This window comes from Candidatus Brocadiaceae bacterium, from assembly GCA_012728835.1.
Taxonomy (GTDB): domain Bacteria; phylum Planctomycetota; class Brocadiia; order SM23-32; family SM23-32; genus JAAYEJ01.
The window spans coordinates 1-115,343 of the sequence record JAAYEJ010000011.1; the positions used below are offsets into that span (position 1 = coordinate 1).

Here is a 115,343-nt window from a genome sequence, read left to right on the forward strand (position 1 = left end):
CGTCCGCAGCCCGGTTTCAACGCGTCGGGCGCTCTGCCGGCCTCAACGAGAGGCGAATTCCCTCAGCCGGGTGCCTGCCACCAGGTGAGACAATGTCCGGATCGTGAACACCTTCCCGCGAGTTGCCAGGATCATCTTCTTCATGTCCTCACGCCGGACTCCGAACCCACGGCCGCCGATGCACGCGACGACCTGGAACTTCGGATCATCTTGCGAGCGTCCGGCGACGCTCAACTCGCCAAGATGCTGAATGCGAGTGACTTTATCGCGCGCCGTGCCATCGTCCTCGGTGAGCTTGGCTTCGATGACAACGCAGGGGTTGAACTCGCTCGGGATGACGAAATCGGGCGCCTGATCGAAACCCGGGATCCGCTGAGCCCTCCTGGTCTTCCGATAGCTGATTCCGGCGTCGCTGAGAACGTCCTCGATCGCGGACTCCAGCCTGTCGCCGATTAGCTCGCTGACGGAATCGCGATGTCCGGCAAATGGACGGCCCAGGAATCGTTCGTACAGAAGCATGGCATAGGGAACGCCCATGGAGGCAAGGTGCCGAACGGTCTCAAGTCCCTCGCGTGTGTCCGCCTTGTCAAGACGATGAAGCTGGTCCGTCGCCACTTCGGGATTGCCTTCCTGAAGCAGTTGGCACGCCGTCCGGACCAATGCCTCCACCCTGCTGAATGCGGCGCTGTCCTCGTTGAGGACGTTCTCGGGCTGCAACCGGATTCGCCGGTCCAGACTCCGGACGAAGCTCTGTGGAACCCTGATCCCGCTTCGCTGAGTCGTGACATATGCCCATTCAGGCGGTGTGAACCCCAACATGGTCCTGAGAACCACGATGGAGATCGGTTCCGCCCGTGCAACGGGGAGGACTCGGGCCGGGGTCATCTCAGTAAAGGCCGCCGTTGCCGCCTTGAGTGCTTCATACGCTTGTTCGAAAGTCGGGTATTCCACGAAGCCGGGGCCCTTGGGCAGAACAAGGAACTCGGATTCGAGACAGGAGAAGATGGCATCGACAAATGGGTCTGGATCGGCCAGTATTGCGTCCAGTGACGCCTCAAAAGGGAATCTCCGCATCATCGTCTCCGTAGGGAGCAGGGTCCTCTCGTGCCAGGACGCGCGGTATCTCACAACCCAGATGCCCTTCCACTGCCGGCCATCCCCCGAAGGCTTCAAGCCACTGGTGCACCTGTCGAAGCCGGTCGGCAACGGATCCGGTCTCCGGCTGCCAGACATCCCTCAAGGCCCAGATGGCCAACCTGGTGAGATGGCCGTAGGCGATACAGCGCATGTCACCTCGCGTAGGCCGCACACCTGCCACCTTCAGTTGCCGAGTATCCTCGAAGACAAGCTCAGCCACTCCCTCGGGAGTGTCGCGGATCCACTTGCGGGGGACACGCCCCGCGGACCGGCAAACGAACACGGTGTCGATGATGGATGATCCCGTGCCGCTGATGTGTATCGAGGCCCCCATTTCGGCGGGGCAGGGCATGGAAGCGGAACACACGAGCCTCGAATCCAGCACCGCAACCGCGATCGCGTGGTAGGCGCTCAGGTCATTGTGGTGGTAGGTGAAGACGAAAGGAGAGCCCGGCTTCAGCGCGCGCGCCATCCGCCTGAACACGGAGGAGAGCCCCTCCGCGAAATGGTCCAGCCCCCGCCCCATGCTCTCATTGCCCGTCAGTTCATCCGCGTTTCGCGTAGAGGCCCGCTCGAAGACCGCGCATCGATCGCCCGCCAGACGGCGTAGCCAGACATAACAGAAGTCCATCAGTTCGGCGTACTGCACGTTGCCGAAGTAGGGGGGATCCGTGAACACGGCATCAAGCGACGATTCCTCCAACCGGGCATCGGCCGCATTCTGGCAGAGGAGTTGAACGCTCCGAGGACGGCGCTGGAGGTGGCCGTTCGGGTGATCGCCGATCCACTCGCCGGGAATCTGCACGACCGATTTCCGACGCCCTTGATGCCGTACCTCGAAGGGATCATCGCAGTACGCCTTTGCTTTGCGGAACTTGTCGATGATGTTGGTCCATCCTCCGCTCCCTATGCAAACTGCTTTGCGTCGGTCCCGTATCCCGAGGAGATTGGATTCGCACTGCACCAGCCCCACCGGGAAGCCGTGAACCGAGAAGACGTCCAGCGACTTCAGCGCGGTGGTGTCGTAACGGCAGAGCATGTTCTGATAGCGAAGCAGATCCGAGAGATTCGTGGCGAGGGCGTTTCTCACCCGCTCGTCCGGCACCTCCGAGATGAAGCGGGCCGATAGCTCAAGACCGAGCAGTTGACGGGAGTTGAACATCTGGCGGTAATGTGAATAGCCCCAGCGATGCAGACGGTTCGTCTCATCCCCGGACGGTATCTCATCGTCGGGCACGAACTCTGCCTCGGTTTCTTCCCACCGCTGGTCGGCTTCGCGGATCTTCTCCAGGTCGTCGGCGTCCGGGCTCTTGAAGTATCGACCGTGATGGCGGTCTCGGCATTCGGGGCAGTGGTACTCCAACGCGAAGAGGCGGTGCCGCGGCGGTCCCAGGGAGACATCCGGAAACTGAACGACTGCCCCGCAGCGCGGACAAACACAGCGCCCTCTCTTTGCCGGCCCTCCGGCATGGAGGTCCCTGTGGCAGGATGCGCATTTGCCGGGGCGGTCTCTGTCTTCGACCTCGGTGAGCGCGCCGCACGCACCGCAAAGGAAGACGTTCCGAGGATGGCGTGAATCGCCTGCAACCAGGAAACCCGGGAACAGGGCAACATCCTCCCTGCACTGCGGGCAGGTCTGGATCTTCACCCAGAGACAGTACTTGACGTGCGCGGCGCAGGAGCCACAATGACCGCAGCGTGTCCTGAAGAGGTGGCCAATCTCTCGGTCAAGGTGGCCGCGAAGTGCCGTTGCCGCAACACCATAGGCCGCCAGATCCAGGTGCAGGATCTCTTGCTGGACAATCCAGTACGACATCGGGTTGATGTCATATCCGATCACATCGCACCCGATGCGGTTGGCCTCCAGCAGAGGTGTCCCCCCCCCCATGAACGGGTCAACCACCACAACTCCGTCGCAACTGTGCCCGGAGTAGAAGGACTCTCTGAGTTCCTGACTGCAGAACTCAGAGAGCAGGAGCCCTCGAAACAAGGTGCCCGGCCTGCGAGCGAACCACTTGTGCACGGCGATCACTGGCCGGTAGTTCTGCTGAATCTGCTTCTCACGCAAGGCAAGAGACGCGATGAACGGAACGTCAAATGCGCGTTCGATCATCCGAGCCTCCGCGAAAACGGCACGTGCTCAGGGCCGGTCTCTTGCCCCTCGCGCGGCAACCACCCCACCCGGTGCATCCCACGCATATCATAGGGGGCATACGCTCCCTGTCAAGCGGTCGGCGGCCTGCCCGGCCGGCGGCGGGCGGCGGATGCCGACGACGCGGTGCTGCGCATCGCGCTCGACGACGAGGTCGGCGCGGGGGAGGCCCCCGAGGATCAGGCGGCTGTTGGGCTCGTCGACGCGCGCAAAATGCGCGGCGGCGGCGGCCGGCGAGCGGCCGCCCCGCACGTGTCGCTCGATCATCGCCTCCCGCATCGTCTCAGCCGGAGTCGTCAGGAACAGGCGCAGGTCCAGAAGCGCCTGCACCTCCGCCCAGGCGCCCTCGCCCAGCAACAGGTAGTTGCCCTCGACCAGCACCAGCCGGTCGGCCGTGCCGATCCGGGCGCCGTCCGGCACCGGATCGTGCAGCCGGCGGTCGTAGCGCGGCACCGTGTGCGTCCGCCCGGCCTTCAACCGCCGCAGGCAGCGCACGAACGCCTCCGCGTCGAACGTCTCCGGCGCGCCCTTTCGCGCCCGCAGCGCATGCGCGTCCAGGTCGGCGTTGGAGCGGTGGAAGCCGTCCATGGGGCACAGCGCCGCCCCGCCCCCCTCCGGCCACGCCCTCAAGAGCAGCAGGGACAGCAGGCCGGCGAACACGGACTTGCCCGACGCCCCCGGCCCGGCGATGCCCACCAGGGCACGCGCCCCGCCCGGGCGAAGCGCCCGCACGGCCTGGCAGATCGGCAGGTAGAAGCGCCACAACTCCGCCGGACCGAGGCCCGCATGCTCGCGGTGCCCGGCCACGTCGAGCGCGACGGCCGGACACAGCGCCACGCAGCGGCGGAACGCCTCCGCACGTTCGGCGGCCATGGATGCCGCATCGAGGCCGATCGCCGCCAGGGCCCCGGTGACGGGGTCGGACCGCACGAGCCGTTCCGCATCGGCCGTCGGCCGGCCGGCCGCACGCAGCGAGTCCAGGAACCCGACCAGTTCCGCGTCCGGCGCCTTCCCGTCCACGGCAGGCCCCTCAGGAGAGCGTGAGGAGTTCGGCCTGCCCGGGCCCAAGTTCCTTGACGACCGTCTCGACCAGTTTGAGCGTCTTGTCGTAGTCGTCGGCGTGGATGACGCCGGCGTGGCTGTGGATGTAGCGGGCCGGCACGCCGATCACGACGCTGGGCACGCCGCGCTGGTGGATGTGGATGACGCGGGCGTCGGTGCTGCCCCGCTCGATCAGGCTGACCTGGTGCGGGATGTCGGCCTTCTCGGCCACGTCCATGACGAACTGGGTGAAGCGGCGGTCCGGGATGGCGCCGCCTTCGAGGACGCAGATGTCGGGCCCCTTGCCCAGGGAGACGGCCGGTTCGCCCTTGATGCCGGGCATGTCGGTGGCCAGGCCGACCTCCAGGACGATGCAGAAGTCGGGGTTGACGACGTCGGCGGCCGTCTTGGCGCCGCGCGTGCCGACCTCCTCCTGCACCGTGCCGACGCCGAAGACGGTGTTCGGATGGTCCGTCTTCTGCAGGGACTGGAGCAGCTCAATGATGAGGGCGCACCCGATGCGATCGTCCCAGGCCTTCGCCAGCAGGTGCTTGCCGTCGCCGAGCTTGCGGAACGCCTCCTTCGGCACGATGGGGTCGCCGATGCGCACGTGCAGCTTCTCGCGGGCGTGCTTCTGATCGCAAGCGCCGACGTCGATGAACATCGACTTGCGCTTGATGACCTTGTCGCGTTCCTCCGGCGGCGTCATGTGGGGCGGCGCACACCCGATGACGCCGTCGAGGGGGCCCTTGCGCGTCCAGACGGTCACCATGTGCCCCAGCAGCGTCTGGTCCAGCCAGCCGCCCAGGGGCGCGAACCGCAGGTAGCCGTCCTCGGTGATGTCTTTGACCATGAACCCCACCTCGTCCATGTGGGCGGGGATCATGATGCGCGGGGAGTCCTCCCGGCCGACCTTCTTGCACACCAGGCTGCCCAGGCGATCCATCTCGAACTCGCCCAGCCCGTCCAGCGCCTCGCGCATGAACGCCCGCACGGCGTCTTCCGCGCCGGGCACGCCGTCCAGATCCGTCAGCTTCCGCAGAAGCTCCATCGTCTTCCGATTCATCGAGTTCTCCTTCCCGGTTGGATGCCATCGCAAGCGGCTGCGGCCAGTATAGCCGTCCGTGCCGGCCAGTCAAACGGCCGGCCCCGCCTCGCGCGCGGCCTCGTAGAGCCCGAGGAACCGCGGCACGGCCTCGCGCCATCGGAACCGCGCGGCCCGCGCCAGGCCGGCCGCCCGAAGGCGGCCCCGCAGCGACCCGGACGTCTCCAGCCGCTCCAGGGCGTCGGCCAGCGCCTCCGGATCGCCCGGCGGCACGATCAGCCCGGCCTCGCCCACGCTCTCGCGCAGTCCGCCGGCATGGGTGGCCACCACCGGCGTGCCACAGGCCATCGCCTCCAGCGGCGGCAGCCCGAACCCTTCCACCAGCGAGGGGAAGACCAGCGCCCGCGCGGCGCGGTAGACGCCCGGCAACTCGCCCCGCGGCAGGTAGCCCGCGCGCACGACGTGCGCGCCCAGTTCCAGGCCGTCCTCCAGGCGCCGCACGGCGCCCTCCCCCCATCCGGGCGGGCCCACCATCAGCAGCTTGCGCCGCAGCCGGCCGCGCTCACGCAGCCGGGCGAGAGCCCGCAGCAGCACGGGCAGGCCCTTCTTCGGCTCCGGCCGCCCAACAAACAGGAACGGCGCTTGCCGCAGCCCCCAGCGAGCGCGCACGTCGCCCGGCCCCGGCCCGTCGGGGCCGAACAGGTCGTCCACGCACGGATGCACGACCCGGGCGCGGTCGGCCGCGGCGCCGAACTCCTGCCGCAGCGTCTCGAGCGTCCATTGCGACGTACAGTGGATTGCAGCCGCGCGCCGGATGCTGCGGCCCTGCATCAGGCCGAAGTGGCAGACGTTCCGCCGCGTGCAATACGCCGGGTGGGTGAGCGCGAGCAGGTCGTGGAGCGTCAGCACGATCGGCAGCCGCGCGCCCAGGGGCACGACGTAGGAGGGGCAGTGAAGCACCTCGGCCGCATCGCGGCGCAGACGGCGCGGCAGCGCGGCCTGCTCCCAGGCGATGCGCAGGGGGCGAAGGCGGTTGCGCACCCTCACCGGGACCGCCCGCACGCCCCCGCCGACGGGCAACGCGGGCCCCGCGTCCGCCCCGTGATAGACCAGGTATTCGTGGCCGGCGCCGCAGGCCGCCAGCCCCCCGATCAGCCCCCGCGTCCAGACACCGACGCCCGTGTCCCGGCCCGTCAGCGCCATGGCGTCGATCGCGATCCGCACGCACGGGTCTCCCGGCTGGGTGCCACTTGTCCGCCTTCCCGGGGGCATTGTATGATGAATCGGGGGCTGAATGAACTACCGGGCCGCTCCGGCCACTAATAATGAAGAGTGCGTATCACGGCGCGGGGGATCGGCCGGTCGAATTGGGACAGGTCTATAAGGAGAATGGCATGAACCGAAGGGCGACAGCAGCACTGCTACTTGTGGTCGGGCTTCTCGTGGGGCTACTCCTGAGCGGTGCGCTGAATACGCCGGCCCCGGCCCTGACTGCCGACGAAGCGGGCGCGCAGCGCAGCGGCAGCGCCGCCCTGGCCGCGGCCGAGAACGGGCGGAAGCTCGAGGAACTCAGCGAGTTCGCCAACAACCTGGAGACGCTCTTCCAGACCGTCGCCGACTCCGTCAGCCCCGCCGTCGTGCTGATCGAATCGCAGCGGACCATCACCCGCCGGCCGATGCGCCGCGACCCGCTCCTCGAGGACTTCTTGCGGGGCAGCCCCTTCGGCGGGCTGGACCAGTTCCTCGGCCCGCAGGGCCGGCAGCCGCGCGAGTTCACCCAGCGCGGGCTCGGCTCGGGCTTCCTGCTCGATCAGGAGGGCCACATCCTCACCAACAACCACGTCGTCGGCCAGGCCGACCAACTGCGCGTCCAGCTCTCCGACGGACGCGAGTTCGAGGCCGAGGTCGCCGGCACCGACCCGAAGACGGACCTGGCCGTCATCCGCATCTCCGGCAGCACCGAGAACCTGCCCACCCTGCCTCTGGGCGATTCCGACAACGTGAAGGCGGGCCAGTGGGTCATGGCCGTCGGAAACCCCTTCGGACTCCGCCACACGGTCAGCGTCGGCATCGTCAGCGCCACCGGGCGCCGCATCGGCGCCGCCGACTACGAGAGCATGATCCAGACCGACGCCGCCATCAACTCCGGCAACAGCGGCGGGCCGCTGGTAAACCTGCGCGGCCAGGTGATCGGCATCAACACCGCCATCGTCGGGCAGGCCAACCTGGGCATCGGCTTCGCCATCCCGGCCAACATGGCCAAGGACATCCTGGACGACCTGATCGCCGGCCGCGAGGTCAGGCGCGGGTTCCTCGGCGTCCGCATCGAGGCACTCAGGCCCGACATGGCCGAGGCATTCGGCTACAAGGGCACCGGCGGCGCACTCGTACAGGAGGTCACACCCGGCACGCCCGCCGAGAAGAGCGATCTCCAGGCCGGAGACATCGTCACGTCCCTCAACGGCCGCCCCGTCGCCGATGACAACGATCTGCGCCAGCGCATCGCCGGCACGGCCCCGGGAGAGACCATCGAGCTGGGCGTCTGGCGAGACGGCCGCGAGCGAACCATCAGCGTCACCCTTGACGAGTTGACCGACGAGGCCGGAGCCGCCGCCGTCAGCACCGACTGGCTCGGGCTGAGCGTGCAGACGCTGACCCCGGAGATGGCCCGCCAGATGGACCGCCCCGGCCTGAGCGGCGTGCTGGTCGCCGACGTCGCCGATGACAGCCCCGTGCGGCAGCGCATCCAGCCCGGCGACGTGATCCTCAGCGTGGAACGCACCCGAGTGGAGGACGCCGAACACTACCGCCGGCTCATGTCGGAGGTCCGCCCCGGCCAGAACGCGCTGATCCGCGTCTACAGCCAGCGCAACGGCTACGCCTTCTTCTTCCTCGTGCAGCGGCCGGCCGAACGCTGACGCCGACGCCGAACCTCGCGTGGGGACGTGTCGTCACAACGACGGCGCGTCCCCGCCGTCCGTTCCGCCTCCGTCGTCGCGAGGCAGCTTCCAGCGCATGTAGAGCACCGCCCCCACGATCAGGGCCGCATACAGGACGAAGAACAGCACCGTGCGTACAGGCCCGGCCTCGGCGCCGGCGTCCTGCGGATGCGGCAGATTGGCTGGGTTCATGCGGCCGTCCTTCGTTCCATGGACCGCCTCAGTATAGCCGCCCCGTCGCCCGTCCACAAAGCCAGAGACCCACGCCATGGCGTCGGACGGCAGTGGACCGAGGCCGGCCGGTGGGGACCGGCCGCCCCGCCGGCGGCGGGCAAGCCCCGGCTGGGGTGCCGTTCGTTCCTGCAGGAGACTACGACGAACAACGAGAACACAGCCGAGGGCGGCTGTGCCACACACGGAGCCACGGCCCGGGCCCTCCTCCCGGCCCACGAACCCGCCGTCGGCCGTTGATTTCGGGCTCCAATGGGCTATAATGATGGGGTTGGTGCGCACTTTTCTCCATGTCGTGATCCGAGAACGGCCATGAAACCGGAAATCCACCCCGAATACGTCGAGTGCGAAGTCGTCTGCGGCTGCGGCGAACGCTTCATCACGCGGGCCAACGTGCCGACGATCCGCGTCGAAGTCTGCTCCAAGTGCCACCCGTTCTACACGGGCAAGCAGAAGCTGGTCGACAGCGCAGGGCGCGTCGAGCGGTTCCAGAAGCGCTGGGGCAAGCACATCGAGGAGCGGAAGGCGCGGATCGGCGCCACTGAAGACGCCGGGTAGCTGCGCCGGGGGCTTTCTCGTGCAGACGAGGAAGCCCCCTCTGCATGTACGCCCCGGCCGGCCCCATCGCACGCCTGCGGCGGGCAGGAACCATGGATCTGAACCAGAAGACCCGAGCGCGTCTGACCGAACGCCTGGAGGCGCTCGCGCGCCGGCGCGCCGAACTCGAAAGCCGGCTCGCCGATCCCGACGTGGCCGCCGACAGCACCCGGGTGGCCCGACTGGCCCGGGAACTGGGGGCGCTCGGCCCCCTGGCCGCCCTCCGCGACCGCCTGGCCCACGCGCGCCGGCGGGCCGCCGAGGCCGACGAGACCCTGGCCGAGGCCGGTGACGACGCCGAGATGCAGGAACTGGCCCGCGAGGAACGAGCCGACGCCGAACGCGAGGAGCAGGCGGTGCTCGAAGAGGCCCTGAACGCGCTGGTCGCCGACGAGGACGGCCGCGAACGGAACGTCATCGTCGAGATCCGCTCCGGAACGGGCGGCGAGGAGGCCGGCCTGTTCGCCGCCGAGCTGATGCGCATGTACACCCGCTACGCCGAGAAGCATGGATGGAAGGTCGAACTGATGGACCAGAGCGAACGCGACCTCGGTGGAATCCGCGAGGTCACGCTCGCAATCGCCGGCCGCGGCGTCTGGCGCCGCCTGCGCTTCGAGAGCGGCGGCCATCGCGTGCAGCGCGTGCCCGAGACCGAGTCGCAGGGGCGCATCCACACCAGCCTGGCGACCGTCGCCGTGCTGCCGGAGCCGGAGGAGGTGGAGGTCGAGGTCAGTCCGGACGACATCGAGATGTCCTTCATGCGCTCCAGCGGGCCGGGCGGGCAGAAGGTGAACAAGACGAGTTCCTGCGTGCGCCTGGTGCACACGCCCACCGGGATCACCGTGCGCTGCCAGGACGAGAAGTCGCAGCGCGCCAACCGCAACAAGGCGATGAAGCTCCTGCGGGCCAAGCTCTACGAACTCCAGGCCACGCAGGCCCATGACGAACGCGACGCCATGCGCCGCGCCCAGGTGGGGTCCGGCGACCGCACGGACCGCATCCGCACCTACAACTTCCCGCAGGACCGCATCACCGATCACCGCGCCGGCGTAGACGTCTTCGGAATCGAGACGTTCATGCTGGGCGACTGCGACCGCCTCTTCGACGCCCTGGCGGAATTCGACAGGCAGCAGCGCATCCGCGCCTTCGTCGAGGGCCGGGAGGACGGACCGCCCGCCGCGTCCTGATCAGCCGGCTCCCACCCCGCCGCGCCGCGCCCCGGACCCGCCGAAGGCCGTCACGGCCAGAACCCCCAGGCTGGCCACCTTGAGGCCGACCAGCATCGCCGCCGTCCACGACAACCCCAACGCCGGCACCAGCAGCAGCCCCACGCAGATGGCGCCCGCCATGCCTCCCAGATGATCGGCCGCGTCGAACACGCCGGCCACCGTGCCGGCGTCGCGGGCTTCCGCCAGGGCCACGCGGGCAGCGAGGGGGAAGACGGCGCCGGTCAGCACGCCGGCGGCCGCCGCCAACGCCATGAAGGCCCAGGGCGGAAGGACCCCGGCCCCCATGGCGGCGGGGATCGTTGCGATCAACGCGGCCTGCAGCACCTCCAGCAGCGCCAGCGTCCCCACCGGGCGGCCCCGCGCCAGGCGAACCGCAAGCTGCCCCCCGGCGGCCAGCCCCCCCATGAACAGGCCGACGATGAGGGCGACGTCGCGGTAGACGTGACCGAACGCGACCTGGTAGCCGTAGACCACCAGCATCTCGGCCGAGAGCCCCAGGACGCCGGTCGTCAGCACGACCAGCGCGCAGCCCGCGGGGGCGGCCGCCCGGCGGCCGAGGAGGACCCGAAGGGCGGCCGCAGCGACCAGGCCCAGCGCCAAGGCCCGGAGCGGCCAGGCCGGCCCTGCCGCCCGAACACGCGTGTGGACGTCGGCCCCCACCTCCGGACCGCGCGGGCCGCCGGCTGCATACTGCCGCTGCAGGGCCAGGAACAGCGTGAACACGACCGGGCGGTCATCGGTGTTGAGCAGCGCGTCCGGGCGGGCAGCCTCCAGAAGGGCCAGCGTCTCGACGGTGCGCTCCGGCGGGAACTCCAGCGTCCCCAGCGCACGCCCGAGCACCTTCGGCTCCAGGCCCAGCCGGTCGAACCGACCCTCCAGCGCCTCCGCATCCGCCGTGACGACGCCCGGCGCGCCGGCGGCGAAGAAGCAGAACCGATCGCCCGGCCGCACGACCACGTGTTCGAAGACATCGCGCAGCGTGCGGTAGACGCAGCCCGTGTAATCGAGCACGGGGCGGCTGCGGCCGTAGTTCTCGGCACCGGTGACGTCGCAGACGGCCACGGCCCCGCCCGGGCGCAGGGCATGGCGGAGCATCCGGAAGAACTCCACCGTGTAGTAGCGGGCGGCCGCTGCGGACGTCGGGTCGCCCACGGCGACGACGATCAGGTCGTAGAGTCCGTCGCCGGCCGCCCCGTCCCGCAAAAAGGCGCGGGCATCCCGCAGGTGCAGGCGAAATCGAGGGTCCTCCAGCGGCGCACGCAGCTCGACTGCGAGGTGACTGAGCAGGAGGTCGACGACGACGGCGTCGGACTCCAGGAGTTTCAGCGAGCACACGGAGGTCCTGAGCATCTCCTGGCAGGGCCCGTCCAGCCCGCTCCCGATCATCAGCACGTTGCGGGGGTCGGGGTGCTGCGTCAGCAGCAGGGCGGCGCGCGCCCGGGCGGCGGCCTCGTCCGGCCACTGCGCGCTCTTGCGGCCGTTGCACAGGAGCAGGTACTCGCCCTGGCGGACGCCCAGTTCCACGTCCTGGTAGCGTGAGTCCCGGCGGCTAACGAGTTCAAACGCGCTGTAGCTGCGCCAGCGCGCCTGCGCGGTGTGCCACTCCACCAGGTGCCCTCCGCCGACGGCCAGCGCACACAGCACCGTGCCGAGGGCGATCCACGAGAGCGCGGCCCCGCGTTCGCGCCGGAGCAGTGCATCGAACGTGCCGGCGGCGAACACGCAGGCGGCGGCGCCGGTCAACAGCGCAGCCGGCCCCACGCGCCCCAGCAGGACGAAGCTCAGGAGGCCGCCCGCTGCGGCGCTCCCCAGCGCCTCCCAGACGTAGACGCGCCCGATGCCTCGGCCGGCCCGCGGCACCGCCCCCTCCTCCACCCGGCACGCACAGGTGAAGAAGAACCCCACCGGAAAGGCGGCCGGCAGCGACGCCGCCGCGCCCCCCACCAGCATCGCATCCACGGACAAAAACGCGCCCGAGCCCGCACCCAGCAACGGGCGCACACACCGCGCCAGGACGAATCCCGCATACAACCCCAACGGCACGGCCAGCATCGCCAGCCGCGCCGGCCGCAACGGCCGCCGCACCGCGCGCAGAAGCGAAGCCGCCGAGAGCGCCCCCAAGGCCACAAACAGCAGCCACCCGCCGAGCGCGCACGCCAGCGCCGGCTCCGTGCCGTAGAAGCTCACCATCAGCTCCCGCACCAGAACCGTCTGCCCAACCACGGCTGCCGCCCCCACCGCGGCGGCGGACAGCGACATGGAGGGGCGCCCCGCGCTCAACATGCCAACCTCACAGCGAGACACAGCCGTCACGCATCCGCCAGGGCACCGTGCCCCAGCGGCTCCGCGCGGCGATTATACACGATGGCGCACGCGAATCCCGCCCGAACGGCTCGCCCCCGGACCCCACCGCCCCCCCCGGCCCTCGGGCGAGATGCCCGGAGCTACGCATTCCGCGCCCGGCGCGACCCGGTGGGCACGCCGCCCCCCGGCAACAAGAAGGCCGCCCCTGTCTGCCAGGGGCGGCCTCCGGGTCGCTCGGTCTTCCGCGCCGGGCCTCTGCCCGGCGCCGCATCTGTGGTCAACGGGTTCCTGTCGCCCACTGCCGAACCAGATCCACGTTCGGCCCGGACGTCTGGTATTCCGTCAACTGCTTGTCGAACCGGAACGTCCGCGCCGACGTCAACGAGATCCGGTCGTTGTAGTAGGAGTATTCGTAGACGAGCAGGCTCTGGTCCCGGACGTCGACGAGCACGATCGGGGCAGTCCCCTGGAGTTCCTGGCCCACCACGCAGATCATGCCGCCGGCCGCGCCTTCGCTCTGAGCCTGGGCGCTGCCCATCAGGCCGCTGCCGGCGAGGGCCAGTCCGGCCGCCACGCCGACGACGGCCACAACTGCCGTCTTCCAGCTTCCTTGTGCCATTGCCGCTCCGCCCCCTTCCTTCACTTGGAGCTCACGCGCTGCTCTTGCTCACCGAGTTCGATGATCTCCGGGCAGGCCATGACGAACAACTGGTCACGGCTCACGCGGCGGCCTTCGGCCGAGAAGAGGCGCTTGACAACGGGGATCTTGTCCAGGATCGGCACGCCACCCTCGTGGCGCGTCCGCTCGCCGGCAGTCAGGCCGCCGACGATCAGAACGCCGCGGTCCGGGACACCCACGGTGGTCTCGAGCGTCTGCTCGTTGACCGTGGGCAGTGTCATGAAGTTCTGCACGGCCGCCCCGGCCCCGCCGCCTTCGCCGCCGGGCACGCCGACGAACGTCGTGAACGGCGCGGTGCGGGTCAGATCGGTCACGGTGATCACAGGCTCCAGCTCCATAAATACGTACTTCAGGTCGGCGCTGGCGATCGGCCGCACGCGCAGTTCCACGGTGTCACCCACCTCTTCGATCTCGGGGATCAGGATGTTCCCGTCCACGGAGTAGGTGGCGATGTAGCTGTAATCGGTCGAGACGCTGATGAAGCCGCGCTGGCCGTTGGCCAGGGTGATCGTCGGGGCGCTGAGCATCTTGACCTGGTCGCGCTTGTGGCCGAGCCGGAAGGTGCCGCCGATGTCGACGGCCCCCGAATAGCCGAAGTCGAGCGCCAGGCCGCCGGTCTGGGCACCGAAGAACGGGATGCCCGTCTGGATGAACGACGTGCCCGTGAGCGGCGCCTTGGTGAACGAGAAGGACATCGTGTCTTCGTCGAACTCGGCATCGGCATCGCCGAACGGATGCCCGAACCCGAACGGCAGCGAGTCGATGATCCCGATGACCTCGCCCTCGCCGTCGAAGCCCAGGACTCCGCCGGGCTGCACCCACGGCACGAAACCGCCGTAGGAGGGGCTGGCCATGTTGAACCCGTCGATGTTCCCGCTGGCATCGTAGCCGTCCGGATCGAGACTGAAGTGGCTCCAGTTGAAGCCCACCTCGCGCAGGAAGTCGTTCCCGACCGACAGGAAGCGCACGTCGACCTTGATCTGCACCTTCATGGCCGCGCGCAGCTCCTTGAGGAGCGTCTCGATGCACTCGTGCACCTCGGGCGTCTGGTGGACCATGATGCTCTGCGGGTCGTGGGCCATGACGACGGCCCGCCCCCGGGGCGCCTGCTGGACCGGCATGCCCATGGCGCCACCGGGGGCAAACCCACCCGGCCCGCCGAACCCGGGGCCTCCGATGGCATACGGATCGGCCGGCTGGGCCCCCGCTGCGAACCCGGTGCGGCTGCTCCCGAACGCGCCCCCCTCGAACCCGGACGAACCGGACTCATCATCGTCGTCCATGTCGATCAGGCCGCCGCTGGTGTCCTCCCAGGTTCCCTCGCCACAGGCCATCTTCATCAGAAGCACAAGGTTCTGGACACGCGACGTCATGCTCGAGAACCCCTCTTCGTCATCGTCGTCGCTGCTGCTGCTCGACGACCCGCTGCGGTACTGCGGATTGTAGCCACGGCTGGAGGAGCTGCGGCTGCTGCTTCCACTGCTGCTGCTCCCGCCCCACCCGCTGTCGTCGTCACCGCCACGGTCCTCGTAACTCAGCAGCAGGTCGCCGACGTTGTAGATCCGCATGTCGTAATCGCGGATGGACTCGGGGCTGCCGATCTTGATCAGGCCGCTCTCGACCTTCCAGGCCATGCCGGTCAGATCGGTGATCAGGTTGAGCCCGTTCTTCAGCGTCGTGTCGATCGTCAGGGTCACCGGCGCACCGTCCGCCGGGATTTCCTGGCGGCGCAGGCTGTAGCTGACCGGGGTCACCTGGCGCAGGAACTCCACCACATCCACCAGGGGGGTCTCGTTGAAGGGGAAGCTGACATGCATGTCCAACGCATCGAACACCGGCTTGTCCGCTTCGGTGTGCCCGAGGCTCGGCCGGTCGGACGGATACGTCGGCGGCCGACGCAGCTCGACCACGTTCTGCCAGAACCCCTTGTCCGGATAGTTGAACGTTCGAGACGGCACGATCTCCTGCATCGTGACCGCGTTCTCGAACTTCAGATCGCCCCATTCCAGCTTCTTGGCCAGGCGGACCGAGGTGTGGTCGAACTCGGCATCGCTCAGTATGCCACGCAGCTGGAGGACGGTCGCGTCGCTGGGGTCGACCGCCTCCATGTCATCGAGCAGCAGCTCCGCATCCTCGAAGCGCGCGTGCTTGATCAGGTCCATCACCTCCTGCGCTCGACGCGCCTGCTCGGCCCGCTGCACCTCGACGATCCTGCGGATATTCTCGTCGGCTGCGTCCGCCGCCTGCTGCGCTGCGAGGCCGGCCAGACGGCGCTGCGACTCCTCATGGTCCTTCTCGACCGTGGCCAGCAGGCGCTCCACCTCGTCGCGCTGCTGCGAGACGTCGGCGGAGGTGGCCAGAACGTCGACGGCAAGGCGGGCCTTGCGCAGCTCCACGAGCGCGTCTTCATACTGCTCGTGGGCGTAGAGTTCACGGGCGCGGACGATGGAGTTCCTGAGCGACTGCAGCAGGGACTGCACCCGGACGGGCACGCCACTCACCAGCCCGTCCTGCTGGGCCTGCTGCAGGGCGGCCTCCTCGCCCATCTGAACGCGGGCCTCGAGGAGCAGTTCCTTGGCCTGCGCGTTCTCCGGGTCCAGGAGGAGTGCCTGCTCGGCAAGCTTCCGCGCCTCGGCCGGCGCGTTGGAGATGTAGATGGCATGGTGGGCCTGTGCGGCCAGATCAGCCGCCTCCGCCTTGCGCTTCTGCTCTTCGACGATCCGCATGGTTCGGAACTTGTCCAGCAGATCATCCGCCGCCGGCACCGCTGCGGTGTCCGCATCGGGCGTCACGACCGGGGCGGTCGGCTCGGCCGCAACGGCCTGGCCCGCCGGCGCCTCGCCGAACGCAGCCAGTTCGGCGATCGTCGGCGCGTCCTGTCCCGTTGCCGTATCCCCGGCGGCGTATGCAAAGGATGAGACGGCCATCAGACACACGACGCCCACAGACACCTGCCCGATCTTCCTAAGCATTCTCCGCCTCCGGTCACTTGCTGTTGTCGCCATGGGGAGCGGACACGCCAGCCCGCCGCACGAATGTCTTTCCCAAGTACTGGCGCCCGGTGGGCGCGAACTCGCCACTATTAAGTCGGAAAGCAAGCCCATTGTCAAGCAAAACCTCTGCGCGTTTGTGATCGGCGCCCTGCCGGGCCGCCCGGCCTCACATGCGGTCCCGGTAAGTTGCCGTCCTCGCGTAGTGCGCCTTCAGCCGCTCGATGGTCTCCCGCACCCGTTCCGCGTCGCCCTCGCCGTGCGCTTCCACGGCCTGCCGATAGAGGAGTTCGGCTTCCCGTTCCTTCTCCCGGATGGCCTCTTCCACATTCCCGGCATCCTTCTCCATCTGCGCGCTCAGGGGCGAATCGGCCATCGTCCTCAACCGCGTCAGAGCCTCCGCAGCGGCCAGATAATCCGCCGCATTGTATGCAAGCACGGCACGCGACAGCAACTTCTTCTGCTCCTCCTCGACCAGAACCTCGATGGCGGAGTCCAGGTCGGCCCGCTCGAACTCCGTCAGCCCGAACGGTCCCGCCTGCACCGCGCGCAAGCCCGCACTGGCGGTCTCGCGTCCCGTCAGGAGCGCCGCCATCGCGTCGCGGTAGCCGCTCCATGCCTCCTCGCGCTGCTTGGCAGCATCCAGCAGGGCCCGGCCCTCGACGGCGTACTGCTCCGCCTGCGCCGCTCGGGCCATCTGCCGTTCGCTGAGTTCCAGTGCGGACTCCGCCACCGCAGCCAGCACGTTGCGCCGGACGGCGTCCGTCGCCGGCAGCTCTTCGCCGTCGGGCAGGCCCGACAGCAACTGCACCGCCCGGGCCACGTCGCAGGCGTCCAGGGCGGCGGCCGCGCCCGTCAGGGCCGCCTCGATGTCGCCGGCGCGCCGGATCTCCTCGACTGCGGAGGCGGACCGCTCGGCCACGCTGCGGTCGACCACGTCGGCCGCTTCGGACTCGATCGTCTGCACGGCCCGGGCATACTCGCCGCGTTCCAGGGCGTTGTGCGCCCTGCGCAGGGCCAGCGCGAGCTGCCGCTCGGCCAGTTCCCTTCGCGTCGCTTCCGCCTGCGCCTCCTGGCCCGCCTGCGCCTGCCGAAGCAGCACTGCGGCCAACTCCCGCAGCCGCCGCGTGTCCTCGGCCAGACCCCGTTCGCGGCGCTCCTCGGCCTCGGCGGTCCGCAGCTTGAGGGCGTCCTTCTGCTGCCGGGCCCAGGCGGCGACGTCGCGGGACACCCCGGCCCCGGTCGCCAGCGCATCCAGGTGCGGTTCGGCCATCTCCGGACGGCCGGCCTCCAGGTAGGCCGGGGCCAGTTGGCCTGCGATCACCAGCCGCGCCCGCGCCATTTGCTGTCCGAGGTGACGCCGCAGGTCCGGCGATGCCTGCCCGGTCGCGGCCGACAGGTCGGTCCCCAGGAAGGCGACGACGTGCTCCAGCACGCGCATGCGCGCGGCGCCGGCCAGCGCCTCCTCCCGGACGGCGGTCAGGACGGCACCGGCACCTTCGAGGGCCGTGTCCAGGTCGCCGCCCGGCAGCGCCGCCCGACACGCATCGACGGCCGCCACCAGCCGCGCCGCCACGGCCTCCTGCCGGTCGGCCTCTCGGCGCGCGGCCTCCTGCCGCGCGGCAGCGTGGTTCCGCACGTCCGGGCCGACCATGTCGGCCCCGGCCGCCATGACCAGGTCGAGCGCCCAGCGCGCATGGTCCGGTTCCCCGGCCTCCAGATAGCGCTCGGCCACGGCGGGCAGCCCTGCGTAGCGCGTGGGCCGGAGCCACCGATCGATGCGGAACGCCTCCTGCGCCGCCTTGGTGACGGCGTCGCGGACGGCGATCTGCCGGGGCGCCAGTTGCACGCCCTCGGCGCGTGCCAGCGCGACCATCTCCCTGACCCTCAGGTCGGCCTCCAGGAGGTCCGTCTTCATGGCGTCGGTCGCGTCGTCGCAGAGGTCATTGAGCGCGCGCGTCACGGCCGCCAGATGCGCCTGGCGTCGGCGGGCGTCCTCCAGGGCCTGCGCCCGGAGCCGCACCTGATCGTCCAGGTCGCGCAACGTCGTGCGCGAATCGGCGTCGACGGTCTGCAGAACGGCCAACGCCTCGGTCAGGTGCGCCCCGGCGGCGGCGTAGTCCTGAGCGGCGAACGCGCCGTCGTATGCCTCCAGAGCCTCGCGGACGGCCCGCCGCGCGGCCAGCAGGGCGTCGGCTTCACGTGCCATCCGCTCGGCATCCTCGGCCTCGTGCCGGAGGTGCGCACGCTCGGCGGCCTTGCGGACGGCCGCGGTCAGTTCCTTGTGCTCCTCCCGCTGGAGGGGGGTCAGCCACTCGGCATGCCCCTCCAGTTCCTCCAGGGAGTCCAAGGCGGCCGCGTGTTCGCCCTTCTGCGCCAGGGTCCGGGCATCCTGGAGGAGCCGGGTCGCGGCGGCCCGCCGGGCCTCGGCCTCCTCGCGCTCGATCCGGGCGACGGCGGCCAGCAGCCCGGCCACCTCGTCCAGGTCCGCCTGCACAAGACGGATCCGGCTGTCCCACACCTCCTCGAGCGCACGCCGCGCACCCTCGTAGTCCCGCGCCTCGTAGAGCATTCGCCCGGTCCGCAACCGGCCGTACAGCCGCTCGAGCGCCTCGCCGACCTCCTCGCGCGCACGCCGCAGGCGCCGGTTGCGCCGCCAGCCGAAGCTGACGCCGAGCCGGGCGGCCTTGTCCAGATGCGGTCGGGCCTCCACGTACATGCCGCGGTCATACGCCTCCAGGCCGGCGGCCAGCTCCCGCTCGGCAAGCGCGCGCACTTCGGCCGGGGACAGGCCGGGCTGCACGCCGGTGGCGTCTTCCACCGCGCGGCAGAGTTCGTCGCAGAGCGCTCGTTCCTCATCCGCCAGCCGCTCCCGAAGGGGCAGCAGGTCCGCCAGGAGGGCCGAAGCCTCCGAGTACACGTCCCCTCGGACGGCCGCCGAGGCCCGCTCGAGCAGATCGGTCGCGCGCGCCCTCTCCGCCTGCTCCCGCAGCCGGTCGCGCTGCGCCAGGGCGGCGTCCAGCTCGGTCAGGAGCCGCTCCAGCTCGCGGGACCACTGGCCCAGGCGAAGGCCCCGGTCCTTCACGGAGTGCAGGGCCTCCCGGGCCCCTTCCAGATCGCCCGCAGTCAGCAGGCGCTCTCCCCTGGAGATCGCCTCGCGCGCGTCCTCGATGGCCTGGACGACGCCTCTGCGCGCCCGCTCCAGGCTGCGCCGGCTCGCGCGGTCCAGCTTCGCGTCGAAGAGCGCGACCATGTCCAGCCGCGCACGGGCCTCGGCGTAGTCGCCGGCCTCGAACGCCCGCAGTCCCGCATCCAGGTGTTCGCGCGCGCGCAGGGCCCGTTCGGGCTCGCTCAGCGGGGGCAGCTCGAGCGTGGCCTCCTGGGCCAGGTGGCGCAGTTCGTCGTAGAACAGGCGATCCTGCGGCAGCAGTTCGCCCCTGCGCGGGTCCAGCCGGCTCACACACAGGGCGGCCCGGCCGTAGAGACGCTCCTCCCACAGGGCCACCGCCTCGGCGAGGAGTTCGGTCGCGGAGGGCTCCACGGCGTCGGCGGGTTCCGGCACCACGGCGGGGGCGGCCTCCCGGACGTCGGCGGGTTCCGGCACCAGGGGCGGGGCGGCCGCATCGGGGGGCGCCTCGGTGGGGGCCGCACCGGCGTCATCGGTGCGCGCCAGCGACTGCTGGTGCAGGGCGTTCCTCGCACGGCCCCACAGGACGGCGGTCTGGGTGGCCTGCTCCGGGGTCAGCAGCCGGGCGTTCGCCCTGAGGGCGTCCAGCAGCAGCAGCGCCTCGGAGTAGCGTCCGCCGTCGACGGCCTCGGCGGCGAGGGCAAGGGTCGGCTCCACCTCTTCGATGCTCAACACGCGCGCCGAGCCGGCGACCGGATCGACCAGTGCGCCCTTGCAGCCGACGATGGTGGCCAGGATGGCCACGACGAGGGCCAGAACCCGGACGGCGCGCCGCGCGCTCTGCTGCATGGTTCAACCTCGACGAAACGCCCTGAATGCGGCCACGCGCCGGCAGACGTTGCGCTCCCCCCCCCTGCACGGCGGCCTCTCTCGCGTGGGGAAGGTCGATGCGTGCGTCTACCGTCCGAACAGCCCTGTGCGCCCGCGGCCTCCGACCGAGCCCGCGCGGGAACGTGCGGCGGCCGCCGCCTCGTCCCACTTCTCCTGGCCGATCTTGGTCTCTCTGCGGAGCCGCTGGCGCACGAATCCCTCGGCGTCGGCATAGACCAGCCGGTCGGTGGTGATGCCGCCCTGAAGCAGCACGCCGCGATGGAAGTCGAGCAGCACATTGCCCGTCAGGTAGCTGGTCACGGATCCGTGGATCTGGGCCGTCTGGACACCGCCGATCTCCTCGCCGGGGGCGACGTTGAACGTCCCGATGGTCGCCTGCCCGGCGCCCGCACTCTGCAATACCTCACAGCGCACGCGCTCCCCGACCGAGCTGGCGAAGCGGAAGTCCACCAGGGGCTCGACCTCGGCCAGCACGGCGTCCGTGAACTCGCTGGCAGCCGGGTAGGTGTTCGCGCCCACCATGCGCACCTTGTAGCCGTAGCGCTGTCCGGGCGTCACGCCCGAGTCCTGCCAGTAGATGCCCGTGGGCACCTCTTCCTGCACGCCGGTCAGGGCGCCGGGGACCCCGGGCTGGGTGGGGACGGGATAGGGCAGCGCGCCCGGGGCGGCGCTGGAGACCTCCTCGGCCTCGACGCTCGCGACCTTCCGGAAGGCGCCGAGCGGGTCTTCCCAATCGCGCCGCCAGATCTCGTACTGGGCGACCGTCACGCCCTCCTGCTCGTTCAGAGGGTTCGGCACCACGTTCAGCACGACGGCACTGTCGCGCGTGCTGACGATCTCGAGGCTGCTGGGGGGGAAGGCGGTCTTGCCGGCCGAGGGGTCCACGACGACGGGGTAGACGTGCCGCGCGCCATCGCTGCTGCGCGCCTCGACGACCACCTCGCCCGAGTCCGGCCCGCTGGAGAGGCGCACGCGCCGATAGTCGCCCTCCACCGGGTGCTCGAGAAGGCGGATCAGGCCGCCGCTGACCTTGATCTCCTCCACGTTCAGCGGTGCCCCGAACTCGAGGACGAACGTGCGGTTCGAGCTGATGGCCAGAGGCGGGTAGCGCACCGGCAGCGGCATGTAGAAGTTGTCGGTAGGCAACGGCTCCGGCTCGGCCACGTCCGTCAACTGCCGTCGCAGCGGGGCCACGTAGTCGCGCGTCTCGGTCTCGACGTGCCGCTCGCGGAGCGCCCGCTCCAGCCTGTCCAGTTCAGGCTGCACCGCCTGGGGATCGGCCAGACGCGATGCGGAGGTCACGCGCACCATGGCGAACAGCAGGCTCGCCAGCAGGGCCAGGGCGGCCACGCCGCAGATGATCTTGTCGAAGTACTTGAAGGCGAACCCGTGCTTGACTACCGGCATTGTGGACCTCCAACCGCTGCAGAATGCACATCGAGCGCCCGCGGCACGTCCGCGCTCGGCCGCCTACTGCCCGGCAGTCTCGGCGGACTCGGCGGACTCGGCTTCCTCGGTCTGCGCGACATAGTCCCTGACGTATCCCTTCAGGACGACGTCCACAAGCAGCCGGCCCGCCTCGACCTCTTCCGGCGGCCGTCGTTCGCGTCGTACCGCCGTCGTCGACGCCGCCGCCGCCGCCGCGCGCTGCGGACGGCCGGACCTGGTGGAGGCGCCGGCGCCCGGGCCGCGTCGTCCTCTCTCCTCGATGAAGATCGGGCCGTCGTCCAGGGGAATGAACCCCCCCATGGCGTCGAAGGTACCCCCGACCGGCGCATAGGTGGCGGCTCCTCGTGCACCGGGCCCCGAACGGGAGCCGATCAGGGCCGAGACCGCGCTGCCCGTGAGCACTTCCCCGGTCGTGCCCTCCTGACGCTTGGCGCCCAGCGACACCTCCGAGCGACGCTTCATGGACACCGTGGTGACCGCCACGGGCACCTCGCACTCCAGGAGCTTCCCGATGACCATCGGTAGGTTCCGGTATTCAATGGCGAACTCGAACTCGAAGGCGATCGGCTGGAACATGGTGGCGTCATCGGCCGACAGAAGCCGATCCGGCCGTCCGCCGAAGGTAAAGCTCTTCAAGGTCGGAATGACGTCGCTGTCGCGGTTGACCTTGATCATGGCCTGCAGCAGGTAACGCTGCACCCAGTAGCGTTTCGTCTCTGCCCGCCGGATGTCGGGCGTCGGGTAGTCGTCGCCCAACGTTGCGCTCACCACCACGGTCTGCGGCGCAATGGGGAAGTTCGCCTGCACGTCCTCCTCGAGCCGCCTCATCTGATAGTCATAGACGTCCTTCCACTCGTGCGCCGCCACCGGTCGGATCTCACCGTTCCTGTCGGGTATGTGCTGCTCGAGCAGCTTGCCCTTCTCGGCGAGCAGCTCATTGGCCATCCTCAACTGTTCCTCATACTGCTTCTGGGCCTCGGCCACCGCCTGCACGTCCAGGGGACTGCGGATGTCGGACTTGGTGCTGAACGACTTGGCGCGCTGCACCTTGCTCTGAAAATCGGACGCTTCCCTGGCGCTCGTCTCCCGGGCGTCCCGGTACCACACCCCCAGGACGACGCCGCTGACCACCACGAGGAGGCCGAGCGCGATCCAGAACTTCATACGTCTGATCATGTCCATCGCTTCCATGCCTCCCTGGGGTGCACCCGGACACCGGCAACGGCCGCCGGCAGCGACTCACCTCCGGCGCCGTCGCGTCGTCGTCGTCTCAGCCGCAGCGTCTTCCTGAACGGCCTGGCCGGCCGGTCCCACGTTGACGATGGCATAGCCCTCGAACCCGGCAAACCGCTGCACGCCGTCCCCGGCCTCGTCCAGACGCGCCAGCGTCTCCTCGTCGCGGTAGATGTTGATGAGACTCCCAACCTGCACGACTTCCGTAAACGCCGGCTTGGCGTCATCGGGGAACTGCGCCTTGCGCAGGTTCTCGAAGACCTGCGTCTCGATGTAGCGCGGGTCAAGCTGCTTGCTCTCGCAGACGAACCGCAACACGAGGCGCGACTGCAGCGACGAGACGGGTTCCACCTGCGCTGCCGCTGCGGGCCCGCGCGGCCCGGCCGTCCCGCGTGACGACGCCGACGTCCGCGGTCCCTCCGGCCCCGACCGCCCGCGCGGGGCCATGCTCTCATAGCCCGCGTCGCGCGCCGCCTGTTCCTCAGCCATCTGTTGCGCGACCATCTGGCGGCCCCTTTCCTCTTCCAGCCGAGCCATCTCGGCAGCGAACGCGAGCTGCTCCTCATCCCCGACGAGCGCGCCCCTGACGCCTGTACTCCTGCCGCCGCCTGTGGACGCTCCGCCTGCAACCGCAACATACCGGCGGGTCGCCGTGCCCCAGTCGGCGATGGGGCTCAGGCCCCGCGCCAGCGTCATGGGCTCGACCCAACTGAACTGCTGGGCGACCAGGTAGACGTCCGGCGGCAGCATCTCGGCGAACGCCGGCAGCAGATGCAGGTAGAGATCCCGCGGGATCTCGGCCCTGGCCAGGGAATTGAGCTTGTTCTCCAGCGACTGCACGGCCTCGGCCTGGGCCCGGAACTGCTTCTCTATGTCCTCGGCCCTCTGGACGGCCTGGAAGTCCAGGCCCTGGTTGGCCCGTGCGACCTCCTGAGCATGCACCTGCTCGCCCACGGACAGGATGACGGCGACGATCAAAACGGCCACGGCGGCGGCCAGCAGCCACGGCTTCTTGGCGGCGACGGCGCCGGCCATCGCCAGTTCCTCGGGGACCATGTTGATGTGCAGGCGTGCGTCGCCCGCGCCCTGAACCAGCAGGCCGAGCGCGGGGCAGAACCCCGGCACGGCGGCGCGCACCGCGTCCCTCTCCAGCGACGGGGCGAATCGGATGCGGCTCAGGTCCCGGATGGTCTTCACCTCGCACTGGAGGCTGGCGGCCAGCATGTCGGTCAGGCCGGGCAGCTCCATCGTGCCGCCCAGCGCCAGCACGCGGTCGAACTTCACGTCGCGGGCCAGGCTCTTGTAGTAGCCCAGGGACCTCTGCACCTCGTTGGCCAGGTCCTCGAAGACCGGCTGCAGGATGCGCAGCACGCGTGCCTTGTGCCCGCTGCGCGCCACGCGGCGCTTGACCGTCTCCGCCTCGGGCGTGCCGACGCCGAACTGGGACGTCAGCGCACTGGTGAGATCGCCGCCGGCGACCAGGAGGGTTCGCACCCAGAACCGGGGCGGGTTCAGCACCAGCACGTCGGTCGTGGCCGACCCCACGTCGACCACGACACACGGCTCGTCGGCCAGCCCCTCGTAGTGCAGCAGGTTATAGGCGGCCAACGGGGCGTTCTGCACCACGCGCAGATTCCCGCGCCACGGTTCCAGGAGGCCCATCAGTTCGGCCACACGCTCCCTCTTGAGCGCGAACAGGCCGACCTCGACCTCCTCGCCGATCTCGATCTGGTCCGGGTCCTTGACCGGTTGCCAGTCCCAGACGACGTCGCTGATGTCGAAGGGGATCTGCTGGCGCGCCTCGTAGCCGATGATCTCGTCCATGCGCTCGAGCACGGGCGGCAGGTTGATGAAACGGCTGAAGACCTCGCCGCCGGAGACGCAGACACACAGATCGTCGCGCGGGCCGATCTCGTAACGGGTCCCGAAGGCAACGATGCCCGCCCTGTGCTTCTCGATCGGGGACGCGTCGTAGCCACAAGGGAGGTCGCCGTATGAGATGGTGTCCATCACGTCGACCGTGATGGCGCCCGACTTCTTGTCGTGGCTGGCACGGGCAACCTTCAGCGCCCAGTCGCCCAGGTCCAGACTCCATATGACTTTTGCCATCTAACCCTCGCCTCCTTGTGGCAATTGCGCGCGTATCATAGCCAAACGCCTATGGACTGTCAAGCCGACCGTTCAGAACGACCTCGCAGCGATCCGCCAGATCCTGCACACTGCAACATTCGGCGTCCACCCACGTCAGGTCGGGGAAGTGCGAGAACCACGTCATCTGGTGCTTGGCGTAGCGGCGCGTCTTGCGTTTGATCCGCTCGACAGCCTCCGCAGCGGTGCACCGGCCGGCATGGACGGCCAGGAATTCCTTGTAGCCAAGCGCCTGTCGCGCCTGGGGCCCCAGGCGCCCGCGCAGGGATTCCACCTCGGCCGGCAGCCCCCGCGCCATCATCCGGTCGACCCGCCGGTCGATCCGCGCGTAGAGCTGCTCGCGGGGCCAGCGCAGCCCCACCATCCGATGCGGCACGCGGGGAGGGCCGGCGAACTGGTCCTGCCCGGCGCTGATGGGACGCCCGGTCAGCCCCGTGTACTCCAGCGCACGCGTCAGCCTTTGTACATCGTTGGGATGAATCCGGCCCGCCGCGTGAGGGTCCCGTTCGGCCAGCCGCCGGTGCAGGCCCTCGGATCCCTCGGCGGCCAGGAGGCGCTCCAGCTCGGCCCTGAGCGAGCCGTCCCGCCCCGGGCCGTCCAGCAGACCCCAGAGAAGCGCCTTGAGGTACATCGGCGATCCGGCCACCAGGAGCGGCCGCCGGCCGCGCGCCCACACGGCCTCCATGGCCTCCCGCGCCATCCGGCAGAATCGTCCCACGTTGCATGGCTCCTCCGGCTCAAGAACGTCAATCATATGATGCGGCACGGCGGCCATCTGTTCCATCGAGGCCTTCGCGGTGCCGACGTCCATGCCGCGGTAGACCTGCATCGAGTCCACCGAGACGATCTCCACCGGATGCCGGCGCGCCAGTTCCAGGGCCACCTCGGTCTTGCCGCTCGCCGTCGGGCCGGTCACGACCCAGCAGGGCTCCGGGCCGATGCGATCCGCCGCCGGTGCCGAATCCGTCACGGCCTTCCTCCGGGCTCGATGCGTTGACACCCGCGCGCGGCGCTTCTATAATCGCGCCGCACCGCCGACGGCGGGCCCGCGCCCGCCCCGGCGCCCCCGCACGGGGCCCGCCCCGAACGGACTCGAACGAGCCGGGAGCCGCAACCATGCCCGAACTGACCGTCGGCGTCGACCTGGGAGGCACGAACATCAAGGTGGGTCTCGTCACCGACCGGGGCGAGATCGTGCACCGCCACCGCGTGACCACCGAGTCGCAGCGGGGCCCGGAGGCCGTTGCCGAGCGCATCTGCGGGGCCTGCCGCGACCTGCTGGCGGCGGCCGGCTCGGCCGCCGACTCGGTGCGCGGGGTCGGCGTCGGCAGTCCCGGCACGATCGACATCGCCAACGGCGTGGTACTGTTCTCGCCGAACCTGGTGGGCTGGCACGACATCCCGCTGCGCGGGCTGATCGAGGACGGCCTGGGCATGCGGTGCGTGATCGACAACGACGCGAACGTCGCCGCGCTGGCCGAGCAGTGGGTGGGCGTCGGCCAGGGAGCCGGCTCCCTGGTGCTGCTGACGCTCGGCACGGGCATCGGGGGCGGCATCGTGCTGGACGGCCGCATCTGGCACGGCGGCCGGGGCGTGGCCGGCGAGGTCGGCCACATGAGCATCCACCCCGACGGGCCGGTCTGCGGCTGCGGGAACCGCGGCTGCCTGGAGGCCTATGCCAGCGCCACGGCCATGGTGCGGCGCATGCGGGAGACGATCGCGGCGGGCACGCCGACCGTCCTGGCCGAGCACGCGGACGAACTGACGGCGGCGCGGATCCACGCGGCCGCCGTCGCCGGCGATCAGGCCGCCCGCGAGAACATCGAGCAGACGGGCCGCTACCTCGGCCTGGGCGTCTCGAACCTGATGCATATCCTCAATCCCGAAGCGGTTGCGTTCAGCGGGGGCGTCACGGCCGCCGGCGAGATGCTGCTGGACCCCGTGCGCCGCGAGGTGCGTTGGCGCACGCTCGAGGCCAGCCGCCGCGACGTGCGCATCTCGCTCTCCGCCCTGCCCGAAGACGCCGGGCTGATCGGGGCCGCCCGCTGCTTCATGCTGGCGTAGCGGGCGGTTCGGCGCCGTCGACCCCGCGCTGCGCCGCCGCACGGTCCAGGTGGCGCTGCAGGATGATCTGCGCCGCCATCCGGTCCACGTCGGCGCGGCGGGTGCGCATGCCCGCGCCCATCTCCGAGAGCGCTCGGTGGGCCTGGGCGGTCGTCAGACGCTCGTCCATGGTCGTCACGTCCACGTGCGGCAGACGGCGCCGCAGGCGCTTGGCGAACCCGCGCACCTTGCGCGCCTGAATGCCCTCGGTCCCGTCCATCTGCAGGGGCAGGCCGACGACGATCCGCCCGACCTCCCGCTCGGCCACCAGGCGGGCGATCTCCTCGATCACGTCCTCGCCCTGCCCGATGGTCGGCAGCGGGTGCGCGGCCACCTCCAGTTCGTCGCTCAGCGCGGCCCCGATCCTGCGCTCGCCGTAGTCCAGCCCCAGTACCCTCATCGCGCCCCGTCCTGAACGTGTCGTGTGCCCGCCATTCTACGCGAGAACACCGCACAGGTCACGGGCGGACGCGGTCGGGCAACCGCCGGGCAACGGGCGGGCGACGAGGCCCCGGCGCCCCGGCCCCGGCCCATTTCAAGAAAAAGGGCCGGAGGGCGGGAATCCGCCGAAACCGGCCGACAGATGTTCCCCTGCCATATATAGGCCCCTGCAAGCCGCCGCCCTGCAGCATCCGTCATGCGCGGGCGTTCGGGCGGCCCGTCCCGCGGGGCGGACGCGGAGGCCGGCGGGATGCCGAAGAAAACCCGAAAAAACGACCTTGACAGCCCGAACAGCGCCGAGTAGTATCTGAGCGCTCAACTCAAGTAGGTGTGAGCCGACTCTGACGTTACGGCATGGATATCAGGGACTTGAGTCAAGAGACTCGAAAACAGCCGGGTGGAAATGGGCATGAACGAGTCAGCAATGGGTGGCGCTGAGCGATCAACGGGAAACGGCAGGGACCCCGGCATGGTGCGGCTGTTCGGCTATCAGGAGGTCCTCAGCCTGGACGCCCGCGGACGGTTCCGCCTGCCGGACGAGTTGTCGGGGCTGCTCTTCCGCGAACTCGGCCGCGCCTCGCGTTCGGCCGGCGCCTCGGCCGCCCCGGCCGCCTACGAGCGACTGGCCTTCTACTTCGTGCCCGGCACGCGGCGGCGCATCTTCCTGTACCCCACGCCGAACATCGACCTGGCGGTGCGCAGCTTCGAGCAGCCGCCGGCCGGCATGCCGCCCGAAGTCGTCCGCCAGGCGCGCGACTACTTCTACAACCACATGCGATTCGTGGACGCCGACAAGCAGAACCGGCTCCTGATCCCGGAGGCCCTTCGCCGGCATGCCGAGATCGGCGAGCAGGTGCAGCAGATAGCGCTCGTGGCGCAGAACTACTGGCTCACGCTGAGCCGCAGCGAACTCGTCGAGAAGGAGATGGCGGAGAACCTGGGCGCCTTCGAGCAGGTCGCTGCCGACCTGCTGGACCCGGTCTGCAGGCCCACGCGGGGGTTCGTTCCGCCCGAACCCGAGAGCGACCGGTGACTATGCGGCGGCCTGGCGTGCATGGACGGGATGGACTATGCCTCTCGTTGTCCCACAGTGTCGGACTATGGTCGAGCATGAGCACAACAACGCGCCGGTCGGCCCCGTCCTGCACCGCCCCGCCATGGTGGCCGAAGTCCTCCGGGTGCTCGCCCCGGCGCCCGGAGAGGTCGCCCTGGACCTGACCGTCGGCACCGGCGGGCACTCGGTCGCGCTGGCACGCGCCCTCGGCCCGGACGGGCTGCTGGTCGGCATCGACGCGGACCCCCGGGCGCTGGAGGTGGCCCGTTGCCGTCTTGCCGGGGAGGCCGCCTGCCGGTTCGAGCTTCACGCCGGGCGGTTCGGCCAGGTCCCCGCGACCGTCGCCCGGACCGGCGCATCGGCCTTTGACTGCGTCCTGGCCGACCTCGGCGTGGGCACCCATCAACTGGACGATCCCGCGCGCGGCTTCGCCTTCGAGTCCGACGCGCGTCTCGACATGCGCTTCGACCCGTCGGCCGGCCCTTCGGCCTGGGAGGTCGTCAACTCCCTCCCGGAAGAAGGGCTGGCCGACGTCTTCTACCGGCTCGGCGAGGAACGCCACAGCCGTGCCATCGCGTCGGCCGTCTGCCGCCGGCGCCGGGAGCGCCCGATCGACACGCCCGCCGAACTCTCGGACCTGGTCAAGGGAGTGGTCGCCCGCCGCACGCCGCGCCGGCACACGTGGCGCATCCACCCGGCCACGCGCGTCATGATGGCCCTGCGCATCTACGTGAACCGGGAGATGGAGGAGCTGGACGCCCTCCTGGACGCCCTGCCCGGGCTGCTGCGTTCCGGCGGGCGCGCGGCCGTGCTGACCTACCACAGCCTGGAGGCCCGGCGCGTCAAGCAGGCATGGCGCCGCCAGGCGCAGGACGGGCTCCTGACGTTGCTGACCCGATCGCCCCTGCGCCCGACCGAGCAGGAGCAGGCCGAGAACCCGCGGGTGCGAAGCGCGCAGTTGCGCGCGGCCCGGAAGCTATGAGGTGCAGGATGACACCGATCCGCGTGACGGCAATCATCTTCCTGGCCACGGCGCTCGCCCTGGGCGTCGTCTGGCAGAACGCCCGCATCCGGCAGGTGGGCTACGAGCTGTCGGCGCTGAACGGGCGCCTGGCCGAGCAGCGCGCCGAGCTGGCCATCCACAAGGCGCATCTGAGCAAGCTGAAGAGCCCCCAGCGCATCGTGGCGCTGGTGGAGTGGCTGGGGCTGGACCTGCAGGAGCGGCCCGTGCCGCTGCCGCCGCGTCCGGACGGCGCCGGCACGCCGGCCGACGTGCCGGCCGACGAGGCCGAACGGGCCGTCGCCGCCCTGTCGATGCCATAGGAAGGAACGCCGGGTCGCGATCACACATGGGGAACGCGCACGCAGACAGAAGCGCCGTGGGGGACGAGGGCCGGGCGGGCCGCGGGCTCCGGATCCGGGCGGGCGCCGCCATGGCCCTGGTGCTGGTCGCCTTCCTGCTGCTGGCCGGCCGCCTGGGGCAGATGCAGATCAGCCAGGGGGCCGAATACCGCCGGCTGGCCGACCAGCAGCAGATGCTGGACCGTGAACTGGCGGCATGGCGCGGCCGCATCCTGGACAGCCGCGGCCGGCTTCTGGCCTCCACGGTGCAGCGCTGGAGCGTCTACGCGGACCCGCAGGCTATCGCGGACCCGGACGGCGCCGCCGTCCTGCTCGGCAGCACCCTGGACCTGCCCGTCGGACGCCTGCGCGAGCGGCTCGCACGTGATCGCTCCTTCGTGTGGATCAAGCGGCAGGTGACCGAGCGCGAGGCGGACGCGGTGCGCGGGCTGGCCCTGCCCGGCATCCACATGCGCCGCGAGAGCAAGCGCCTCTATCCGCAGGGGCGCCTGGCTGCGCACGTGATCGGGTTCACCGACATCGACGGGCGCGGCCTGGCCGGCATCGAGGCCCGCATGGACGCACTGCTGCGGGGCCGCCCGGGCAGCGAGTCCGTCCTCTGCGACGGCGGACGCCGCATCATCTGCCCGCCGGCCGGGAACCGCACGCGCGAGCCCTTCGACGGGTTCGACGTGCAGTTGACGCTGGACGCCTACGTGCAGGCCATCGCCGAGGAGGAACTGGCCGCCGCCGTGCGCAGCCACCAGCCGGAATGCGCGACCGCGCTGGTGATGGACGTGCTGGACGGGTCGCTGCTGGCCATGGCGTCCTGGCCGGACTTCGACCCGCAGGCGCCGGCCGACAGCCCCGTGCGCAACCAGCGGAACGTGGCCATCTGCGACGCCTACGAGTTCGGCTCGTCGTTCAAGCCCGTGGTGGCGGCCCTGGCCCTGGAAGACGGCACCGTGCGGCCCGAGACCACCTTCGACTGCCACCAGGGCCGGTGGCGCATCGGCCGGCGCACCCTGAACGACGTCCACGCCTACGGGCTCCTGACGGTCAGCGACATCCTCTGCCATTCCAGCAACATCGGCATGGCGCAGGTCAGCATGGCGCTGGGCCTGGAGCGCCTCTACGCCGGCATCCGGCGCTTCGGCTTCGGCCGCCCCACCGGCATCGCACTCCCGGGCGAGTCCGGGGGCATCATGCGGCCGTTCCGCACGTGGAACGACTACAGCGTCGTGAGCGTCTCGTTCGGGCAGGAGCTGGCGGTGACCGCCCTCTCGCTCGTGCGCGCCTTCGCGGCGCTCGCCAACGGCGGGCGGCTCCCCCAGCCCCACATCGTCCGGTCCATCCGGCACACGACCACCGGCCGGGAGATCTACTCCGCCTCGGGCGCCCTCGGGGCCACGCACCCCGTCAGTGCCGCCACGTCCGGCCAGGTGCTGACGATGATGCGCCGGGTGGTCGAGGAGGGGACGGGCCGCCAGGCCATCAGCGCGGAGTATGCGCTGGCGGGCAAGACGGGCACCGCGCAACTGCTGACGGAAGACGGCCGCGGCTACAGCAACTCGCGCCATCTGTCCACGTTCGTTGCGGTCGGGCCGGTGCCCGACTGCCGCATCGCCGTGCTCGTCACGCTCAAGGCGCCGACCAGGCACGGCTACTACGGGGGCACCGTGGCGGGCCCCGCCGTGCGGAACATCTGCCTGCGCACGCTCAGGCACCTGCGCGTCCCGCCGAGCGAGCCCTCCCCCATCCTGGCCTTGGGAGCGCACCCATGACCCAGACGGCAGAGCCGCCCCGCGCAGTGAGGCTCAGCGACCTGCTGGCCGTCCTGCCCTCCATCCGCATCCGCCCCGCCGCAGACCCGGCGATCACGTCGCTGACGAACGACTCGCGGGCGGTCGGCCCGGGCGCCCTGTTCGTCGCGGTGCGGGGCACCAGGGCCGACGGGCACACGTTCATCCCGCAGGCCGTCGCGCAGGGCGCGGCCGCCGTCGTCTGCCAGGAGGCCCCCGCGGCGGCGCCCGAATGCCCGATCGTGATCGTCCAGGACGCCCGCCTGGCCCTCAGCGCGCTGGCCGACCGCTTCCACGGCTGCCCCACCGACACGCTGACGGTGACCGGCATCACGGGCACCGACGGCAAGACGAGCACGACCGAGATCCTGCGGGCCATCTTGAACACCGCCGGCCGCCCGGCGGGGTCCGTCGGCACGCTGGGCTACTGCATCGGCGGGCGGTGGACGGACTCCGACCTGACCACGCCCGACCCGATCGCGCTGCACGCGGCCTTCGCCCGGATGGCGGCCGCCGGCATGACGCACGCCTGCATGGAGGTCAGCAGCCACTCGCTGATCCAGCACCGCGTGGCGCACGTCGACTTCCGCGTGGCCGTGCTGACCAACATCACGCGCGACCACCTGGACACGCACGGCACGCGCGCGGACTACGCGCGCGCCAAGCGCATCCTGTTCGAGATGCTCGCGCCGGGCGCCGTCGCCGTCCTGCCCGCCGGCGGCGAGTTCACGGAGGACTTCCGGGCCTCCACCGCCGCCGAGGTGCTCACCTACGGCATGGACGGGCTGGCGGACGTGACCGGCCGGATCGTCTCGCTCGACATGCGCGGCATGGAGCTGGACGTGCGCACGCCGTTCGGCGCCTGCCGGGTGTGCACGCAACTGGTGGGCAGCTTCAACTGCCTGAACATCCTGGCGGCCGCCGCGGCGGCGTTCGCCCACGGGATCGACGGCGAGGCCGTCCGGGAGGCCCTGGCGGGCTTCCCCGGCGTGCCCGGCCGCCTGGAGCGCATCCACGTGCCCGGCCGCGCCGATCTGCCGGCCGTCTGCGTGGACTACGCCCACACGCCGGCCGCCCTCCAGAAGGTGCTCGGCGTGCTGCGCCCGCTGGTCGGCGGCCGGCTCGTCTGCCTGATCGGCTGCGGAGGCGACCGCGACACGACCAAGCGCCCGATCATGGGCGACACCGCCGCGTCCATGGCCGACGTGGCCGTGTTCACGGCCGACAACAGCCGCAGCGAACGCACCGAAGACATCATCGCCCAGATGGCCGCCGGCGTGCAGCGGCGCGACGCCGAAGTGCACGTCGAACCCGACCGCCGCCGCGCCATCCGGCTCGCCATCTCGCTGGCCGGCACGCCGGCCTCCATGGTCGCCCTGTGCGGCCGGGGCTGCGAACGCTACCAGAAGATGGCCGGCCTGAACATCCCGTTCGACGACCGGGAAGTCGCGCGCGACATCATGCAGAGCATGCCTGTGCGCCGCCGCTTGAGCGCCTGAGACCCCGCACGATGAGGAGCAGACGACTGGACAGCGCGGAGAACAGATCGGCCCGCTTCACCGCCGGCGAGATCGCGCACGCGTGCGCGGGCGAACTGGCGGCCGGCGACGCCGCAACGCCCGCCTGCGGGGTGGCCACCGACACGCGCCGCACCGTCCGGGGCCGTGCGTTCTTCGCCCTGGTGGGCGAGCGGTTCGACGGGCACGACTACCTGGGGCAGGCCGTCGCGGCCGGGGCCCGGGTCCTGGCCGTGCAGCATGTCCCCGACGGATGGCGGGCGCCGAAGGGCGTCGCCGTGGTGCGGGTCCGCCGCACGGCGTGCGCGCTGTTGGCGCTGGCGGGCCACTACCGCCGCTCGCTGCGCGCGCGGGTGGTCGCCATCACCGGCAGCTACGGCAAGTCCACCGTGAAGACCATGCTCGGGGCCATCCTCGCGCACGCCGGCCGGTGCACGGTCGCCCCGGCGAGCTTCAACAACCGCATCGGCGTGGCCCTCTCGCTGCTGTCCGCGCGCACGGACGACGATTACGTCGTCCTGGAGATGGGCACCAACCACCCGGGCGAGATCGACGAGCTGGCCGCCGCCGCCCGGCCGGACGTGGGCGTCGTGACCGCCATCGGGGAGGTCCACCTGGACGGCCTGGGCAGCCTGCAGGGCGTCGTGGAGGCCAAGGCCGAGCTGATCGGCCATCTGAACCCCGCCGGCACGCTCGTCCTGAACGCCGACGACCCGCGCTGCCTGTCCATGGCGCCCCGGTTCGCCGGGCGGATCGCCACCTACGGCACGCATCCGTCGGCGGACGTGGCGGTCACGAACGTCGATCGCGACGGGTCCGGATGGGCGTTCGAGGCGCTGGGCCGGCGCTGCCGGCTGGCCTCGGGGGCCTGCCACGACGTTCTGAACGCGGCCGGCGCCCTGTGTGCGGCCGCCGCGCTCGGGGTGCCCGCCGGCCAGGCGGCTCTGGCCGGCGTGGCCCGGCCGCCGATGCGCTACGAGCGGATCGAGCTGGCCGGCGTGACCTTCATCCGCGACTGCTACAACAGCAACCCGCCCGCCCTCCGGGCCGCCCTGCGCAGCTTCCTTCTGGAGCCCGCAATCGGCCGCCGGGCCGTCGTCTGCGGCGACATGCTCGAGCTGGGCCTGCACGCCGGCCGGCTGCACAGGGAGCTCGGGGCGGACCTGGCCGCCTCCGGCGCGGACATCGTGGCGGCGGTCGGGCAGATGGCCCTGGAGTTCGTGGCCGGCTGGTGCACGAAGGCCCGCCCCGGGCAGCGCGCGTTCCGCTTCGCCTCCGCCGAGGAGGCCTGGCTGCCCCTGTGGCGGCAACTGCGGCCGGGCGACATGGTCCTGCTGAAGGGCTCGCGCGCCCTGCACCTGGAGACGATCACGGACGCCATCGCCGCCCACCTGGCGCAGCGCAGAAAGGAGGCCGTCGCCTGATGCTCGCCCGACTGCTCAGCGAGTACTCCCGGGCCGGCGGCCCCGGCGTTCGGGCGGCCGCGGCGGCCCTCACCGCCCTGCTGATCTGCCTGGCCGCCGGGCAGCCCGTCATCGCCTGGCTGCGCGCGCGGAAGCTGGGCGAGAAGACGGAGAAGACGCCCATCGACGACCCGGCCCTGCGCGCGCGCATCGCCGCCAAGAGCGGCACCCCCACGATGGGCGGCGTGCTCATCCTCGGGGCGCTGGTCGTGTCGTGCGCCCTGTGGGCGGACCTCGCGGAGACGGGCGTCCTGGTCGCGCTTGGGACCGCGCTGGCCCTGGCCGTGCTGGGCGCCGTGGACGACCTGCAGAAGCTGCACGGGACGGGACGCGGCCTCTCGTCGCTCCGGAAGCTCTCCTGGCAGATCCTCATCGGGCTCGGCGCCGGCCTGGCACTGGCCGGACACGTGCGGGGCACGGCGGCGGCCGGCGCCCTGCTCTCGCCGCCCTGGGCGCTGCTGGGCCGGGCGGCCGTGCCGGCCCTGGCCGTCTGGGGCGCCGTCTTCGTGGCCGGCATGAGCAACGCGACGAACGTGACCGACGGCATGGACGGATTGCTGAGCGGGCTGGCGGCCCTGGCCTCGACGGCGCTGGCGGCCGGTTGCCTGATCGCGCACCGCGCGGGGATGGCCCAGGCGGCCGAGCCGGCCGTCTTCTGCGCCGCCATGGCGGGGGCGTGCGCGGGCTTCCTGTGCCACAACCGCCACCCTGCCCGCGTGTTCATGGGCGACACGGGCGCCCTGGCCATCGGGGGCGGGCTGGCCGCGGCCGCCGTGGCCGCCCGGCTGGAGGCACTGCTGCTGGTGGTCGGGGCCGTGTTCGTGATCGAGCTGACGTCCTCGGGGCTGCAGATCGCGTCCATCCGGCTTCTGCACCGGCGCGTGCTGCCGATCGCGCCGGTGCATCACGTGTTCCAGCGCCGGGGCGCGGCCGAGCCGCGCATCGTTCTGGGCTTCCACCTCTGCGGGTTGGCAGCCGCCCTGGCGGGGCTGGGCCTGCTCTGGTTCTGACTCTTGGGAGACGGGCACACGATGCACGACGCAGACGACATCGCGGCCGAAGCGGTCCAGGCCCGCCCGTCGGCGTTGCAGCTCCCGAGCGCGCGCATTGCGCTCCTGGCGATCGCGCTCTCCTGCTTCGGCCTCGTCATGGTGGCCAGCGTGGCCGGGGTCGACGGCCTGGTGACGGCCGCCCTGAAGCGCCTGATCGTGACCGCCCTGGCCCTGGGGGCCCTCGCAGTGGGCGCCTGCACGCCCTACCAGTGGTGGCGTCGCCACAACTGGCTGGTGCTGGCCGCGAGCGGCGCGCTGCTGGTCCTCGTGTTCGTGCCGGGCCTGGGCATGACGCTCAACGGCGCCCGCCGGTGGCTGAACCTGGGGCTGCCGGTCGGCTGCCAGCCGTCCGAGTTCGCCAAGCCGGCCCTCTGCATCTGGGTGGCCGCCTACTGCGAACGCAACGCGCATCGCATGCGCCACGCCATCTACGGCTTCCTGCTGCCCATGGCGGTCGTGGGCGCCACCACCCTGCTGATCCTGGCCGAGCCGGACTTCGGCACCGCCGCGCTGGCGGGCGCCGTCTGCACGACCGTTCTGCTCGTGTTCGGGATGCGTCCGGTCTTCCTGCTCATGGCGCTGGCCGCCGCGATGCCCTTCCTGCAGAAGCTCATCTTCGAGGTGCCCTACCGCTACCAGAGGATCGTGGCGTTCATGGACCCGTGGAGCGACCCCCGGGGCAGCGGATACCAGCTCATCCAGTCCAAGATCGCCGTCGGCTCCGGCGGCCTCTGGGGCCGGGGCCTCGGGGCCGGGCTGCAGAAGGCCGGGTTCCTGCCGGGGGCGGACAACGACTTCATCTTCAGCGTGGTGGCCGAGGAACTCGGGCTGGTCGGCAGCCTGGCCGTCATCTGCCTGCTGGCGGGGCTGCTCTGGGAATGCTCGAAGGTCATCCTGCGCGCCCGCGACCCCTTCGGGTTCGCCCTGGCGCTGGGGCTGTCGTGGCTGCTGGGCATGCAGGCGGCCGCGCACATCGCCGTCGTCACAGGGACGGTGCCCACGAAGGGACTGAGCCTGCCGTTCGTGAGCGCCGGCGGCTCGTCGCTGATCGCCAGCATGGCGGCCGCCGGCATCCTGGTGAGCATCGCCCGCTCGCAGGAAGCCCCGGGACGCCATCCGCTGGCGGCCTGGTCCGAGGACGTGCCCCTCTACGAACGGGCCGTGCGCCGCGCGCTCGGCGGCCTCGGCGGCGTCTGCCCCCAACCGCTGGCCCGGTTCCTCGAGACCGCAGAGGTGCGCTGAGATGACGACCATCCCCCGTGCCGATGGCCTGCGCGTCCTGTTCGCCGGCGGCGGCACCGGCGGCCACCTGATGCCGGGGGCCGCCACGGCCCGGGCGCTGCAGGAGCTGGTGCCGGGGGCCGCCTCGCTGTTCCAGATGACCCACCGCAGCGCGGAGCGTTCCTGCCTGCCCGCGCTGGCCGGCTGTCGCACCGCCCGCATGGGCGACCTGCGATGGGCCGGGCCGGCCGGCAAGGTCCTCTGGCCTGCGCGCGCCGGGGCGGCGCTCTCGCGAACGCTCGACGTGCTGCGCGGCTTTCGGCCGCACGTCGTCGTCGGCCTGGGAGGCGTCAACTCCGTCCTGCCCGTGCTCGTCGCACGCACCCTGGGCATGCGCACGGCCGTCCTTGAATCGAACGCCCTGCCCGGCCGGGCCGTGCGTGCACTGGCGCCCGTCTGCGACTGCGTGCTGCTGCACTGGCCGCAGGCGGCCGCCGGCTTGCGCGCGCGCCGCACGGTGCTGACGGGCAGCCCGGTGCGCCCCGAGGTCCTGGCCGGCGACCGCCGGGCGGCCCGGCGGCGCCTGGGCCTCTGCCCGCTCCGACCCACGCTGCTGGCCATGGGCGGCTCGCAGGGCGCCCTGGCGCTCAACGAGGCCCTGCTGAGCGCGCTGGGGCTCGTGCGCGCGGGCGGCGCGGACGTGCAGGTGCTCCACCTGACCGGCGCGGGCCTGCTGAACGGCACCCGGGAGCGCGCCGCACGGATGGGCCTGACCGGCTACCGCGCCGTCGGGTTCATGGAGCGCATGGCCGATGCCTACGCGGCGGCGGACGTCGTACTGGCGCGCGCCGGCGGATCGACGCTGGCGGAACTGACCGCGCTGGGCCTGCCGGCCATCCTGGTGCCCTACCCCTACGCCACGGACGGGCATCAGGTCGCCAACGCCGAGGCGGCGGCGGCAGCCGGGGCGGCCGTCGTCATCCCGCAGTCCGCGCTGACCGCGCAGTCGCTGGCGGACGCCATTCTGGCCCTGGTCCGAGACGATGCGCGCCGCGGCCGCATGGCCGCATGCGCGCGGCGGATCGGCCGGCCCCGGGCTGCCCGCGCCGCGGCGCTGCACCTGGCCGCACTGGCGGGCGTCGCCCCGCAGGCACGGCCCATCCGGCCGTCAGACGACACAACCATCCACAGACCACTGATCGCAGCCTGAAGGAGACAGAATCGATGAAATGGGAGGGAGGAGGCACGCCCAACATGACGAACGAGCACTGGCACTTCATCGGCATCCTGGGGACGGGCATGCGGGGCATGGCGACCTACGCGGCCGAGTGCGGCGCCCGGATCACCGGCTCGGACGTCCACCCGGCCCCCGCCGCGCAGGCCCTGGCCCGCTGCGGCATCCGCGTCAGCCTGCAGCAGGAGGGCCGCTCGCTGGAGCCGGACACGAACCTGGTCGTCGTCAGCCAGGCCATCGCCGACGACAACCCGGAACTCGTCGAGGCCCGGCGTCGGGGCCTGGAAGTCGTGCGGTACCCGGAGATGCTCGGGCGCCTGATGGAACGCCAGACGGGCATCGCCGTGGCCGGCACGCACGGCAAGAGCACCACCTCGTCCATGATCGCCTACATCCTGCAGCAGGCCGGGCTGGACCCCAGTTACGTGATCGGGGCGGACGTGCCTCAGCTCGGCGGCGGGGCGCATTACGGCTCCGGCCCGCACATGGTGGCGGAGGCCTGCGAGTACAAGCGGTCCTTCCTGTGCCTGGCGCCGAAGATTGCCGTCATCACCAACGTCGACGCCGACCATCTGGACTACTACTACGACATGTGGGACATCCGGGAGGCCTTCGCGGCCTTCGCGGGCTCGGTCGGCGGGGACGGCTCTCTGGTCGTCAACGCCGACGACAAGAACGCCAGCGCCATCGCCCGGGAGATGGGCGGCCGCCCCATCACGTACGGCATCAATGATAAGAAGGCGACCTACCGGGCCGAACGCCTCTGGCGCGCCAAGGTTCACAGCAACTTCGACCTCGTCTGCCGCGGCAAGCGCATCGACCGGTTCGCCCTGCGGCTCTACGGCACCCACAACGTCTCCAACGCCCTGGCCGCCATCGCCGTCTGCCACCAGGCCGGCGTGGACTTCCCGGTCATCAAGGACGCGCTGGAGGGGTTCGAGGGCGTCGCCCGGCGCCTCCAGTTGCTCGGCACCCCCTGGAACGTGCCGGTGATCAGCGACTACGCCCACCACCCGAAGGAGATCATGGCCAGCGTCGCGGCCACCCACCAGCGGTTCCCCAAACAGCGCGTGTTCGTCGTCTTTCAGCCGCATCAGTTCTCGCGCACGCGCAAGATGCTGGCCGAACTGGCCGAGTCCTTCCGCTCCTGCTGGGTGACGTACGTCTGCGACATCTACGGAGCGCGCGACTCCAGCGCCGACCGCGCGTCCGTCAGCGCACTGGACCTGGTACGGCAGATGAACCACACGGGGCTGCTGGCCCACTACGTGCCCGAGTTCCGCGACGTCGAGCAGATCATCGTCGCCGACGTGGTCCCCGACGACATCGTCCTGGTCATGGGGGCAGGCGACGTCTTCCAGGTCGCCCACAACATCATCCCGCGCATCGAGGAGAAGGGCCGCCGCCAGATCGCGGCCTGATCGACATGGCACGGACGCCGGCACTGCACGCTCTGACCACGTTCCGCATCGGGGGAACCCCGGTGCACTACTACCGGCCGCGCACGCTCGAGGACCTGCGGGCGGCGCTGGACGACTGCCGTCGCCGCCGTCTCCCCTGGCGTCCGCTCGGAGGCGGCTCCAACGTGCTGGTCGACGAGGGCCCCCTGCCGTTCGCCGTGATCCACGTCCTCCGGCCGGGCTTCGCCCGATTCGACCGACTCGGCCCGGACCTGGTGCGCGTCGGGGCCGGCATGCTGACCGCCCGGCTGCTGGCGCGCTGCCGCCGGGACGGCCTGGGCGGCCTGGAGTTCCTGGCCGGCCTGCCCGGCACCGTCGGCGGGGCCGTGCGCGGCAACGCCGGAGCCTGGGGCTCCGAGACGGCCGACGTGCTGGCGCGCGTGCAGCTCGTGCACCCGGACGGAGCGGCCGAGTGGCGCCCCGGCGCGTCGCTTCGCCGCGGCTACCGCTGCATGGACGTCGGCGGCGCCATCGTGACGGCCGTCGAGCTGAACGTCCGCCCCTGCGCGCCGGAACAGGTGCGCCGGATCGCCGACGAGTACCTGCGCAGACGCACGGAGCGGCAGCCGGGCGGCGCCCCCAGCGCCGGGTGCATCTTCAGGAACCCCGAGGGCGACTCCGCCGGCCGCCTGCTGGACCTCTGCGGGCTGAAAGGCCGGCGCGCCGGCGACGCCGAGGTCTCCGATCGACACGCCAACTTCATCCTGAACCGCGGCCAGGCCACCGCCTCCGACGTTCTGGCACTCATCGGCACGATGCGTCAAGCCGTCCGCAGCCGTTTCCGCCTGGAACTCGAGATGGAGGTCGAACACTGGGCCGGCGAGCCGATCGCCGCCTGAGTGGCCGGATCTGACGCCAGCCGGAGAAGAACAATGAACAGACAACAGAGACTGCGGGTGGCCGTCCTGATGGGCGGCCCCGGCGGCGAACGCGCCGTGTCCCTGAAGAGCGGCCGGGCCGTGGCCGACGCCCTGCAGCGACGGGGCCACGCCGTCCTGAGCTACGACGTCACAGGCCGCGCACTGCCCGGCCTGGCCGAACTCCAGCCGGACGTGGCCTTCCTGGCGCTGCACGGCGCCTTCGGCGAGGACGGAACCGTCCAGCAGATGCTCGACGAACTCGGGATCCCCTACACGGGAAGCGGCCCGGAGGCCAGCCGGATCGCGATGGACAAGGTCGCGGCCAAGCAGGCGTTCCGGCGCAGTGCCATCCCCACGCCCGAGTACCTGGTCCTCGAGCCCGACGCGTCGGTGCGCGCGGCGCAGACGGCCGTCGAGGAACTGGGCTACCCCGTCGTGTGCAAGCCCGCCGCGGGCGGGTCCAGCCTGGGGGTGAGCATCGTGCGCCATCCGAACGAGCTGGCCGCGGCCGTCGACGAGGCGCGGCCCCACGGGGGCACCATCCTGATCGAACGCTACGTCCGGGGCCGGGAGTTCACCGTGGGCATCCTCGAAGGAGAGGCGCTGCCCATGATCGAGCTCGTGGTCCGGCGGCCCTTCTTCGACTACAGCGCAAAGTATGAGGACGAGGGGACGCACTACGTCTGCCCCGTCGCCCTGCTTCCGACTCTCTACCGCAAGGCGTGCCGGGCCTCGGTCGATGCCTATGAGGCCCTCGGCTGCCGGCACATGGCCCGCGTGGACCTGCTCCACGGCTACGACGGCTCGCTGACCGTGCTGGAACTGAACAGCATCCCGGGCCTGACGCCCCGGAGCCTGCTGCCGATGGCCGCAGAGCACGCGGGCATCGAGTTCCCCGACCTGTGCGAGACGATCGTGCGGGCGGCGCTGCGCGACGCCGCCGTCCGGGCGCCCCGTCGTCTCTCGGCCTGAGGCGGATCGAGCCATGGCGAAGAAGGCACGAGCCAAGAAGAGCAAGGCCGCGAAGTCCCGGAGCGGGCCGGCCTTTGTGCTCCAACTCCTGTGGAAAACCGCCGTGGGGCTGCTCGTGCTGGCCGGGCTGGCGGCCGGCGGGTGGTTCGGCGTTCGGACGGCGTGGGGCGCACTGGCCGAGCGGCCCGAGTTCCAGATCGCGGGGTTCGACCTCGACGACTGCCCGCCCTGGGTGCGCGGGGCTGCGATGGGCCGGCAGCTCCGTGAGGCGCTGCGCGGCGAGCCCTGTGGGCGGTCGGTCCTGGACCCGGAGGTCGCCGAACTGGTCGCCGCGCGACTGGGCGCAAGCCCGTGGGTCCTCCGCGTCGACGCGGTCCGGCGGCGCATGCCCGACCGCCTGCACATCGCTCTGACATTCCGCAAACCCGCCGGCATCGTGTGGCTGAACGCCAAGCGCTACATGGTCGACCGGGACGGGCACTGGCTGCCGGACGACCTCTTCCAGCAGCCGGCCGAATGGGCCGACGTGCAGCTGCCCGTCATCGAGGACCGGCGGTTCAGCCAACACCCCTGCTGGAACGCACCGTGGAACGGGCCCCGGTTCGCCGTGGGTGCCCGCCTCACGGACTTCTTCCTCCACAACGGCCTCCTGGAGCGGCTCCACGTCTCCACGATCGACGTCGCCGGCGTCGGCCGCGGCGCGTCCCAGCCCGACATCGTCCTGATCGTTCCGTGGACGCGGGACGACGGCACACCGGCCGAGACCAGGGTGCTCTGGGGGCAGTCGACGCAGTACCAGGGGCTGGACGGAGTCGAGGCGCCCCTGCTGGCGACCTCCGACCAGGAAAAGCTCCACAAACTGCTGGCGCAGGTGGCCGTGCGGCCCGGGTTGAGGCACCTGGCGCACGTCGACCTGCAATACCGGGGGCAGGCGGCCTTCCTCCCGGCCGAATGACCGCCGCGCACGGTGCATGTGACCTCCTTCGCCTCCCCCCCGCCGGCGGGCGCGTTCCGCGCACGGCGCCGGTTGGCCGGCCGCGGCCGCCGGGCGGCAAGCGTCCGTGCACGTGCCCGTGCCGCCCCGCCGGGCACCGGCGCCGCCACACGGCTGGAGGGGCACGCTCGGTCGTGCCCGCCTCCGTCGCCTTCGCCGACACGCGCCCGCCGTCGCCGGACGACCCGGAGGCCGGATGCCCCCGGCACTGCCGGCGAGACGCCGGCGCTACCAACTGGACGGGCGCACGCCCCCATGCAGAAGAAGTGTCCAGCACGGAACCCCGTGCCATATCTTGACAGTGCGTAACAATTTGCGGTATAAGAATTTCCCTCACACCTGCGGCGGGCCGGCGAGGCATCCTGCATTGCATCGTGCCCACGGCCTTGCGTATAATGCCGCTCGGTTGACTTTGTGGACGTCGCGGGAAGACTGGCTTCCGAGAGACCTGCGGACAGGCACCGGCCCCGACCATGCACGGCAAACTGATACCGCTCAAAGGCGCCGAGCACACCGAGGTCATTGAGTTGAGCACCGAATGCCCCGTGGTGTTCGGCCGCGGCGAGTCCTGCACGGTGCGCCTGAGCCAGGGCAGCGTCTCCCGCCGTCACTGCCGGATCGCCCACAAGCAGGGGTTCTTCACCGTCGAGGACCTCGAGAGCAGCAACGGCACGTGGGTCAATGACCACCGGGTCCGCAAGGCCCTCCTGTTCCACCACGATCGCATTGCGATCGGCGACGCCGAGTTCCGCTTCGTGCTCGAAGACACGCCCCGCCAGGACGAGGCGGTGATCCTGACCGGCGACACCGACACACCGCCCTTCGGAACCGAGGTCCGGGCGCCCGCCGGGCCGGCTGCCTCGGGCTCGCCCCTCGGCAAAGGAACCGGCGGCGACGACCCGTCCATCGAGGAAGACATCGAGCGCCATCTGTCGGCCGTCTGCCGGGTGATCGACAGCGTCGCCGAGGAACGCAACCTCGACCGCCTGTTCGCCGCCATCATGGACAACGTCATGGAGGTCATGGGCGCGGACCGCGGCTACCTGATCGCGGCCCGGGAACTCAACGGCGTCCTGATCCCTCTGCTGTGCCGCTACAGGGAGGGCCTTCCGGCGGCGGCGCGCAACAGCTTCAGCCGCAGCATCGTCGTCGAATGCCACGCCACGGGCGACTCGATCCTGCGGTCGGCACCGGCGGACCGCGTCGACGCCAGCCTGAGCGTCGTCTCCCAGGGGATCCGCAGCGTCCTGTGCTCCCCCATGCGGGACGGCGAAGGAGCGGTCGGCTTCCTCTACGTCGACAACGTCGTCGGCTCCCGGGAGTTCACCGAACGCGACCTGAAGGTGCTGGCGGCCATCGGCAACCAGGCGGGCATCGCCGTCCGACGCGCCCAGCTCGCCCACCAGGTCGAGACCGTCTTCGGCGACGTCATGCGGTCGGTCCTCCGCCTTGTCGAGTTCAGGGACAGCTACACCTGCGGGCACTGCGAGCGCGTGACGGCCCTGGCCCTGTGCATCGGCGGGCTGATGCCCGAAAGCCGCCCCGACCGCCGCACCATCGAGATCGCCGGCATGCTGCACGACGTGGGCAAGCTGGCCGTCCAGCTCGACGTCCTGCAGAAGCCCGACAGCCTCACGGAGTCCGAGTACGAGACCGTCAAGCAGCACCCCGCCGCCGGGGCGGCCATCCTGAGCAGCGTCGACAACGCGGCCGAGATCGCCAGCGCGATCCGCCACCACCACGAACGCTGGGACGGCACCGGCTACCCGGACGGGCTGGCCGGGGAGGACATCCCGCTGGTGGCACGCCTCCTGGCCCTCGCCGACGCCTTCGACTCGATGGCGACCGAACGCCCCTACAAGTCCGCGCTGCCCCCCGAGAAGATCCTCGGCGAACTGGACGAGGGCGCCGGCACGCAGTTCGACCCCCACCTGGTCCGTCTGGTCATGGACGCGCTGCGCACCGGGGACGCCTTCCGGGAGGAGATTCAGAGCATCTACCGCGACGAAGGCGGCATGGACCGGCTCGACGACCTGTTCCGCCGCCCGCGCCCGTCCGGGAGGCAGCGGCCCCTGGTGGACGCTTGAGGACATGACCCCTGCGAGCCCGACAGACGGCCCTGCACGCAGACCGGCCGGGGCCCTGCCGGCCCTGAGTTGCATCCTGGCCCTGCTGACCACCGGCTGCCCGCTCTTCCGACCTCGCCCCGCGCCCCCGCCGCTGCCTCCCGGCGAAGTCGTCCGCGCGGTGCGCGCCCTGAGCGAGGGGTTCCATACCGTCACCGACGGCGACATCTCCCTGTCCATCCGCACCGTCGACGAGGCCGGACGGGCCCGGCGCCTGCCCACGCTCGGCGGGGCGCTGGCATTCGACGCGCGCCTGCCCGCGCTCTGGCTCCTCACCGAGAAGCTCACGCGCACGGTCTTCCTGCTCAAGGCCGCCGGCCCCCGCTTCTGGCTCGTCTGCTATTCGACCAACGAACTCGTCACCGGCACGGAGATCGCCTACCGCAAGCTCCCTCAACTCCTGCGCCCGGACGAGGTGCGGAGCTACTTCGCCGGCCCCGAGCAGCTCGGCATCTCCTGGCCCACCGCCGAGATGGTCCTCGAACCGGCCGACTACCGCTTCGACGTCCGCGTGCTCGGCGTCCTTCGCCGGCAGGTCTTCGTGGACCGCCGACGCCTTGTGCTCAGCGGCATCCGGCGCTACGATGCGCTCGGAAGGGTGGAAACGGACCTGCGGATGGACCGCTACCGGCCGGCCGGAGACGGCCTGTTCCCCAGGCGCCTCTGGCTCGACCGGCCCCTCAACGGGGTGACCATCGAGCTGCACCTGGGCGACCCGAAGCCGAACAAGCCCCTGCCCGAGGCGACCTTCGCACCGCCGCCCCTGCTCCCGGGCTGGCGGCTGATCGACCTGGACGTGGAAGACCCGTCCGCCATCGAGTTCTTCAGGGCAGACTGAATGCACCAGGAACCAACCCCGCAGGACGGCCGCGAGGCGGCGGCCCCCTACCGTCGCCTCTACGACACGCTCTGCGCATGGAGCCTCGCGGCCGACGCCGCACGCACGGCCGAACCGGCCGCCGTGAGCGCCGATGCGCCGGAACTGGTGCGTTTCTGGCAGCGGGTCGGCGCCGTGCCGCGCACCGCATCCGCCGCACGCGGCGCCCACGTCGCACGCACGCTGGCCGACGGCCTCGGGCGGGCCACCGGGGACGGCACGGCGCGCGTCTGCGCCCTGCTGGGCCGGTTCTGTGCGGAGACCGACGGCGTCTGCCGGCGCCTGCCCCTGTGCGACGAGTGCCCCCTGCGCGAGCAGTGCCGCCAGCCCGGCCGGCGCCCGACGATGACCGACCTGCCGCCGGAGGCCCGCCCGCGTGAACGCCTGCTGGCCTGCGGCGAAGCCCACCTGAGCGACGTGGAGCTGCTGGCCATCATCATCCGCGGCGGCTCCTCGAAGGCAACGGCCCTGGACCTGGCCGCGCGCCTTATGCGCGAGTTCGGCACCTTCCGCGGGCTGGCCGCCTGCTCCCCGGCCGAGCTGATGCGCGTGCACGGCATCGGCCCGGCCAAGGCCGCCCAGATCCGCGCCGCCCTGGCCATCGCGCGGCGCTACGCCGGCGACCGCCTGCCCGCCGGCCGGGCCATCGGCGGCAGCGAGTCCCTCTTCCGCTACATGCGCGAGAAGATGTTCGGCCTCGACCGGGAGCACTTCTGCGTCCTCCTGCTCGACACGAAGAACCAGATCCTGCGCGAGGAGACCGTCTCGATCGGCTCGCTGAACGAGAGCGTCGTCCACCCGCGCGAGGTCTTCAAGACCGCCATCCGCCAGAGCGCCTCCGCCGTCGTCTTCGTACACAACCACCCCAGCGGCAATCCCGAGCCGAGCATGCAGGACCGCCGCCTCACCGACCGGCTCTGCGAGGCCGGCCGCCTCGTGGGCATCCGCGTGCTCGACCACATGATCATCGGACGCGACACCTACTTCAGCTTCGCCGAGCAGGGGCTGCTGGCTCCCGCCGGACAGTGACCGCTCGGACAGGGACCCATGGACAAGCACAGACTCCTCCGGGCCGTCTACGAGGCCGTCGACTGGTCCCGGCTCTACAATGACCACCCCGACGTCACGCGCCAGGATGTCGACGCCCTCTTCCGCGAACTGGGTGCGCATCCGGCCGTCGCCCCCGAACCGGCCGCCTCCGAGCAGGCCTCCGGGGCGGCCCTTGGGAAGGAAGCGCATCTGTTCACCGACGGCGCCTCGCGTGGGAACCCCGGCCCGGCCGGCATCGGCATGGTCCTGAAGACGCCCGACGGCCGGACGGCCGCCGCCTGGGGCGAGCCCATCGGCCGGACCACCAACAACGTGGCCGAGTACAGGGCGGTGATCGCGGGCCTGCGCCGGGCGCTCGAACTCGGGGTCGCCCGCGTTCACCTGTTCAGCGACAGCGAACTGCTCGTGCGCCAGCTCCAGGGCACCTACCGGGTCAGGAACGCGCGTCTGCGCCCGCTCTACGACGAGGCGACCGCCCTGCTTGGGCGCTTCGCCGCCTGGACGGTCCGCCACGTGCCGCGCGAAGAGAACTCCGAGGCGGACGCCCTGGCCACCCGAGGCGCCGGCGCCAACCGGGCATAGGCGCCGGGCGGCCGGCCGGGCACGGACGATTGCTTTGAACGGCCCGGCCGGATCGGGTACGATTGGGCCTCCTGAACACACCCCCGGAAAGCACGCCATGGCCAAGCCCCGACTGAACCTGCAGCAGCTCGTCCTGGGCCTTCAGAACTACTGGGCGGACTACGGCTGCGCCATCGTCCACCCTTACGACGTGGAGAAGGGCGCCGGGACGTTCCACCCGGCCACCTTCCTGCGGTCGCTGGGGCCGGAGCCCTGGCGGGCCGCCTACGTGGAGCCCTCGCGCCGCCCGACCGACGGCCGCTACGGCGACAACCCGAACCGCGTCCAGCGGTTCTACCAGTTCCAGGTCATCGTCAAGCCCGCCCCGGACGACTCCCAGGATATCTACCTGGAGAGCCTCCGCCGCCTGGGCATCGACCTGGCCGCGCACGACGTGCGGTTCGTCGAGGACGACTGGGAATCGCCCACGCTCGGGGCGAGCGGGCTGGGCTGGCAGGTCTGGATCGACGGCCTGGAGATCACGCAGTTCACCTACTTCCAGCGCGTCGGCGGCATCGACCTGGACCCCGTCTCCCTGGAGCTGACCTACGGCATCGAGCGGATCGGCATGTTCCTGCAGGACGTGCCGGACGTCTTCCGTCTCGAATGGGCGCCCGGCCTCCTCTACGGCGAGATGCACCACGAGGACGAGGTGCAGTTCAGCCGCTACAACTTCGACGTGGCCGACACGGACATGCTCTTTCGGCTCTTCGACGTCCACGAGGCCGAATGCCGCCGCTGCCTGGCCGAAGACCTGCCGCTGCCGGCGGTCGACCAGATGATGAAGTGCAGCCACACGTTCAACCTGCTGGACGCACGTGGCGCCGTCAGCGTGGCCGAACGCACGAGCTACATCAAGCGGGTGCGCGACCTGGCCTCGGCCATCGCCCGCGGCTACGTGGCGCTGCGCGAACGCCTCGGCCATCCCCTGCTGCCGCCCGGAGCGCACGGACCGTGCGCAGGTTGACTTCCCCGGCGGGCGGACGTATAGTCGGCTGTGCACCCGGGGGCCCATAGCTCAATCGGCAGAGCAGCGGACTCATAATCCGCGGGTTACAGGTTCGAGTCCTGTTGGGCCCACCAGCCGCACCCGGCCCCCCGCCACCGCGTGCGCCTCGCCGTCGCAGCGGCGCCCCCGCCCTGCAGCGGCCCGTCGGGGCGGCTTGACGCCTTCTTCGGACGTGGGCTACACTGGGGGGACAGGCCCGGCTCACGGAAGGCGGGGGGGGACCATGGCTCTCAGGGACGAACTCATCCGGCAGGGCCGCATGCTGTTCCGGTGGCGCACCTATCTGCCCCTGCTGTTCGTGCCGGTCTTCCTCGTCGGGCTGGGCAGCGCGGAGCGGCTGGAACGGGCCGCCGGCGACGCGGTCGACGACGTCTACGACTGGGCCTGCGTCGCCATCTCGCTGGTCGGGCTCGGGTGGCGAGCGTTCGTGTCCGGCACGGTTCCGCATGGAACGTCGGGCCGCAACACAAGGCGTCAGAAGGCGGCCGTCCTGAACACGTCGGGCGCCTACTCGGTCGTGCGCCATCCGCTGTACCTGGGGAACTTCCTGGTCTTTCTGGGCGTGCTGATGTCGCCGGGCGTCCCGTGGCTCGTTCTGGTGGGATGCCTGAGCTACATGGCCTATTACGAGCGGATCATGCTGGTCGAGGAGGAGTACCTGGGCGAGGTGTTCGGGACGGCGTACCGGGTGTGGTCGGACGCCACGCCCGCGTTTTTGCCTCGATGGTCGAACTGGCGGCCCCCCGAGCTTCCGTTCTGCGCCAGGGCCGCATTGAAGAAGGAGTATGCCACCTTGCTGGGGGTGGCCGTCACGTTCGCGGTGCTGGACCACGTCGAGGACTGGCTGGCAGGCGTGCCGGTGACCCTGGAGAGGGACACGGTGGTGCCCGCGCTCATCGTCACGGCCTTCTGTCTGCTGGTTCGCCTGCTTCACAAGCACACTCGGGCGCTGCACGTCCCGGCACGGTGACCGGGACGGTCGGAGGGCGGGGGCCGGCCCGGTGCGGTCGGTAGCGGACCGATCGCCGGGAGGCGAGGCCCTCTTTGCGGAAGACACACTCAGAGGAGCAGTGTGCCATGCGGAAGTACCGATGCACGGTCTGCAACTACGTCTACGATCCGGAACTGGGCGATCCGACACAGGACATCTCGGCGGGGACGCCGTTTGAAGAGCTTCCGGACGACTGGACCTGCCCGGACTGCGGCGTGGGCAAGGACATGTTCGAGCCGGGAGACGAGTGACGGGACGCCGGGCAGGCTCCGGCGCCTTGTGCATAGCGACGCCCGGCGGGGCGTCGATCCCCCGAAAAGGAAGCGGGCGGGCCGATGCACGGGCCCGCCCGTACTGCACGCGGTTTCAGCACCGCGCGCCACCACCAGACCGGCGCCACAAGGCGCCGCTGCCCTTGGGAAGGGCAAGCCATGCCTCCCCGCGGATGTCACAGGTGACCGTGGCTGGCACGCCCACGGGGTCGGCCTGACCGGAAGGCGAAAGGACGATTACTGACCAGAACTACGCCTCGAAAGATCGCTCTCTCCGGCCACGCCTCACCTCGCGTTACCGCGTTACCTGTACCATACCCCACCGGCGGCCTCCTGGCAAGCAGGAAATCCCCGATCTGCCTACGCACGGACCGCCGGCACTTGCGCCGCCGGCACCTGGGAGCATAATGGACGGTCCGGCGGCGGCGGGTGCCGCACGGGACAGGGCGTCTTCCACCGGAGGAGCGGCGGACCATGGGTTACGCGGTGATCATGCACGTCAACTACTGCGAGCAGGGCCAGACGGTCGAGGAAATCTGCCGGAGGGCCGCCGGATGGGGCTTCGACGGCGTGGAGTTCCGCAGTCGGAGGGACTCGGTCGACGAGACGCCCGAGCAGTACATGGACCAGATCGAGGCGGGCGTGGAGGCGTCGGGACTCCGACAGGTGGTCTTCGGGTCGCCCGGACCGGCGCTGATCAAGCCGGACGCCGCCGAGCGCGCCCGGGAGGTCGAGACGGCGATCGCCTTCTATCGCCAGGCGTCCCAGCGGTTCGGCGTCCGCACCTGCAATCTGGTCACCGGCTGGCTCGGCATCGGCGAACCGGTCACGGAGGACCACTGGAAGTGGCAGGTCGAGGGCTGCCGCCGGCTGGCGGACGGCCTGCAGGACGTCGACATCCGCTTCGGCTTCGAGACGCATCGCGGCTACGTCCATGACAAGATCGAGTCGACCCGCCGGCTGGTGGAAGACGTCGATCGGCCCTCGATCGGCGCCAACCTGGACTACGGCAACATGGTCGGCCAGGAGGACCGGCCGACGCTCGAAGAGGCGATCAGGGCGTTCGGCACGAAGCTCCACTACGTGCACCTGAAGAACTCCGCGCCCATCCGGCGCGCCCAGGCGCGCGTCTCCACGTCCCTGGGCGAGGGCGAGATCAACAACCGGGAGTTCGTGCGCCTTCTGAGGCAGACCGGCTTCACCGGCCCGATCTGCGTGGAGGCCCCGCGAGCCGGCGACCGCGAGTGGTTCGCCCAGCAGGACCTCGCCTACATCCGGGCCGTCCTGCGTGATCTGGGCGCCTGAGACGGGACGGCGGCGCACCAGCGCCGCAGAGGAGGATGACGATGCACTGGATGGTCTGTGCGGCAGCGGTTGTCTGGCTGATGGCGGCGGGGGCGAGCGAGGACTTGGCCCCCTGGAAATCGAACACGCATCCCTCTGATGCGGCCATGAGCCACGTCGAGGACGTCGCCGGCGCGCGGCACGAGTACGCCATCACCCAGGGCGGGACGATGGACGGCGAGAACTGCCGCCTGCCCTACGGCGTCTGGGAGGGGCTGATCCGGCACTGGGAGTCCAACCGCTCCGTGCGCATCGAGAACGTGGGGCAGACGGACGTCGTCAACCCCTGGCTCTCGAACGCCCGCAACAACTTCCGGAACCTCCAGGAAATCGCCCACGCCCCCCTGGAGCCGGGCATGAGCGACCGGGAGAGGGCGATCGCGATCTGGTACCAGCAGATCACGAACCGCTACCACTGGCAGGGCGACAACAACGAACTGGGGGACCCCGTCCGCGTCTTCAACGTCTACGGGCACAACACCTGCGGGAACGACAGCATCGCGCTGGCCGGCCTCTGGCAGGCGGCCGGCCTGAGGGTCGCCCCCGCCCGCCCGCTCACGCACTGCATCTCCCAGGTCTTCTTCGACGGCCGCTGGAACCTGCTCGACGGCGACATGCAGGGGTTCTACCTTCTGCGCGACAACGAGACGATCGCCAGCGAACAGGACCTGGTGCATGACCACGACCTGGTCAAACGGACCCACACGGCGGGCATTCTGCACGCGAACTCCCGTTCGCAGGACGAGAGCCAGGCGTCCATCTTCGTCTACGAAGGAGAGGCCAAGGGCACACGCAACAGCCGCCGGGACACGACCATGGACATGACGCTCCGCCCGGGCGAGGCGCTCACCTACCGCTGGGGCCACACCGAGCCGATCAAGTACCACGGCGTCAGCACGCCGCGCTTCCCGACCGCAATACAGAACGGCCTGTGGGAGTATCGGCCGGACCTTTTCGGGGACGTCTGGCGTAGCGGCGCCCGGACGGTCGAGAGGATCCGGAACACCGCGGACGGCCTGGCCGCCGAGCCGGGAACGGTCGGGACGATCCTCTGGCGTATGGCCGCCCCGTATCCCTTCGTCGGCGGCCGCTACGAGGTCGAGGGGAACGACGTGCGGGTGGCGGTCTCGACCGACGGCGAGCAGTGGCGGGACATGACCACGGGGATCCTCGACTACCAGTTCCCGTCCGAGCACGGGCCATACCACCAGTACTTCCTGCGCTGCCGCCTGGAAGGCGACGCGCGCCTGAAGTCCTTCGCCGTCATCAACGACATCCAGACGGCCCTGCCGGGCATGCCCGGGATGGTCGTGGGCGAGAACCGGTTCGTCTACACCGACGAGACCCCGGGCGAGCGCCGGGTACGCATCACGCACGGATGGGTCGAGCGCTCGGCCGGCCACCCGCCCGTCGCTCCCGCCGCCGCCGTCTTCCCCCCCGACGGAGCCGAGGTGAACGGCACGGACATCACCTTCCGCTGGCAGCCCGCCGCGGACCCGGACGGCGAGGCGATCGCCGACTACCACTGGGAACTGTCCGACCGGCCGGACATGCGCTGGCCGCTCTCGCCGAACTTCCGCAAGCTGATCTCGCGCACGCCCGACCGCGGCCACGCGCAGTACTCGCTCCCCTGCGTCGGCCTGTTGGCACCCGGACGCCCCTATTACTGGCGCGTGCGTGCACGGAGCGCGCAGGGTCTCTGGGGGCCCTGGAGCGAGACGTGGAGCTTCGTCAGCCACGCGCCGACGCCGCCGATCGCCGTAGCGCTCGATGTCGACGAGACGACGGGCGTCGGCACGCTCACGTGGAAGCCGAACCCGTCGGGCAACGCGCCGGCCACCTACCGCGTCTACGGCAGCGACGAGAAGGGCTTCTCGGTCAGCGACGAGCCGTATCGCGTCAACCGGGGACAGACCCCGGAGGGGCTCCTGCCGGATCCCTTCCCGGCGAACTTCGTCGCCGAGACCGCCGAGACGCGCATGGCCGTGCTCGGCCGGGGGCTCGACCTGCCCAACGCGAACCGCGCGTGGTACCGGGTGGTGGCCGTCGACGCGAACGGGAAGCGGAGCTGGTCGTCCGCCTTCGCGGAGGCGCCGCGTCCGCTGGTCTACACGACCCCCGTGACGTCCGCCCGGGTGGGCACGCCCTACGTCTACCGGGCCGCCGCCGTGCGCTCCCTGGGCGACGCCCGCAACCGCGGCCGTGCCGGTATGGGCTACTGGGACATCGAAGAGCCCGCGTTCTCCATCGAACAGGGCCCGGACTGGCTGACCGTCGACCCGGCCACCGGCCTCCTGACCGGCACGCCCCACACGCCCGGACGGGTGCCGGTCGTCCTGCGCGCCCTCATCGAGCGCGACGTGCCCATCCTCGACGAGGGCGCACTGGCCTGGGGCAACTACACGGTCACGAGCACCGAGCGGCGCCGGGTCGGCAGCGCCGTTCAGGAGTTCACAATCGACGTGGCGCCGCAGTAGAATCCGAATGACGGCCACGAGGGGTCCAGCCGGCAAGGGGCGCCGGCAGGATGGGCCGGGCACGGTTGGATGACATGGGGCAGTGGAAGGAATCCGGGAGGGGAGGATCCGCACGGAGGAAACAGGGCGATGCACGGGGCGGGGACGTGGCTTCTGGCGGCGTTGGCGGTGGTGGGGCTCCTTCCCGGCGGGGCGCGATCGGACGTTCGCGCGGCCGAGGAGCCGGAGATCGTGACGTTCTCCGGGCTGATCGTCGGGCCGGACGGCGCGCCCGTGCCGGACGCCGTTGTGGAGGCCCATCGCCTCGAGTACAGCGAGGATGAGGGGTTCACGAAGCCCGTCGATGTCCTCCGCGCGGACGCCGGGCGGTTCACATACGCGCTGCCGGCGGTTCCCGGCCGCTGGCCGGCGAGGGTCTCCTTCTACATCCGGGCCGACGGCCTGGCCCTGTTCCGCCTGGGATGGCTGCGGAACGCCGACGGCGAAGCGACCGTCACGCTGCCCAGAGCCGCGCGGCTGGCGGGGACGGTTGTGGACGAGGCCGGCAGACCGGTGCCGGGCGCGGAGGTGCGTGCGCTCCTTCAGACCCCGAAGTGCACCCGCAGATCGGACGCGGATGATCAACCCCGGATCGAAGGCCTCCCGCCGTTCCGGGGGCTGACGGTGAAGACCGACGCCGACGGCCGATTCGCCTTCGCCAACATCCCGCCCGACGCCGGGGCGGAACTGATCGTCTCGGCGCCCGGCCTGGCAACGATCCAGACCGGGCCGAATTCGAGGCGTCCCCTCGATTTCCAGTTCGCCGCCGGACAGGAGGACATCCGGGTCGTGCTGCCGCCCGAGGCGGTCATCCGCGGCGTCGCCGTGGAGGCAGGGACCGGGAAGCCCGTCGAGGGGCTGGTCGTGCTGGTCGCCGGCCCCGTTCGACTGGGCAGCCGATGCGTCACGGGCCGGGACGGCACGTTCGAACTCACCGGGGTCGGCGTGGGGAAGCTGGCCCTCAGAGTCCCGGTGCCCCTGCATGACCGGCCCGGATGGGTGGTGCCGTACACGCCCGTGGAGGTGGAGCCCGGGCAGGTCCTCGAGGACTTCAAGATCGTATGCCATCGCGGCGGCGTCTTGAGCGTGAAGGTCATCGACGCGATCAGCCGCAAGCCGCTCGACTCGGCGAAGGTCACGGGCTACGAGGAGAACCGAAAGGGCTATATCTACGGGACGACTCGCGCGGAGGGCGTGCACAACGAGCATCTGCAGCCGGGCGCGTACCGGCTGAAGGTCGAGAAGCTGGGCTATCGCGGCTTCTTCGAGCAGGAGATCCAGGTCGAGGCCGCAAAGACCCATCGGCTCGTCGCGGAACTGATGCCGCCTCCCGAGGTCACCGGCATCGTGCTCGACCCGGCGGGCCGGCCGGTCGAGCACGCATTCGTGCAGATCCACCTGCTGGCAAGCGGGGTCTTCACGGACGAGGAGGGCCGGTTCGAGTTGACGGTCTCCGGGCACACGTGGGAGAGCGACCATGAGTTCACCCTCCAGGCCACCCACGAGGAGCGCAAGCTGAGCGCCATCTACGACCTGGTCGGAGGGCCGCAGACGCTTCAAGTGACGATCCATCCGTACCGGACGATCCGTGGGCGAATCGTCGACACCAAAGGGCGGCCCGTCCGGCAGGCGCGGGTCAATCTGCACTGGCGGCGCAAGACGCGCACCGGGAAGACGGATGACGAGGGACGTTACGAATTCGGCGGCCTGCCGCTGCCGTGCCCCGACCGGACGTTCCGCATGGAGGTGCAGGCCGCAGAACACCTTCCCGCCGCCCGGGACATGCCGATCGCACGGGCCGACGGGGAGCTGGTCGCGCTCGGGGACGTGGTGCTCGAGCTGGTCCCGCCCTCCGTCTCGGGCGTCGTGGTGAACCCGGCGGGCGAACCGGTCGTCAACGTACTTGTCGAGGCGTACTCCGAGGCGCTCCCCCCCATGGCGGGCCGTACGGACGCACGGGGGCGCTTCACGATCACGGACCTTCGGGAAGGCAAGGTATGGCTCTACATGCCGGAATGCCCCGCCCGGGATGAGGTCGAGGTCGAAGCGGGCGCGAGGAACGTCCGGCTCGAGTACTGGGGCGAAGGGCACACGAGACTGCCGATCCGCGGGTCGGGCAGGCTGCCCTGACCGGCCGGGCCGTCATTCGCCGATCTCGATGGTGAAGCGCCGGGTGTCCGTCCCGACGCGTTCCGTGCCGCGCTCGATGACACGTTCGTTTCCCCAGACGAGGACTCCCGGATCGACCGTGCGCACTTGGCGGTCGATGGTGACCGTCACGACCACGTCCGCTCGGCCGGGAGCGTCGGGCGTGCCGCTCAGCCGGCCGGTGGCCGGGTCGATCGTGAGCCACGCCGGCCCCCGCTCCAGGGCGTAGACCGGATGCTCGATGTCCCAGTAGCTCTTGGCCAGCCGGCCCTCGACCCGGTAGCACAGGTCGCCAAGGGAACGGGTCGCGGCGAGATCGCAGGTGTATTCCCGGCCCACGCGCGCCGTTGTGACGGGCGCGGTGTAGAGGACGGGCCGCGGCGCGGAGGCGTAGTCGGACGGGCCGCTGCGCTTCCCGTTCGCGTCGACGGCCACCACGCGGTAGTAGGCCTTGTTGGCCGCCGGCAGGTCCACGCCCTCGCCGAGGACGGCCAGCTCGGTCGCCTCGGTCTCGGCGATGAAGTTGGCCGGGAAGGGCGAGGTCAGTTCCTTGCTCTCGCCCAGGTGGACGGGATACGGCTCATCGCTGACCGAGAAGCCCTTCTCGTCGCTGCCGTAGACGCGGTATCTCACCGGCGGGCGGCCGACCGGGTTCGGCTTCCAGGTCAGGACGCCGCGCCGCCCTTCCGCGTCGTAACCGAGTTGCACGTCCAGGGGATACGCGGGGCCGCGGGCGGTGAAGCTCCACGTCTCGCTCCAGGGCCCCCACACGCCGTGCTCGTCCTTCGCGCGGACCCGCCAGTAGTAGGTCTCGCCCGGCGTCAGCAACCCGGGGGCGGGCAGCGTGAACTGCGCTCGGCCCCGGTCGCGCGTGCGCGAGATCAGCCGGTAGAAGTTCGTGGACAACGGCCAGCGGACGTCCAACCGGTCCGAAAGCTCGAAGTGGTAGTCGACGACGCGGTCGCCGTCGGGGTCCGGCGCGTCCTGCCACCGGAAGACGACGTCCGTGCCGTCCGTCTCGCCGCCCTCGGCCGGCGCGATGGGGGCCGGCGAGGCGCCCGGCGGACTCGAGGCCGAGCGCTCCACCCACTCGTGCGTGATGCGCACGGCGCGCTCGCCCGGCGTCTGGTCCGTGTAGACGAACGCGTTTGCACCGACGGCCATGCCGGGCAGCGCCAGGGGTGACATCTGCAGGTCGTTGACCACGGCCAGGCTCCTCAGCCGGGCGTCGCCGGACAGCGTGCAGCGGAGCCGGTAGCCGTAGCGCGGCGCCCCTCCCTGGGGCGGGAAGAAGGCGTTCAGGTCCGCGCCCTCCACGTCCTGCCAGGTCTCGCCGTCGAACGACAAGGCGAACCGCGCGCCGTTGCCCTCCGCCTCCAGGCGCCCGCCGACGAACACATAGGGCGCCTTCATCTCCCAGACGATCGTCCCGTCGCCTCCGGGGCCGGCCGACAGGCCGTTCGGCCCGGCCGCCACGTTGTCCGCAAGGGCCGCCCCGCGCCTCCACAGGTCGCCGGTCAGGTCGGGCCGGTACTCCCAGAGGCCGTTGCAGAACATGTAGGGGTAGAGGGGCTCGCGCAGGTAACGGTAGCGAAACGGCTCCCGCCGGCCCCATCGCCACACCAGCGCCTCGCCGGGGCGGAGCGTCATGTCCATGTTCGTCGCGCGTCGGTAGAGGCCGAACGCACGCTCGACCTCCACCTCGTGCGCGAAACAGGCGGCGAAGGACTCGCGCAGGGCGCTGTGGTCGCCCAGCAGGATGCCGCTGCTGTGGGCGCGCTTGGCCAGGTCATGGTCGCGGGTGATCTCCGGCGCGTCCGCCACCGTCCGGTTGTCGCGCAGCAGGAACATCGTGTGCTGGTTCGCGTCCAGGTAGCGCCAGCCGCCGTCGAAAAACACCCGCGAGGTCGTGTGGCCCACGGTGGACCCGGACCCGTTGACCCGGAGTCCGGCCATGCTCAGCATCTGGGCGAAGTGCGAGGTGTTCGTGCCGCACATGTAGGCCGCGTAGATGTTGTAGATCCTCACGGGATCGGCGTCTTCGCCGCCCTCGGTCCCGCCGTGGTAGCGGTAACGGCACTCCTGGAACCAGATCGCCATGGCCTTCTCGCGGTCGGTCATGCCGGGCTCGACGGCGTTGTCAACGATCTCCTGCGGGGTGCGGAAGTTGTTGCGTCCGTTGGACAGCCAGGGGTTGACGACGTCGCCCGTGCCGACGTTCTCCATGCGCACGAGCCGGTTGGACTCCCAGGTCTGCTCCATCGCGCCTTCGCGGTTCATCCCCACGCTCAGGGGCGAGCGGCAGTTCGTGCCGTCCATCGTGCCGCCCTGGAGCACGGTGTACTCGTGCCGGCCGGCGCCGACGTCCTCCGAGTGCCGGCGGGGCACGTCGGAGGGATGGGCGTCCGAAGCCCACGGCTCCAGATGAGCCGCTCCGTCGTCTGCCTTCGCCCACATGCCCCGCCCTCCGCCGATGATCAGGAACGCAACGACCGCCGCCCTCAGAAGCCGCCGATAGGTCGCCATCGCAATCTCCGCTCGTGTGATTCCCGGGAGAGCGCACCGGGACCGGCCATCGTATCCCGCCCCGTCGCACAGCGCAACAAGACGCTCCGACTGCGCCGGTCGCGAACCGCCGCATGGGGGATGCCGGCGCCGAGTCAAGCCCCCGGGGGACATCCATGATCCAGCCGGAACGCCTTCAGCCGCTGGGCAACCGTGATGATCGATGAGCGAAGGGAAGTCCGCCAGGCCCCGCGTCGGCGTGAGCGCCTGCCGGCTCGGGCAGAAGGTCCGCTACGACGGCGGGCACAAACAGGACCGCTTTCTGGCCGACACGTTCGGCCGGTTCGTCGATTGGGTGCCCGTGTGCCCGGAGGTGGAGAGCGGCCTGCCGGTCCCACGCGAATCGATGCACCTGGAGGGCGACCCGGCCGCGCCGCGGCTCGTGACGACGCACACGCAGGTCGACCACACCGACAGGATACGGGACTGGACGAGGGGACGGCTGGATGATCTGGCATGCGTCGGCCTGTGCGGGTTCGTGTCCAAGACGAACTCGCTCAGTTCGGGCATGCACCCGCACCCGCTGGAGCTGAAGCTGCGCAACCACGCATGACGCCGGCCCGACCCACTGAGGCCCCGGCCCGCCGGGCCGGACTCAGGCACCGGCCGGCGGCTGTGCGCCATCCCCTGCGGCAGGCGCCGGCTTCGTGGTGCTGCCCAGGTAGTCGGGCAGTTCGACGCCCGCCATGCCGGCCACGTCGTGCAGCGGCGGCAGGCTCCGGATGAGGCTGGAGAGGAAGTTGGCCGTGGACGAACCGCCGTCGCCGCCGGCACCGGCGCTGTCCCAGACGGTGATCTTGTCGATCTTGAGGTTCTTGATGGCCTCGACCTGACGCGCGACGACCTGCTCGATCTTCTCGACCATCAAGAGGGTGGCGGCGGCACGCGCGTCGCCGCCGCAGCTCGCGACCATGTCGGCGTAGCCGGCGGCCTTGCTGTCCAGGACCTGCCGGATGCCCTTCGCCTCGGCTTCGTAGTTCATCAGGACGGCGTCGGCCGCGCCGCGGGCGATGCGCCGCTGCCGTTCGGCCTCGGCCTCGGCCGCGATCTCGACCTTGCGCTTCTCGATCTCCTCCTTGACGACCACGTCGGCGTTGAGTCGTTCGAGTTCGGCCTGGTACTGGGCCTTCTGGATCTCGACCATGGCCTCGCGTTTGGCGACCTCGCCGAGCCGCAGGGCGGCCGCTTCCTTGATCGCGAGCTGGGCGTTGACGTCGGCAATGTCCGCCTTGGCGGTGTTCTCGCCGGCGACGGCCTCGGCCTCCTGGCCCTGCACGTAGATGCGGCGATCGGCGTCGGCCTTCTTGCGCCCCTTGTCCGCCTGGGCTTCGTTCTCCGCCACGCGAATGGTCCTCTCGCGATCGGCCTCGGACTGGCCGATGGCGCCCATCTTCTCGTTGTCGGCCACGTCGATGCGGGCGCGGTTCACGGCCTCGGAGGCGGCCTTCTTGCCGATGCTCTCGATGTACTCGGACTCGTCGGTGATGTCGGTGACGTTCACGTTGATCAGGTAGAGGCCGACCTTGTTGAGTTCCGGCTCGACGTTCTTGCGGATCGACTCCAGGAAGCTCTCGCGGTCCTGGTTGATCTGCTCGATGGTCAGCGAGGCAACCGTCAGACGGAGCTGGCCGAAGATGATCTCACGCGCCATCTCCTCGATCTCGCGCAGCCCGAGGTTGAGCAGGCGCTCGGCCGCGTTGCCCATGATGCCCTCCTGCGTGCTGATGGCCACGGTGAAGGTGCTGGGCACGTTGATGCGGATGTTCTGGAACGACAGGGCATTCTGCAGAGGGATGCCGATCGTCATCGGCGTGAGGCTGAGGAAACCGTAGTCGTGGATCAGAGGCCAGACGAACGCCGCCCCGCCGTGCAGACACCGGGCCGAGACGCCCGACCCGACCTTGCCGTAGACGACCAGGATCCGGTTGGACGGACACCGCTTGTAGCGCGCCGCCATGACCAGGAAGACCATCAGGGCGAGGCCGAGCAACGCACCGATACTCACGATAATCATCCCGCCCTCGGGCATCTTCGCCTCCTCTGTCTATGCCGCACTCACTGCCGGCCGTTGGAACCGGCGCCTTCCGCGCCATCCTGCACTCGCTCGACGATCAGTCGGTTGTCGGAGCCGATGCCCACGATCGTCACCCGTTCGCCCGTCGCAATCGGCTCGCCGTCGCGTGCGACGGCGTCGACGTGCGTCAATCGCTGCTGCACCACGGCCTGGATCTGCCCCACTCCTGCGCGGGGAATGGTCAGGTAGACCGAACCCTGCAGGCCGATCGCGTTGGACAGACGCACGTTGCCGCTGGACTGGAGGCGCAGCAGCAGGGCCACCAGCCGCGCGATCAGCCAGAAGGACGCCGCCCCGGCCAGGAGTGCCCCGACAATGGACAGGGCCGGGCCCCAGGCCGCCTCCTTGCGGAGCGTCAGCCCCACGAGCCCGAACATCATGATGAAGGCGGTCACACTCTGGACCGAGAGCATCCGGAAGAACGCGGACGAATCCGCCAGCGCCTCGCCGGCGCCGGCCTCCGCGTCGACCTCGACGTCGAAATCGGCGTCGACGTCGAGGTCCAGGTCGACATCGGCGTCCCCGCCGCCTCCGCCGAAGGCGAGCAGCGCCATGCGGATCAGGAACAGCCCGCCGCCGAAGGCGGCACACGCCAGGAACACCCTGTCGATCGCCATCATCGCCTGTCTCCCTGCAAACGGGCCGATGACCGGATGGCCATCCCGCAGGCATTGTAGCCGTCCCGGCACGGCCTGCAAGGGGAAAATCGCGCACTCGCTCCTGTATACGCGCGCCGCTGCCCTCGTATTCGGAATCGCCCCGCGCGGGCCGCCTATAATGGAAAGAAGCGACCCGCTCCGCCCGGAGGGAGAGAACGCCTTGCCCGCACAGCCTGCCGCCGACCCCAACGAGACCGCCAAACGACTGATGGACGTTCTGGGCGGCGTGCTGGGGCTGGCCCTGACGCTGCCGCTGGCGCCCTGGATCGCCCTGGCCATCCGGCTGGACTCGCCGGGCCCGGTGCTGTTCGGCCAGGACCGGGTGGGCCGGGGCGGCCGGCGCTTCCGCCTGTGGAAGTTCCGCACGATGTGCCGCGATGCCGAGGCCCGCAGGCCGGACCTGGAGGGGCGGAATGAGATGATCGGGCCCGCGTTCCGGATCACCGACGACCCGCGCGTCACCCGTGTGGGCCGGTTCCTGCGGCGGCACAACCTGGACGAGTTCCCACAGTTCTGGAACGTCCTGCGCGGCCAGATGAGCCTGGTGGGGCCGCGGCCGGCCACCCCCGACGAAGTCGCGGTCTACAACGAATGGCAGAGACGGCGCCTGGCTGTGCGGCCGGGCCTGACGGGGCTGGCGCAGGTCAGGGGGGGCGGAACGCTGCGCGATTTCGATGAGGTGGTGCGCCTCGATCTGGAGTACATCGCCCGCCGGTCGGCCGGGATGGACCTGGGGCTGATCCTGCGCACGCTGCCGACGCTCATCCGGGGCAAGGGGCGACCGCCAGCCGGTGCGCGATGATGCGACGGGCCTGTTCGACGACCCGCACCAGGGCGGCGGCAGCGGGCGGCGACAGCGGCGCGCCGCACTCGAAGCTCTCCGCCCCTGCCACAAGCGCCACGGCCGGCGGATACTCGCCGTAGACGTCGCGTGCCAGCGCCAGCAGTCCGGACGGGTTCAGCCGGTGCAGGCAGAACGAGGGCCGGTCGTGCACGCATTCCACGTCGATGCAGTCCACCTCGCCCACGGGCAGATCGCAGGCGACGTCGATAAAGAGCACGAAACCGGCCGCCGCGACCTCCGCGGCCAGCTCCGGCGTCAACTGGCGGCACGGCAGCACGTGCACGCCGTCGCCCAGGCCGGCATGCAGCAGCTTCTGCGCCGCGTGCCAGCCCAGGCCGTCGTCGCCTCGCATCGCGTTTCCGAAGCCGATCACGAGCACACGGCTCATCAGTCGCGCCTCACCTGATCGCGCACCTCGCCGCCGGGGCCGACGAGCTGCACGAGCATGGGCATCTGGCCCAGGGCGTGGGTCGAACAGCTCAGGCAGGGGTCATAGGCCCGGATGACCGCCTCGACGCGGTTCAGCATGCCCTCGCTCAGCCGGTCCGGCTTGACGAAGTGTCGCGCCACCTGGAGGATGGACCGGTTCATGGCCAGGTTGTTGTGGCCGGTGGCGATGATCAGGTTGGCGGACTCCATGATGCCGTTCAGATCCGCACGGTAGTGGTGGATCAGGGTGCCGCGGGGCGCCTCGGAGATGCCCACGCCCTCGCGGGCGTTCGGCTCGGCGTGCGCACGCACGTGCGGGTCGCAGACGTCCGGGTGGTTCAGAAGCTCCTGAATGCCCTCGAGGCAGTGAAGCGCCTCGATGAGTCGCGCGTAGTGGTAATGGAAGGAGCTGGAGACCGGCCCGTCGCTGAGCGCGCGGAAGGCCTGCCGTTCGGCCTCCGCCAGCGGGGTGCTGATGCGGTCGGCCAGGTTGAGGCGCGCGAGCGGCCCGACGCGGTAGAGCCCTTCGGGATAGCCGCGGGGCTTGTAGTAGGGGAACTTCAGGTAGGTCCAGGGCTCGACGGCCTCGTCCACGTAGTCGGCGTAGTCTGCGGCGGCCACGCCGTCGGCGGCCAGGCTCCCGTCGCTGTCGAGGATCCGGAGCCCGCCGTCGTAGAACTCCAGCGCGCCGCCCTCGCCCACCAGGCCGAGGTACAGGCTGGGGAAGTTGCCGAAGGTCTCGACCTCCTCCTGATGGCGGCGCACCAGCTCCTTGAGCAGGGCGAGCGCGCGCTGCGCAATCCCCATGGCCTCCGGCAGGCCGTCCAGTATCCGGGTGCGCACCTCGGGCGTCACGGGGTGGCTGACGCCGCCCGGAACGATCCACCGGGCATGGACGCGCTGGCCGGCCAGCCACTCGATGGCCTGCTGGCCGAACTGGCGCAGCCGGATGCCGTCACGCGCCACGTCCTTGTGTGTGGCCATCACGCCGAACACGTTGCGCACGGCCGGGTCGGCATCCATGCCGAGCAGGAGGTCGGGGCTGGACAGGTGGAAGAAGCTCAGGGCGTGGCTCTGGACGATCTGCGCCATGTTGATGAGCCGTCGCACGCGCTGCCCCGCATCCGGGACGCGCACGGCGAGCAGGGCGTCGCACGCCTTGGACGACGCCATCAGGTGGGCGACGGGGCAGATGCCGCAGATGCGCGCGGTGATGGCGGGCATCTCATGGAACGGCCGCCCTTCGCAGAACTTCTCGAAGCCGCGCATCTGGGTGATGTGGAGCTGCGCGTCGTTGACCTTGCCGTCCTGCCCGACGTAGAGCGTGACCTTCGCATGCCCTTCGATACGCGTGATGGGATCGATGACGATCTTCTCGGCCATCATATTCCTCTCAGCCGAACCTGGCCCGGACGCCGAGGCCCGGGATCCGGCCCTGGACGACTTCGCTCAGGATGAAATGGATGAGGTCGGCACACGGCGGACAACCGGGGATGTACTCGTCCACCTTCACGAACCGGTGCAGCGGCTGGACCTGGGGGGAGAGGCGGGGCACGCCGGCGGCGGGGCCGGACGGCTTGCCCGGGGCGTCGGGGCCGTAGACGGCCTCCAGCATCTCCTGGACGTCGAGGGTGTTCCGCATGGCGGGCACGTTGCCGGTCACCGCGCAATCGCCCATGCTGATCAGGATCCGGGACCGCTCCCGCGCCTTGCGCAGCAGCTCTTCCTGTTCCTCGTTGCCGACACCGCCGGTGACGACGACCACGTCGACGTCTTCGGGGAACTCCTTGCGATCGACCAGCGGGCTGCAGACCAGTTCAATCTGGCCGGCCAGCTCGATGAGCCGCTCGTCCATATCCAGGAACGACATATGGCAGCCCGAACAGGCTTCCAGCCAGACGGTCGCCATCCTGACGGGCGTCATGGCGTCTCCTCCCGCATCGTGGTCAGGTACGGCAGGAACTCGCGCCGGCCCACTTCGGCGGCCGCCGTGCCCTTCTCAAACAGCGCGCCGGTCGGGCAGACCTGCACACACTTGCCGCAACCGGTGCACGTCTTGGACTCGCCCCAGGGGCCGTCGAAGTCGGTGATGACCCGCGATTCGATGCCGCGCCCCTTCACGCCCCAGGTGCGGGCGCCTTCGATCTCGGCGCAGACGCGCACACAGCGCATGCACAGGATGCAGCGGTTGTGGTCGATGGTGAACCGCTCGTGCGTGGCATCCACGCCCACACGCGGGTGCAGGTAGGCCACGCTGACATGGTTCATGCCCAGGTCGCGGGCCAGCGTCTGCAGTTCGCAGTGGCCGTTGGCCACGCAGACGGCGCAGACGTGGTTGCGTTCGGCGAAGAACATCTCCAGGATCATGCGCCTGTACTTGTTGAGGCGCGGCGACTTCGTGATGACCTCCATCCCCTCGGCGACGCGGGTCACGCAGGCGGGCACCAGTCGCGGGCTGCCGACGATCTCCACCAGGCAGAGGCGGCAGGCGCCCACGCCGCTGAGGCCGTCCAGATGGCAGATCGCGGGGATGCAGATGTTGTGCTCGCGTGCGACCTCCAGGATGGTCTGATCTTCACGGCCGCTGACGTCGAGGCCGTCGATCTTGAGCGTCTTGACCGGCCGCGGAGCGCTCTCCGGGGTGACGGGATTCACGGGTGGAGTCTTCATCGTTTGACCTCCCGGGCGCCGGCCATCCTGCACACGCCGGCCGGGCACGTGTGGTCCCGTATGTGAGCCACGTACTCGTCGCGGAAGTAGCGGAGCGTGCTCATCACGGGGTTCGGCGCCGTCTGACACAGGCCGCAGAGACTGGTATTGCGCGTCAAGTCGCAGAGGCTCTCGAGCATGTCCAGGTCCGCCATGGTCGCCAGCCCCCGGGTGATCCTGGTCAGCAGGAGATGCATCTGGGCCGTTCCCATGCGGCCGGGCAGGCACTTGCCGCACGCCTCCGTCTGGCAGAATTCCATGAAGTACCGGGCCACGTCCACCATGCAGGAGGTCTCGTCCATGACGATCATCCCGCCGGACCCCATGATGGAGCCCAGTTCCTTCAGCGATTCGTAGTCGACCGGCCGGTCCAGATGCTCGGCGGGGATGCAGCCGCCGCTCGGGCCGCCGGTCTGAACGGCCTTGAACTGCCGGCCGTCGGGGATGCCTCCGCCGATGTCGAAGATGATCTCGCGCAGGGTCATGCCCATCGGGACCTCGATCAGGCCGGTGTTGTTGACGCGGCCGGCCAGGGCGAACACCTTGGTGCCCTTGCTCTTCTCGGTGCCGATGCCCGAATACCACGCGGCGCCCTTGCGCAGGATGGCGGGCACGGCGGCGAAGGTCTCGACGTTGTTGATCAGCGTCGGGCGGCCCCAGAGGCCGTAGTTGGCCGGATACGGAGGCCGCGGACGCGGCGTGCCCCGGCTGCCCTCGATCGAGGCCATCAGGGCGGTCTCCTCGCCGCACACGAACGCCCCCGCTCCCAGCCGCATCTCGATCTCGAAGTTGAAGCCGGTCCCCAGGATCTGACTGCCCAGCAGGTTCAGGCTCCTGGCCTGCCGGATGGCCTTGCGGATGCGGCTGATGGCCAGGGGGTACTCCGCCCGCACGTAGATGAACCCCTGGGAGGCGCCGACCGCGTAGGCGGCGATGGCCATGCCCTCCAGGATCCGGTGCGGGTCGCTCTCCAGGATGCTGCGGTCCATGAACGCGCCGGGGTCGCCCTCGTCGGCGTTGCAGATGATGAACTTCTGGGCGCCGGGGGCCTTCGCCACGGTGCTCCACTTCAAACCCGTCGGGTAGCCCGCCCCGCCGCGTCCGCGCAGCCCGGCCACCGACACCTCGTTGAGCACATCGGCCGGGTCCATCTCCGTCAGGACGCTGGCCAGGCCCTGGTAGCCGTCGACCCCGATGTAGTCCTGGACGTGCTCCGGCTCGATGCGTCCGCAGTTCTCCAGGGCGATCTTCGTCTGGCGCGCGAAGAACGTCGCATCGGCCTCCATGAGCAGGCGCGCCACCGGTTCGCCGTCCAGGCTCTCGATGATGTCGTCGGCGTCGTCGGGCGAGACGTTGCAGTAGATGTGCCCCGGAGGATCGACCGAGACGACCGGCCCGCCGGCGCACGGCCCCATGCACCCGACGCCCTTGACGCGCACGCGGGCGTCCAGCCCCCGGGCCTTCACCTTCTCGGCCAGGGCGGCCAGCACGCGGTCGCTGTGGGCGGACAGGCATCCGGCGGCGGTGCACACGTTAATGCAGCAGGCGAACTTCGCCTCGTGCTCGCGCCGTTCCCGGCGCATTCGCTCCAGTTCGTCAGGCTTCATCGGCGATCATCCTCCGGATACGTCCCAGTACGTCCTCGGGCGTCAGCTTGCCGGCCACCTCGCCGTCGAAGGTCGCCGCCGGGGCCAGGCCGCAGGAGCCGAAGCACCGCGCGGTCAGCAGCGAAAGCTTGCCGTCGGCCGTCGTCTCGCCGGGCTTCAGGCCGTACTCCTGCTCCACGGCATCCAGAAGCGCCTGGGCGCCCTTGATGTAGCAGGCCGTGCCCGTGCACACCACGCACGCATGCTCGCCCTTGGGCTTCAGCGTGAAAAAGTGGTAGAAGGTGGCCACGCCGTAGACGGCGCTGGGGGCCACGTGCAGGCTCGCCGCCACGTAGCGCAAGGCCTCGTCGTCGAGATAGCCGAATGCCTCCTGCACCGCGTGCAGGACCTCGATCAGCGCGTTCCGCTGGTAACCGAGGCGACGCATGGTCGCCGCAACGATCTTCCACCGGCGGTCGTCCGAGGGGGGCTCGGGCCGCACAGAATCCATGGCAGCGCTCCTCGCTCCGGAGTCGACGTTCGGAGCGGCGGATGGAGAGAACGTTCGTGAAGTACGGACCTTTGTCGGCTCTGGACGGCCGCAGACAGGCGGGCAGTCAACCCGACCACTCATGGTATACAGCCCGGCCGACGGCTTCAAGGGAAAACGCCGGGATCGTCCGTGAGAATCCCCTCGGGTCGCCCCGCCCTATCCCCGGTCGCCGTTTGACTGCAGGGCCGGGCAGGGCTACGATGGGGGCTTCCCGCCGCACTGCTTCCGGGACCATGTCGATGCGACTGAGGCTCCAGACTCGGGTCTTCCTGACCTTCGTGCTCGTGGTCGTGCTCTTCGTGCTCCTGTGCGCGGGGGCCGGCGCGATCATCATCGGGCGCACGGTCCTGGAGGAGGCCCAGCGGCGCGTCGGAGGCGATCTGCGATCGGCCTGGGCGGCAGTCAATGACCGCAAGGAGAGCATGGGGCTCCTGATGGCCATGCTGGCCGGCGCCGAACCCATACGGGAGGCCTGCGTCAGCGCGAACCCGGCAACGTCGAGGATGCGTATGGAGACGGCGCGCCGGCTGGGCGAGCTGGACTTCGTGTCGGTCGTCGACGCCGACGGACGCGTCGTGCTGCGCACCGTCGAACCCCACTCGCCCGGCGACGACCTGTCGACCGATCCGTTCGTCTACCGGGCGCTTCGCGGCGAGACGCTGAGCGGATTCGCGATCCTCGAGCCCGAACGCCTGGAGGCCGAGGGACGCACACTGGCCCGGCGCGCCTACATCGCCTTCGAGCCCACGCCGAAGGCCAAGCCGCGCCCCCAGGAGAGCGAGGCCGCCGGGATGGTCCTGATGGCCGCTGCGCCCATCCGGGACGACGGCGGGCGCATCCTCGGCGCCGTCTACGGCGGCGCACTGCTGAACCGGAACCACGACACGGTCGACGACATCCGCTCCACGGTCTTCGCCGACGAGACCTACAACGGGAAGCAGATCGGCGCCGTCACCGTCTTCCAGTGGGACGTCCGCATCGCCACCAACGTGTTCACCGCCGACGGCAACCGCGCCATCGGCACGCGGGTGAGTTCGCAGGTGTATGACCAGGTGCTGGAGAACGGCCGGAGCTGGACGAGCCGCGCGTTCGTCGTGAACGACTGGTATCTGTCCGCCTACGATCCGATCCGGGACGTCGAAGGCCGCGTCATCGGCATCCTCTACGTCGGCGTGCTGGAGAGCCGGTTCAACGTGGTGCGCTCGCGCCTGTGGATGTTCTACGGGGCCCTCGCACTGGCGGCCGCCCTGCTGGTGCTCATCGTGGGCTACATCTTCTCGCGCCGCCTCACGCGGTCGCTGAGCGGGCTGGCCCGGGCCGCCGACCGCCTGGCCGCAGGGCGCCTGGACGTGCGCGTGCCGGAGCCGGCCGCCAATGACGAGGTGCGCGACCTGACGCGCGACTTCAACGCCATGGCCGACCGCCTGGAGGAACGCGAGGAACGCCTCCGGAACGCCAACGCCTCCCTGCAGAAGCTCAACTCCAGCTACCTGGAGATGCTCGGGTTCGTCTCCCACGAGCTGAAGAACACCCTCGGCGTCATCTACACCGCCGCACATGCGCTCTCCGAGGGGCTGGTCGGCCAACTCACCGAGCCCCAGGCCCGCATGGCCGGCAGCATCTGCCGCAGCATCGACACGGCCGTGAGCATGACGCGCAACTACCTGAGCCTGGCCCGCATCGAGAAGGGCGAGCTGGAGGTCGACCGGAAGCCCTGCGATTTCGTCCGCGACGTGGCCACCCCCGTGCTGGCCGAGTTCGCCCAGCCGATGGCCGACCACAAGGTCCGCCTCGTCAATGAACTGCCCCCCAGCGCCCCGCTGAAGGCCGACGCCAACCTGCTGTGCGTCGCCTTCCGGAACCTGATCGGCAATGCATTGAAATACGGTCGCCCAGCCGGGACAATACGCATCGGCTTCTCCTCCGAACCCGACCGCTACCGCGTCGAGGTCTGGAACGACGGCCGAAGCATCCCGGCGGAGGAAGCCGAGCACATATTCCAGAAGTTCACGCGCCTGTCCGACGACCCGGAGGCGGTCCGCAAGGGCACCGGGCTCGGGCTGTTCATCACCAGGGAGGTCGTCACGAAGCACGGCGGGGACATCTGGGCCGAACCGGGAAAGGGGGAAGGCACCAGCTTCGTCTTCACACTGCCCCGGGACGGTCAGCGAACCGATGCCGAAGTGTGACGAACGGCTCCTCAGAGACACGCCCCGCGGACGACCATCCATGGGGAAGGAGGTGTGTCGTGGCCGCCAGGAAGGTCCTCCTCATAGACGATGAGAAGGAGTTCGTAGAGGTAACGAAGGTCCTGCTCGAGGCCAACGGCTTCGAGGTGGTGACCGCGTACGACGGCCAGAGCGGCACTCAGCAGGCCCTCGCCGAGAAGCCCGACGTGGTCGTGCTCGACGTGATGATGGAGACGCGCACCGCCGGCTTCGACGTCGCCCGCCGGCTGCGGGCCAACGACGAGACCAAGGGCATCCCCATCATCATGCTGACGGCCGTCAACCAGGAAGTGCCCTGGCGCTTCGAGCCGGACGACATCTGGCTGCCGGTCGACGTGTTCCTGGACAAGCCCGTGAGCCCGGAGCGCCTGCTGGCGGAAGCCAGAAAGGCCACCGGCTGACCGCCTGGAGCCGACCGCGGACTACCTGCCGGCCGGATCCCGCCCGGCCGGCGCCCCCGGAACGTAGCGCTCCGCCCGGTGGCGTACGATCTCCCCGCACGTCATGTAGATGACGTCCTCGGCGATGTTCGTGGCGTGGTCGGCGATCCGCTCCAGATGGCGGGCCACCGACAGGAGATGGATCAGAGCCCCCATCTGCCCGGGATGCTCGCGGATCGCGTTCTGCACCTGCAGGTAGACGTCCCGGTTCATGGCATCGACCTCGTCGTCGGCCGCGCACACCGTCCTGGCCAGCGCGGCGTCCAGGTTGACCAGCGCATCCAGGCTCTGCTTGACCATGGCCTGCGCGCCCTGGGCCATGGCGGCGAAGTCGAAGGGCCAGTCCACCCGGTCGTGCGTGGCCAGGTACTGCGCCCGCTCGGCGATGTTGACCGCCAGGTCGCCGATCCGCTCCAGGTCGCTGTTGATCTTCAGCACGGCCACGATGAACCGCAGGTCGATGGCGACGGGCTGATGGAGGGCCAGGATCTTCAGGCACTCCTCCTCGACGTCCACCTCGGCGCGATCGACGTCCGGGTCCGAGTCGATGACGCGTTGCGCCAGGCGCTCGTCCCGCCGCTCCAGGGCCAGGACGGCGTTCCGCACGCCCTCTTCGACGAGCGCGCTCAGCGACAGCATCTGCTTCTTGAGACTCTCCAGCTCCCGGCGCAAATGGGCCGACATGGCGCCTCCCTCCCCGCTATCCGAAACGCCCCGTGATGTAGTCCTCGGTCTCTTTCCGGCTCGGATTGGTGAATATCCGATCGGTCAACCCGTACTCCACCAACCGGCCCTCGTAGAAGAACGCCGTCAGGTCGCTGACACGGGCGGCCTGCTGCATGTTGTGCGTCACGATGATGATGGTGTACGCGCCCCGCAACTCGCCGATCAGGTCCTCGACCCGCGCCGTCGAACGCGGGTCGAGCGCCGAGGCCGGCTCGTCCATCAAGAGCACCTCCGGGTCCACGGCCAGGGCCCGCGCGATGCAGAGGCGCTGCTGCTGCCCGCCCGAGAGCGCCAGCGCGCTGTCGTTCAGCCGGTCCTTCACCTCCTCCCACAGGGCGGCCCGCACGAGACTGGCCTCGACGATCTCGTGGAGCCGGCGCCGGCCCCTGACCCCGTGCACACGAGGACCGTAGGCGACGTTCTCAAAAACGCTCTTCGGGAATGGATTGGGCTTCTGGAAGACCATGCCCACGCGACGGCGCAGCAGGACCACGTCGACGTTCGGCGCATACAGATCCTCGCCTTCGAGAGCGAGCAGACCTTCGGCGCGGCAGCCGGGAATCAGGTCGTTCATGCGGTTGATGGCCCGCAGGAACGTGCTCTTCCCGCAGCCGCTGGGGCCGATGATCGCCGTCACCCGGCCCTGGAGTATGGCCATGTCGACCGCCTTCACCGCCTCGTTGGCCCCGTAGTACACCGAGAACCCGCGGCTTGTGACCACGGCATCGCCCGGAGCCGCAGAGGCGGAAGTCGTCGCATCGTCGGTCGATCGGTCCCTCGGCGCAGCCATGACACGATTCACGGATCAACCCCTCAGTTTCCTGGTGACGCGGGCGCGCAGCACGACGGCCGCAGCATTCAGAAGCAGAACGACGCCGATCAAGGTCAGCACCATGCCATACTGCACGTGTCGGATCTCGTCCACGGCGGCGTGCTCGGTGGCCAGGTTGTAGATGCTCCAGGGCAGCGCCGGCGTCGGGTGCGTGAAGACCTGCCGCAGCGTCGGCACCGCCCCCAGACTGACGGCCGCGGTGAAGATGATCGGCGCCGTCTCGCCCGCCGCCCGGCCCATGCTCAGGATGATGCTCGTCAGCACGCCGGGCAGGCAGGCCGGCAGGACGACGGTGAACGTCGTGCGCCACTTCGTCGCCCCCAGGCTCAGGGCGGCCTCCTTGTAGGTGGCCGGCACGGCACGCAATGCCTCTTCAGAGGCCCTGATGACGGTCGGCAGCACCAGGCAGGCCAGCGTGAGCGACCCGGCCAGCACGCTCCTGGACGGGGAGACCTGCAGGATGTTGATGAAGAACGCGCAACCGAACAGGCCGAACACGATGCTCGGCACACCGGCCAGCGTGTTGATGCAGGCGCGGATGGCGCTGATCCACCAGCCGCCTCCCGCGTATTCGGTCAGGTAGACTGCCGACAGGATTCCCATCGGCCCGGCGACGAGCATCGCGCCGATCGTCAGGTAGAGGGTCCCCAGCACGGCCGGCCCGATGCCGCCGAAGAAATGCGAATCCCGGGAGTCGTCCGTCAGGAACCGTCCGTAGAAGGTCAACCGCGGGCGGAGCATCTCCCGGGCATTCCCCTCGATGTGCGCGAAGATCGGCTCCAGCGAGGTGCCCCGGAACTGCTCGACCCGCGGCACGAGCACCTCCACGCCCATCTGCGCAGGATCGGAGTAGTCATAGGTCGTTGCGTAGAGCACCTCCCGCAGCTTCACCCGCGCCCGATCCCACCGAGTCTGGCCGTACTGCGCCCGGGGGAGCGCAGGCTGCGGCTCGCCCGGGAACGGCCCCAGCAGGGCGCGCAGCGCGGCCTTGAGTTCGTCGAGCCGTCCGCCGTACTCCCGGCGCTCGCCCCGGTCCATCTCACCCAACTCCTTTTCGAACTGTGCGATCGCCTCGTAGAGGGGCCTGCGCGCTTCAGCGGCCAGAGCCAGCTCCGCCCGGATCTCGTCGCGGTCCCCGCGGCCGAACAGCTCCAGCATCACGCGCCGATGCTCCACCGTGCCGCGGAACAGGAAGGCGCGTGACCCGCGCACGAACATCGGCCCGAGCAACACCGCCAGTGCCCCCGCCATGAGCAGGATCGCCATGACGCCGAGGCCGGAGAAGGCCCGGTCCATCGTCTTGCGGGTGCTCAGTTGCACGGCTCACTCCCCCGTCCTTCTCGAGCGGCGAATCGCCCATTCGCTCACCAGGTTGCAGACGAACGAGATGGTCAGCAGGCACAGGGCCAGGGCGAACAGCACATGGTAGCGATCGGAGCCCGTGACGTGATCCGCCTCCCCCATGTCGCCGGCGATGGTGGCCGTCACGGTGCGCACCGGCGCGAGCACGTTCCACCACGGCGAGGGGATCTGCGCGGCGTTCCCCGAAGCCATCCAGACCACCATCGTCTCGCCGACCGCCCGCATCGCGCCCAGAAGCACCGCGGCCAGGATGCCGCTGCGGGCCGCGGGCACCACGACCTTCACCACCGTTTCCATGCGCGTGGCCCCGAGGCCGTAGCTCGCCTCGCGCAGTTCACGGCCCACGGTGCTGAGCGCGTCCTCGCAAACGCTCACCACCGTCGGCAGGGCCATGATCCCGAGGATGATCGAGACGTTCAACGCCGTCGTCCCACTGGCGATGGCCATGCCGTGCAGGGCGCGCGCCGCCGCCCCCACCGCCCCCAGGCAGGCCGCGCCGAACAGAACCCCGGCCGGCACCGCCACCGCCCGCCGCGCCCCCCCCCTCAAGCAGCCCGATGCCAGGTCGCCGAAGACGACGGCCGCCAGCACGGCGAGCGGCACGCCCACCACCAGCGTGCCCAGTGCCAGCACCCGTCCTCCGTGCTCCTGCAACAGCGGGGCGAACACGACCAGCGCGAAGAACCCGTAGGCGACCGACGGGATCGCGGCCAGGACCTCGATCACCGGCTTGACGGCCTGCCGCAGGCCGAACGGAAGCACGTCGCTCAGGCAGACGGCCGCGGCGATTCCCATCGGGCCGGCCACGACCATGGCGCCGAAGGTCACCATCGCGCTGCCGTAGAACAGCGTCAGGGCCCCGAATTCAGCCGGCTCCCGCGAAGGATACCACCGGGTGCCGCCGAAGAACTCGCCCAGGCCGCGGGAGCGGAAGAACGGGAGGGCGTCCCGGATGATCGAGTGGAAGATGAAGAGGATCACCGTGGCCGAACCTACCGCGATGGCGAACAGGAACGCCTCCCCCGCAAAGGAGGCCAGCCGCGCAAGCCGGCCGGCCCTCCTCTCCCTGACCAGGGCGCGGGGGCGGTGATGCTTCATGCCCTTCCTCCTCACGACGTTCTCGAAGCCGCACCCGGGTGCTCAGCGGTAGTTCGTGACCGGCACGAACCCGAGCCCCTCGACGATCTCCTGCCCCTTCGGCGTCAGGTGCAGCGTGGTATAGGCGTAGAGGTGGCTTCCCAGCGTCGGGTAGCCGCTGGTGAACAGGAACAACGGCCGGGCGATCGGGTAGCGACCGTTGACCACGGTGGCCGGCGTCGCCTCGACGCCGTTGATCTGCAGGCTCTTCACGGTCCTGTCCACGAAGCCGAGCCCGACGAAGGCGACGGCCTGCCGGGTCGTCTGCACCCTGGAACGCGCGGCGCCGTTGCTGCCGACGTACTCGGTGCCGGCGCCCATCTTCTCATTGCCCATCACAAGGCCCTGGAAGGTCTCGTAGGTGCCGCTGTTCGTGTCGCGGCTGACGGCCACGATGTCCAGGTTCGGGCCGCCCACCTGGCTCCAGTTCGTCACCCTGCCCGTGTAGATGTCCCGCACCTGCGCAACCGTCAACCCGGTGACGGGATTCGCAGGATGCACGATGACGGCGATCCCGTCCAGCGCCACGACGTGCGCCACCGGCATCACGCCCCCGTCGATGGCCGCCTTGAACTCGCTGTCCTTCATGAAGCGCGACATCATGGCGACGTCGCAGGTGCCGTTGACCAGGCTCTTGGCTCCGTTGCCGCTTCCGGACTCGCTGACCGACACCGTCTCCCCGGGGTTCTGCCGCATGTAGTGCTCAGCAAAGGCTTTGCCGATCGGTCCGACGGTCGTCGAGCCGTCCACGACGATGCTCTTCTTCTCCGCGTCCTGCCCGTGCACGATCGCCCCCGTGCCCGCCAGGCCCAGGGCCAGGGCCACCAGAAGGCCACCGGCCAACACTCCCTGCCTCCGCTTCATCCTGCAGCTCCTCTCCCGATGCCCGCCCTTCAGAAGTCTCGAGCGCGACCGCCGCGCCTGCAGTTGATTGTCTTGCGTCCCCGTTAGGATCGCCTTAAGACCACGTGACTTCTGCATTGCCGCCGGCCCTCCGTACAGCAGGAGCGGGCCCGGGCGGGCCCGCTCCTGCGGCTCCGTACAAAGCCTGCGGCCGTTCAATCCGTGCCCAGAAGCCACATATCGAAGCCGTATGCCGTCTTCGGCAACGGCAGGTGCGCGTGCCGGAGCACCTGGGCGCGCACCAGTCTGTCCTCCTCGCGCGCCAGTTCCTTGTGCACCTCGCTGAACTGGACGACGCGGGGGTTGAGCACGATGACCATCTCGGTGGTGCGGCGGGAGTTCTTCTCGCTGCCGAACAGGTGACCCAGGACAGGAATGCTCCCCAGCAGCGGGATCCTGGCGGTGGACTTCACGTCCTCGGTGCGTTTGAGGCCGCCGATGCAGACCTCCATGCCATCGCGCATCAGGACGGTGCCGGCCACGGCGTTGTTGCGGACCATCGGCGTGCCCGAGGGAGTCGCGCCGATGATGCCGTTCATTTCGACGGCGTAGAGCAGTTCGGTCGTCTCCAGGCCGATGTACGGTGTCAGGCTGAGTTCCAGGCCGACCTGGACGTCGCCGTTTCGCGTCAGACACCGCCCCTCCCACACGTCGTCGACGAAGGAGGCGCTGTCGTCCGTGCCGTCGACGGCGCGCTGGTCCAGTTCGTCCGGGCAGATGTCGAAGTGCAGCACCTCGTCGGCTGCCGACAGCGTGCCCACCTCGCCATTGCGGACGTTCAGCCGCCCGCTGGTGACGAGGCGCGCGCGGCCCTTGCGCACCATGAAATCGACGAACTCCGAGGTGAGCACGAAGTTGAGGCCGGCGTAATGGCCGCTCGCTGCCTCGCTGGACCCCCACCGCACGCACTGGAAGAGGTCCCTGCCGGGGCCGCACTTCCAGGCCACGAAGTCCAGCCCGAGGCTCAGGTCGTTGGTCAGTTCCACCTCGTAGACGGCCACGTCGAGCAGCAACTGAGGCGGGAAGACGTCGACCTCTTCCGCAATCTGCACGTATCTGGCCACGCGTGTGGGCTCGCCGCGGCAGAATATGGAATTCGCCGTGGTGTCGATGATGATCGTGCCGCCGTCGCCTCCGGCCGGCACGCGGGCGATCGCGTCCAGGTCTGCGGCATCCCGGAACCGCGCCCTGTAGTAGGCCTGCTGCGACCCGTCGACGTCTTCCTGGAGCCAGGCCACGTCGAGGGCCTTCAGGGCCTCCTCGATGTAGGGCAACTGGAACTCGGGGGCGATCACCTGCAGCCAGGCCTTGCCGGCCACCTTGTCACGGATCACCTCGGCGCGCCCGCCCTCCTTGGCCGTGATCGTCCGGAAGACGTTGCGGACCTCGCGCGCAGACGCATTGTGGATCGGGTAGACGCCCACGACGTAGTCGTTGACCAGGTTCTTCTGGTTGACGCGCAGGACCTTCACGGTTGCGTCCTCACGCGCGTCGATGTTGATCTGCTCGTCCTGGAAGACGTAGTTGTCGATGCCGCTGGCGGTCGCCGTCGGGCTCGGATCCCCGCGGCGATTGGCCACGCCGGAGGCCTCGTCGCTGCCGCCGGCCGATGCGGTTCCGGCGGCGAACAGGCAGATGCCGAGGGCCGCCATCAGGACTGCGTGTTTGCCCGTGCTGCTCATCTCGTCGCCTCCTCTTGCGGGTTCGGAGTCGGGAAGGGTGGAGGTCACTCGGTGCCCTCGCGGTCAAAGAGCCACTGATCGAATCCGGCTTCGGTGGCCGGCGTCTGCACGGGCACCCGGCGGCGGGCCCGCGCGCGGATCAGCGCCGCGTCGATCTCGGTGTTGGCCCCGCCCATGGCACCGAAATCCCGGACGACGGCCGCCGAGAGAACGACGACGACGTTGCGCCGTTTGACCAGGTTCTGCTCGCTGCCGAACAGCCATCCGAGGACGGGCAGGCTGCCCAGAACCGGGATCTTGTTGCTCTGCTGCACCATCATCTCGCGGCCGTAGCCGCCGAGGACGACCTCTTCGCCGTCCTTGACCCGCAGGGAGGTGTCGAAGCTGCGCGCCACGAGCTGGGGCCGGCCGGTCGAGTCGAACCCCGTGTGGCCGGTCACTTCCAGTTCCAGGTCCAGCGTCACCCCCTGCGTGCCGACCAGTGGCTGCACCTTCAGCCGGACGCCGGACCGGGCGCTGTCCAGGGCGCGCTCTCGCTGGTCGCCGACCACGACGCGGTCGTCCACGCCGGCCCGCAGGCTGGTCCGCCAGTAGAAGATGTGGTCGCCGACGTCGATGACGGCCGGCCTGTCGTGCCGCGAGATCACCTTGGCGCTCGTCAGCACGCGGGCTTTGTCCTTGGCCACGAGGAAATCGAAGAACCCGCTGTGCATGTTGAGCCGGTAGCTGTAGTGGTTGCTCGGCCCGCCGATCGAGTACCCGGGCACGTCGTCGGTCTCGGAGAGGAAGCCGCCGGCAAAGAGTTCGCGGCCGGGCCCGTTCTTCCACGACACGTAGTCCAGCCCGAGCGCCGTGTCGTTCTCCACGTTCACCTCGTAGAGAGTCGCCTCGATCATCACCTGCGCCGGGGGCTGGTCCAGCTCCGGCAGCCATCGTTCGATATCCTCGATGGCGCTCGGCACATCCTGGAACAGGTAGGCATTGACCGGCAGGTCCGCCACCTGGTCACCGGTGGCCCGGTTCGGCGAGAGCACGGCATTGACCAGGGCGACGAAGGACGGATCGGCCACGCTCCGGTGCCGGGGGCGGTAGTAGAGCGTCCTGTCGCCCGACGACGTCGTCAGGCCCGGCACGTCGATGACCTCCATCAGCCGGTCGAGATACGGGATCTGGTAGATGGGCACCATCACGACCGCCTTGCCGCTTCGGACCGACCCGTGAGGGTCCGCCGGATCTTCGGGCTTGCCGTAGAGGAACCAGGCCCCCTCCTCGATCTCCGTGCTGCGGCGGATGAAGCGAATCACCTCGTACGGGTTCACGTTGTCCAGGTCGTAGACCTTCGGCACGTAGCGGTTCGTCTGCGCCTTGTTGGTGGTACGCAGCACCCGGATCAGCGTCGTGGGCGCTTCGCCGGGTGACCGGAACTCCGCCCCGACCTCGCCCTGGGCGGCCGCACAGGGAGCGGCGCACAGAGCCAGAAAGACCGCTGTGAAGAGAGCCCTCCGCTTCATCAATCCGTCCTTTCCTGAGGAGATTCGCCGATTTCGAGAGCCTTGACGACACCGCTGTACGCGTTGACGGTGAAGGCCGCAGGCGCGCTCAGCGGATCATCCTCCGCGCCCAGCAGGACAACCCACACGTAGAGGCCGGTCTCCCCCAGCGGCACCAGAACCGCCCGGGCCGGCACGGTCCCATCGGCCCCCCCCTTCTCCCTTGCCAGGGCGACGGCCTGTCGGCGGACAACGATGCCCGAATAGGGGTCTCGCTCGAACATCCGCTCGTGCGACACGGCGAACGGCGCCGGCTCGGAGTAGCAGGTCGACAGAGGCGGCGAACCGGCCTCGGCCCCGCGGCAGCCGCTCAGGCCGACCATGAGCCCCCACTCGCCCGCCTCATCCGTCAGATCGCAGAACAGGAACGTGCGCCCGGTGCTCTCCCCCGGAGAGATGAGGCGGGGCTGCCCGGCGGCCTGGTTGGGGAGCACGGGCCGGCGCACCAGGAGTTCTCCCACGCCCGGCCGGCCCCGGCGGAACTTCAGCCCGTCGTTGTCCAGAGAGGGCACGAGCAGATCGCAGGCGCCCACGTTCGTCACGCTCACGGCCGCCCTCACCGGCTCGCCCCGTGCGTAGGTCGCCGAATCCAGCGAGAGCCGCACCTCCGCCGCGTGATCCGGCGGCCTCGTTGCCGCACAACCGACGGACGCCGCCAACGCGGCGACCACGGACAAGAGCACGACGACGGACCGAATGCTTCTGACTCCCGTGAACATGCGTCCGAATCCCTCCTGACCAGCCACTGTGAGATGACCTGAACCGCCGGGGGCGACGGGGCCTCCCCGTGCCCAACCGTCTCCGACCGCGACGGATCGCGGGCTCGTTCGCCGTTCGCGCCAGGACGTGTCACAGACAAGGAGCGCGCCCGTGATCCCATGTCACGACTGCGTGCATGCCATCAGGACGGCGCCGACTGCGCCGAGCAGCAACATGCCGGTCCCTTTGATGACAGCTGCAGGGGCCAGTCCTTGAGCAGGTCCGACAGGCGGCGTCGGGAGTGCCGCCACGCGGAAAAGTGTACAATCGATGCCGCCCAAGCCGCAACCAAACCGAACGCGATCAGGGAACCCATCAGTGAGCAGTCCGGCATGTCCCTTCACCTCCTTCCTCACGGACGCTCGTCGAGCGAGCGCGCCTGTTGCCGAATGGAAGGTTAATGCAGGGATGTTAGGGCAGGATGGAGGGCGAATGAGATTCGCGGGAGGTCCACCGGCCCGGACGCGGGACGCGATCTACGCCGGCAGGACCAGGCAGAAGGTGCTGCCCTCCCCCACGCGGCTCTGCACCGTCACCTGCCCGCCGTGCACCCTCGCGATGTGCTGCACGATGGCCAGGCCCAGCCCCGTGCCGCCGAGCGCCCGGCTCCGCGACTTGTCCACGCAGTAGAACGGCTCGAAGATGCGCTCGAGATGCTCGCCCGGAATGCCGCAACCGTGGTCGCGCACGCAGATGCGCACCCGCGAGTCGGCCCGGTCGGCCTCCACGGTCACCGTGGCCCCGTCGGGGCTGTACTTGACGGCGTTGTCCAGCAGGTTGACCAGCGCCTGCTCGATCAGCCGCGGGTTCATGCGCGCCTCGAGCGACGGCGGGCAGGAGGACTCGATGCGGATCCGTCGGTCGCCGGCTCGAGGTTCGCAGTCGGCGATCGCCGCGCAGATGACCTCCGCCGGATCGGTCGGTCTGAGGTCGATGGCTTCGGCCGCGGCTTCCCGTTCGATGCGGTAGAGGGCCAGCAGGTCGTCGATGATGCGCAGGTCGCGATCGACGGCGATGACGCCCTCGGCCATGCTGGCCAGCACCGCCTCGTGCTCCCGGTTCTGGCGGCTGACCGTCTCGATGTGCTCGCGCAGGCCGGCGGCCAGGACCTGGTAGCCTTCGCGGGCCAGGCTGTAGCTGACGAGCTGGACGATGTCCTCCTCGTCGTCGACGACCAGCACGCTTTCTCGGGCCATGGCGGCTCCCTGACCACAGGACGCTTGATGCCCTTCATCGTCGCGCCGGACGGTTAGGATACGACAAAGGCCGAGTCAAAGAACCGTGTGGCAGCCGCCTCACACGCGCGGCGCGGTCACCTGTCCGTGGGTGTCGATCGTGTACTCCTGCAGGGTCTTGACGTCCATCGCGCACTGCTTCATGCGGGCGATGGCCTGGCAGGCCGCCGTGGCGCCCCTCACGGTGGTGATGATCGGCAGGCGCCGCGCCCAGGACGTGCTGCGGATGGCCACCTCGTCGCGCCGGGGGTGCTTGCCGCTGGGGGTGTTGATCACGAGGGCGACCTCGCCGTTGATGATGCGGTCCACGATGTGCGGCCGCCCCTCACGGACCTTGTTGACCCGCTCGCACTCCAGCCCCTGGCCGGCCAGCCACGCGGCCGTGCCGTCGGTGGCACAGAGGCGGAATCCCATCTCGGCGAAGGCCGCGGCGGCCGCGGCGGCCTTGGCCGTCTTGTCGCGGTCGCGCAGGCTGAAGAACACGGTGCCCTCGACAGGCAGTTCGCAGCCGGCGCCCAGCTCGGCCTTGGCGAAGGCCATCCCGAAATCGTCGGCGATGCCCATGACCTCGCCGGTGGACCGCATCTCCGGCCCGAGCTGCGTGTCGATGCCGGGGAACCGAGCGAACGGGAAGACGGCTTCCTTGACGGCCACGTGCCGCACGTGCACCTCTTCGGTGAAGCCGAGTTCCTCGAGCGTCCGGCCCAGCATGACGCGCGTGGCCAGTTGTGCCATCGGCACGCCGATGGCCTTGGAGACGAACGGGATGGTGCGCGAGGCGCGGGGATTGGCCTCCAGGACGTACACCTCGCCGTTCCGCACGGCGTACTGCACGTTGACCAGGCCCACGACGTTCAGCCCCGTCGCCAGGGCCCTGGTCTGGCGGGCGATCTCCTCGCAGATGGCGGGCGGCAGCGTCTGCGGCGGGATCACGCACGCGCTGTCGCCGCTGTGGATGCCGGCTTCCTCGATGTGCTCCATGAGGGCGCCGATGACGACCATCCGGCCGTCACTGACCGCGTCGACGTCCACCTCGATGGCGTCCTCGAGGAACTTGTCGACCAGGATCGGCCGCTCCGGCGACGCCACAACGGCCTCGGCGACGTAGTGCCGGAGTTCCTCGGCGTCGTAGACGATCTCCATGGCCCGGCCGCCCAGCACGTAGGACGGGCGCACGAGCACCGGATAGCCGATCTTCTCGGCCAGCGCCAGGGCCTCCTCGTAGGAGACGGCCGTGCCGCTGGCGGCCTGCTTCAGACCCAGGTCGTCCAGGAGCTGCCGGAAGAGCTTCCGGTCCTCGGCGGCATCGATGCTGGCGCAGCTCGTACCCAGGATCGGCACGCCGTGGGACTCGAGTTCCCCGGCGATGTTCAGCGGCGTCTGGCCGCCGAACTGCACGATGACGCCCCGCGGCTTCTCCGCATGCACGATGTTCAGAACGTCCTCGACCGTCATCGGCTCGAAGTACAGCCGGTCCGACGTGTCGTAGTCCGTGCTGACGGTCTCGGGATTGCAGTTGACCATGATGGCCTCCAACCCCGCGTCGCGAACGGCCAGGGCCGCATGCACGCAGCAGTAGTCGAACTCGATGCCCTGCCCGATCCGGTTCGGCCCGCCGCCGAGGATCATGACCTTGTCGCGGGCGGACGCACGGCACTCGTCGGTCTGCTCATAGGTGCTGTAGAAGTACGGGCGCTCGGGGTCGACCTCGCCCGCACAGGTGTCGACCAGCTTGTAGCCGGGCAGCAGGCCCAGTTCCTCGCGCCGCCGCCGCACGGCCCATTCCCGGCAGCCGGCCAGCGCGCCGATCTGGCGGTCGCTGTAGCCCCACCGTTTCGCCCGCAGCAGCAGTTCCTCGGGCAGCGCCCTCAGGCCGCCGGCGCGCGTCGCTTCGCCGATCCGCCGCTCCAGTTCCACAAGCTCCCGGAAGTTCTCCAGGAACCAGCGGTCGATCCTGCTCAGGTCGTGGATCTGCTCGACGGTGAAGCCCGCCTTCAGCGCATGGCGGATGTAGAAGATCCGTTCGTCGTTCGGGACGGCCAGCTTCTGGGTGATCGTCTGCTCGTTGGGGGGCTCGACCGGGTCCTTGCCGTCGGCTCCGAATCCGTAGCGGCCGATCTCCAACGAGCGCAGGCCCTTCTGAAATGCCTCCTTGAAGGTGCGCCCGATCGACATGCTCTCCCCGACGCTCTTCATGCTGGTGTTGATGACGCGCGCGGCCTGGGGGAACTTCTCGAACGTGAACCGCGCGGCCTTGTAGACGCAGTAGTCCACCGTGGGCTCCTGCAGCGTATGCGTGCTGCCGGTCACGTTGTTGAGCACCTCGTCCAGCGTGTAGCCGACGGCCAGCTTGGTGGCCACCCGGGCGATGGGCAGGCCCGTGGCCTTGCTGGCCAGGGCCGAGGAGCGCGACAGGCGCGGGTTGACCTCGATGACGACGATGGCGTCGCTGTGCGGATCGCCGGCGAACTGGACGTTGACGCCCCCGCCCTTCATGCCCACCCGGCGGATGATCCGCCGGCAGGAGTCCACGTAGCGCGCGTAATCGGCCGTCGTCAGCGTCTGGGCGGGGGCCACCACGGCGCTGTCGCCGGTGTGAACCCCCATCGGGTCCACGTTCTCCATGCTGGTGACGATGATCACGTTGTCGGCGCAGTCGCGCATGACCTCGAACTCGATCTCCTTCCAGCCGATCACGCTCTGCTCGACCAGGACCTCGTTGACCGGGCTGGCGCTCAGGCCGGCGGCCAGCAGTTCGGGCGCCTCCTCCAGGTTGTAGGCGGTGCTGCCACCCGTGCCGCCGAGCGTGAAGGCCGGCCGGATGATGACCGGCAGGCCGATCTCCCGCACGACGTCCATGCCCTGGTCCACCGTGTGCGCGATGCCGCTGGCGGGCACCTGAAGGCCGATCTCCAGCATGGCGGCCTTGAACTCCTCGCGGTCCTCCGCCGTCTGGATGCCGTCCGGATCGCACCCGAGGACCTCCACGCCGTAGCGCTCGTAGACGCCCGCGCGCGCCAGGAACACGGCCACGTTCAGGCCCGTCTGCCCGCCCAGCGTCGGCAGCACGGCGTCCGGCCGCTCCCGGGCGATGATCTTCTCGATCACCTCGGCCGTGATGGGCTCAACGTAGGTGCGGTGGGCCATGACCGGGTCGGTCATGATGGTGGCCGGGTTGCTGTTGATCAGAACGACCTCGTAGCCCTCCTCCAGCAGCGCCCTGCACGCCTGGCTCCCGCTGTAGTCGAACTCGCAGGCCTGGCCGATCACCACCGGGCCGCTGCCGATCATCAGTATCTTCTTCAGGTCCGTTCGCTTGGGCATGGCCGCGTCGAGTCCTTCACGAACAGCCGCGCGCAGGGTGGCGCACGGTCAACTGATCTCTTCGATGAACCGCCGCACGTGCGCGCTCACCTCGCCCGGCAGCGGCGCCGTCGGCATGAACTGGATCCCCGTCGCCGTGCCGTCCGCCGAACGGATCCCCTCCACCGTGCCGTCGTTGACGTTCTCCCACAGCAGTTCCGCCCGATCGCTTCCGCACACGCTCCGGCGTTCCAGCACGACGGTATGCCGCTGTCCGGTCACCAGTGTCGCGCCGTCGGCGAGACAGCGCACGGGGTAGTTGACCCCGTGATGGCCGCGCCTCAGGAACGTCAGCGCGCAGCCGAGCGCCATGCCCAGCGCCACCTGGCCGAGGCCCCACGCGAAGACGGGCACGCGGCCCAGAAGGCCCTTCAGTGCCTCCACAGCCGCCTCAGGCGGCCGCGCCAGGGCCGGCCCGTCGCTGACGAAGACCGCGGCCGGCCCCCCGCCCAGGACCTCGTCGGCACGGGCGTCCGCCGCGTGCAGCACGGGCGCACACACCTGCCGAAGCTGCGCCAGCTCCGAACGCCGGATGCCCAGGTCCAGCACGGCGGCCGCCGGCCCGTCGCCCTGCGCATCCCCGCACCCGCCGCCGGGCGCGCATGCCGGACGCTCCATTCCCGCCAGCGACCGGCGCAGGGCGTCCGCATCCTCCCCGGCCGGCGCGATGGCCGCGGCCATCTCGCCGTGTTCCCGCAGGTGGACGGCCAGGCCGCGCGTGTCGACGTCGGTCAGGCAGGGCACGCCATTGCGCTGCAGCAGGGCCGCGAAGTCCTCCTCGGCCCGCCAGTGGCTGCGGCACGGGCTGAGCACCTTGACCACCAGGCCCGCCGGCTGCACCCGCGGCGATTCGGCAAAGGTCTCCGCCGCCCCCACGTTGCCGACCTCCGGATAGGTGAAGGCCAGCAGCAGACCGCGATACGCCGGGTCGGTGACCATCTCCTGGAAGCCGACGACCGCCGTGTTGGCGACCACCCAGCCCCGGGCCACCTTCGCCTCGCCGGCCAGTCGGCCGTTCAGACGGGTGCCGTCGGACAGCAGAATGTATCCGTCCATCTCTGTTCGCTCTCGGCTCTGTTGACGCTTCGGAAGGTCCCCACGCCGACCGCACGGTCGCCTTCAGACATACTCGACGGTCGCCGGCGGCTTCGGCGTCAGGTCGTACAGGCACCGGTTGACGCCCGGAAGGCTCGTGATGCGCGCGCAGATCCGTTCCAGGGTCTCCCAGGGCAGCCGAGTGGGCGTTGCCGTCCGCGCGTCCACGCTCTCGATGCAGCGGACGACGATGATCCGGCCGAACTCCCGCCTGCCGTCCCGGATGCCGGTGGCCTTGTCGTTCAGAAGGACGGCCAGGTACTGGAACGCCCCGCTGTCGGCCAGCTCCTCCTCCACGACGGCCGTGGCCGCCCGCACGACATCCAGGCGCTCCTCGGTCACCTCGCCGACGATGCGCGCGGCCAGCGCCGGGCCGGGGAACGGTATGCGCTCGCTGATCTCCGCCGGCAGGCCCACGAGCCGGGCCACCCGGCGCACGCCGTCCTTGCGCAGCGTCTTCAGGGGCTCCAGCACGCCGTAGCCGTAGGCGTCCTGAGGGTCGATCCCCACCTGCGACAGGATGTTGTGCTGGCGCTTGACGCCCGCGACGGTCTCCTCGATGTCCGTCAGGATCGTGCCGTGAATGAGGAACCGTGCGCCCGATTCCCGCACGATGCGCGAGAAGACGCGGGAGTAGAACGTCTCGGTGATCGCCCGGCGCTTCTCCTCCGGATCGGTCACCCCCCTCAGGGCGCCCAGGAACTCGGCGCGTGCGTCCACGAGCGTCACGGGGATGCCCATCCCGGCAAACACCGCCACGACGCGCTCCGGCTCCCCCTCGCGCATCAGCGCGCTGTCGATGAAGAACGTCTTGAGCCGCTCTCCCAGCGCCCGGTGACCGAGCACGGTGCAGACGGCGCTGTCGACGCCGCCGCTGAGGGCGTTCACGGCGATGCCGTCGCCCACGGTGTCACGGATCTCAGCGACCTGCTCGTCCACAAATGCCCGGTCGTCCATCGCTGTCTCCTGCAGGTACACCGGCGGCCCAAGCGGATGTCTCACGGGTTCCGAGGGCGCGGCGATGGGCCCACGAGGTGCACCGCCCGCGCGGGAATTCACCCGGGGATGGTATCGCATTCGCCGCCGGGACGCAAGTCACAGATCGGCATGGGATTGCGGCCCTCCGGCCGTCCGTGCCCGTCCGTGTGTGCGTTCGGGTTGCACGCCCGCCGGAGCACCGGCCGCCGCTTGACAGCAGGGCCCGTGGTGCGTAGAGTCCTTGTTCCGTACCCCGGCATCCATCGAGGCCGCCCCCGGGGCCCCTGCGGAGGTCATCGCGTGAGCTGGCGCGCATTCGCGATCGGGCTGCTCGCCATCGTCGTCGTCTGCCTCGTCGAGGTCTACAGCGGCGTCGTCCACCCCTACGGAAGCATCACGGGCACCACCCTGCCCGCTGCGGCGGTGCTCGTGCTGGTCCTGCTGACCGTCGGCCTCAACCCCCTCATCGGCCTGGTGCGGCGTGGCTGGGCGTTCCGCCGGGCGGAGCTGATGGTCGTCTACGCCATGGTCCTGTGCGCCTGCGTCGTGCCGGGCGACGGCTTGGGGGCGTTCTGGTACTCGGTGCTGGCGGGCGGCCCCTACATGGCGCGCCGGGCGGACCTGCACTGGGAAGACACCGGCTCGCTGACGGTGATCAGCGAGGACCTGGTGCTGAGCAAGGACCCGAAGTCGGTCGCCGCCCTGCAGTACTTCGAAGGGACCCGGGAGGGACGCGTCCCGTGGCGCATGTGGGTGCGCCCGATCGTCGCCTGGTCGGTCTTCTACCTGCCGATGTTCCTGGCCGTGCTGCTTCTGTGCGCGATCCTGAGGCGCCAGTGGGTGGAGGTGGAGCGCCTCATGTTCCCCCTGGCGCGCATTCCCCTGGAGTTCACCGAGGGGAGTGCGCGGGACGGCCTGCTGCCGGATTTGTTCGGCAACCGGGCGTTCCTCATGGGGCTGCTGGTGAGCGTCGGGTTCCGCTTCCTGCGCGCGGTGCCCCTGTTCTTCGACGCCGAACGCCGATGGGACCTGGCCCTGCCGCTGGCCGGCATCTTCTCAGGCACGCCGTTCGAGCTGATGAACTTCCACGACATCACGCTGAACTTCACGGCGATCGGGTTCGGATACCTCGTCCCGGCGGACGTCTCGCTGAGCGTGTGGTTCTTCTTCCTGTTCAGCCGCGTCGAACTGCGCGTCGCCCACAGCCTGAACATCACCAGCGCCCAGGGAGGCACCTACAGCAAGCTGATGAAGTGGCAGCAACTGGGCTCGAACCTCGTGTTCGTCATCGGCATGTTCTACGTCGCACGGCGCCATCTGTGGACGGTCCTGAAGAAGGCCCTCTTCCTCTCCCGCACAGACGAGGACGCCTCGGAACCCGTCAGCTACTTCTGGGCGTTCTGGGGCTTCCTGCTCGCCATGGCCTTCTGTATCGGCTGGCACATGTACTACGACGTGCCGCTCTGGGTGGCCGCCTACGGCATGGCCCTGCTGTTCTGCTGGTTCCTGGCCTACGCCCGCGTGACGGCCCAGGGCGGGCTCTACATCGCGCGTCCGATGTGGTGGATCCAGGAGACCATCCACAGCACCACGGGCGCGCTCACCGGCAGCGGCGCCGTGCTGATGACGGCCCACGAGAACATGCTGATGTACGGCTCCAACATCATGCTCATGCCCGTCGCCATGGACGTCTTCCGCATCTCCGACGCCATCGGCCGGCGCAAGCGTCTGCTGGTCCCCGCCATCATGTGCGGATTCGTGGTGGCGATCGTCGTCACCTCGTACATGTTCCTGAAGATGGCCTACGGCGTCGGGGCCGTCAACTTCGCCTACTCCTGGGCGACCATGAACGTGCCCCGCTACGTCTTCGACTGGTCCCACGCGATCATCAAGCAGCCTCGCCAGCAGATGCACTTCTACCCGGGCTCGTTCGCCTTCGGCTTCCTCCTGACCGGCTTCATCATGCTCATGCGGGGGCGCTTCTACTGGTGGCCCATCCATCCGATCGGCCTGCTGGCCTGCAACAGCTACGCGGCCCAGCGCATCTGGGTGCCCTTCTTCCTCGGCTGGCTGATCAAGACCCTCCTGATGAAGTTCTCCGGCGGCCAGAAACTGCGCACCGTCCGCGTCTTCTTCATCGCCTACATCGTCAGCGAGATCACCCTCGGCGGCCTCTCGACCGCCGTGCGCATGATCTCCGGAGGAGCCGTCCCCGAGTTCTGACGGCAGCGCCTGCGCTCCGGGCCGGACAGCCCCGTTCGGTTGACTCGCCCGCCCCGCACGCGGTACAAGGACGTTCGCACAGTCCTCTCGCTCGGAGCAGCCGATGAGCCTGCCCATCAGCTTCATCGTGGACGACCCCGCCCCGCTGGTCAACGTCTACTGGTGGCACGTCGCCGCGCGGTCCGCCGACGGAACCGCCGTGCTCAAGTCCGGCGAGCCGGTCGTGCGCGACGTGCCCGTGGACTTCATCCGGCGCTTTGCCGACGTGGTCGAGCGGCACGGCCTGCGCGGCAAGTTCAGCGTCCTGCCCGTGCCCGCCGCACTCGGCCCCATCACCGAGGGCTGGCCCGGCTGTGACCGCCGGGGGCTGCAGGACTGGCTCTCCGTCGCCCGGGAACGCATCGCCCCGCAGTTCGACATCACCCCCGAGATACTCACCCATGCCCGCGCCGTCGACCTCGACACGATGGACCCCCTGGACGAGAACGAGCGCGACTGGGCCTCCCACCAGACCCACGAAACGCTCACCCCCTACATCGCAAAGGCCCTGCAGATCCTCAAGGAAGCGGGCCTGGAGGCCACCGGGGTGACCTCGCCCTGGGACTTCGGACGCGAGGTCGAACCCGATTACCGCATCGCCATCCGCACGGCCATGAAGGAGGTCAACGGGCGCGATCGCGCCTGGTACTTCCTCCACACCGACACCCGCACGGTCGAGCCCCGCTCGGAGGTCGTCTGGCGCGACGGAGACGCATGGCTCGTCAGCCTCTGGTCGCGCTGCGACGACTACCTGTGGAACACGATGGAGACGGCCCGCACCGACGATGCCTGCGTCCGCTCCGTCGCCGACCGGTTCCTGACGGACGACGGCGCCGGCGGCCGCCTGGCGGAGCTCCTGCAGGCCGGCGAACCGATCGTCTTCCACAGCCACTGGCAGAGCCTCTTCTCCAACGGCCGCGAAACCGGCCTGCGCATCCTCGACGAGGTCGGCCGCCGCATCCGGCAGGCCTGGGGCGATCGGGTCACCTGGCTGAAGTGCAGCGACCTGGCCGCCCGGATTGCCGCCGGAAGCCCCCGCCGATAGCCCCGGCCGTCCGTGCCCGTCCGTGGCCGTCCGTGCCCGTCCGTGGCCGTCCGTGCCCGTCCGTAGCCGTCCGTGTGCGTCCGTGGCCGTCCGTGTGCGTCCGTGGCCGTCCGTGTGCGTCCGTGGCCGTCCGTGTGCGTCCGTGTGTGGCGGCGCCCCCGCCCGGCGGGCCGGCGGTTGTCATTGACGGCCGGCCCCGCCGCCGGTAGATTGCACGGCGGTCGGACCCGTACTCCCCAGGAGAGAATGCGCAATGCGACTTCATGCGCTGTTCAGCGACAACATGGTCCTTCAGCGCGACGTCCCGGCACGCGTGTGGGGCTGCGACTCGCCCGGGCAGAAGGTTGCCGTCCGCGTCGGCAAGGCCACTGCCCGAGCGGTGGCCGGCCCGGACGGACGCTTCATGGCGCGGCTTCCGCGCCTGGCGGCCGGCGGACCGTTCACGATGGTCGTCGAGGGCTCGTCGAGCGTGACCGTGCGGAACGTCATGGTCGGGGAGGTGTGGCTCTGCTCCGGCCAGTCCAACATGCAGATGCGGGTCAGCGAGGCGAAGAACGCCGAGCGTGAGATCGCGCACGCCCGGCACCCGAATGTGCGCCTCTTCTCCGTGCCCATAGCCGCCACGGTGGAGCCGGTGCTCGACGTGGACGCGTCGTGGCAGGTGTGCGCGCCCGAGACCGTCGCGTCCTTCAGCGCCGCCGCCTACTTCTTCGGGCGGGCGCTGCAGCGGAAGCTCGGCGTGCCCGTGGGGCTGATCCACAGTTCGCTCGGTGCCACGCGCATCGAGGCGTGGATGAGCCGCGAGGCACTCCTCGGCGACCCCGAGTGCGGGCGGGAAGTGGAGGAGTATGAGAAGAGCCTGCCCGACTTCGAGCGGCGGCTGGCCGAATACAGGGCCATCGTCGCCGCCGGCCCCGACAAGTACTACCCCGCCGACCCCGGCAACGTGGGCCACGGGCGCGGCTGGGCGGCGCCCGGCGCCGACTGCTCCGACTGGGGCGAGATGACGGCGCCCGGCTACTGGAACGCCCAGGGCATGGACTTCAGCGGCGTCCTCTGGTTCCGCAAGGAGGTGGAGATCCCCCGCAAGTGGGCCGGCCGCGACCTGCTGCTGGGCCTGGGCGCCCTGGACAAGACGGACACCACCTACTTCAACAACGTCAGGGTGGGCGGCATCGGCAAGGAGGACGACGACGCCTGGTGCCGCGACCGCGAGTACACCGTGCCGGCCGCGCTCGTCAAGCCCGGCCTCAACGTGATCGCCACACGCATCTACTCATGGGGTTTCGACGGCGGCTTCCGCGGCGGGTGGGACAAGATGACGATCCGCCCCGCCGACGCGCCCCGGGCGCGCGGAATTTCGCTGGCCGGCACGTGGCGCTGCAAGGTAGAGCACAACTTCGGCAGGATCACGGTCATGCGCGACCTGCCGCCCTGGGGGCCCGGCACCAGCAACTCGCCCTTCGCGCTCTTCAACGGCATGATCCGCCCGCTGATTCCCTATGGTATCCGAGGCGCCGTATGGCACCAGGGCGCCTCGAACCTGCGGCAGGCGTTCAAGTATCGGCGGCGGCTGGCCATGCTCATCCGCGACTGGCGCCGGCAGTGGCGCCGGCCCGACCTCTGGTTCAACGTAGTCCAGCAGGAGAACTACGGCCCGCTCGACCGCTTCCCGGTCGAGAGCGCGTACGCCGAACTGCGCGAGTCGCAGCTCAGGGCTCTGACGATCCCGCGCGTGTCGGTGACGGTGGCCATCGACATCGGGGGCGTCAACGAGGTGCATCCGCTCAACAAGCAGGAACTCGGGCGGCGCATCGCGCTGGCGCTCCTGGGCACGACGTACGGCCGCAAGCGGCCGGCGCACTCGGGGCCCATCTACAGGTCGTACCGGCGCGTGGGCGGCACGATGCGGCTGAGCTTCGACCACGTGGACGGCGGCCTCGTGGCGAAGCGAGGCAAGCTGAAGGGCTTCGCCATCGCCGGCCCCGACCGCAGGTTCGTGTGGGCACAGGCCAGGATCGTGGGACGGTCGGTGGTGGTGTGGAGCGAGGACGTGCCGAAGCCGGCGGCCGTGCGCTACGGCTGGGGCGCCAACACGGACGGCAACCTCTACAACAGGGCGGGCCTGCCGACCTGGCCCTTCCGGACGGACAGATGGCCCGGCCTCACCCGGAAGCGCCGCCGTCTCAACAACGGATAGCCCCGGGCGTCCGTGCCCGGGGGATGCCCGGGCGGCGCGGTCACGGCCGCAGCCAGCGGGCGATCCAGCGATAGGCGAACTCGCGCACGTCGTCCACCGTGTCGTGCCCGTCGCCGTGAGTCAGCGTGCAGAAGCACTCCGGGCGGCCCAGCAGGGCGTAGGCCCGCTGCCCGCGCACGTAACACTGGAAGTTGGCGTCCGCGTAGGGGTTATGGGCGTCGTTGAACGGCTCCAGCAGCAGCAGCGGCCGGGGCGCGCACAGGGCGACCATGTCCTGGTAGTCGTAGAGCATCGTCCCGTGCGCCTCGCGCATGTGCTCGATCCACCGCGGACTGGACCGCGTGGCCGGATGGCCCGAGACGAGCCGATAGACGTTGGTCAGGTTGGGGCTGACGCCCGTCGAGGGCACGGCGACCGCGATGCGCTCGTCGAAGGCCGCCAGGAAGATGGCCATGCGGCCGCCCAAAGAGTTGCCGATGGTGCCGAACCCGCCCGGAGCGACGAAGGGCATCGTCTCCAGGGCGTCCAGCAGGCGGCGGCCTTCCCAGAGCCGCCGCCCGTCCAGCGACCACTCGGGATACTCGTCGTGGAGCCTCGCCATGGAGGCCATGTAGCGGGTGCGGATATCGCCCTCCGACAGGTCGCGCCCGCCCGTCAGCCGCTCGCCGAACTCGTAGATATCCGGCGCCACGGTGACGAAGCCCCTCCGCGCCAGATCGATCGCGTAGGCCCGGCGCGGCCGTTCGGTCGGGTTCAGAACGTTGTACTTGCCGTGCACGGTGTCGGTGCCATGCCAGACGACGACCGCCGGCGCCGGGGTCCGCTCATCGACCCCGTCCGGCAGGACGACCACGGCCGGCGCCCACTCGTCGGGCATGACGCGGACGCGGATCTTCCGGTGCCGGAGCCCGTAGTCCTCGTATTCCTCCGCGGGCTCCCAGGCAGGCTCGACGGCCACGTCCGGCGGCGTCCCCATCGAGGACATCACGCGGGCACGGATCCGCTCGCGGATCAAGGGCCACTCGTCGGGCCGGGTATCCTGCAACACCACATCGCGAAACATGGACGGCTCCTGCTCCTGGTGCGGCCGCGCCGGCCGGGGGCTTCGGGGCTTCCCTGCGACGAAGGGGCAGGCTACCAGAGATCGCCCGGCGGGGCAACCTCGCAGGGAAACGGACCCGTCCGGATGCCGCGGGCCCGGCCTCGGCGCTGGACACGGGGCAGGCGTCTCGGTTACAAGTGGTGCACCCCCGTCCCTCTGTCGCGGCGGTCCCCATGGAGCAACAGCGGCCACCATCCGTACGCTGGCTCACGGCCAGCGTGTGCGCCTCCTTCCTGGTCTATGCCAGCACGCCCACGCTGCTGGCGGTATCCCTGAAGGCCATCGGCGCCGACCTGGGGCTCGGCTACGGCGCCCAGGGGGCGCTGGTCCTGGCCCGGTCGGTCGCCCTGGGGATCATCACGGTTCTGGCGGGCTTCCTCGCGGACCGCTGGGGCAAGCGCCTCATCCTGCCGGCCGCCATGCTGCTGGCGGCCGTCGGCATGCTCGTCGTCGGCGGCAGCACGGGGCTGGCGGGCCTGCTGGTGGGCGTCATGGTCACGAGTATCGGCCTGGGCGGCCTGGAGGCCCTTAACGGCGCCCTGGTCTCGGACCTCTATCCGCAGTCGGTGGACAGCCGCGTGAACGCCATCTTCGGCTTCTACCCGGTGGGCGTGGTCATCTCCTCGCTGGCCGTCGGCGCAGCACTTGACGCCGGCGTCGACTGGCGGGCGCCGTTCGCCCTGCTGGCGATCCCCTCCATCCTGGTGATGGCCATGTTCCGGCTGGGCCGCTATCCCGCATCGTCGTCGGCCGCCGGTGCGCGCCGCCTGACGGTGCGCGGCATTCTGGCCGACCCGCGCTTCTGGCTGCTCGCGGCGGTGATGCTGCTGACGGCCGGCGCCATGGGCTGCATGGTCTACTGGGGCCCGAGCTTCCTTCAGGACGAATACGGCACGTCGGCAAAGGTCGGCTCGGCGGCCCTGGCGGTCTTCATGGTCGCGATGGCGGTCGGGCGATTCGGCACGGGGGCGGCCACGCGCCTGGCGCCGCTGCTGCGCATCATGCTGGTGATGGCCGTGCTCGGGGCCGGGGCCTCCCTGGGCGTGGTGCTGGTGGACCATGCGGCGGTCACCATCGTGCTGTATGGGGCGGCGGGCCTGGGGATCGCCTGCTTCTGGCCGGGGGTCGTGGCGCTGGCGGTCAGCCGCATCGGCGCCGGGTCCTCGGTGCTGCTGGCGATGGTCTGCAGCGTCGGCATCCTGGCCTTCGGCTTCATCCCGGCGGGCGTCGGCCTGCTGGCCGCCCGCTGGGGCCTGCGGGCCGCCCTGGGCGTCTGCCCCGTGTCCATGGTCCTGGCGGCCCTTCTCCTGGCCGGGCAGACCTGGTCGGAGGGCCGGGCGGCGGGCGTGGGACGCGGCAGCCATTGAGCCCCCGCCGGGCTTGTGCTATAGTCGGGGGCCTGCCGACGGCGCGCCGGTAGCTCAGGGGAGAGAGCAGCGGATTTCTAATCCGCCGGTCGGGGGTTCGAATCCCTCCCGGCGCGCCAGCGGGTACGCGGGGGCCAGTGGAGCCCGCTCTCGCCCACCCAGACGGGGGGCCGACCAGTCGCGTTCCGGGTTGCACTGCGGCCAACGCTGTGCTATGATTCCGACTCGTCCTGGCCGGCCATCCGGCGCGGTGCCCTGCGCAGGACGGGTTTGCGTGTACCCCCGACAACCGCGCGTCGGTCTGCGGTGGGCGTAGTTTGCTCGGAGCGGAAGCAGAAGGAGTGAGTCTCGGGCGCCGTTGGGTCCCCGGAGCAGAGGCGCCCGTGCCGCGATGATCGCATCCTCGAGGCCGGTGCGTCGGCACCGGGCAGCGGGCAACCGGTCGAGGGATACGCATGACTGGCGCAGGTTCGGACAACAGGGCTGCGGCCGTCACGGGCCTGGGGGCTGTGACGGCAATCGGGAACACCCTGGACGCGATCTCCTCCTCTCTCCAGGCCGGCAGGTCCGGCATCGTCCTTGACGAGGAGCGCCGCCGCAGGGGCTTCCGGTCGGCGCTGACCGGGCGCATTGCCGACTTCGACCCGGCCCGTTGGGGACTCTCGCGCAAGATGCTCCGCACGATGTGTGAACCCGCACAGTATGCCTGCGCGGCCACCCGGGATGCGCTGCGCGATGCCGGCCTCGCCCCGGAGGACCTGCAGAACCCGAGGTGCGGGATCGTCTTCGGCAATGACAGCACCGTCAAGCCCGTCGTCGAGTCCGTCGACATCGTGCGCGAGCAGGGCGAGACGCATTTCATCGGTGGCGGACACATCTTCCGGGGCATGAACTCCACGGTCACGATGAACCTGTCCCCGCTCCTGGGGACGCAGGGCGCGAACTGGACCGTCAGCGCCGCCTGTGCAAGCGGGGCGCACGCGATCGGCCAGGCGCTCATGCTGATCCGGTCGGGCCTGCAGAGCATCGTGCTGGCGGGCGGCGCTCAGGAGACCAACTGGGAGTCGATGGTCAGTTTCGACGCGTTGGGCGTCTTCTCGCTGAGGCAGGACGACCCGGAGCGGGCCTCGCGGCCCTTCGATGCCGATCGGGACGGCCTCGTCCCCAGCGGCGGCGCCGCGTGCCTGGTGCTCGAGGAGCTGGAGCACGCCCGCAAGCGCGGAGCCCGGATCTACGGCCTGGTCCGGGGCTACGGTTTCGCCTCGGACGGCAGCCACCTGACCAGGCCCACCGGAGACGGCGCCTTGCGCGCCATGGAAGCGGCCCTGGCGGACGCCCGGGTCTCCCCCGAGGACATCGACTACGTCAACGCGCACGCGACGTCGACGATCACGGGCGATCGAGCCGAGGCGGGCGCGATTGCCGCCCTGTTGGGTCCGGACGTGCCTGTCTCGTCAACGAAGTCCATGACGGGGCATGAGTGCTGGATGGGCGGGGCGAGTGAAGCGCTGTACGCCTGCCTGATGGCCCGGGACGGGTTCATTGCGCCCAACCTGAACTTCGGGCGCCTGGACGGCGACTGCCCGCCGATCAACGTTGTGGCCGAGACGCTCTCGCACCGGGTGCGTTGTGTGCTCTCGAACTCGTTCGGCTTTTCAGGGACGAACGCCTCGCTCGTGCTGGACTTCGCGGGAGTCGGGTCGTGGAGGGGCCGCTGACGAGCCCGTGCATCCGAACCGGCCACCGCGCACGTGCATCAGTGAGGTGCTCGGGCCGGGGGCGCGGGTCCTCGCGGCCACGGACAGCAGAGGCGTGGAACAGTGAAAGGTACTGGCGGCAATGCCGGAACGGGACGTGGTTGAGCGCGTGAACAAGCTGCTCGTCGAAGGCTTCGAGTTGGAGGAAGGCGTGCTCGCCCCCGCCGCCCTCATCCATGAGGACCTCGGCCTCGACAGCCTCGACACCGTCGATCTGGTTGTGGCGCTCGAGCGGGAGTTCGCCTGCCGGATCAGTGAGGAGCAGGCGCGTGCCATGCGGAGCCTCGAGGACATCTACCGGCACATACGGTTGCGCGTGGGCTGTCAGGAAGGAAGGGACTGACCTTGACTCCGGGTGTCCGTGCCGAGCAGGTACCCGCCCGCCGTCGCGCTCGTTCCTGGACGGGCAGAAGGCGCGGAGGAGTCGCCGGCAACTGGGCATTCACCGCGCTCGTCCGCTCGGGGGGCCTGTGGCCGGCCTATGCGCTCCTGGCATTCGTCGCGGCGTACTTCGTGGCGTTCGCGCCCGCGGCGCGGCGGGCCTCCGCCGCATACCGTCGGCGCATCGGGTTCCGCCAGGGCTCCTGGCCGTCGCGGCTCTGGGGCGCATATTGCCACTTCTTCCGCTTCGGCCAGATACTGCTGGACCGCTATGCGTTCGCCTCGGGCCATGCGGACTGGTTCCGTTTCGAGTTCATCGGTGAGGCACACGTCCGGTCCGCCCTGGCCAGGGGCAAGGGCGTCATCCTCATCAGCGCGCACTGCGGCAACTGGGAGGCGGCCGGGCACTTCCTGCGGGCGCTCGACGTGCCCGTCAACATCGTCGGCTACGAGGGAGAACGGGCCGACATCCGGAGCGTCTACGAGCGGGCGGGGAGCGACCGGCTCCTCAACCTGGTCAACGCGGACGGGTCTCTGGAGACGGTCGCCGTCATCACTGCGGCACTGCGCCGGGGCGAGGTGGTTGCGATGCTGGCCGACCGGCTTCTGGACGAGAGCGGCGTGGTGGTGCCGTTCCTCGGTGCGCCCGCGCGCTTCCCGGGAGGGCCGTACGTGCTCGCGGCGCTCAGCGGTGCTCCGCTCATCCACGCCTTCGCCATGCGGGAGGGCATGCGCCGCTACCGCGTCGTGGGGTATCCTCCCGAGGAGGTGCTCGCACCCGACGAGGGAGGCTGTCGCGAGGCCGTCAGGGAGCATGCGCGCAGGTTCGTGGCGCGCCTCGAGAGCGTGCTGCGGGAGCATCCCCTTCAGTGGCACAACTTCTTTGACTTCTGGCGCGACGACGAGGAAGGAGTCGCCTGATGGGAGCGAACGAGGTGAGAGCCCCGGCTGTGAAACCGATCGCCGGGACGGAGTTCTCGCCGCGCGAGATCGAGGACGCTGTGCGCAGAGGGGGCCTGCTCTCCCTGGAACTCGAGATGACGCGTGCCTGCAACCTGCGGTGCATCTACTGCTACGCGCAGGCCGGCGAGCCGATGGAGAACGAGATCCGCTTCGAGGAACTCGTCGATGCGGTGCAGCAGGCAACCGACCTGGGCGCGCGCAAGATGGTGGTCCTGGGAGGTGGGGAGCCGTGCCTCTATCGCGAGTTCCGGCGCCTTGTCGACTACCTGGCCGACCTGGACACCGTGGTGGAGGTCTTCACGAATGGGACGCTGATCGACCGGGACCTGGCCGGCTTCCTCTACGACCGCGGCGTCTCCGTGGTGGTGAAGCGCAACAGCGGCGATCCGCAGACGCAGGACGCGCTGGCGGGGTCCCCGGGGACCTTCGATCAGATCCGCAACGGACTCAACCTGCTGCTGGAGGCCGGCTACCCGGACGAGAACCACGGGATGGGCGTCCAGACGGTCATATGCCGCCGGAACCTGGCCGAGATCCCCCAGTTGTGGCGATGGGCACGCCGGCGCGGGATCACGCCCTACTTCGAGTGCATGACGCTTCAGGGACGCGCTGCGCACACCGAGAGCCTCCACGTCACCACGGCGGAGGTCCGCCGGGTTTTTGCGGAGCTCTGCCGCATCGACCGGGAGGAGTTCGGCCTCGCGTGGACTCCTCACCCGCCCCTGGTGGCTCTGAGCTGTTCGCGGCACCTCTACAGCATGGTCGTCAAGGCCAACGGCGATCTGTATCCCTGCGTCGGCGTGACCATCCCCGTCGGGAACATCCGACGCGAGCGGCTTGCCGACGTCATACGCAACAGCCCGGTCATCGATGACCTGCGGCACGTCTATGAGAGGATCAAGGGGCCCTGCCGCAACTGCCGCTACAACGGCCTCTGCTACGGCTGCCGCGGGAACGCCTACCAGTTGACGGGCGACTACCTGGCGTCCGATCCCTGCTGCTGGGTGCCGGGTGAGGCCGCCGAAGAGGCGCAGGAGGACGGATGCGCCGAGGAGTGCTCCCGGGGGCCTGCGTCGGAACCGAACGTGCTCTGCCGGAGCCTGTGCGACTTCATGCGGACGCAGCTCGTGGCCGAGGGCGTCGTGTTCGATGAGGACACGTCGTTCGCGGCCGTCGGGCTGGACTCGCTTGGTCTCATGGAACTCCTGCTGTTCGTTGAGAGGCGGTTCGGCGTCGAGGTGCCGGAAGCGGAGCTGACGCGTGCAAACCTGCACTCCGTACGGGCATTCGCCGAGTGTGTTGGGAGACTCTCCGGACTCGGCACGGCTGCGAGCGGCGAGGCGGGAGGACCATGACCGTTCAGATGTGCCAACAGCCCCTGACCGGCGGCGACTACTTCGTTCTGGCCATCGATCACGAGATGCGCCGCGCCGGGATGCACGGGAACACCTGCCGTGCATTCGTGCATCTGGACGGCAGGGCGGAGGCGGAGGGACTGCGCGCCGCCATCCGGGCCTCCGGGCTGGCCGACTGGCTGGCGGGCGCGCACGTCGGCCGGGCGGCATCCGCCGGCGAGCCCGTCTGGCAATGGTCGCCCGACGTGGGGGACGTGCCGATCGAGGAGTGCTCGGTCCCCGCGGACTGGGGCGTCGGGCCGGACCTGCCGCCCCTGGCGCCGCAGGAGGACCTCCGCCCGGACGTGCCGCCCAACGTGCGGTTCCGCCTGATGCACCGGCCGGACGGCACGAGCGTTCTCGTCCTGCTCTGGCAGCATGCACTGATGGATGCCCACGGGGCCGAACTGCTGCTGCAGCACATCAGCGCCGCCGGGGCCGGCGCATCGCCCGCAACGCGCGATGTGTTGGGTCTCGGCCACGCCGCCCGGGCGGACGGCGCGGCGGCCGGCCCGCCCACACCGGGCGCAGCGGGTGCTGCGTGGCATCATTGCATGTCATTCGTCGGCGACGTGAGCCGCCTGCCCGTGGCCTCGGTCACGCCCTGCGCCCCGGGGGGTGCCGGCGGTCGCAACCGCTTCCGGCGAATCCGGTTCGACAGGGCGGAGTCGGACGCCATCCGGGCGAGGATCGAGGGTACAGGCGCGACGGTTGCCCGGAGCGTGTTCTGCATGGCCGTCTGCATGCGTGCACTCCAGGGCGTGCTTGCGGAGCGGTCGGTCGAGCCGGCCGCGTTCCTGGTGCCCGTGCCTCACGAGCGGCGGAAGGCAGGGGCGGCCGGGCCCATCTGCTCGAACCGCATCTCCTTCCTGTTCTACCGCGCCGAGCCGGCGGACATGGTGTCGCTGGAGGGCCTGATCGCGTCGCTCGTGAGACAGATGAGAAGCCAGGTGCGCGCCGGCATCCCGGCCTCGTTCGAGCAGGCGATGGAGGTGTTCCGCCGCGTGCCGCTCGGCGCCTACTCCCGCGTCGTGCACGGCCCCTCAGCCGGCCAGGTGGCCAGCTTCTTCTTCTCGGACACCGGGGACAGCTTCCGGGACGCCCCGAGGTTCCTCGGCGCCCGCATTCGGGACGTCCTTCACGTGCCGCCCGTCCCGTTCCCACCGGGCGTCGCGATCGTCGCCGGCCAGTTCGGCGATCGGTTGAGCATCGTGCTCTCATGGGTCGAGGGCTGCCTCGATTCCGGCGAGGTCGACATGCTGGAGCGGGCCATCCGTTCGCAGATGCTGGGCGGAGGGGCCTCATGAGGTTCCTCATGGTCTCGGGCAACCAGGAGCAGCTTCCGTTCCCCGTCGCCCCGCTCGGGGCGCTCTGTGTCGCGGGATCGCTCCAGGAAGCGGGCCATTCGGTCGATCTGGTCGACCTCTGCTTCGCCCGCTCGCCCTGCGAGGACCTGCGGACCGTCCTCCAGGAGGGCGGGTATGACGCCGTGGGCCTGAGCATCCGGAACCTGGACAACTGCCTCTACGGCAACCCGGTGTCCTATTTCGACCAGTTCCGCCGATTGGCCGAGACGGTCAGGGCCGCCGCCGACGTGCCGCTGATCCTCGGAGGCAGCGGGTTCTCCGCCGCCAGCCGCGGGTGGATCGAGCGCCTGGACGCCTTCTGCGGCATCATCGGCGAAGGAGAGCGGGCCCTCCCGCAGGTTCTGGAGGCCCTCGACCGGGGCGAGGAGCCCGATGCCGTGCCGAACGTCATCCGGCGCGGGCAGACGCGGCCGCCCACCCCGGTGCTCGACATCGACCTGGACTGCATCCCGCTGCCGGCCCACGAGCACTGCGACTACGAGCAGTACCTGTCGCGCGGCGGCTTCGTCGGCGTGCAGGCAAAGCGCGGCTGCCCCTTCCATTGTATCTATTGCACCTACCCCTTGCTGGAGGGGTGCTCCTACCGGGTCCGCCACCCCGAGCGCGTCGTGGACGAGATCGCCACGGTGCACCAGTCCACCGGGGCGGGCTACTACTTCTTCACCGACAGCGTCTTCAACGCGCCGCGCGACCATGCTCTGGCCATCTGCCGCGAGATAGCCCGGCGGGGGCTGCGGGTTCAGTGGATGAGCTACTGCAACCCCGTCGGCTTCGACAGGGAACTGGCGCACGCCATGGCGGAGGCGGGCTGCATCGGCGTGGAGTTCGGCCTCGACGCGGTCACCGACAAGATGCTGCTCGCCATGGGCAAGCCGTTCGGCCTGGACGAGATTCGCGTCAGCCTGGAGGCGGCGGCGCACGCGCGCATTCCCTTCGCCGTGCACCTGCTCTTCGGCGGGCCCGGTGAGGACGTTGCGGATGTCGAGGACGCCCAGGAGTTCCTGGACTCCTGCGCGGCGCCGGACGCCGTGTTCGCCTCCGTCGGCATCCGCCTCTACGCGGACACCCCGGCCGAGAGGATCGCGCGTGAACTGGGAGCGCTCGCCGCGGACGCGGATCTGTTCGAGCCGGTCTACTTCGTGTCCGAGGGACTCGGCAAGGACCCGGTGGGCGTTCTGGACGGCATCGCCCGTCGCCGGCCGGCCTGGTCCACCCAGGCGGACTGGCAGCGCCCCGTCCTGCAGGTCGCTCAGCGTCTGGCCAACCGCAACGGCGAACGCCCCCAGTGGCGTCACATCCGGGACTACGGGGAGTACCTGCGATGGTGAGGAGGACATCCTGCAGCGGGCCGGCGGCGGGGATGGTCGGGACGATGGGCGCGCTCTGCTGCCGGAGCACCGGACAGCCGGCAGGCGTGGCGGGCGGCGGCCGGAGGATCGGCGGATGAGCACCTATCAACTGCTGCGGCACTCGGCGGAGGCGTGGGGACGACGGCCGGCCGTGATCGACCGGCACGGGCGGATTGACTACCACACGCTCTTCGCGCAGGTCGAGGACGTCCGCCGGCAGCTCCGGGGCCTGGGGGTCGGGCCCGGGCACGGCGTGGGGATCATGGCACCGAACGGACGCTCCTTCATCATCGGCGCCTTCGCCGCGACGGGGTGCGGCGCCACGATGCTGCCGATGTCGCCGACGCTTCGGCAGACGGAGCTTGACGGATTCCTTCGCGACGTGCGGGTGCACGCGATTCTGGGCCAGGGGCTTGCCTTCCGGCCTGAGGACGGCCGGTCGTCCCAGGTAGACGTGCCGGGCGTCGGGCCGATGCCGTTCACGTGGACGGACGCGCCGCGCAACAGGCCGTGCGTGGAGTTCGTGCCGGACGCGGCCTTCGTCCGCCTGACCTCCGGCACCACGGGGCGGGCGAAGGGCGTGGTGCTCTCCCACCGGAGTGTGATCGAGCGAACGGCCGCCGCCAACCGCGCGCTGGGTCTGTCGTGCGAGGACACGGTGGTCTGGGTCCTCCCGATGGCATTCCATTTCTTCGTCTCGATCGTGCTGTACCTGCGCGTCGGGGCGGCCATCGTCGTGTGTGCCGACCACCTTGCCGAGACCGTCCTGGAGGACGCCAACCGCCACGGGGGGACGTTCCTGTACGCGGCGCCCGTCCATTACCGCCTGCTGGTCGCCGAGGCGTCCGGCGCACGGTTCCGGACGGTGCGCAGGGCGCTGTCGACGGCGGTGGGCCTGCCTCTGGAGGTGGCCCACGGGTTCCGCGAGCGGTTCGGGTTCCCCCTTGCCCAGGCGTACGGGGTGATCGAGGTGGGGCTGCCGCTGGTGAACCTGGAGCGGCCCGAGGAGAGGCCGGGCTCCGTGGGGCGTCCGCTGCCGGACTGGGAGGTGGCCATCGTCGGCCTGGACGCAGCGCCCCTGCCCCCCGGGGAGGTGGGGCAGTTGGCGCTGCGTGGGCCGGGCCTGTTCGAGGGCTACCTGAGCCCCCCGACCAGGAGGGTCGACGTCCTGCACGACGGGTGGTTCATGACGGGCGACATGGCCTGGCGGGATGAGGAGGGCTTTGTTACGATAGCGGGCCGCTGCAAGTCCATGATCAACGTTGGCGGCAACAAGGTCTTCCCGGAAGAAGTGGAGCATGTGCTGGGCATGCACCCCGCCGTCCGGGCATGCCGCGTACGGGCCGAGCCGCACCAACGGCTCGACGAGGTCGTCCATGCCGACGTGGTCCTTGCGGATCCGTGCCGACCCGTGGACGCCGAGGAACTCGTCGCCTTCTGCCGCCGCCGCCTGTCGAGTTTCAAGGTGCCCGGCTCGATCACCTTCGTCCCGGCGATCACGGAGACCGCCAGCGGCAAGCCCTTTCGTTACTGACAAGGGCCGATACATGTCCTCCAGGGCTCTGCACCGTCAGCCCGGCCGGGCACATAGGGGAACGGTTGCATGAAGATACTGCTGGTCAAGCCGGCGCCGCGGCTCGATACCGTCCGAAGTGTCCACGGGCTGGTCTTCCTGGAGCCGATTGAACTCGGCTACGTCGCGGCGGCCGTGCCGGCGGGGCATGACGTGAAGACGCTCGACCTCCGCATGGCGCGTCGGCCGGGCCAGGCGTTCACTCGAACACTGCGCTCCTACCGGCCGGACGTGGTCGGCCTTTCCGGATACACGCACGAGGCGCGGCAGGTCGTCGCCCTCGCCGGCGCGGTGCGCCGGACGCTGCCGGGGGCCAGGGTCGTCGTCGGCGGCCACCACGCCACCGTCTCACCCGAGACCTACAACGTGCCGGACGTCGACGCGATCGTCCGCGGCGAGGGATGCGCTCCCTTCCGAGCCGTGATCGAGGCCCTCGCCGCCGGCCGGGCACCGTCCGGAATCGTCAACGTGATGCTCCCCGGGGCGGACTTCGACGCGGGCGAGGCCGCCCGGCTGCCGGTCTACCCCGATCTGGACGGCCTGCCCGTTCCGCGGCGGGACCTGTGGGACCCGGCGGCGTACTTCTGCGTCTGGCCGTCGGAGAGGCACCCCCGCGGTCAGACGATCTTCCCGCCCGTGGCGCTGGTGCGCTCGTCCTTCGGCTGCCACATGGACTGTTCGTTCTGCGTCGTGCCCCGGCTCTGCCGGCACCGCCACATGACCCGTTCGCCGGAACTGGTGGCGGAGGAGATTGCTTCGGTTGCCGCGAGCCACATCTACTTCTGCGACGACGAAACGTTCCTGGACCACGATCACGCCCGCCGATTGGCCCAGGCGATCCGCGAAAGGGGCATCCGGAAGCACTACTTCGCCTGGGCGCGTTCGACCTCCGTCGTCCGTGCGCCGGAGCTGTTCCGGCAGTGGCACCAGATCGGGCTGGACGCCGTCTTCCTCGGGTTCGAGGCCGTGACCGACGAGGAACTGCAGGCCATCTCGAAGCACGGGACGGTTGCGGACAACGTGCGCGCCCACGAGACGCTGCGGGAGATGGGCGTGGCCGTGCAGGGCGGCTTCATGGTGCGCCCCGACTTCGGGCGCGCGGAGTTCGACAGGCTGCGACAGACGATCGTCCAGATGCCGCCGGCGCAGATCACCCTGACGGTCTACACGCCGTCTCCGCTGAGCCCGGCCTGGTCCGCCGAGAGCGCGGAGTTCGTGTGCGACCCGTTCGACCTGCACGATTGCATGCACCCGCTCACGCCCACCGTTCTGCCGCTGAAGGAGTTCTACGAGCAGTTCGCGTCGCTGGTGTGGGACGGCGCCCGGAAGACGCCTTTCCAGACCCAGCGGAGCCGCATACCGCGCCGCGATCTGGTGCGCCTCTGGTGGAGCGCCACCGGCTACGTGCGCAGCATAAGGAAGGCCTACCGGGACTTCCCCAAGGAGCTGTGGTGACGTGCGATGGACCCGTATCCCCCTGTAGCTGCGACGGGATGCACGATGCGGCGACCGCCCCAGGGAAGGTACCTCGAGCACCGGACCCACGTGCGCGTGCGGTTCCAGGAAGTGGATTCGCTACAGGTCGTGTGGCACGGGCACTACCTGAGCTACTTCGAAGACGTGCGGGTGGCCCTGGGCCGCCGGTACGGGCTCCGGTACGACGACATCCGCAACGCCGGCCTGCGCGCTCCGGTCGTCCACCTTTCGTGCGACTTCCTGGCTCCCGCGCGCTTCGACGATGAACTCGAGCTGAGAGCCCGACTCTTCGAGCGCGAGGAGGCCAAGATCGAGTTTCACTACGAGGTCTTCAACGTCGGCACGGCCGCGCTGCTGGCCACGGGCCGGACCGTCCAGGTCTTCACCGACGAACGCGATGAGTTGCTGCTGACCCTGCCGCCGTTCATGTGCGCGTTCTACGAACGGTGGCGGGACACGATGCAGGGAAGCCATGGATGATCGCTGTGCCATCATAGGGGCGGACGTCGTCAACGCACTCGGCCTGGGAGCGGAGCAGGTCTGGGCCGCAATGATGGATGGTGTCTGCGGCATCCGCCCGTTGAGGCGGTTCCCCCGCGGGAAGTACGCCACGGACTTCGCCGGCGAACTGACGCCCGACACGGTAGAGGAATTGCGGGCCTCGGATGGCGGCGAATCCGGCGGCCTGGCGTTCCCGATGGCCCTGTATGTGGCGCGGCGTGCCCTCTCCTGCACCTCGGCGGCGCACCGGCGGGCTGGGGCGGTCGGGCTCGTCCTGTCAACGACCAAGGCGGAGATGGGCGACCTGGAGCGGCTGGCGACGGGCTCCGACGCCCCCGCCAATCCGCGCTACAATCCGTATTCCCTGGCCTGCGACGTTGCGCGCGCGCTGGGCATCGGGGGGCCGGTGCTGGCGGTGTCGAACGCCTGTGCCTCGGGCCTCATCGCGATGGTGGAGGCCGCGCGGATTTTGGAGCGCGGCGAGGCCGACGCGGTGCTCGTCGTGGGCGTGGACGTGCTCACGGACTTCGTCCTGTCGGGCTTCTCCGCGTTCCGTGCTCTCAGTCCGCAGCCGTGTCGCCCCTACGATGCCGACCGGGACGGGCTGTCGCTGGGAGAGGGGGCGGGCGCGCTGTGTCTTGCGCGCGAGCCGGCGGAGGGCGAGCACGCCCTGGCCGAGCTTGCGGGGTGGGGTATCTCGAACGACGCCAACCACATCACGGCGCCCTCGCGCACGGGCGACGGCCTGCGGAACGCCGTGGGCAGTGCGCTTGTTCGGGCCGGCATGGAGTGCTACGATGTCCATTACGTCAACGGCCACGGCACCGGCACGGTCTACAACGACGCGATGGAGGCCAGGGCCCTGTGCGATGCCCTGGCGGGGTGCCCCGTTCCCGTCAGTTCGATGAAGGGCTACTTCGGCCACACGCTGGGTGCGGCGGGCGTCATCGAGGCGGCCATCTGCCTCACCGCACTGCGGGAACGGACCGTCCCGGCTTCCCTGGGGCTGAGCACGCCCGGTGTCGGCCGGCCGCTCCGCGTCGCCAGGAGTCCCCTTGCCCTCGGCGAGATGGAGAACGTCCTCTCGGTCAAGTCCGGCTTCGGCGGTGTGAATGCCGCAGTGATCCTCAGCAGGCCCGGGGGCGGTCGATGAAGGACGTTGTAATCACTGATTGCGCATGCGTGGCCGAGGACGGCTTCGGCAACCGCCGTACGTGGCAGTCCTGGGACGGTGCGGCGCCCGGCGCCGACGACCTGCGCTGGAGCATGTTCTCAGAGACGCCCTTTGACGCGTTCCGGCGCCTGGATGCCCTCTGCAGGTACGCGCTCTCGGCGGTCGAACTGCTGACCTTGCCCCCGCCGGCGGCCGGCGGCCGGCGGCCCGACCTTGGCCTCTGCCTGGGCACCCAGTACGGATCCCTGGACGCGGACATTGCCTTCATCCGGACGGCGAACAACGCCTCCGGCCCCAGCCCGAGGTTGTTCACCTACACGCTGCCCAGCACGGCGCTGGGCGAGATCGCCATACGGCACCGGATCACCGGGCCGAACCTGTGCGTTCTGTGCGGGCCGGACAGCGGCATGGCCGCCCTGCGCGAGGGGACCTTCATGGTCGCCGACGGGACCGTGGCGGGATGCGTCTGCCTCGGGTGCGATGCCGTCTCGATGCCGGTGGCCGGCCGGTCGGTGGGCTACGCTTACGCATTTGTGCTGGAACGGGCGCCCGCAGCGTGCGAGCGCGAAGGACCGCTGGCCCGCCTCATACCCGGCGATGCGGGATGCACGCCGGCGCGGTGCGTTGCGGCCCACGACGCTCTGCCGGCGCTGTTCCGCTACGTAGCTTCCTCGGCGCGGCCGGCCGGTGAACCCCCTTGTGAGTCACTGTGCCTGCGAGCCGCTGCGCACCCGGCGGCGCCGTGCCTCCTATGCAACCTGGACGCGGGATAGAGCAGATGCCAGATATCGTCGAGGATCTCAAGGAGCAGGTCATCAAGGCGTTGAACCTGCGGGACGTGACGCCGGAAGACATCGACCCCGACGCGCCGCTGTTCGGCGAGGGACTGGAACTCGACTCCATCGACGCGCTCGAGATCGTCGTCATGCTCGAGAAGCGCTACGGCATACGCGTCGAGGACATGGACGTCGCCCGTCAGGCGTTCCGTTCCGTGAACGCCCTGGCGGAGTTCGTCACGGAGAACAGGGAGTCGTGCGAACAGACCGAGTAGCCATCACGGGCATCGGCATCGTCTCGGCTGCGGGATGGACGCCGGAGGAGTTGTGGTCTGCCATCGAGGCGGAGCGGTCTGGGCTGGGACGCCTGACGCTCTTCGACTCGCCGCGCTGCGGCCACGTGCCCGTGGGGCAGGTGATCGGCGATCCGGCCGCAAGGAGCGGCCTGTCGCGGGGGTCGCGGACCGATCACTTCGCCGTCTGCGCCGCCCGCGACGCGCTCGAAGACTCGGGACTGCGGGAGCCGGGCCCGGCGGCGGACCGCCGCCGAATGGGCGTCGTCCTCGGCGGCACAACGGGGGGAATGCTCAGCACCGAGGCCTTCCTGCAGAAGCTGCTGCTGGACGAGGCGTTCGACGCGGCTCTGCTGCGCGATCACCAGTGTTGCGCCGCCACAGAGGCCGTCGCTGCCGGCCTGCAGTTGCGGGGGTTCCGAGCCACCGTCTCCGACGCATGCGCATCCAGCAACGCGGCCGTCGCGATCGGCTGCGACGTCCTGCGGTCCGGCGAGGCCGACGTCATGCTCGCCGGCGGGGCGGATTCGCTCACGCGGCTGACGCTGAACGGCTTCTGCTCGCTCCTGAACGTCTCGCACGAGGGCGCCCGGCCCTTCGATGCCGAACGGTCGGGGCTGAGCCTCGGCGAGGGGGCCGGAATGCTCGTGCTGGAGCGGGAGGAGGCAGCCGTTGCCCGCGGTGCCCGCATCTACGGCCTGGTCGCCGGCTACGGCAGCACCTGCGACGCGAACCACCTGACGGCGCCGATGCCCGACGGCTCGGCGGCCGCAAACGCCATGCGGCGAGCGCTGGAGATGGCGGGGATTGCGCCGGCTGCCGTCGACTACGTGAACGCCCACGGCACGGGCACGGTGACGAACGACCTTGCCGAGGCACGCGCGCTGCGGGCGGTCTTCGGCAGTCGCCCCCCCGCCGTGTCCTCGACCAAGCGGTTCTTCGGCCACACGCTGGGGGCCGCCGGCGCGATGGAGGCGGTTGTCTGCGTCCTCGCCATGCAGAGACAACGGTTCCCGGCCAACCTGGGCTTCCGCACAATGGACGCCGAGGTCGGCTTCGCCCCCGTTGCACACACGTGCGACGGCACGATCCGGGCAATCGTGACGAACTCGTTCGGCTTCGGCGGCAACAACTGCTCGCTGGTCATCTGTGGACGGGAGGCATAGATGACGTCGCCGGGGCCGGGCAGGCACGCGGGTGTGAGCATCTGCGGCATGGGGCTCGTGCTGCCGGGCCCGACGCCGGGCATGCTGCCGTCCGTGCCGTCGCCCCGGCTGGCCGCGGGGCCCGTGTACTCCTGCCGCGAACTGCCGGCCCTGCCGCCCCGGTACGCCAGAGCGCTGCGACGGCTGTGCCGTGCGGACCACCTGGCCCTGGCCGCAGCCGTGCAGGCTGTCGGGGACCGTGGCGGTCAGGAAGGCCCGGACGACGAGACCGCCGTGTGCGTGGGGACGGGGATGGGCGTTGTGGGCGCGACGGCGGCCTTCCTGGAGAGCATGGTCGAGGAGAACGAGGGCAACCCCAAGCCGACGGCCTTCACCAACTCCCTCCACAACGTCCCGGCCGCTCAGATCGCCGTCTACCTCGGGCTGCGCGGCCCGAACAACACCTTCATCCACGGGTCCGTCTCCTTCGAACTCGCACTGTGGCGGGCGCTGCGGATGATGGAGACCGGGCAGGCCCGGCGGGCCGTCGTCGTCGGCGTTGACGAGGCCAGCCCCTACGTCGTCACCGCCGGGCAGCGCCGGGGCTGGTTCCGCGGCGACGGCGCCTCGCTGGATCCCATGGCGGGGTCGGCGGCGCGTGTGCGCGGGACGGTGCCGGGGGAAGGCGCCGGCGCCCTGCTGCTCTGCCGCGAGTCCGATGCCCCGCAGGGCCGCCGTGAGGCACGCCTGGCCGGGCTCCGGATCGAGCCGCCGGCCGATCCGCGCATCGCCGTGCGCGACCCGGACGCCGAGGCGGAGTTCGTGGTCGACGCCCTCGAATCAGCCGGGGTCGCGATGGAGGATGTCGATCTGCTCCTGCTGGGCGCGAACGGCGATTGCCGGATCGACGACGCCCACCGCCGCGTGGTCGGTGCTCTTGCACGGTCCGGCCGCGTGTCGTGCGGCGTGTTCAAGTCCTCCTGCGGCGAGTTCTGTGCCGCCGCAGCGGTGGGCGTCGTGCTCGGCGCCATGGCCGTGCGGGACGGGGCACTGGCGCCCGCGATCCGGCTCCTGGGGCGGCCCGTCCGGGCCCGTGCCGTCTCCTGCGTGGCATGCTATAACCTGTATGAGACGGGCTACCGCAGCCTCTGCGTGGTGAAGGCATGAATCGCTTCGGAGTCGCAACGCTTGCCGTCCTGGCCTGCTGGGCCGGCGTCGTCCTGGCTCTGGACGGGGCCGCGCGCTGGTGGGTCGGCGGCGCCCTGACGGTGGCGTACCTCGTCGCACTCGGCGTCGGCGTGGCCTTCCCCCGGGCCGGGTTCTTCTGCCGGGCCTTCTGCCGCGGGGATGCGGCGCGCCGGCAGGTGGCGTTCACGTTCGACGACGGTCCGGATCCGGCCGCGACCCCCGCGCTGCTGGACCTGCTGAGGGAGCAGCGCGTGCCCGCCGCCTTCTTCTGCATCGGGCAGAAGGCGCAGGAGCACCCCGACGTGGTCCGGCGCGCGGTGAGGGAGGGGCACGTGGTCGGCAACCACACGTTCCGGCACAGCCCGTGGACGAACTTCCTGTCCGCGCATGGCCTGCTGCGCGAGATCGGGCGTGCCCAGGACGCCCTGGGGCTGGTCGTCGGCCGCCGGCCCCGCTATCTGCGCAGTCCGGTGGGGCTGACGAACCCCCGCTTCCCCGGGGCGCTCTGCCGATCCGGGACGACCTTCATCGGTTGGGACGTGCGGTCGCTGGACCGGGGCGCCGCGCCCGACGCCGTGGTGGCGCGGGTGTGCAGGAAGGCGCGCCCCGGCAGCGTCTTGCTGATGCACGACGGCGGCGCGGACGCCGAGGCGCTGGTCGAGGCCGTGTCCCGGATCATCGCGCAGCTCAGGGACCGGGGCTATGCATTCGTCGCCCTGGAGGACATGGGCGCCGGCCCGCCCTACGTGGACGGATGACGCGGCGGCGACACGGCGTTTCAACGGGAGAAAGCACATGCACGCAGATCATCGGAGACGGCTGCCCGCAGTCCTCGGCCTTCTGTTCGCGGCCGTGTTCGCCGTGTCTGCGCCGCTCGGGCATGCGGCAGATGCGGAAGGGATGGTCGGGGCGGCGCCGCGTTCGCTCAGCGGCGAGGAGGTGGCGGAGCTGCTCAAGAGACTGGAGACCAGGCTTCAGAGCACGTCGTCTCTGAGGGCGGACTTCATCCAGGAGAAGCACATGAGCATCTTCACGGACGTCCTGACGGCGCGCGGGACGCTGCTGTTCGAACGCCCGAACGCCGTGCGGTTCGAGATGATCGAACCGTTCCGCTCGGTGCTCGTCGCCAGGGGGAGGGCCGTCGCGAAGTACGAGTGCGTGGAGGGCCGCTGGGAGAAACTGGACCCCGCCGCCGCATCGGCCATGAAGGCGGTGACGGACCAGATGATCCTGTGGCACGGGGGATCGCTCCAGGAGCAGAAGGGCGCCTACGACATCGGCGCCGTCCGGGCCGAACACACCACGATCGTGCTGACGCCGCGCGACCGGGAGGTGCGCGAGTACATCGGCGCCGTGGAACTCACGCTGGACGAAGAGGAGAGCTACTTCCAATGCGTGACGATCCGCGAGAGCGGAGGCGATTACACGTGCATGCGCTTCGCGCGGCCGGCGCGCAACCTCAGCATCCCCAAGGCGGTGTTCGACCCGGCGCTTGACGAGCCGGTCCGGCTCGAAGACGTCATGCCGTCTCCCCCGACCGCGCCGGACCCGCAGCCCCCGCCGGCGCCGCGAGCCGATCAGGGCGCGGCGCCCGACTCCTGAACCGGTGTGACGGCCCCGGCTTGCGCGAGCGTGAGGACGCGGACAGTCGCCTCGTAGCCGCCACGGCGGTCGGCGATCCTGATCGTCCGTGGGATCGGCTGCGGCCATGCGGTGAGGACCTCGTGGTCCGAGAACTCAATCCTGTGGCGCCATCTGCCGTTGCGCGCGGCTTCGACGTAGCGGATCAGGCGGCGGCTCACGGCGTCAAACGTGAAGACGCGTTGCCCGCCGTCCGGGGTCGATTCGGCGAACCCCACCTCGTCGGGGCCGAAGCGGGAGAGGCGGGCGTCGGGTGACGGCCTGGCGAAGAAGAGGCGCTCCATGGTCCGGACGGCGTTCTCGGCGAAGCGGTCCGCCGGGAAGCCCGGCGCGGCCCTCAGCAGCTTGAGCGTGTCCCCCGGGGACTGTTCGGCGGCGAAGACCGTCGTCCCCACGTCGGTGAGCGCGAGCAACCGGACGTAGCCCGGCGTCTCGCACGCCACGAGGCCGCTGAGTGTGAGCCCCCGCCCGCGGACCGTGAGCAGCACCCGGTGTTGTGTGGAGAACCGGCGCGGGTAGGCGGCATCCAGGGCGCCGCGCAGCTCGGCCGCAAGCGCCCCGTCATCCAGCGGCTGTCCCGGCAGGGGAGCCGTCCGGCAGCCCTGCGCCGCGAGCGCGGCCAGCAGCGTCAGCAGGCAACCGCTCAACGCCCGCACCTGGAACACGCGCTTCTCCCATCGCAGAAGGCACACGCCGGCGGGCGGCGCCATGACGCCCGACACGGTTCAGTAGATGCCCCCGTTCACGCCGATCACCTGGCCGGTGATGTACGCCGCCTCGTCCGAGCACAGGAAGACGACCAGCGACGCCACCTCCTCAGCCGTTCCGAGGCGGCCCACCGGCACCTTGTCGGCCACGGCCTCCTTGTCCAGGCCCTCCAGCATCTCGGTGTCGATGTAGCCGGGCGCGACGGCGTTCACGGTCACGTGCCGTCTGGCCACCTCCTTGGCCAGCGCCTGCGTGGCGCCGATGAGGCCGGCCTTCGACGCCGCGTAGGCGACCTGCCCCGGCAGGCCGGACTGCCCCGAGGTGCTGGAGATGCTGACGATCCGGCCGGACCGCCTGAGGACCATCTCCTTGACCACGGGCTGCGTCACGTTGAAGAACCCGGTCAGGTTCACGTCCAGCAGGCGCTGCCATTCGTCGTGCTTCATCCACACCATCAGCATGTCGCTGCGGATGCCGGCGTTGTTCACCAGTATGTCGATGCGGGCATGGCATTCGATGACGCCCTGCACGGCCCGGTTGGCCGCCTCGCTGTCCGCGACGTCGAACGGCAGCAGCTCGCCGGTGCCGCCGGCGGCCTCGACCTGCTGCAGGGCCTCCTCGGCCGAGTCCCGGCGGGTGCGGTAGTTGATGAGCACGTGCCTGCCGGTTCGGGCGAGGGCCACGGCAATGGCACGCCCGATCCCGCGGCCGGCTCCCGTCACCAGTGCGACCTGTCGCTGCGCGTCACCCATCGCTCTTGTCCCGTGTCCCTCGCTGTATGAGCAGGCTCAGGTCGGCTGCCGTGAGACCTCGTCCTTTCCATGCATCGCGGTAACGTTAGCGCAAAGCGTCGCCGCGGTCAACGCCTCCCGGCGGCCCGGGCGAGCAGGGCCCGGAGCCTCTCCCTCTCCGTCCCGAACGCAGGACACAGCTCCTGCGCCGTGCGGAGGTGCTCGCGCGCCTCGTCCCATTCACCGCAGTCGAGCGCGATCTGCCCGAGTCCCAGGTGGGGGGCATACCACACCGGGTTCAGATCGACGGCCCTGCGGAGGCGCCGCCGGGCCTCTTCGCTGTCGCCGTCATCCACGAGGTCCGCGGCCTGCATGAGGAGCGTCTTCGCCTCGCGGGCACGTTCCAGAGAGCCATCGGTCAGCATGGGGTCGGCGCCGATGGCCTCGGCGTCGGCCGGCTGCCCGAAGGAATCCAGACCGAACGGGACATAGGCGCCGAGCTGATGGGGGCCGGCCGACACCCAGATCACGCCGGCCGTGGCGTCCACAACGACCGAGTGCGTCGTCGCCAGCGAGTTGACCGCCGCCGGATGTCCCAGCGACGGGGCCGGCATCCCCTTCACCGCTCGGTCGCGCAGGAGGCCCGCCACGTCCGCCGGCGTGAGCGGTTCCCGCCGGCTCGACAGAAGCTCCGTGATGCGGTCGTAGCGGGTCAGGGTGGTCCCTTCGGCCATGTAGTCCGTGTTGGCCGAGTCGTCCTTGAGTCGGTCCGTCACGAAGTGGTTCGACGACACGAGGAAGCACCCTTCGGGCTGCAGGACCGAGCACCGGGACGGCGTCTTCTCCACGATGACGGCTCTGCCCGTCTTGCCGTCTGCCAGCAGGTAGCAGTCGGAGACGAAGACCGTGCTGCCCTCGATGATCCGGACGCCCTCCTGGATTGTCGACGCGTGCTGCATGACCTCGCGCATGACGAGGCTGACGGGCGTTCCGATCCGACGCGTGTCCGTGGAGCGGGCGGCGTTGATGCTGATGAACAGGTGCGCGTCATTCAGCCCCGTGACGACGCCGATCAGACCCGGCCAGGCGACCGACACGTAGCCGAAGCCCTCGTCGGGGACAACGCGCGCCACGCTCTTCCTCTCGTCGAATCCCGGCCCGGCGTCGAAGTCGAAGTTCCGGCCGATCAGGAGATGGCCGTCCCGCGTTGCCTCGCCCCATGCGGCAAAGGAAGTGCATCCGACCATCGGCAGGCCCATGACGGCGTGCGCGATGTCATGCGCGGCATGGTAGTTGAGCACGCGGTGGTAGAGGTGGCCGATCTCGGGGAACGGGTCCTCCGACCCCATCGTGAGGCCCAGCATCTCCATCTGGAAGCGCGGGGCCACGTGATCGGGCAGGTCCCGGTTGCGGATCAGGACGTACTTCCTCAGCAGCCACAGGCCGATGCGCGAGGGGACGTGCTCCTTGATCGTCTCCAGCAACTCCGCTTCCTGCTCCTTCAGGATGTCCCGTGTCAGCGACGCGTGGCAGTACCCGAGCGTGAACGGATCGCCGGCCAGGTACATGTGCATGATGCCGTCGCGCTTCGCCAGCCGGGCCGGACCGATCCGGAGCACGCCGTCGGCCTCGTGGACCTGCTGCCGGAGGATGGGGGGCGAGCCTTCCAGCGCGGGTGGGCGGGCGAAGCAGACCCAGTCCACAGCCCTCGACGCGAGGCAGACCAGCAGAACGAGCGTGGCCAGGACGATGCCCGCTCGGCGAAGCCTGCGCTTCCACCTGGAGCGCGGTCTGCTCCCGTCTGCACCTGCCATCACTCGTGCGGCCCCTTCAGGGAGCTGGGCGCCTGCCCCTGTGAGACAGGCCGCCATTATCGGAGAAGGGCCGACCCCCGTCAACGCCGTGCGACATCCGGCAGAGCGTCTCGTGCGGCGCGTCCTTCGAGAGCGACCCCGCCGCGACTACGTCGCATGGCGTGGAGTCCTCTTCACGAAGACCGTGGTCCCATCCGAGCCGTTGCCGACGGCCGGCTGCTCCTCCCAGGGCATCAGCCCTGCGTCCGCGAACGCCTGCACGCAGGAATTGCGTGCGCAACGACGGTCACGCGTGTGCCCGTTCCGGCCGCCCGCGAGTGCGCACAGCCATCGCGTCAACGCCGCCAGGGGGTGCCTCAGGAAACGCGGCCCGTCCAGGTCGCGGAACACGACCCGGCCGTTGTCCCGCAAGGCGGCCGCAGCCCTGGCGATCACGCGGCGCCGGTCCTCCGGCGGGCGGCCGCGAAGCGCGTCCACCAGGAGGACGACGTCGGACTCGGGAAGCGGGCATTCCAGGGGATCGGCGTGGCAGAACCGCACGCTCTGCGACGGGGACACCGTGCTCGCCGCCACCGCGATCTTGCGTTCGTCGGCGTCAATGGCAGCGATCCGGCGGCGCGGCGACCTGCGCGCCAGTATGTTCGACAGCAGGCCGTATCCGCAGCCGATGTCGAGAACGGCGGCGTCCCCGGGGACCATGTCGTCGATGCACCGGCACAGGGGATCGAACCGAAGCCTCCACGCGACGTGCCTCTCCGCGCACGCTCCGCGATAGCGGTAGAGGGCGCGCACGTTCCGCCGGAACGCCGGACCGGCCTGGGAGAGCCGCCGGTCCTCGTCCTGCTGAGCGAGGAGCCTTCCTTTGACCTCCCGCCCGAGGGCCCGGGCGCCCCCGGCGTAGTCGAACGTCTGGGGCGTGACTCGCGGCAGGACCCGGACGATGCAGTGGTGGTCGCCGATCCAGGCGGCATTGCGCGCCAGGCAGGATCGCGTGTCGGTGAGCAGCACGGGGATGACGTCGCTGCCCGTGCGACACGCCAGCTCGAACGCCCCCTTGTGGAACCGCTGCATGCGGCCGTCCGACGAACGCGTTCCCTCGGGAAAGACGACCACGCAGACGCCCCGGGACAGCGCGTTCGCGGCGTCTCGGAGGAAGCTCTCCGGCTCGCCGGGCGCGGGGCAGACATAGCCCGCGCTGCGGACGAGACGCCCCATCAGCGGGGCGTTCCAGACCCACGGCTTGACCACCATGACCATCTCGGTGGGCAACGCCAGCAGCATCATGATGTCCGAGCCCGAGTTGTGGTTGCTGACCAGGACCCCGGGCTTGCGGAGCGCCTCGGCATCCGCGTCGACGTACACTCGCCTGCTGCCGAGGTACGGCAGGAACCGCACAACGGTCGCGGCCATCAGGTGGAGGTACCGGCGGGCGAACCGCCGGCGGGCCTCCGCGTCATGCCAGTACCGCAGACGCAGACAGGGCCGCAGCACGGCCAGATACACCACGCCCATGACGAACAGGACGCCGTAGACCCACAGCGCGCCGCCGAACGTCTTCAGCGACGGCGCGCGGGGATCGCCTCCTGCCGGCAGCAGCTTGCCGACCAGCAAGGGCGCCACCAGCACGCCGTAGAGGAGGCTCCACGATATCCCGGCCGCGCCGGTCAGGCCGACCGACAGGAGCGCGGGATGCTCGGCGAAGGCCATCGAGATGAACCCGGCGATGGTCGTCAAGGCGCACATCAGCACCGAACCGAGCGTGGTCGC

Annotated in this window: 92 protein-coding genes and 2 tRNA genes (1 of these 94 running past the window's edge); 53 read left to right on the forward strand and 41 right to left on the reverse strand. The window is 70.2% G+C overall.

Going from position 1 to position 115,343, the window contains the following annotated elements; genetic code table 11:
- Nucleotides 1-42: 42 nt before the first annotated feature.
- The 5 genes from GXY85_01170 to GXY85_01190 all read right to left on the reverse strand — a co-directional run bounded on the left by GXY85_01170 (nucleotide 43) and on the right by GXY85_01190 (nucleotide 6,599).
- Nucleotides 43-1,074, reverse strand: a complete 1,032-nt coding sequence (locus tag GXY85_01170) for a hypothetical protein (GenBank protein ID NLW49440.1) — start codon at nucleotides 1,072-1,074, stop codon at nucleotides 43-45.
- On the reverse strand, nucleotides 1,055-3,250 hold the full coding sequence (locus GXY85_01175) for a DUF1156 domain-containing protein (GenBank protein ID NLW49441.1): 2,196 nt from the start codon (nucleotides 3,248-3,250) through the stop codon (nucleotides 1,055-1,057). Before GXY85_01175 ends, GXY85_01170 begins: the two co-directional genes overlap by 20 nt.
- An 87-nt stretch (nucleotides 3,251-3,337) precedes the next feature.
- Nucleotides 3,338-4,309 (reverse strand): hypothetical protein, encoded by a 972-nt coding sequence (locus GXY85_01180; protein NLW49442.1) that lies wholly within the window; start codon nucleotides 4,307-4,309, stop codon nucleotides 3,338-3,340.
- Nucleotides 4,310-4,319: 10 nt separating this feature from the next.
- The gene (locus GXY85_01185) at nucleotides 4,320-5,396 is read right to left on the reverse strand and encodes a M42 family metallopeptidase (GenBank protein ID NLW49443.1); all 1,077 of its coding nucleotides are present in this window, start codon (nucleotides 5,394-5,396) and stop codon (nucleotides 4,320-4,322) included.
- A gap of 69 nt (nucleotides 5,397-5,465) precedes the next feature.
- Nucleotides 5,466-6,599, reverse strand: a complete 1,134-nt coding sequence (locus tag GXY85_01190; GenBank protein ID NLW49444.1) for a glycosyltransferase family 4 protein — start codon at nucleotides 6,597-6,599, stop codon at nucleotides 5,466-5,468.
- Nucleotides 6,600-6,769: 170 nt separating this feature from the next.
- On the opposite strand from GXY85_01190, the gene GXY85_01195 reads away from it, so the two are divergent.
- Nucleotides 6,770-8,293 (forward strand): Do family serine endopeptidase, encoded by a 1,524-nt coding sequence (locus GXY85_01195; protein ID NLW49445.1) that lies wholly within the window; start codon nucleotides 6,770-6,772, stop codon nucleotides 8,291-8,293.
- 33 nt (nucleotides 8,294-8,326) lie between these two features.
- Here the strand turns inward: GXY85_01195 and GXY85_01200 are convergent, their stop codons facing one another.
- A complete protein-coding gene (locus tag GXY85_01200) occupies nucleotides 8,327-8,506 on the reverse strand; it encodes a hypothetical protein (GenBank protein ID NLW49446.1) in 180 nt (59 codons plus the stop codon).
- Between the two features lie 351 nt (nucleotides 8,507-8,857).
- Between GXY85_01200 and rpmE the strand changes: the two genes are divergently transcribed.
- Nucleotides 8,858-9,103: a 50S ribosomal protein L31 gene (gene rpmE, locus GXY85_01205; GenBank protein ID NLW49447.1), complete on the forward strand. Its 246-nt coding sequence runs from the start codon at nucleotides 8,858-8,860 to the stop codon at nucleotides 9,101-9,103.
- Between the two features lie 92 nt (nucleotides 9,104-9,195).
- Nucleotides 9,196-10,329, forward strand: coding sequence for a peptide chain release factor 1 (gene prfA, locus GXY85_01210; protein ID NLW49448.1), 1,134 nt, complete (start codon nucleotides 9,196-9,198; stop codon nucleotides 10,327-10,329).
- Here prfA and GXY85_01215 read toward each other — a convergent pair whose 3' ends face one another.
- The 8 genes from GXY85_01215 to miaA form a co-directional block, all read right to left on the reverse strand.
- Nucleotides 10,330-12,654, reverse strand: a complete 2,325-nt coding sequence (locus GXY85_01215; protein NLW49449.1) for a hypothetical protein — start codon at nucleotides 12,652-12,654, stop codon at nucleotides 10,330-10,332.
- A gap of 298 nt (nucleotides 12,655-12,952) precedes the next feature.
- Nucleotides 12,953-13,294 carry a hypothetical protein gene (locus GXY85_01220; GenBank protein ID NLW49450.1) on the reverse strand — a complete coding sequence of 114 codons (342 nt, stop codon included), beginning with the start codon at nucleotides 13,292-13,294 and terminating at the stop codon, nucleotides 12,953-12,955.
- Between the two features lie 20 nt (nucleotides 13,295-13,314).
- Entirely contained in the window at nucleotides 13,315-16,326 is a 3,012-nt protein-coding gene (locus tag GXY85_01225) for a hypothetical protein (GenBank protein ID NLW49451.1), read from the reverse strand.
- 187 nt (nucleotides 16,327-16,513) lie between these two features.
- Nucleotides 16,514-20,320: a hypothetical protein gene (locus GXY85_01230; GenBank protein NLW49452.1), complete on the reverse strand. Its 3,807-nt coding sequence runs from the start codon at nucleotides 20,318-20,320 to the stop codon at nucleotides 16,514-16,516.
- Nucleotides 20,321-20,428: 108 nt separating this feature from the next.
- The gene (locus GXY85_01235) at nucleotides 20,429-21,769 is read right to left on the reverse strand and encodes a hypothetical protein (protein ID NLW49453.1); all 1,341 of its coding nucleotides are present in this window, start codon (nucleotides 21,767-21,769) and stop codon (nucleotides 20,429-20,431) included.
- Nucleotides 21,770-21,832: 63 nt separating this feature from the next.
- Complete coding sequence (locus tag GXY85_01240; GenBank protein ID NLW49454.1) at nucleotides 21,833-22,993, reverse strand: hypothetical protein; 1,161 nt, start codon at nucleotides 22,991-22,993, stop codon at nucleotides 21,833-21,835.
- A gap of 57 nt (nucleotides 22,994-23,050) precedes the next feature.
- Nucleotides 23,051-25,153, reverse strand: coding sequence for a pilus assembly protein PilM (locus GXY85_01245; GenBank protein NLW49455.1), 2,103 nt, complete (start codon nucleotides 25,151-25,153; stop codon nucleotides 23,051-23,053).
- Nucleotides 25,154-25,202: 49 nt separating this feature from the next.
- A complete protein-coding gene (gene miaA / locus GXY85_01250; GenBank protein NLW49456.1) occupies nucleotides 25,203-26,162 on the reverse strand; it encodes a tRNA (adenosine(37)-N6)-dimethylallyltransferase MiaA in 960 nt (319 codons plus the stop codon).
- Nucleotides 26,163-26,308: 146 nt separating this feature from the next.
- On the opposite strand from miaA, the gene GXY85_01255 reads away from it, so the two are divergent.
- A complete protein-coding gene (locus tag GXY85_01255) occupies nucleotides 26,309-27,256 on the forward strand; it encodes an ROK family protein (protein NLW49457.1) in 948 nt (315 codons plus the stop codon).
- Here the strand turns inward: GXY85_01255 and ruvX are convergent.
- Nucleotides 27,243-27,695 (reverse strand): Holliday junction resolvase RuvX, encoded by a 453-nt coding sequence (gene ruvX, locus GXY85_01260; protein ID NLW49458.1) that lies wholly within the window; start codon nucleotides 27,693-27,695, stop codon nucleotides 27,243-27,245. The genes GXY85_01255 and ruvX overlap by 14 nt on opposite strands.
- A gap of 510 nt (nucleotides 27,696-28,205) precedes the next feature.
- On the opposite strand from ruvX, the gene GXY85_01265 reads away from it, so the two are divergent.
- From GXY85_01265 to GXY85_01380, 24 genes are all read left to right on the forward strand, one after another.
- Entirely contained in the window at nucleotides 28,206-28,769 is a 564-nt protein-coding gene (locus GXY85_01265; protein ID NLW49459.1) for a hypothetical protein, read from the forward strand.
- A gap of 67 nt (nucleotides 28,770-28,836) precedes the next feature.
- Nucleotides 28,837-29,772, forward strand: a complete 936-nt coding sequence (gene rsmH, locus GXY85_01270; protein ID NLW49460.1) for a 16S rRNA (cytosine(1402)-N(4))-methyltransferase RsmH — start codon at nucleotides 28,837-28,839, stop codon at nucleotides 29,770-29,772.
- Nucleotides 29,773-29,780: 8 nt separating this feature from the next.
- Nucleotides 29,781-30,113 (forward strand): hypothetical protein, encoded by a 333-nt coding sequence (locus GXY85_01275; protein NLW49461.1) that lies wholly within the window; start codon nucleotides 29,781-29,783, stop codon nucleotides 30,111-30,113.
- A gap of 56 nt (nucleotides 30,114-30,169) precedes the next feature.
- Nucleotides 30,170-31,915 (forward strand): penicillin-binding protein 2, encoded by a 1,746-nt coding sequence (locus tag GXY85_01280; protein NLW49462.1) that lies wholly within the window; start codon nucleotides 30,170-30,172, stop codon nucleotides 31,913-31,915.
- A complete protein-coding gene (locus GXY85_01285; protein ID NLW49463.1) occupies nucleotides 31,912-33,432 on the forward strand; it encodes a UDP-N-acetylmuramoyl-L-alanyl-D-glutamate--2,6-diaminopimelate ligase in 1,521 nt (506 codons plus the stop codon). The genes GXY85_01280 and GXY85_01285 overlap by 4 nt, the downstream gene beginning before the upstream one ends.
- 11 nt (nucleotides 33,433-33,443) lie before the next feature.
- Nucleotides 33,444-34,874, forward strand: a complete 1,431-nt coding sequence (murF, locus tag GXY85_01290; GenBank protein ID NLW49464.1) for a UDP-N-acetylmuramoyl-tripeptide--D-alanyl-D-alanine ligase — start codon at nucleotides 33,444-33,446, stop codon at nucleotides 34,872-34,874.
- Nucleotides 34,874-35,923, forward strand: a complete 1,050-nt coding sequence (mraY, locus tag GXY85_01295) for a phospho-N-acetylmuramoyl-pentapeptide-transferase (protein ID NLW49465.1) — start codon at nucleotides 34,874-34,876, stop codon at nucleotides 35,921-35,923. The genes murF and mraY overlap by 1 nt, the downstream gene beginning before the upstream one ends.
- A gap of 21 nt (nucleotides 35,924-35,944) precedes the next feature.
- Nucleotides 35,945-37,207, forward strand: a complete 1,263-nt coding sequence (ftsW, locus tag GXY85_01300; GenBank protein ID NLW49466.1) for a putative lipid II flippase FtsW — start codon at nucleotides 35,945-35,947, stop codon at nucleotides 37,205-37,207.
- Nucleotide 37,208: 1 nt separating this feature from the next.
- Nucleotides 37,209-38,396 carry a UDP-N-acetylglucosamine--N-acetylmuramyl-(pentapeptide) pyrophosphoryl-undecaprenol N-acetylglucosamine transferase gene (locus GXY85_01305; GenBank protein NLW49467.1) on the forward strand — a complete coding sequence of 396 codons (1,188 nt, stop codon included), beginning with the start codon at nucleotides 37,209-37,211 and terminating at the stop codon, nucleotides 38,394-38,396.
- Between the two features lie 14 nt (nucleotides 38,397-38,410).
- Nucleotides 38,411-39,841 carry a UDP-N-acetylmuramate--L-alanine ligase gene (gene murC, locus GXY85_01310; GenBank protein ID NLW49468.1) on the forward strand — a complete coding sequence of 477 codons (1,431 nt, stop codon included), beginning with the start codon at nucleotides 38,411-38,413 and terminating at the stop codon, nucleotides 39,839-39,841.
- 5 nt (nucleotides 39,842-39,846) lie between these two features.
- Nucleotides 39,847-40,719: a UDP-N-acetylmuramate dehydrogenase gene (gene murB, locus GXY85_01315; GenBank protein NLW49469.1), complete on the forward strand. Its 873-nt coding sequence runs from the start codon at nucleotides 39,847-39,849 to the stop codon at nucleotides 40,717-40,719.
- A gap of 33 nt (nucleotides 40,720-40,752) precedes the next feature.
- The gene (locus tag GXY85_01320; GenBank protein NLW49470.1) at nucleotides 40,753-41,712 is read left to right on the forward strand and encodes a D-alanine--D-alanine ligase; all 960 of its coding nucleotides are present in this window, start codon (nucleotides 40,753-40,755) and stop codon (nucleotides 41,710-41,712) included.
- Between the two features lie 13 nt (nucleotides 41,713-41,725).
- Nucleotides 41,726-42,667 (forward strand): hypothetical protein, encoded by a 942-nt coding sequence (locus tag GXY85_01325; GenBank protein ID NLW49471.1) that lies wholly within the window; start codon nucleotides 41,726-41,728, stop codon nucleotides 42,665-42,667.
- 512 nt (nucleotides 42,668-43,179) lie between these two features.
- The gene (locus tag GXY85_01330; GenBank protein NLW49472.1) at nucleotides 43,180-44,793 is read left to right on the forward strand and encodes an HD domain-containing protein; all 1,614 of its coding nucleotides are present in this window, start codon (nucleotides 43,180-43,182) and stop codon (nucleotides 44,791-44,793) included.
- Between the two features lie 4 nt (nucleotides 44,794-44,797).
- Nucleotides 44,798-45,670, forward strand: coding sequence for a hypothetical protein (locus tag GXY85_01335; protein ID NLW49473.1), 873 nt, complete (start codon nucleotides 44,798-44,800; stop codon nucleotides 45,668-45,670).
- A gap of 384 nt (nucleotides 45,671-46,054) precedes the next feature.
- The gene (gene radC / locus GXY85_01340; GenBank protein NLW49474.1) at nucleotides 46,055-46,738 is read left to right on the forward strand and encodes a DNA repair protein RadC; all 684 of its coding nucleotides are present in this window, start codon (nucleotides 46,055-46,057) and stop codon (nucleotides 46,736-46,738) included.
- An 18-nt stretch (nucleotides 46,739-46,756) separates the two neighbouring features.
- Entirely contained in the window at nucleotides 46,757-47,341 is a 585-nt protein-coding gene (locus GXY85_01345) for a ribonuclease HI family protein (GenBank protein NLW49475.1), read from the forward strand.
- Nucleotides 47,342-47,438: 97 nt separating this feature from the next.
- A complete protein-coding gene (locus GXY85_01350; GenBank protein ID NLW49476.1) occupies nucleotides 47,439-48,347 on the forward strand; it encodes a glycine--tRNA ligase subunit alpha in 909 nt (302 codons plus the stop codon).
- A 40-nt stretch (nucleotides 48,348-48,387) separates the two neighbouring features.
- A tRNA-Ile gene (locus GXY85_01355) sits at nucleotides 48,388-48,463 on the forward strand.
- A gap of 149 nt (nucleotides 48,464-48,612) precedes the next feature.
- Nucleotides 48,613-49,359 (forward strand): lipid A phosphate methyltransferase, encoded by a 747-nt coding sequence (locus GXY85_01360; protein ID NLW49477.1) that lies wholly within the window; start codon nucleotides 48,613-48,615, stop codon nucleotides 49,357-49,359.
- Nucleotides 49,360-49,466: 107 nt separating this feature from the next.
- Complete coding sequence (locus GXY85_01365) at nucleotides 49,467-49,631, forward strand: rubredoxin (protein NLW49478.1); 165 nt, start codon at nucleotides 49,467-49,469, stop codon at nucleotides 49,629-49,631.
- A gap of 495 nt (nucleotides 49,632-50,126) precedes the next feature.
- On the forward strand, nucleotides 50,127-50,957 hold the full coding sequence (locus GXY85_01370) for a sugar phosphate isomerase/epimerase (GenBank protein ID NLW49479.1): 831 nt from the start codon (nucleotides 50,127-50,129) through the stop codon (nucleotides 50,955-50,957).
- 41 nt (nucleotides 50,958-50,998) lie between these two features.
- Entirely contained in the window at nucleotides 50,999-53,473 is a 2,475-nt protein-coding gene (locus tag GXY85_01375) for a fibronectin type III domain-containing protein (GenBank protein ID NLW49480.1), read from the forward strand.
- A gap of 129 nt (nucleotides 53,474-53,602) precedes the next feature.
- Nucleotides 53,603-55,642 carry a hypothetical protein gene (locus GXY85_01380; GenBank protein ID NLW49481.1) on the forward strand — a complete coding sequence of 680 codons (2,040 nt, stop codon included), beginning with the start codon at nucleotides 53,603-53,605 and terminating at the stop codon, nucleotides 55,640-55,642.
- Between the two features lie 12 nt (nucleotides 55,643-55,654).
- Here GXY85_01380 and GXY85_01385 read toward each other — a convergent pair whose 3' ends face one another.
- A complete protein-coding gene (locus GXY85_01385) occupies nucleotides 55,655-58,117 on the reverse strand; it encodes a hypothetical protein (GenBank protein NLW49482.1) in 2,463 nt (820 codons plus the stop codon).
- Between the two features lie 271 nt (nucleotides 58,118-58,388).
- On the opposite strand from GXY85_01385, the gene GXY85_01390 reads away from it, so the two are divergent.
- Nucleotides 58,389-58,778, forward strand: a complete 390-nt coding sequence (locus GXY85_01390) for a DUF523 domain-containing protein (GenBank protein ID NLW49483.1) — start codon at nucleotides 58,389-58,391, stop codon at nucleotides 58,776-58,778.
- Between the two features lie 42 nt (nucleotides 58,779-58,820).
- Here the strand turns inward: GXY85_01390 and GXY85_01395 are convergent, their stop codons facing one another.
- Entirely contained in the window at nucleotides 58,821-60,239 is a 1,419-nt protein-coding gene (locus GXY85_01395) for a flotillin family protein (GenBank protein ID NLW49484.1), read from the reverse strand.
- Between the two features lie 41 nt (nucleotides 60,240-60,280).
- On the reverse strand, nucleotides 60,281-60,916 hold the full coding sequence (locus GXY85_01400; GenBank protein NLW49485.1) for a hypothetical protein: 636 nt from the start codon (nucleotides 60,914-60,916) through the stop codon (nucleotides 60,281-60,283).
- On the opposite strand from GXY85_01400, the gene GXY85_01405 reads away from it, so the two are divergent.
- The gene (locus GXY85_01405; protein NLW49486.1) at nucleotides 60,852-61,760 is read left to right on the forward strand and encodes a sugar transferase; all 909 of its coding nucleotides are present in this window, start codon (nucleotides 60,852-60,854) and stop codon (nucleotides 61,758-61,760) included. The genes GXY85_01400 and GXY85_01405 overlap by 65 nt on opposite strands.
- Here the strand turns inward: GXY85_01405 and GXY85_01410 are convergent.
- From GXY85_01410 to hoxE, 6 genes are read right to left on the reverse strand one after another with little or no spacing between them, the layout of a single operon-like run.
- Nucleotides 61,720-62,190, reverse strand: a complete 471-nt coding sequence (locus tag GXY85_01410) for a hydrogenase maturation protease (GenBank protein ID NLW49487.1) — start codon at nucleotides 62,188-62,190, stop codon at nucleotides 61,720-61,722. The two genes, GXY85_01405 and GXY85_01410, sit on opposite strands and share 41 nt — an antisense overlap.
- Nucleotides 62,190-63,614, reverse strand: coding sequence for a Ni/Fe hydrogenase subunit alpha (locus GXY85_01415; GenBank protein NLW49488.1), 1,425 nt, complete (start codon nucleotides 63,612-63,614; stop codon nucleotides 62,190-62,192). Before GXY85_01415 ends, GXY85_01410 begins: the two co-directional genes overlap by 1 nt.
- 10 nt (nucleotides 63,615-63,624) lie before the next feature.
- Complete coding sequence (locus GXY85_01420; GenBank protein NLW49489.1) at nucleotides 63,625-64,155, reverse strand: NADP oxidoreductase; 531 nt, start codon at nucleotides 64,153-64,155, stop codon at nucleotides 63,625-63,627.
- A complete protein-coding gene (gene hoxU / locus GXY85_01425) occupies nucleotides 64,152-64,901 on the reverse strand; it encodes a bidirectional hydrogenase complex protein HoxU (protein ID NLW49490.1) in 750 nt (249 codons plus the stop codon). The genes GXY85_01420 and hoxU overlap by 4 nt, the downstream gene beginning before the upstream one ends.
- A complete protein-coding gene (locus GXY85_01430) occupies nucleotides 64,898-66,547 on the reverse strand; it encodes an NADH-quinone oxidoreductase subunit L (GenBank protein NLW49491.1) in 1,650 nt (549 codons plus the stop codon). Before GXY85_01430 ends, hoxU begins: the two co-directional genes overlap by 4 nt.
- The gene (gene hoxE, locus GXY85_01435; protein NLW49492.1) at nucleotides 66,537-67,037 is read right to left on the reverse strand and encodes a bidirectional hydrogenase complex protein HoxE; all 501 of its coding nucleotides are present in this window, start codon (nucleotides 67,035-67,037) and stop codon (nucleotides 66,537-66,539) included. Before hoxE ends, GXY85_01430 begins: the two co-directional genes overlap by 11 nt.
- A 281-nt stretch (nucleotides 67,038-67,318) precedes the next feature.
- On the opposite strand from hoxE, the gene GXY85_01440 reads away from it, so the two are divergent.
- Together GXY85_01440 and GXY85_01445 are read left to right on the forward strand one after the other, a co-directional pair.
- On the forward strand, nucleotides 67,319-69,268 hold the full coding sequence (locus GXY85_01440; protein ID NLW49493.1) for a HAMP domain-containing protein: 1,950 nt from the start codon (nucleotides 67,319-67,321) through the stop codon (nucleotides 69,266-69,268).
- Nucleotides 69,269-69,327: 59 nt separating this feature from the next.
- Nucleotides 69,328-69,708, forward strand: a complete 381-nt coding sequence (locus GXY85_01445; GenBank protein NLW49494.1) for a response regulator — start codon at nucleotides 69,328-69,330, stop codon at nucleotides 69,706-69,708.
- Nucleotides 69,709-69,729: 21 nt separating this feature from the next.
- Here GXY85_01445 and phoU read toward each other — a convergent pair whose 3' ends face one another.
- The 12 genes from phoU to GXY85_01505 form a co-directional block, all read right to left on the reverse strand.
- Nucleotides 69,730-70,431: a phosphate signaling complex protein PhoU gene (gene phoU / locus GXY85_01450; GenBank protein ID NLW49495.1), complete on the reverse strand. Its 702-nt coding sequence runs from the start codon at nucleotides 70,429-70,431 to the stop codon at nucleotides 69,730-69,732.
- Nucleotides 70,432-70,447: 16 nt separating this feature from the next.
- A complete protein-coding gene (locus tag GXY85_01455; protein ID NLW49496.1) occupies nucleotides 70,448-71,263 on the reverse strand; it encodes a phosphate ABC transporter ATP-binding protein in 816 nt (271 codons plus the stop codon).
- A gap of 15 nt (nucleotides 71,264-71,278) precedes the next feature.
- The gene (gene pstA / locus GXY85_01460) at nucleotides 71,279-72,625 is read right to left on the reverse strand and encodes a phosphate ABC transporter permease PstA (GenBank protein ID NLW49497.1); all 1,347 of its coding nucleotides are present in this window, start codon (nucleotides 72,623-72,625) and stop codon (nucleotides 71,279-71,281) included.
- A gap of 3 nt (nucleotides 72,626-72,628) precedes the next feature.
- Nucleotides 72,629-73,765 (reverse strand): phosphate ABC transporter permease subunit PstC, encoded by a 1,137-nt coding sequence (locus GXY85_01465; GenBank protein NLW49498.1) that lies wholly within the window; start codon nucleotides 73,763-73,765, stop codon nucleotides 72,629-72,631.
- A gap of 42 nt (nucleotides 73,766-73,807) precedes the next feature.
- Nucleotides 73,808-74,668: a phosphate ABC transporter substrate-binding protein gene (locus tag GXY85_01470; GenBank protein ID NLW49499.1), complete on the reverse strand. Its 861-nt coding sequence runs from the start codon at nucleotides 74,666-74,668 to the stop codon at nucleotides 73,808-73,810.
- A gap of 194 nt (nucleotides 74,669-74,862) precedes the next feature.
- Complete coding sequence (locus GXY85_01475; protein NLW49500.1) at nucleotides 74,863-76,389, reverse strand: hypothetical protein; 1,527 nt, start codon at nucleotides 76,387-76,389, stop codon at nucleotides 74,863-74,865.
- A gap of 44 nt (nucleotides 76,390-76,433) precedes the next feature.
- The gene (locus tag GXY85_01480) at nucleotides 76,434-77,900 is read right to left on the reverse strand and encodes a hypothetical protein (protein NLW49501.1); all 1,467 of its coding nucleotides are present in this window, start codon (nucleotides 77,898-77,900) and stop codon (nucleotides 76,434-76,436) included.
- Nucleotides 77,900-78,658, reverse strand: a complete 759-nt coding sequence (locus tag GXY85_01485; protein ID NLW49502.1) for a hypothetical protein — start codon at nucleotides 78,656-78,658, stop codon at nucleotides 77,900-77,902. The genes GXY85_01480 and GXY85_01485 overlap by 1 nt, the downstream gene beginning before the upstream one ends.
- Nucleotides 78,659-79,174: 516 nt before the next feature.
- Nucleotides 79,175-79,729 carry a hypothetical protein gene (locus GXY85_01490; GenBank protein NLW49503.1) on the reverse strand — a complete coding sequence of 185 codons (555 nt, stop codon included), beginning with the start codon at nucleotides 79,727-79,729 and terminating at the stop codon, nucleotides 79,175-79,177.
- 264 nt (nucleotides 79,730-79,993) lie between these two features.
- Entirely contained in the window at nucleotides 79,994-83,257 is a 3,264-nt protein-coding gene (gene carB, locus GXY85_01495) for a carbamoyl-phosphate synthase large subunit (GenBank protein ID NLW49504.1), read from the reverse strand.
- Nucleotides 83,258-83,305: 48 nt separating this feature from the next.
- Nucleotides 83,306-84,352, reverse strand: a complete 1,047-nt coding sequence (locus GXY85_01500; protein ID NLW49505.1) for a hypothetical protein — start codon at nucleotides 84,350-84,352, stop codon at nucleotides 83,306-83,308.
- 63 nt (nucleotides 84,353-84,415) lie between these two features.
- Complete coding sequence (locus GXY85_01505) at nucleotides 84,416-85,348, reverse strand: ExsB family transcriptional regulator (GenBank protein NLW49506.1); 933 nt, start codon at nucleotides 85,346-85,348, stop codon at nucleotides 84,416-84,418.
- 321 nt (nucleotides 85,349-85,669) lie between these two features.
- Between GXY85_01505 and GXY85_01510 the strand changes: the two genes are divergently transcribed.
- The 3 genes from GXY85_01510 (at nucleotide 85,670) to GXY85_01520 (ending at nucleotide 90,876) form a co-directional block, all read left to right on the forward strand.
- Nucleotides 85,670-87,592 carry a hypothetical protein gene (locus tag GXY85_01510; protein ID NLW49507.1) on the forward strand — a complete coding sequence of 641 codons (1,923 nt, stop codon included), beginning with the start codon at nucleotides 85,670-85,672 and terminating at the stop codon, nucleotides 87,590-87,592.
- A gap of 103 nt (nucleotides 87,593-87,695) precedes the next feature.
- The gene (locus GXY85_01515; GenBank protein NLW49508.1) at nucleotides 87,696-88,676 is read left to right on the forward strand and encodes a hypothetical protein; all 981 of its coding nucleotides are present in this window, start codon (nucleotides 87,696-87,698) and stop codon (nucleotides 88,674-88,676) included.
- A 253-nt stretch (nucleotides 88,677-88,929) separates the two neighbouring features.
- Entirely contained in the window at nucleotides 88,930-90,876 is a 1,947-nt protein-coding gene (locus tag GXY85_01520; protein NLW49509.1) for a sialate O-acetylesterase, read from the forward strand.
- Nucleotides 90,877-90,916: 40 nt separating this feature from the next.
- Here GXY85_01520 and GXY85_01525 read toward each other — a convergent pair whose 3' ends face one another.
- Nucleotides 90,917-91,939, reverse strand: coding sequence for a dienelactone hydrolase family protein (locus GXY85_01525; GenBank protein ID NLW49510.1), 1,023 nt, complete (start codon nucleotides 91,937-91,939; stop codon nucleotides 90,917-90,919).
- Nucleotides 91,940-92,151: 212 nt separating this feature from the next.
- On the opposite strand from GXY85_01525, the gene GXY85_01530 reads away from it, so the two are divergent.
- From GXY85_01530 to GXY85_01615, 18 genes are all read left to right on the forward strand, one after another.
- Nucleotides 92,152-93,345 carry an MFS transporter gene (locus GXY85_01530; protein ID NLW49511.1) on the forward strand — a complete coding sequence of 398 codons (1,194 nt, stop codon included), beginning with the start codon at nucleotides 92,152-92,154 and terminating at the stop codon, nucleotides 93,343-93,345.
- A 43-nt stretch (nucleotides 93,346-93,388) separates the two neighbouring features.
- Nucleotides 93,389-93,464 (forward strand) — tRNA-Arg (locus GXY85_01535).
- Between the two features lie 336 nt (nucleotides 93,465-93,800).
- Complete coding sequence (locus GXY85_01540; protein NLW49512.1) at nucleotides 93,801-95,063, forward strand: beta-ketoacyl-[acyl-carrier-protein] synthase family protein; 1,263 nt, start codon at nucleotides 93,801-93,803, stop codon at nucleotides 95,061-95,063.
- Between the two features lie 121 nt (nucleotides 95,064-95,184).
- Nucleotides 95,185-95,445 carry an acyl carrier protein gene (locus tag GXY85_01545; GenBank protein NLW49513.1) on the forward strand — a complete coding sequence of 87 codons (261 nt, stop codon included), beginning with the start codon at nucleotides 95,185-95,187 and terminating at the stop codon, nucleotides 95,443-95,445.
- A 170-nt stretch (nucleotides 95,446-95,615) separates the two neighbouring features.
- A complete protein-coding gene (locus tag GXY85_01550) occupies nucleotides 95,616-96,404 on the forward strand; it encodes a lysophospholipid acyltransferase family protein (protein ID NLW49514.1) in 789 nt (262 codons plus the stop codon).
- On the forward strand, nucleotides 96,404-97,801 hold the full coding sequence (locus GXY85_01555; GenBank protein NLW49515.1) for a radical SAM protein: 1,398 nt from the start codon (nucleotides 96,404-96,406) through the stop codon (nucleotides 97,799-97,801). The genes GXY85_01550 and GXY85_01555 overlap by 1 nt, the downstream gene beginning before the upstream one ends.
- On the forward strand, nucleotides 97,798-99,147 hold the full coding sequence (locus GXY85_01560) for a hypothetical protein (protein NLW49516.1): 1,350 nt from the start codon (nucleotides 97,798-97,800) through the stop codon (nucleotides 99,145-99,147). The genes GXY85_01555 and GXY85_01560 overlap by 4 nt, the downstream gene beginning before the upstream one ends.
- Nucleotides 99,144-100,535 carry a radical SAM protein gene (locus tag GXY85_01565; GenBank protein NLW49517.1) on the forward strand — a complete coding sequence of 464 codons (1,392 nt, stop codon included), beginning with the start codon at nucleotides 99,144-99,146 and terminating at the stop codon, nucleotides 100,533-100,535. The genes GXY85_01560 and GXY85_01565 overlap by 4 nt, the downstream gene beginning before the upstream one ends.
- Before the next feature lie 115 nt (nucleotides 100,536-100,650).
- A complete protein-coding gene (locus GXY85_01570; protein NLW49518.1) occupies nucleotides 100,651-102,090 on the forward strand; it encodes a long-chain fatty acid--CoA ligase in 1,440 nt (479 codons plus the stop codon).
- 69 nt (nucleotides 102,091-102,159) lie between these two features.
- Nucleotides 102,160-103,584 carry a radical SAM protein gene (locus GXY85_01575; protein ID NLW49519.1) on the forward strand — a complete coding sequence of 475 codons (1,425 nt, stop codon included), beginning with the start codon at nucleotides 102,160-102,162 and terminating at the stop codon, nucleotides 103,582-103,584.
- Between the two features lie 45 nt (nucleotides 103,585-103,629).
- On the forward strand, nucleotides 103,630-104,085 hold the full coding sequence (locus GXY85_01580) for an acyl-CoA thioesterase (GenBank protein NLW49520.1): 456 nt from the start codon (nucleotides 103,630-103,632) through the stop codon (nucleotides 104,083-104,085).
- Nucleotides 104,078-105,259: a beta-ketoacyl-[acyl-carrier-protein] synthase family protein gene (locus tag GXY85_01585; GenBank protein NLW49521.1), complete on the forward strand. Its 1,182-nt coding sequence runs from the start codon at nucleotides 104,078-104,080 to the stop codon at nucleotides 105,257-105,259. Before GXY85_01580 ends, GXY85_01585 begins: the two co-directional genes overlap by 8 nt.
- On the forward strand, nucleotides 105,256-106,053 hold the full coding sequence (locus GXY85_01590) for a hypothetical protein (protein NLW49522.1): 798 nt from the start codon (nucleotides 105,256-105,258) through the stop codon (nucleotides 106,051-106,053). The genes GXY85_01585 and GXY85_01590 overlap by 4 nt, the downstream gene beginning before the upstream one ends.
- 5 nt (nucleotides 106,054-106,058) lie before the next feature.
- Nucleotides 106,059-106,331, forward strand: coding sequence for an acyl carrier protein (locus GXY85_01595; GenBank protein NLW49523.1), 273 nt, complete (start codon nucleotides 106,059-106,061; stop codon nucleotides 106,329-106,331).
- Nucleotides 106,313-107,515, forward strand: coding sequence for a beta-ketoacyl-[acyl-carrier-protein] synthase family protein (locus tag GXY85_01600; protein ID NLW49524.1), 1,203 nt, complete (start codon nucleotides 106,313-106,315; stop codon nucleotides 107,513-107,515). Before GXY85_01595 ends, GXY85_01600 begins: the two co-directional genes overlap by 19 nt.
- The gene (locus GXY85_01605) at nucleotides 107,516-108,661 is read left to right on the forward strand and encodes a hypothetical protein (GenBank protein NLW49525.1); all 1,146 of its coding nucleotides are present in this window, start codon (nucleotides 107,516-107,518) and stop codon (nucleotides 108,659-108,661) included.
- Nucleotides 108,658-109,440 carry a polysaccharide deacetylase family protein gene (locus tag GXY85_01610; protein NLW49526.1) on the forward strand — a complete coding sequence of 261 codons (783 nt, stop codon included), beginning with the start codon at nucleotides 108,658-108,660 and terminating at the stop codon, nucleotides 109,438-109,440. The genes GXY85_01605 and GXY85_01610 overlap by 4 nt, the downstream gene beginning before the upstream one ends.
- Nucleotides 109,441-109,477: 37 nt before the next feature.
- On the forward strand, nucleotides 109,478-110,284 hold the full coding sequence (locus GXY85_01615; GenBank protein NLW49527.1) for an outer membrane lipoprotein carrier protein LolA: 807 nt from the start codon (nucleotides 109,478-109,480) through the stop codon (nucleotides 110,282-110,284).
- On the opposite strand, the gene GXY85_01620 is transcribed toward GXY85_01615, so the two are convergent.
- The 4 genes from GXY85_01620 to GXY85_01635 form a co-directional block, all read right to left on the reverse strand.
- Entirely contained in the window at nucleotides 110,260-110,988 is a 729-nt protein-coding gene (locus GXY85_01620) for a hypothetical protein (GenBank protein NLW49528.1), read from the reverse strand. The two genes, GXY85_01615 and GXY85_01620, sit on opposite strands and share 25 nt — an antisense overlap.
- Before the next feature lie 60 nt (nucleotides 110,989-111,048).
- Nucleotides 111,049-111,783: a 3-oxoacyl-ACP reductase FabG gene (gene fabG, locus GXY85_01625; protein ID NLW49529.1), complete on the reverse strand. Its 735-nt coding sequence runs from the start codon at nucleotides 111,781-111,783 to the stop codon at nucleotides 111,049-111,051.
- 107 nt (nucleotides 111,784-111,890) lie between these two features.
- Nucleotides 111,891-113,576: a tetratricopeptide repeat protein gene (locus GXY85_01630; GenBank protein ID NLW49530.1), complete on the reverse strand. Its 1,686-nt coding sequence runs from the start codon at nucleotides 113,574-113,576 to the stop codon at nucleotides 111,891-111,893.
- Nucleotides 113,577-113,723: 147 nt separating this feature from the next.
- A protein-coding gene (locus GXY85_01635) for a methyltransferase domain-containing protein (GenBank protein NLW49531.1) crosses the window boundary here: on the reverse strand, nucleotides 113,724-115,343 show its end. Its footprint extends 2,265 nt past the window's final position; only the last 1,620 of its 3,885 coding nucleotides appear in the window; its start codon lies beyond the right edge, outside the window; its stop codon occupies nucleotides 113,724-113,726.

Excerpts from the sequence above, each read along its gene's own strand:
- GXY85_01500 (NLW49505.1), bottom strand. The coding sequence starts at position 84,352 with ATGGACGGATACATTCTGCTGTCCGACGGCACCCGTCTGAACGGCCGA.
- GXY85_01455 (NLW49496.1), bottom strand. The coding sequence starts at position 71,263 with ATGGCTGCGCCGAGGGACCGATCGACCGACGATGCGACGACTTCCGCC.
- GXY85_01615 (NLW49527.1), top strand. The coding sequence starts at position 109,478 with ATGCACGCAGATCATCGGAGACGGCTGCCCGCAGTCCTCGGCCTTCTG.
- GXY85_01505 (NLW49506.1), bottom strand. The coding sequence starts at position 85,348 with ATGGACGACCGGGCATTTGTGGACGAGCAGGTCGCTGAGATCCGTGAC.
- GXY85_01585 (NLW49521.1), top strand. The coding sequence starts at position 104,078 with ATGGATGATCGCTGTGCCATCATAGGGGCGGACGTCGTCAACGCACTC.
- GXY85_01405 (NLW49486.1), top strand. The coding sequence starts at position 60,852 with ATGCGGATCAGGAACAGCCCGCCGCCGAAGGCGGCACACGCCAGGAAC.
- GXY85_01430 (NLW49491.1), bottom strand. The coding sequence starts at position 66,547 with ATGAAGCCTGACGAACTGGAGCGAATGCGCCGGGAACGGCGCGAGCAC.
- GXY85_01240 (NLW49454.1), bottom strand. The coding sequence starts at position 22,993 with ATGGACATGATCAGACGTATGAAGTTCTGGATCGCGCTCGGCCTCCTC.
- GXY85_01395 (NLW49484.1), bottom strand. The coding sequence starts at position 60,239 with ATGATTATCGTGAGTATCGGTGCGTTGCTCGGCCTCGCCCTGATGGTC.
- GXY85_01380 (NLW49481.1), top strand. The coding sequence starts at position 53,603 with ATGCACGGGGCGGGGACGTGGCTTCTGGCGGCGTTGGCGGTGGTGGGG.
- GXY85_01570 (NLW49518.1), top strand. The coding sequence starts at position 100,651 with ATGAGCACCTATCAACTGCTGCGGCACTCGGCGGAGGCGTGGGGACGA.
- GXY85_01465 (NLW49498.1), bottom strand. The coding sequence starts at position 73,765 with ATGAAGCATCACCGCCCCCGCGCCCTGGTCAGGGAGAGGAGGGCCGGC.
- phoU (NLW49495.1), bottom strand. The coding sequence starts at position 70,431 with ATGTCGGCCCATTTGCGCCGGGAGCTGGAGAGTCTCAAGAAGCAGATG.
- GXY85_01595 (NLW49523.1), top strand. The coding sequence starts at position 106,059 with ATGCCAGATATCGTCGAGGATCTCAAGGAGCAGGTCATCAAGGCGTTG.
- GXY85_01220 (NLW49450.1), bottom strand. The coding sequence starts at position 13,294 with ATGGCACAAGGAAGCTGGAAGACGGCAGTTGTGGCCGTCGTCGGCGTG.
- GXY85_01530 (NLW49511.1), top strand. The coding sequence starts at position 92,152 with ATGGAGCAACAGCGGCCACCATCCGTACGCTGGCTCACGGCCAGCGTG.
- GXY85_01540 (NLW49512.1), top strand. The coding sequence starts at position 93,801 with ATGACTGGCGCAGGTTCGGACAACAGGGCTGCGGCCGTCACGGGCCTG.
- GXY85_01545 (NLW49513.1), top strand. The coding sequence starts at position 95,185 with ATGCCGGAACGGGACGTGGTTGAGCGCGTGAACAAGCTGCTCGTCGAA.
- GXY85_01320 (NLW49470.1), top strand. The coding sequence starts at position 40,753 with ATGAACAGACAACAGAGACTGCGGGTGGCCGTCCTGATGGGCGGCCCC.
- carB (NLW49504.1), bottom strand. The coding sequence starts at position 83,257 with ATGCCCAAGCGAACGGACCTGAAGAAGATACTGATGATCGGCAGCGGC.
- GXY85_01305 (NLW49467.1), top strand. The coding sequence starts at position 37,209 with ATGACGACCATCCCCCGTGCCGATGGCCTGCGCGTCCTGTTCGCCGGC.
- GXY85_01365 (NLW49478.1), top strand. The coding sequence starts at position 49,467 with ATGCGGAAGTACCGATGCACGGTCTGCAACTACGTCTACGATCCGGAA.
- hoxE (NLW49492.1), bottom strand. The coding sequence starts at position 67,037 with ATGGATTCTGTGCGGCCCGAGCCCCCCTCGGACGACCGCCGGTGGAAG.
- GXY85_01525 (NLW49510.1), bottom strand. The coding sequence starts at position 91,939 with ATGTTTCGCGATGTGGTGTTGCAGGATACCCGGCCCGACGAGTGGCCC.
- GXY85_01400 (NLW49485.1), bottom strand. The coding sequence starts at position 60,916 with ATGGCGATCGACAGGGTGTTCCTGGCGTGTGCCGCCTTCGGCGGCGGG.
- GXY85_01285 (NLW49463.1), top strand. The coding sequence starts at position 31,912 with ATGACCCAGACGGCAGAGCCGCCCCGCGCAGTGAGGCTCAGCGACCTG.
- GXY85_01605 (NLW49525.1), top strand. The coding sequence starts at position 107,516 with ATGACGTCGCCGGGGCCGGGCAGGCACGCGGGTGTGAGCATCTGCGGC.
- GXY85_01415 (NLW49488.1), bottom strand. The coding sequence starts at position 63,614 with ATGGCCGAGAAGATCGTCATCGATCCCATCACGCGTATCGAAGGGCAT.
- GXY85_01470 (NLW49499.1), bottom strand. The coding sequence starts at position 74,668 with ATGAAGCGGAGGCAGGGAGTGTTGGCCGGTGGCCTTCTGGTGGCCCTG.
- GXY85_01630 (NLW49530.1), bottom strand. The coding sequence starts at position 113,576 with ATGGCAGGTGCAGACGGGAGCAGACCGCGCTCCAGGTGGAAGCGCAGG.
- GXY85_01420 (NLW49489.1), bottom strand. The coding sequence starts at position 64,155 with ATGACGCCCGTCAGGATGGCGACCGTCTGGCTGGAAGCCTGTTCGGGC.
- GXY85_01325 (NLW49471.1), top strand. The coding sequence starts at position 41,726 with ATGGCGAAGAAGGCACGAGCCAAGAAGAGCAAGGCCGCGAAGTCCCGG.
- GXY85_01275 (NLW49461.1), top strand. The coding sequence starts at position 29,781 with ATGACACCGATCCGCGTGACGGCAATCATCTTCCTGGCCACGGCGCTC.
- GXY85_01200 (NLW49446.1), bottom strand. The coding sequence starts at position 8,506 with ATGAACCCAGCCAATCTGCCGCATCCGCAGGACGCCGGCGCCGAGGCC.
- fabG (NLW49529.1), bottom strand. The coding sequence starts at position 111,783 with ATGGGTGACGCGCAGCGACAGGTCGCACTGGTGACGGGAGCCGGCCGC.
- GXY85_01385 (NLW49482.1), bottom strand. The coding sequence starts at position 58,117 with ATGTGGGCGAAGGCAGACGACGGAGCGGCTCATCTGGAGCCGTGGGCT.
- GXY85_01520 (NLW49509.1), top strand. The coding sequence starts at position 88,930 with ATGCGACTTCATGCGCTGTTCAGCGACAACATGGTCCTTCAGCGCGAC.
- GXY85_01350 (NLW49476.1), top strand. The coding sequence starts at position 47,439 with ATGGCCAAGCCCCGACTGAACCTGCAGCAGCTCGTCCTGGGCCTTCAG.
- GXY85_01390 (NLW49483.1), top strand. The coding sequence starts at position 58,389 with ATGAGCGAAGGGAAGTCCGCCAGGCCCCGCGTCGGCGTGAGCGCCTGC.
- GXY85_01235 (NLW49453.1), bottom strand. The coding sequence starts at position 21,769 with ATGCCGGTAGTCAAGCACGGGTTCGCCTTCAAGTACTTCGACAAGATC.
- GXY85_01575 (NLW49519.1), top strand. The coding sequence starts at position 102,160 with ATGAAGATACTGCTGGTCAAGCCGGCGCCGCGGCTCGATACCGTCCGA.
- ftsW (NLW49466.1), top strand. The coding sequence starts at position 35,945 with ATGCACGACGCAGACGACATCGCGGCCGAAGCGGTCCAGGCCCGCCCG.
- GXY85_01580 (NLW49520.1), top strand. The coding sequence starts at position 103,630 with ATGCGGCGACCGCCCCAGGGAAGGTACCTCGAGCACCGGACCCACGTG.
- ruvX (NLW49458.1), bottom strand. The coding sequence starts at position 27,695 with ATGAGGGTACTGGGGCTGGACTACGGCGAGCGCAGGATCGGGGCCGCG.
- GXY85_01485 (NLW49502.1), bottom strand. The coding sequence starts at position 78,658 with ATGTTCACGGGAGTCAGAAGCATTCGGTCCGTCGTCGTGCTCTTGTCC.
- GXY85_01480 (NLW49501.1), bottom strand. The coding sequence starts at position 77,900 with ATGAAGCGGAGGGCTCTCTTCACAGCGGTCTTTCTGGCTCTGTGCGCC.
- GXY85_01490 (NLW49503.1), bottom strand. The coding sequence starts at position 79,729 with ATGGCCGAGGGCGTCATCGCCGTCGATCGCGACCTGCGCATCATCGAC.
- GXY85_01345 (NLW49475.1), top strand. The coding sequence starts at position 46,757 with ATGGACAAGCACAGACTCCTCCGGGCCGTCTACGAGGCCGTCGACTGG.
- GXY85_01225 (NLW49451.1), bottom strand. The coding sequence starts at position 16,326 with ATGCTTAGGAAGATCGGGCAGGTGTCTGTGGGCGTCGTGTGTCTGATG.
- GXY85_01560 (NLW49516.1), top strand. The coding sequence starts at position 97,798 with ATGACCGTTCAGATGTGCCAACAGCCCCTGACCGGCGGCGACTACTTC.
- GXY85_01215 (NLW49449.1), bottom strand. The coding sequence starts at position 12,654 with ATGTTGAGCGCGGGGCGCCCCTCCATGTCGCTGTCCGCCGCCGCGGTG.
- GXY85_01440 (NLW49493.1), top strand. The coding sequence starts at position 67,319 with ATGCGACTGAGGCTCCAGACTCGGGTCTTCCTGACCTTCGTGCTCGTG.
- GXY85_01360 (NLW49477.1), top strand. The coding sequence starts at position 48,613 with ATGGCTCTCAGGGACGAACTCATCCGGCAGGGCCGCATGCTGTTCCGG.
- GXY85_01370 (NLW49479.1), top strand. The coding sequence starts at position 50,127 with ATGGGTTACGCGGTGATCATGCACGTCAACTACTGCGAGCAGGGCCAG.
- radC (NLW49474.1), top strand. The coding sequence starts at position 46,055 with ATGACCGACCTGCCGCCGGAGGCCCGCCCGCGTGAACGCCTGCTGGCC.
- GXY85_01475 (NLW49500.1), bottom strand. The coding sequence starts at position 76,389 with ATGAGCAGCACGGGCAAACACGCAGTCCTGATGGCGGCCCTCGGCATC.
- GXY85_01245 (NLW49455.1), bottom strand. The coding sequence starts at position 25,153 with ATGGCAAAAGTCATATGGAGTCTGGACCTGGGCGACTGGGCGCTGAAG.
- GXY85_01515 (NLW49508.1), top strand. The coding sequence starts at position 87,696 with ATGAGCCTGCCCATCAGCTTCATCGTGGACGACCCCGCCCCGCTGGTC.
- mraY (NLW49465.1), top strand. The coding sequence starts at position 34,874 with ATGCTCGCCCGACTGCTCAGCGAGTACTCCCGGGCCGGCGGCCCCGGC.
- GXY85_01185 (NLW49443.1), bottom strand. The coding sequence starts at position 5,396 with ATGAATCGGAAGACGATGGAGCTTCTGCGGAAGCTGACGGATCTGGAC.
- murF (NLW49464.1), top strand. The coding sequence starts at position 33,444 with ATGAGGAGCAGACGACTGGACAGCGCGGAGAACAGATCGGCCCGCTTC.
- GXY85_01375 (NLW49480.1), top strand. The coding sequence starts at position 50,999 with ATGCACTGGATGGTCTGTGCGGCAGCGGTTGTCTGGCTGATGGCGGCG.
- GXY85_01565 (NLW49517.1), top strand. The coding sequence starts at position 99,144 with ATGAGGTTCCTCATGGTCTCGGGCAACCAGGAGCAGCTTCCGTTCCCC.
- murB (NLW49469.1), top strand. The coding sequence starts at position 39,847 with ATGGCACGGACGCCGGCACTGCACGCTCTGACCACGTTCCGCATCGGG.
- GXY85_01410 (NLW49487.1), bottom strand. The coding sequence starts at position 62,190 with ATGAGCCGTGTGCTCGTGATCGGCTTCGGAAACGCGATGCGAGGCGAC.
- GXY85_01170 (NLW49440.1), bottom strand. The coding sequence starts at position 1,074 with ATGCGGAGATTCCCTTTTGAGGCGTCACTGGACGCAATACTGGCCGAT.
- murC (NLW49468.1), top strand. The coding sequence starts at position 38,411 with ATGAAATGGGAGGGAGGAGGCACGCCCAACATGACGAACGAGCACTGG.
- GXY85_01195 (NLW49445.1), top strand. The coding sequence starts at position 6,770 with ATGAACCGAAGGGCGACAGCAGCACTGCTACTTGTGGTCGGGCTTCTC.
- rsmH (NLW49460.1), top strand. The coding sequence starts at position 28,837 with ATGGTCGAGCATGAGCACAACAACGCGCCGGTCGGCCCCGTCCTGCAC.
- GXY85_01230 (NLW49452.1), bottom strand. The coding sequence starts at position 20,320 with ATGCAGCAGAGCGCGCGGCGCGCCGTCCGGGTTCTGGCCCTCGTCGTG.
- GXY85_01555 (NLW49515.1), top strand. The coding sequence starts at position 96,404 with ATGGGAGCGAACGAGGTGAGAGCCCCGGCTGTGAAACCGATCGCCGGG.
- GXY85_01590 (NLW49522.1), top strand. The coding sequence starts at position 105,256 with ATGAAGGACGTTGTAATCACTGATTGCGCATGCGTGGCCGAGGACGGC.
- GXY85_01330 (NLW49472.1), top strand. The coding sequence starts at position 43,180 with ATGCACGGCAAACTGATACCGCTCAAAGGCGCCGAGCACACCGAGGTC.
- GXY85_01335 (NLW49473.1), top strand. The coding sequence starts at position 44,798 with ATGACCCCTGCGAGCCCGACAGACGGCCCTGCACGCAGACCGGCCGGG.
- GXY85_01255 (NLW49457.1), top strand. The coding sequence starts at position 26,309 with ATGCCCGAACTGACCGTCGGCGTCGACCTGGGAGGCACGAACATCAAG.
- GXY85_01265 (NLW49459.1), top strand. The coding sequence starts at position 28,206 with ATGGTGCGGCTGTTCGGCTATCAGGAGGTCCTCAGCCTGGACGCCCGC.
- rpmE (NLW49447.1), top strand. The coding sequence starts at position 8,858 with ATGAAACCGGAAATCCACCCCGAATACGTCGAGTGCGAAGTCGTCTGC.
- prfA (NLW49448.1), top strand. The coding sequence starts at position 9,196 with ATGGATCTGAACCAGAAGACCCGAGCGCGTCTGACCGAACGCCTGGAG.
- hoxU (NLW49490.1), bottom strand. The coding sequence starts at position 64,901 with ATGAAGACTCCACCCGTGAATCCCGTCACCCCGGAGAGCGCTCCGCGG.
- GXY85_01610 (NLW49526.1), top strand. The coding sequence starts at position 108,658 with ATGAATCGCTTCGGAGTCGCAACGCTTGCCGTCCTGGCCTGCTGGGCC.
- GXY85_01175 (NLW49441.1), bottom strand. The coding sequence starts at position 3,250 with ATGATCGAACGCGCATTTGACGTTCCGTTCATCGCGTCTCTTGCCTTG.